General features: G+C 35.3%; 97 protein-coding genes, 3 tRNA genes and 1 pseudogene (2 of these 101 only partly in view). 52 read left to right on the forward strand and 49 right to left on the reverse strand.

The features are described 5' to 3' along the window. The 3 genes from ACZ5CF_RS02920 to ACZ5CF_RS02930 all read left to right on the forward strand — a co-directional run. Positions 1 to 140: the end of an alkane 1-monooxygenase gene (locus ACZ5CF_RS02920; RefSeq protein ID WP_464580261.1), read on the forward strand. It extends 910 nt beyond the left edge of the window; 140 of the gene's 1050 nt are visible here — the last part of the coding sequence; its start codon lies beyond the left edge, outside the window; its stop codon occupies positions 138 to 140. Positions 141 to 203: 63 nt separating this feature from the next. Next, positions 204 to 1721, forward strand: a complete 1518-nt coding sequence (gene gltX / locus ACZ5CF_RS02925) for a glutamate--tRNA ligase (protein ID WP_464580262.1) — start codon at positions 204 to 206, stop codon at positions 1719 to 1721. A gap of 144 nt (positions 1722 to 1865) precedes the next feature. Continuing rightward, on the forward strand, positions 1866 to 2804 hold the full coding sequence (locus tag ACZ5CF_RS02930; protein ID WP_464580263.1) for an SPFH domain-containing protein: 939 nt from the start codon (positions 1866 to 1868) through the stop codon (positions 2802 to 2804). A 65-nt stretch (positions 2805 to 2869) separates the two neighbouring features. Here the strand turns inward: ACZ5CF_RS02930 and ACZ5CF_RS02935 are convergent, their stop codons facing one another. Further along, positions 2870 to 4555: a glutamine--tRNA ligase/YqeY domain fusion protein gene (locus ACZ5CF_RS02935; protein WP_464580264.1), complete on the reverse strand. Its 1686-nt coding sequence runs from the start codon at positions 4553 to 4555 to the stop codon at positions 2870 to 2872. Between the two features lie 342 nt (positions 4556 to 4897). Here ACZ5CF_RS02935 and ACZ5CF_RS02940 point away from each other — a divergent pair, with 342 nt between their 5' ends. From ACZ5CF_RS02940 to ACZ5CF_RS02975, 8 genes are all read left to right on the forward strand, one after another. Beyond that, positions 4898 to 5413: a hypothetical protein gene (locus ACZ5CF_RS02940; RefSeq protein ID WP_464580265.1), complete on the forward strand. Its 516-nt coding sequence runs from the start codon at positions 4898 to 4900 to the stop codon at positions 5411 to 5413. A gap of 87 nt (positions 5414 to 5500) precedes the next feature. After that, positions 5501 to 7090 carry a T9SS type B sorting domain-containing protein gene (locus ACZ5CF_RS02945; RefSeq protein WP_464580267.1) on the forward strand — a complete coding sequence of 530 codons (1590 nt, stop codon included), beginning with the start codon at positions 5501 to 5503 and terminating at the stop codon, positions 7088 to 7090. Positions 7091 to 7096: 6 nt separating this feature from the next. Further along, positions 7097 to 9352 (forward strand): PorP/SprF family type IX secretion system membrane protein, encoded by a 2256-nt coding sequence (locus ACZ5CF_RS02950; RefSeq protein WP_464580268.1) that lies wholly within the window; start codon positions 7097 to 7099, stop codon positions 9350 to 9352. Then, on the forward strand, positions 9349 to 19047 hold the full coding sequence (locus tag ACZ5CF_RS02955; RefSeq protein WP_464580269.1) for a beta strand repeat-containing protein: 9699 nt from the start codon (positions 9349 to 9351) through the stop codon (positions 19045 to 19047). The genes ACZ5CF_RS02950 and ACZ5CF_RS02955 overlap by 4 nt, the downstream gene beginning before the upstream one ends. Before the next feature lie 171 nt (positions 19048 to 19218). Further along, the gene (locus tag ACZ5CF_RS02960) at positions 19219 to 22956 is read left to right on the forward strand and encodes a T9SS type B sorting domain-containing protein (RefSeq protein WP_464580271.1); all 3738 of its coding nucleotides are present in this window, start codon (positions 19219 to 19221) and stop codon (positions 22954 to 22956) included. 19 nt (positions 22957 to 22975) lie between these two features. Further along, positions 22976 to 23941, forward strand: coding sequence for a PorP/SprF family type IX secretion system membrane protein (locus tag ACZ5CF_RS02965; RefSeq protein WP_464580273.1), 966 nt, complete (start codon positions 22976 to 22978; stop codon positions 23939 to 23941). Positions 23942 to 24005: 64 nt separating this feature from the next. Next, a complete protein-coding gene (gene folB / locus ACZ5CF_RS02970) occupies positions 24006 to 24380 on the forward strand; it encodes a dihydroneopterin aldolase (protein ID WP_464580274.1) in 375 nt (124 codons plus the stop codon). Positions 24381 to 24437: 57 nt separating this feature from the next. Further along, a tRNA-Cys gene (locus tag ACZ5CF_RS02975) sits at positions 24438 to 24508 on the forward strand. Positions 24509 to 24540: 32 nt separating this feature from the next. On the opposite strand, the gene ACZ5CF_RS02980 is transcribed toward ACZ5CF_RS02975, so the two are convergent. Genes ACZ5CF_RS02980 through rnr form a run of 3 tightly spaced genes read right to left on the reverse strand, consistent with a single transcriptional unit; the run spans position 24541 to position 28189 of the window. After that, a complete protein-coding gene (locus tag ACZ5CF_RS02980; RefSeq protein ID WP_464580276.1) occupies positions 24541 to 25224 on the reverse strand; it encodes a LysE family translocator in 684 nt (227 codons plus the stop codon). Positions 25225 to 25263: 39 nt separating this feature from the next. Continuing rightward, positions 25264 to 25941: a head GIN domain-containing protein gene (locus tag ACZ5CF_RS02985; RefSeq protein WP_464580277.1), complete on the reverse strand. Its 678-nt coding sequence runs from the start codon at positions 25939 to 25941 to the stop codon at positions 25264 to 25266. Between the two features lie 58 nt (positions 25942 to 25999). Then, the gene (gene rnr / locus ACZ5CF_RS02990) at positions 26000 to 28189 is read right to left on the reverse strand and encodes a ribonuclease R (RefSeq protein ID WP_464580278.1); all 2190 of its coding nucleotides are present in this window, start codon (positions 28187 to 28189) and stop codon (positions 26000 to 26002) included. A 356-nt stretch (positions 28190 to 28545) separates the two neighbouring features. Here rnr and ACZ5CF_RS02995 point away from each other — a divergent pair, with 356 nt between their 5' ends. Next, on the forward strand, positions 28546 to 28788 hold the full coding sequence (locus ACZ5CF_RS02995; protein ID WP_464580280.1) for a DUF2007 domain-containing protein: 243 nt from the start codon (positions 28546 to 28548) through the stop codon (positions 28786 to 28788). Here ACZ5CF_RS02995 and ACZ5CF_RS03000 read toward each other — a convergent pair. Next, the gene (locus ACZ5CF_RS03000) at positions 28785 to 29966 is read right to left on the reverse strand and encodes a T9SS type A sorting domain-containing protein (protein ID WP_464580281.1); all 1182 of its coding nucleotides are present in this window, start codon (positions 29964 to 29966) and stop codon (positions 28785 to 28787) included. The two genes, ACZ5CF_RS02995 and ACZ5CF_RS03000, sit on opposite strands and share 4 nt — an antisense overlap. A gap of 635 nt (positions 29967 to 30601) precedes the next feature. On the opposite strand from ACZ5CF_RS03000, the gene ACZ5CF_RS03005 reads away from it, so the two are divergent. Genes ACZ5CF_RS03005 through ACZ5CF_RS03015 form a run of 3 tightly spaced genes read left to right on the forward strand, consistent with a single transcriptional unit; the run spans position 30602 to position 32416 of the window. Then, positions 30602 to 31042 (forward strand): RpiB/LacA/LacB family sugar-phosphate isomerase, encoded by a 441-nt coding sequence (locus tag ACZ5CF_RS03005; RefSeq protein ID WP_464580282.1) that lies wholly within the window; start codon positions 30602 to 30604, stop codon positions 31040 to 31042. Between the two features lie 4 nt (positions 31043 to 31046). Next, entirely contained in the window at positions 31047 to 31964 is a 918-nt protein-coding gene (locus ACZ5CF_RS03010) for a cation diffusion facilitator family transporter (protein ID WP_464580283.1), read from the forward strand. Beyond that, a complete protein-coding gene (locus tag ACZ5CF_RS03015) occupies positions 31964 to 32416 on the forward strand; it encodes a GNAT family N-acetyltransferase (RefSeq protein WP_464580285.1) in 453 nt (150 codons plus the stop codon). Before ACZ5CF_RS03010 ends, ACZ5CF_RS03015 begins: the two co-directional genes overlap by 1 nt. Here ACZ5CF_RS03015 and ACZ5CF_RS03020 read toward each other — a convergent pair. From ACZ5CF_RS03020 to ACZ5CF_RS03035, 4 genes are read right to left on the reverse strand one after another with little or no spacing between them, the layout of a single operon-like run. Continuing rightward, complete coding sequence (locus ACZ5CF_RS03020) at positions 32413 to 32787, reverse strand: hypothetical protein (protein WP_464580286.1); 375 nt, start codon at positions 32785 to 32787, stop codon at positions 32413 to 32415. The two genes, ACZ5CF_RS03015 and ACZ5CF_RS03020, sit on opposite strands and share 4 nt — an antisense overlap. A gap of 58 nt (positions 32788 to 32845) precedes the next feature. Continuing rightward, positions 32846 to 33289, reverse strand: a complete 444-nt coding sequence (locus ACZ5CF_RS03025) for an SRPBCC family protein (RefSeq protein ID WP_464580287.1) — start codon at positions 33287 to 33289, stop codon at positions 32846 to 32848. A gap of 16 nt (positions 33290 to 33305) precedes the next feature. Then, entirely contained in the window at positions 33306 to 34931 is a 1626-nt protein-coding gene (locus tag ACZ5CF_RS03030) for a S41 family peptidase (RefSeq protein WP_464580288.1), read from the reverse strand. 11 nt (positions 34932 to 34942) lie between these two features. Beyond that, positions 34943 to 35329 (reverse strand): ribonuclease P protein component, encoded by a 387-nt coding sequence (locus ACZ5CF_RS03035; protein ID WP_464580290.1) that lies wholly within the window; start codon positions 35327 to 35329, stop codon positions 34943 to 34945. A gap of 115 nt (positions 35330 to 35444) precedes the next feature. Between ACZ5CF_RS03035 and ACZ5CF_RS03040 the strand changes: the two genes are divergently transcribed. After that, the gene (locus ACZ5CF_RS03040) at positions 35445 to 37295 is read left to right on the forward strand and encodes a CBS domain-containing protein (RefSeq protein ID WP_464580291.1); all 1851 of its coding nucleotides are present in this window, start codon (positions 35445 to 35447) and stop codon (positions 37293 to 37295) included. After that, the gene (locus tag ACZ5CF_RS03045) at positions 37292 to 38515 is read left to right on the forward strand and encodes a succinylglutamate desuccinylase/aspartoacylase family protein (protein WP_464580292.1); all 1224 of its coding nucleotides are present in this window, start codon (positions 37292 to 37294) and stop codon (positions 38513 to 38515) included. Before ACZ5CF_RS03040 ends, ACZ5CF_RS03045 begins: the two co-directional genes overlap by 4 nt. Before the next feature lie 8 nt (positions 38516 to 38523). Here the strand turns inward: ACZ5CF_RS03045 and ACZ5CF_RS03050 are convergent, their stop codons facing one another. From ACZ5CF_RS03050 to ACZ5CF_RS03060, 3 genes are read right to left on the reverse strand one after another with little or no spacing between them, the layout of a single operon-like run. Next, positions 38524 to 40362 carry a M1 family metallopeptidase gene (locus tag ACZ5CF_RS03050; protein ID WP_464580293.1) on the reverse strand — a complete coding sequence of 613 codons (1839 nt, stop codon included), beginning with the start codon at positions 40360 to 40362 and terminating at the stop codon, positions 38524 to 38526. A gap of 49 nt (positions 40363 to 40411) precedes the next feature. Continuing rightward, on the reverse strand, positions 40412 to 42037 hold the full coding sequence (locus ACZ5CF_RS03055; protein ID WP_464580294.1) for a S8 family peptidase: 1626 nt from the start codon (positions 42035 to 42037) through the stop codon (positions 40412 to 40414). A gap of 9 nt (positions 42038 to 42046) precedes the next feature. Then, the gene (locus ACZ5CF_RS03060) at positions 42047 to 42907 is read right to left on the reverse strand and encodes an MBL fold metallo-hydrolase (protein ID WP_464580295.1); all 861 of its coding nucleotides are present in this window, start codon (positions 42905 to 42907) and stop codon (positions 42047 to 42049) included. A 228-nt stretch (positions 42908 to 43135) separates the two neighbouring features. Here ACZ5CF_RS03060 and ACZ5CF_RS03065 point away from each other — a divergent pair, with 228 nt between their 5' ends. Next, positions 43136 to 44962, forward strand: a complete 1827-nt coding sequence (locus ACZ5CF_RS03065; RefSeq protein ID WP_464580297.1) for a cation:proton antiporter — start codon at positions 43136 to 43138, stop codon at positions 44960 to 44962. Positions 44963 to 44966: 4 nt separating this feature from the next. Here the strand turns inward: ACZ5CF_RS03065 and lepA are convergent, their stop codons facing one another. Continuing rightward, entirely contained in the window at positions 44967 to 46763 is a 1797-nt protein-coding gene (lepA, locus tag ACZ5CF_RS03070; protein ID WP_464580298.1) for a translation elongation factor 4, read from the reverse strand. A 197-nt stretch (positions 46764 to 46960) separates the two neighbouring features. On the opposite strand from lepA, the gene ACZ5CF_RS03075 reads away from it, so the two are divergent. After that, complete coding sequence (locus ACZ5CF_RS03075; protein ID WP_464580299.1) at positions 46961 to 49366, forward strand: outer membrane beta-barrel protein; 2406 nt, start codon at positions 46961 to 46963, stop codon at positions 49364 to 49366. Here ACZ5CF_RS03075 and ACZ5CF_RS03080 read toward each other — a convergent pair. Next, complete coding sequence (locus ACZ5CF_RS03080; protein WP_464580300.1) at positions 49363 to 50466, reverse strand: TolB family protein; 1104 nt, start codon at positions 50464 to 50466, stop codon at positions 49363 to 49365. The two genes, ACZ5CF_RS03075 and ACZ5CF_RS03080, sit on opposite strands and share 4 nt — an antisense overlap. Positions 50467 to 50512: 46 nt before the next feature. Between ACZ5CF_RS03080 and ACZ5CF_RS03085 the strand changes: the two genes are divergently transcribed. Then, positions 50513 to 51736, forward strand: coding sequence for a M20/M25/M40 family metallo-hydrolase (locus tag ACZ5CF_RS03085; protein WP_464580302.1), 1224 nt, complete (start codon positions 50513 to 50515; stop codon positions 51734 to 51736). Positions 51737 to 51778: 42 nt separating this feature from the next. Next, positions 51779 to 52774, forward strand: a complete 996-nt coding sequence (gene dusB / locus ACZ5CF_RS03090; protein WP_464580303.1) for a tRNA dihydrouridine synthase DusB — start codon at positions 51779 to 51781, stop codon at positions 52772 to 52774. A gap of 1 nt (position 52775) precedes the next feature. Here the strand turns inward: dusB and ACZ5CF_RS03095 are convergent, their stop codons facing one another. After that, on the reverse strand, positions 52776 to 53975 hold the full coding sequence (locus ACZ5CF_RS03095; protein ID WP_464580304.1) for an ABC transporter permease: 1200 nt from the start codon (positions 53973 to 53975) through the stop codon (positions 52776 to 52778). Positions 53976 to 53978: 3 nt separating this feature from the next. Beyond that, complete coding sequence (gene rbfA / locus ACZ5CF_RS03100) at positions 53979 to 54371, reverse strand: 30S ribosome-binding factor RbfA (protein WP_464580305.1); 393 nt, start codon at positions 54369 to 54371, stop codon at positions 53979 to 53981. A gap of 67 nt (positions 54372 to 54438) precedes the next feature. On the opposite strand from rbfA, the gene mce reads away from it, so the two are divergent. The 3 genes from mce (at position 54439) to ACZ5CF_RS03115 (ending at position 56852) form a co-directional block, all read left to right on the forward strand. After that, positions 54439 to 54843, forward strand: coding sequence for a methylmalonyl-CoA epimerase (mce, locus tag ACZ5CF_RS03105; RefSeq protein WP_464580307.1), 405 nt, complete (start codon positions 54439 to 54441; stop codon positions 54841 to 54843). A gap of 57 nt (positions 54844 to 54900) precedes the next feature. Further along, a tRNA-Ile gene (locus tag ACZ5CF_RS03110) sits at positions 54901 to 54974 on the forward strand. A gap of 117 nt (positions 54975 to 55091) precedes the next feature. After that, the gene (locus ACZ5CF_RS03115) at positions 55092 to 56852 is read left to right on the forward strand and encodes a carboxypeptidase-like regulatory domain-containing protein (protein WP_464580309.1); all 1761 of its coding nucleotides are present in this window, start codon (positions 55092 to 55094) and stop codon (positions 56850 to 56852) included. Here the strand turns inward: ACZ5CF_RS03115 and ACZ5CF_RS03120 are convergent. Further along, the gene (locus ACZ5CF_RS03120; RefSeq protein WP_464580310.1) at positions 56849 to 57442 is read right to left on the reverse strand and encodes a riboflavin synthase; all 594 of its coding nucleotides are present in this window, start codon (positions 57440 to 57442) and stop codon (positions 56849 to 56851) included. The genes ACZ5CF_RS03115 and ACZ5CF_RS03120 overlap by 4 nt on opposite strands. Positions 57443 to 57505: 63 nt before the next feature. On the opposite strand from ACZ5CF_RS03120, the gene pdxA reads away from it, so the two are divergent. The 7 genes from pdxA (at position 57506) to ACZ5CF_RS03155 (ending at position 63727) form a co-directional block, all read left to right on the forward strand. After that, positions 57506 to 58546, forward strand: a complete 1041-nt coding sequence (gene pdxA / locus ACZ5CF_RS03125) for a 4-hydroxythreonine-4-phosphate dehydrogenase PdxA (RefSeq protein ID WP_464580311.1) — start codon at positions 57506 to 57508, stop codon at positions 58544 to 58546. Positions 58547 to 58646: 100 nt separating this feature from the next. Then, a complete protein-coding gene (locus ACZ5CF_RS03130; RefSeq protein WP_464580312.1) occupies positions 58647 to 59186 on the forward strand; it encodes a YceD family protein in 540 nt (179 codons plus the stop codon). Between the two features lie 12 nt (positions 59187 to 59198). Beyond that, positions 59199 to 59396 (forward strand): 50S ribosomal protein L32, encoded by a 198-nt coding sequence (rpmF, locus tag ACZ5CF_RS03135; RefSeq protein WP_464580313.1) that lies wholly within the window; start codon positions 59199 to 59201, stop codon positions 59394 to 59396. Between the two features lie 176 nt (positions 59397 to 59572). Continuing rightward, on the forward strand, positions 59573 to 60571 hold the full coding sequence (locus tag ACZ5CF_RS03140) for a beta-ketoacyl-ACP synthase III (protein ID WP_464580314.1): 999 nt from the start codon (positions 59573 to 59575) through the stop codon (positions 60569 to 60571). Positions 60572 to 60600: 29 nt separating this feature from the next. Beyond that, positions 60601 to 61098: an acetyl-CoA carboxylase biotin carboxyl carrier protein gene (accB, locus tag ACZ5CF_RS03145; protein ID WP_464580315.1), complete on the forward strand. Its 498-nt coding sequence runs from the start codon at positions 60601 to 60603 to the stop codon at positions 61096 to 61098. An 81-nt stretch (positions 61099 to 61179) separates the two neighbouring features. After that, complete coding sequence (gene accC / locus ACZ5CF_RS03150; RefSeq protein WP_464580317.1) at positions 61180 to 62532, forward strand: acetyl-CoA carboxylase biotin carboxylase subunit; 1353 nt, start codon at positions 61180 to 61182, stop codon at positions 62530 to 62532. Positions 62533 to 62611: 79 nt separating this feature from the next. After that, a complete protein-coding gene (locus tag ACZ5CF_RS03155) occupies positions 62612 to 63727 on the forward strand; it encodes an NAD(P)/FAD-dependent oxidoreductase (protein ID WP_464580318.1) in 1116 nt (371 codons plus the stop codon). Here ACZ5CF_RS03155 and ACZ5CF_RS03160 read toward each other — a convergent pair. The 6 genes from ACZ5CF_RS03160 to ACZ5CF_RS03185 form a co-directional block, all read right to left on the reverse strand. Next, positions 63716 to 64696, reverse strand: a complete 981-nt coding sequence (locus ACZ5CF_RS03160; protein ID WP_464580320.1) for an ABC transporter ATP-binding protein — start codon at positions 64694 to 64696, stop codon at positions 63716 to 63718. The two genes, ACZ5CF_RS03155 and ACZ5CF_RS03160, sit on opposite strands and share 12 nt — an antisense overlap. Positions 64697 to 64776: 80 nt before the next feature. Next, the gene (locus ACZ5CF_RS03165) at positions 64777 to 66930 is read right to left on the reverse strand and encodes a prolyl oligopeptidase family serine peptidase (protein WP_464580321.1); all 2154 of its coding nucleotides are present in this window, start codon (positions 66928 to 66930) and stop codon (positions 64777 to 64779) included. Between the two features lie 88 nt (positions 66931 to 67018). Continuing rightward, positions 67019 to 68008, reverse strand: coding sequence for an aspartate-semialdehyde dehydrogenase (locus ACZ5CF_RS03170; RefSeq protein ID WP_464580322.1), 990 nt, complete (start codon positions 68006 to 68008; stop codon positions 67019 to 67021). Positions 68009 to 68153: 145 nt separating this feature from the next. Then, on the reverse strand, positions 68154 to 68573 hold the full coding sequence (mscL, locus tag ACZ5CF_RS03175; protein WP_464580324.1) for a large conductance mechanosensitive channel protein MscL: 420 nt from the start codon (positions 68571 to 68573) through the stop codon (positions 68154 to 68156). 86 nt (positions 68574 to 68659) lie between these two features. Beyond that, entirely contained in the window at positions 68660 to 69763 is a 1104-nt protein-coding gene (gene alr, locus ACZ5CF_RS03180; RefSeq protein WP_464580325.1) for an alanine racemase, read from the reverse strand. Then, the gene (locus ACZ5CF_RS03185) at positions 69756 to 70406 is read right to left on the reverse strand and encodes a thymidine kinase (RefSeq protein ID WP_464580327.1); all 651 of its coding nucleotides are present in this window, start codon (positions 70404 to 70406) and stop codon (positions 69756 to 69758) included. The genes alr and ACZ5CF_RS03185 overlap by 8 nt, the downstream gene beginning before the upstream one ends. A gap of 103 nt (positions 70407 to 70509) precedes the next feature. On the opposite strand from ACZ5CF_RS03185, the gene ACZ5CF_RS03190 reads away from it, so the two are divergent. From ACZ5CF_RS03190 to ACZ5CF_RS03200, 3 genes are read left to right on the forward strand one after another with little or no spacing between them, the layout of a single operon-like run. Beyond that, positions 70510 to 71184: a hypothetical protein gene (locus ACZ5CF_RS03190; protein WP_464580328.1), complete on the forward strand. Its 675-nt coding sequence runs from the start codon at positions 70510 to 70512 to the stop codon at positions 71182 to 71184. A gap of 28 nt (positions 71185 to 71212) precedes the next feature. Continuing rightward, positions 71213 to 71884, forward strand: a complete 672-nt coding sequence (gene rsmI, locus ACZ5CF_RS03195; protein ID WP_464580329.1) for a 16S rRNA (cytidine(1402)-2'-O)-methyltransferase — start codon at positions 71213 to 71215, stop codon at positions 71882 to 71884. Beyond that, positions 71884 to 72459 (forward strand): uracil-DNA glycosylase family protein, encoded by a 576-nt coding sequence (locus ACZ5CF_RS03200; protein ID WP_464580330.1) that lies wholly within the window; start codon positions 71884 to 71886, stop codon positions 72457 to 72459. Before rsmI ends, ACZ5CF_RS03200 begins: the two co-directional genes overlap by 1 nt. Here ACZ5CF_RS03200 and ACZ5CF_RS03205 read toward each other — a convergent pair. Beyond that, positions 72456 to 73046 (reverse strand): carboxymuconolactone decarboxylase family protein, encoded by a 591-nt coding sequence (locus ACZ5CF_RS03205; RefSeq protein ID WP_464580332.1) that lies wholly within the window; start codon positions 73044 to 73046, stop codon positions 72456 to 72458. The genes ACZ5CF_RS03200 and ACZ5CF_RS03205 overlap by 4 nt on opposite strands. Before the next feature lie 67 nt (positions 73047 to 73113). Between ACZ5CF_RS03205 and ACZ5CF_RS03210 the strand changes: the two genes are divergently transcribed. After that, entirely contained in the window at positions 73114 to 73536 is a 423-nt protein-coding gene (locus ACZ5CF_RS03210) for an OsmC family protein (protein ID WP_464580334.1), read from the forward strand. Between the two features lie 40 nt (positions 73537 to 73576). Here ACZ5CF_RS03210 and ACZ5CF_RS03215 read toward each other — a convergent pair whose 3' ends face one another. Both ACZ5CF_RS03215 and ACZ5CF_RS03220 read right to left on the reverse strand, forming a co-directional pair. Then, positions 73577 to 75058 carry a SusD/RagB family nutrient-binding outer membrane lipoprotein gene (locus ACZ5CF_RS03215; protein WP_464580336.1) on the reverse strand — a complete coding sequence of 494 codons (1482 nt, stop codon included), beginning with the start codon at positions 75056 to 75058 and terminating at the stop codon, positions 73577 to 73579. 11 nt (positions 75059 to 75069) lie between these two features. Next, complete coding sequence (locus ACZ5CF_RS03220; RefSeq protein WP_464580337.1) at positions 75070 to 78237, reverse strand: SusC/RagA family TonB-linked outer membrane protein; 3168 nt, start codon at positions 78235 to 78237, stop codon at positions 75070 to 75072. Between the two features lie 109 nt (positions 78238 to 78346). Here ACZ5CF_RS03220 and ACZ5CF_RS03225 point away from each other — a divergent pair, with 109 nt between their 5' ends. The 3 genes from ACZ5CF_RS03225 (at position 78347) to ACZ5CF_RS03235 (ending at position 82177) form a co-directional block, all read left to right on the forward strand. Next, complete coding sequence (locus tag ACZ5CF_RS03225; protein ID WP_464580339.1) at positions 78347 to 79096, forward strand: DeoR/GlpR family DNA-binding transcription regulator; 750 nt, start codon at positions 78347 to 78349, stop codon at positions 79094 to 79096. A gap of 50 nt (positions 79097 to 79146) precedes the next feature. Next, positions 79147 to 80844 (forward strand): single-stranded-DNA-specific exonuclease RecJ, encoded by a 1698-nt coding sequence (gene recJ, locus ACZ5CF_RS03230; protein ID WP_464580340.1) that lies wholly within the window; start codon positions 79147 to 79149, stop codon positions 80842 to 80844. 73 nt (positions 80845 to 80917) lie between these two features. Next, on the forward strand, positions 80918 to 82177 hold the full coding sequence (locus tag ACZ5CF_RS03235) for an MFS transporter (protein ID WP_464580341.1): 1260 nt from the start codon (positions 80918 to 80920) through the stop codon (positions 82175 to 82177). 6 nt (positions 82178 to 82183) lie between these two features. Here the strand turns inward: ACZ5CF_RS03235 and ACZ5CF_RS03240 are convergent, their stop codons facing one another. Both ACZ5CF_RS03240 and ACZ5CF_RS03245 read right to left on the reverse strand, forming a co-directional pair. After that, positions 82184 to 82939: a UDP-2,3-diacylglucosamine diphosphatase gene (locus ACZ5CF_RS03240; protein WP_464580343.1), complete on the reverse strand. Its 756-nt coding sequence runs from the start codon at positions 82937 to 82939 to the stop codon at positions 82184 to 82186. A 38-nt stretch (positions 82940 to 82977) separates the two neighbouring features. Next, a complete protein-coding gene (locus ACZ5CF_RS03245) occupies positions 82978 to 83430 on the reverse strand; it encodes a 6-pyruvoyl trahydropterin synthase family protein (RefSeq protein ID WP_464580344.1) in 453 nt (150 codons plus the stop codon). Between the two features lie 81 nt (positions 83431 to 83511). Here ACZ5CF_RS03245 and ACZ5CF_RS03250 point away from each other — a divergent pair. Continuing rightward, a pseudogene (locus tag ACZ5CF_RS03250) lies at positions 83512 to 84161 on the forward strand (2OG-Fe(II) oxygenase). On the opposite strand, the gene ACZ5CF_RS03255 reads toward ACZ5CF_RS03250, so the two are convergent. Genes ACZ5CF_RS03255 through ACZ5CF_RS03265 form a run of 3 tightly spaced genes read right to left on the reverse strand, consistent with a single transcriptional unit; the run spans position 84162 to position 86160 of the window. Then, positions 84162 to 84323, reverse strand: a complete 162-nt coding sequence (locus ACZ5CF_RS03255; protein WP_464580345.1) for a hypothetical protein — start codon at positions 84321 to 84323, stop codon at positions 84162 to 84164. It lies immediately after the preceding pseudogene. 5 nt (positions 84324 to 84328) lie between these two features. After that, complete coding sequence (locus ACZ5CF_RS03260; protein WP_464580346.1) at positions 84329 to 85663, reverse strand: MATE family efflux transporter; 1335 nt, start codon at positions 85661 to 85663, stop codon at positions 84329 to 84331. Further along, on the reverse strand, positions 85660 to 86160 hold the full coding sequence (locus ACZ5CF_RS03265; protein WP_464580347.1) for a GNAT family N-acetyltransferase: 501 nt from the start codon (positions 86158 to 86160) through the stop codon (positions 85660 to 85662). Before ACZ5CF_RS03265 ends, ACZ5CF_RS03260 begins: the two co-directional genes overlap by 4 nt. 85 nt (positions 86161 to 86245) lie before the next feature. Between ACZ5CF_RS03265 and ACZ5CF_RS03270 the strand changes: the two genes are divergently transcribed. Together ACZ5CF_RS03270 and ACZ5CF_RS03275 are read left to right on the forward strand one after the other, a co-directional pair. Next, positions 86246 to 87043, forward strand: coding sequence for a universal stress protein (locus ACZ5CF_RS03270; RefSeq protein WP_464580348.1), 798 nt, complete (start codon positions 86246 to 86248; stop codon positions 87041 to 87043). 1 nt (position 87044) lies between these two features. Then, a tRNA-Ala gene (locus ACZ5CF_RS03275) sits at positions 87045 to 87118 on the forward strand. Between the two features lie 33 nt (positions 87119 to 87151). On the opposite strand, the gene ACZ5CF_RS03280 is transcribed toward ACZ5CF_RS03275, so the two are convergent. The 4 genes from ACZ5CF_RS03280 to ACZ5CF_RS03295 all read right to left on the reverse strand — a co-directional run bounded on the left by ACZ5CF_RS03280 (position 87152) and on the right by ACZ5CF_RS03295 (position 95790). After that, complete coding sequence (locus ACZ5CF_RS03280; RefSeq protein ID WP_464580349.1) at positions 87152 to 89881, reverse strand: PD-(D/E)XK nuclease family protein; 2730 nt, start codon at positions 89879 to 89881, stop codon at positions 87152 to 87154. 85 nt (positions 89882 to 89966) lie between these two features. Beyond that, entirely contained in the window at positions 89967 to 91325 is a 1359-nt protein-coding gene (locus ACZ5CF_RS03285; protein WP_464580350.1) for an OmpA family protein, read from the reverse strand. A gap of 115 nt (positions 91326 to 91440) precedes the next feature. Next, positions 91441 to 92634, reverse strand: a complete 1194-nt coding sequence (gene kbl, locus ACZ5CF_RS03290) for a glycine C-acetyltransferase (RefSeq protein ID WP_464580352.1) — start codon at positions 92632 to 92634, stop codon at positions 91441 to 91443. A gap of 30 nt (positions 92635 to 92664) precedes the next feature. Beyond that, positions 92665 to 95790, reverse strand: a complete 3126-nt coding sequence (locus tag ACZ5CF_RS03295; RefSeq protein WP_464580353.1) for a UvrD-helicase domain-containing protein — start codon at positions 95788 to 95790, stop codon at positions 92665 to 92667. Positions 95791 to 95919: 129 nt separating this feature from the next. Here ACZ5CF_RS03295 and ACZ5CF_RS03300 point away from each other — a divergent pair, with 129 nt between their 5' ends. Beyond that, positions 95920 to 96528, forward strand: coding sequence for a superoxide dismutase (locus tag ACZ5CF_RS03300; protein ID WP_464580354.1), 609 nt, complete (start codon positions 95920 to 95922; stop codon positions 96526 to 96528). Between the two features lie 399 nt (positions 96529 to 96927). Here the strand turns inward: ACZ5CF_RS03300 and ACZ5CF_RS03305 are convergent, their stop codons facing one another. The 5 genes from ACZ5CF_RS03305 to purN form a co-directional block, all read right to left on the reverse strand. Further along, positions 96928 to 98826, reverse strand: coding sequence for an amidophosphoribosyltransferase (locus tag ACZ5CF_RS03305; RefSeq protein ID WP_464580356.1), 1899 nt, complete (start codon positions 98824 to 98826; stop codon positions 96928 to 96930). Between the two features lie 43 nt (positions 98827 to 98869). Further along, positions 98870 to 99796 carry a PfkB family carbohydrate kinase gene (locus tag ACZ5CF_RS03310; protein WP_464580358.1) on the reverse strand — a complete coding sequence of 309 codons (927 nt, stop codon included), beginning with the start codon at positions 99794 to 99796 and terminating at the stop codon, positions 98870 to 98872. Positions 99797 to 99909: 113 nt separating this feature from the next. Then, entirely contained in the window at positions 99910 to 100503 is a 594-nt protein-coding gene (locus tag ACZ5CF_RS03315) for an START domain-containing protein (RefSeq protein WP_464580359.1), read from the reverse strand. 46 nt (positions 100504 to 100549) lie between these two features. Then, positions 100550 to 101032 carry a ribonuclease HI gene (gene rnhA, locus ACZ5CF_RS03320; protein WP_464580361.1) on the reverse strand — a complete coding sequence of 161 codons (483 nt, stop codon included), beginning with the start codon at positions 101030 to 101032 and terminating at the stop codon, positions 100550 to 100552. Beyond that, positions 101025 to 101591, reverse strand: coding sequence for a phosphoribosylglycinamide formyltransferase (gene purN / locus ACZ5CF_RS03325; RefSeq protein ID WP_464580363.1), 567 nt, complete (start codon positions 101589 to 101591; stop codon positions 101025 to 101027). Before purN ends, rnhA begins: the two co-directional genes overlap by 8 nt. Before the next feature lie 180 nt (positions 101592 to 101771). Here purN and ACZ5CF_RS03330 point away from each other — a divergent pair, with 180 nt between their 5' ends. From ACZ5CF_RS03330 to pyk, 5 genes are all read left to right on the forward strand, one after another. Then, positions 101772 to 102005: an acyl carrier protein gene (locus tag ACZ5CF_RS03330; RefSeq protein WP_143953637.1), complete on the forward strand. Its 234-nt coding sequence runs from the start codon at positions 101772 to 101774 to the stop codon at positions 102003 to 102005. Between the two features lie 9 nt (positions 102006 to 102014). Continuing rightward, a complete protein-coding gene (gene fabF / locus ACZ5CF_RS03335) occupies positions 102015 to 103265 on the forward strand; it encodes a beta-ketoacyl-ACP synthase II (RefSeq protein ID WP_464580364.1) in 1251 nt (416 codons plus the stop codon). A gap of 13 nt (positions 103266 to 103278) precedes the next feature. Further along, positions 103279 to 104016, forward strand: a complete 738-nt coding sequence (gene rnc, locus ACZ5CF_RS03340) for a ribonuclease III (protein WP_464580365.1) — start codon at positions 103279 to 103281, stop codon at positions 104014 to 104016. A gap of 105 nt (positions 104017 to 104121) precedes the next feature. Next, positions 104122 to 104619 carry an IPExxxVDY family protein gene (locus tag ACZ5CF_RS03345; protein ID WP_464580366.1) on the forward strand — a complete coding sequence of 166 codons (498 nt, stop codon included), beginning with the start codon at positions 104122 to 104124 and terminating at the stop codon, positions 104617 to 104619. Beyond that, positions 104597 to 106039, forward strand: coding sequence for a pyruvate kinase (pyk, locus tag ACZ5CF_RS03350; RefSeq protein WP_464580368.1), 1443 nt, complete (start codon positions 104597 to 104599; stop codon positions 106037 to 106039). The genes ACZ5CF_RS03345 and pyk overlap by 23 nt, the downstream gene beginning before the upstream one ends. Positions 106040 to 106152: 113 nt before the next feature. On the opposite strand, the gene dinB is transcribed toward pyk, so the two are convergent. Then, a complete protein-coding gene (gene dinB / locus ACZ5CF_RS03355) occupies positions 106153 to 107250 on the reverse strand; it encodes a DNA polymerase IV (protein ID WP_464580369.1) in 1098 nt (365 codons plus the stop codon). Between the two features lie 27 nt (positions 107251 to 107277). Here dinB and ACZ5CF_RS03360 point away from each other — a divergent pair, with 27 nt between their 5' ends. Genes ACZ5CF_RS03360 through ACZ5CF_RS03370 form a run of 3 tightly spaced genes read left to right on the forward strand, consistent with a single transcriptional unit; the run spans position 107278 to position 108906 of the window. Next, positions 107278 to 107940, forward strand: a complete 663-nt coding sequence (locus ACZ5CF_RS03360) for an NAD-dependent epimerase/dehydratase family protein (RefSeq protein ID WP_464580371.1) — start codon at positions 107278 to 107280, stop codon at positions 107938 to 107940. A 2-nt stretch (positions 107941 to 107942) separates the two neighbouring features. Then, a complete protein-coding gene (locus ACZ5CF_RS03365; RefSeq protein ID WP_464580373.1) occupies positions 107943 to 108410 on the forward strand; it encodes a CYTH domain-containing protein in 468 nt (155 codons plus the stop codon). Between the two features lies 1 nt (position 108411). After that, a complete protein-coding gene (locus tag ACZ5CF_RS03370; RefSeq protein ID WP_464580374.1) occupies positions 108412 to 108906 on the forward strand; it encodes a YciI family protein in 495 nt (164 codons plus the stop codon). A 1-nt stretch (position 108907) separates the two neighbouring features. Here ACZ5CF_RS03370 and ACZ5CF_RS03375 read toward each other — a convergent pair whose 3' ends face one another. From ACZ5CF_RS03375 to ACZ5CF_RS03390, 4 genes are read right to left on the reverse strand one after another with little or no spacing between them, the layout of a single operon-like run. Then, on the reverse strand, positions 108908 to 109123 hold the full coding sequence (locus ACZ5CF_RS03375) for a hypothetical protein (RefSeq protein WP_464580375.1): 216 nt from the start codon (positions 109121 to 109123) through the stop codon (positions 108908 to 108910). After that, complete coding sequence (locus tag ACZ5CF_RS03380; RefSeq protein WP_464580376.1) at positions 109120 to 109302, reverse strand: hypothetical protein; 183 nt, start codon at positions 109300 to 109302, stop codon at positions 109120 to 109122. The genes ACZ5CF_RS03375 and ACZ5CF_RS03380 overlap by 4 nt, the downstream gene beginning before the upstream one ends. Before the next feature lie 48 nt (positions 109303 to 109350). After that, positions 109351 to 110370 (reverse strand): phenylalanine--tRNA ligase subunit alpha, encoded by a 1020-nt coding sequence (gene pheS, locus ACZ5CF_RS03385; protein WP_464580377.1) that lies wholly within the window; start codon positions 110368 to 110370, stop codon positions 109351 to 109353. 41 nt (positions 110371 to 110411) lie between these two features. Continuing rightward, positions 110412 to 110768 carry a hypothetical protein gene (locus ACZ5CF_RS03390; protein WP_464580379.1) on the reverse strand — a complete coding sequence of 119 codons (357 nt, stop codon included), beginning with the start codon at positions 110766 to 110768 and terminating at the stop codon, positions 110412 to 110414. Positions 110769 to 110862: 94 nt separating this feature from the next. Here ACZ5CF_RS03390 and ACZ5CF_RS03395 point away from each other — a divergent pair, with 94 nt between their 5' ends. Further along, a complete protein-coding gene (locus ACZ5CF_RS03395; protein WP_464580380.1) occupies positions 110863 to 111366 on the forward strand; it encodes a CvpA family protein in 504 nt (167 codons plus the stop codon). Between the two features lie 34 nt (positions 111367 to 111400). Beyond that, positions 111401 to 111877 (forward strand): hypothetical protein, encoded by a 477-nt coding sequence (locus ACZ5CF_RS03400; protein ID WP_464580381.1) that lies wholly within the window; start codon positions 111401 to 111403, stop codon positions 111875 to 111877. A gap of 46 nt (positions 111878 to 111923) precedes the next feature. Here the strand turns inward: ACZ5CF_RS03400 and ACZ5CF_RS03405 are convergent, their stop codons facing one another. The 4 genes from ACZ5CF_RS03405 to ACZ5CF_RS03420 all read right to left on the reverse strand — a co-directional run. Further along, positions 111924 to 112559 carry a carbonic anhydrase family protein gene (locus tag ACZ5CF_RS03405; protein ID WP_464580383.1) on the reverse strand — a complete coding sequence of 212 codons (636 nt, stop codon included), beginning with the start codon at positions 112557 to 112559 and terminating at the stop codon, positions 111924 to 111926. Between the two features lie 9 nt (positions 112560 to 112568). Beyond that, positions 112569 to 114434, reverse strand: coding sequence for a SulP family inorganic anion transporter (locus ACZ5CF_RS03410; RefSeq protein WP_464580384.1), 1866 nt, complete (start codon positions 114432 to 114434; stop codon positions 112569 to 112571). A gap of 82 nt (positions 114435 to 114516) precedes the next feature. Further along, positions 114517 to 114813, reverse strand: a complete 297-nt coding sequence (locus ACZ5CF_RS03415; RefSeq protein WP_464580385.1) for a hypothetical protein — start codon at positions 114811 to 114813, stop codon at positions 114517 to 114519. A 70-nt stretch (positions 114814 to 114883) separates the two neighbouring features. Next, positions 114884 to 115343: the 3' portion of a tetratricopeptide repeat protein gene (locus tag ACZ5CF_RS03420; RefSeq protein WP_464580387.1), read on the reverse strand. 296 nt of this gene lie beyond the right edge of the window; 460 of the gene's 756 nt are visible here — the last part of the coding sequence; its start codon lies beyond the right edge, outside the window; it ends in the stop codon at positions 114884 to 114886.

The raw sequence follows: 115343 nt of genomic DNA on the forward strand, positions 1-115343 counted from the left end.
AAGTTTTAGAAAACCATACTACCAGTCCGCAATTACCTTTCGGATACCCTACATCGATGGTTTTAGCACTATTTCCTCCGCTTTGGTTTTATATTATGAATCCGAGAATTCCTGAGCAAATGAAAACAATATCTTCTTAAGTATTCCATTCTTTTTAAACCGTAAAATAAAGGTAAATAGTATCTTTGCGCAAAATTGAAACTATGAGCCAAAAAGTTCGTGTTCGTTTTGCGCCTAGTCCAACAGGGCCATTACATATAGGAGGCGTTCGTACCGCTTTATTTAATTACTTATTTGCTAAAAAGCACCAGGGAGATTTTGTTTTGCGTATAGAAGATACAGATCAAAGCAGGTATGTAGAAGGAGCAGAAAATTATATAATTGATGCGTTAAATTGGTGCGGTATCCCTTTTGATGAAGGTCCGGGTAAAGAAGGTGATTTTGGTCCGTACAGACAAAGCGAGCGTAAGACTTTGTATAAAAAATATGCCGATGAGCTTTTAGAAAAAAATCTGGCTTATATAGCTTTTGATACTCCCGAAGAATTAGATGCCCTCAGAAAATCATACGAAAAAGAAGGGAAGACATTTACTTACAATTGGGAAAACAGAGCAAAATTAAACAACTCTTTATCACTTTCTAAACAAGCTGTACAAGCTAAAATAAATGCCGGAGTTCCCTATGTAATCAGATTTAAAATTCCTGAAAATCAACAAATAGTTTTAAAAGACATTGTTAGAGGTGAAATTACAATTAACACCAATACTTTAGATGATAAAGTACTATATAAAAGTGATGGGATGCCAACCTATCATTTAGCCAATATTGTAGACGACCATTTAATGCAAATAACACATGTTATTAGAGGCGAAGAATGGCTTCCTTCATTAGCTTTACATGTGTTATTGTATAACGCTTTTGGTTGGCAAGTACCAGAATTTGCACATTTACCATTACTGCTAAAACCTACAGGAAAAGGTAAATTAAGTAAGCGTGACGGAGATAAGTTAGGTTTTCCTGTTTTTCCGTTAGATTGGAAAGATCCTAAAACCGGAGAAGTAGCTAAAGGATACAGAGAAGCAGGTTATTTTCCTGAAGCTGTAATTAACTTTTTAGCGTTATTAGGATGGAATCCGGGTACAGATCAGGAAATATTTACTAAAAAAGAACTTATTGAAGCCTTTAGCTTAGAACGTGTTATTAAATCTGGAGCACGCTTTAATCCCGAAAAAACCAAATGGTATAATCAGTATTACTTACAGCAAAAGACATCATCTGAAATTGCTCCCGAATTTGTTGAAATATTAGAAAGCAAAGGGGTTAGCGCTACTTTAGAGCAAGCAACAACAGTTGTAGAGCTACTTAAAGAAAGAGCTGTTTTTATACATGATTTATGGGAACTGGGCAGTTATTTCTTTAAGGCTCCAACTTCATACGATGAAAAAGCTGTAAAAAAACAATGGAAGCCGGAAACTGCTACAATCTTAACGCAATTAAGTGAGGTATTAAAACAACAAGACCTCTCTAACACAGAAGCTACAGAGAATACTGTTAAAACTTGGATTTCTGAACAAGAATTAGGTTTTGGTAAAGTAATGCCTCCCTTACGATTGGCTTTAGTGGGAGAGCTTAAAGGACCTCATGTATTTGATATTATGGCTTTTTTAGGCATAGATGAAACCCTCTCTCGCATTCAGAAAGCAATACAAACGCTATCATAGCTATTACTAATAGATAATGATAATAGGCCGGACTAATGTTCCGGCCTTTTGTTATTTAGAAATCATGTTTGTGAGTGTAACTTTTTTTATAAAAAGCTTACTTACAATAAACTTACTTTCGTAACTTAAAAGAAAATTTAAATCATGATTTCATACTTCTTTTTGCCCGTTGCTATTTTCTTTGGGCTTATTTTACTTTTTTCGTCCTTTTTTATTGTAAAACAGCAAACAGCCGCTATTATAGAGCGCTTTGGACGCTTTCAGAGCATTAGAAATTCCGGATTACAAATGAAAATTCCATTGGTTGATAGAATTGCCGGCAAACTCAGTTTAAAAATACAGCAGTTAGATGTAATTGTTGAAACCAAGACGCTCGATGATGTTTTTGTGAAACTAAAAGTTTCTGTGCAATATGTTGTTATTAGAAGTAAGGTGTACGAAGCTTTTTATAAACTCGAGTATCCGCACGATCAGATTACAAGTTATGTGTTTGATGTTGTAAGAGCCGAAGTTCCAAAAATGAAGCTCGATGATGTTTTTGTAAAAAAAGACGATATCGCTATTGCCGTGAAATCAGAGCTACAAGATGCTATGCTTGATTACGGATACGACATTATTAAAACTTTAGTAACCGATATTGATCCTGATGCTCAAGTTAAAGCAGCCATGAACCGTATTAATGCAGCAGAGCGCGAAAAAATTGCAGCACAATTTGAGGGTGATGCTGCAAGGATTTTAATTGTAGAAAAAGCAAAAGCAGAAGCAGAAAGCAAACGCCTACAAGGGCAAGGTATTGCAGACCAACGTAGAGAAATTGCTCGAGGTTTAGAAGAATCTGTAGAAGTATTAAACAAAGTGGGGATAAACTCGCAAGAAGCTTCTGCCTTAATTGTTGTTACACAGCACTATGATACGTTACAAGCCATAGGGGAAGAAACCAATAGTAACTTAATATTGTTACCAAACTCTCCACAAGCCGGAAGCGATATGCTAAACAATATGGTAGCCAGTTTTACTGCCAGCAACCAAATTGGTGAGGCTATGAAACAACACAACAAGAAAAAAGGAGATAAAGAAGAATAAATCCTAAAAACATTTAAACAAAAAACCACGGCAAATCCGTGGTTTTTTATTTATAATACTAATTTTTATTCTTTAGCGGCAATCTTTGCCCAAGTGTCTCGCAAACCAACAGTTTTATTAAATACCAATTGGTCTTTTTTAGAATCCTTATCAACACAGAAGTAGCCTAATCGTTGAAATTGAAAGCGATCTCCGGGTTTTACCTCTTGTAAACTAGGTTCTAAATATCCTGTAGTTACAGACAATGAGTTAGGATTTATAAACTCAATAAAATCTTTTTCAGGATGTGTATCTGGCGATTCATCCATAAATAAACGATCATATACTCTAATTTCTGCAGGTATTGCATGTGCAATAGAAACCCAGTGTAATGTTCCTTTTACTTTACGTTTACTTTCCGGTGTTCCGCTACCACTTTTACTTAATGGGTCGTAAGTACAATGTATCTCAACAATTTCTCCTTGATCATTCTTTACAACGCTTTCTGCTTTAATTATGTAAGCGTTTTTTAAGCGCACCTCTCCTCCTAACTTTAACCTAAAAAACTTGCGGTTTGCTTCTTCTTTAAAATCTTCGCGCTCTATGAAAAGCTCTCTGGAAAAAGGTACTTTTCGTGTTCCGGCTGCATCATCTTCAGGATTGTTTTCTGCTTCTAACCACTCTACCTGCCCTTCGGGATAGTTAGTAATTACAAGCTTTACCGGATTGAGCACCGCCATTACCCTTGGCGCAACTTTATTTAAATCTTCTCTTACACAATACTCTAATAACGATACATCTATTAAATTTTCACGCTTAGCAATCCCTATAGTATCAGCAAATTTTCGGATAGCTGCCGGTGTATAACCTCGTCTTCTAAGCCCAGAGATAGTAGGCATTCTGGGGTCATCCCAGCCAGACACATACTTCTCTTCTACTAAACGTAACAGTTTTCGTTTACTAACAACAGTATGACTTAAGTTTCTTCTGGCAAATTCACGTTGTTTTGGTCGTAATTTATCAGGCTCACAAACCTGATCTAAAAACCAATCGTACAATTCTCTATGTGGCAAAAACTCAAGCGTACAAAGAGAATGCGAAACTTGTTCTATATAATCACTTTCACCGTGTGTCCAATCATACATTGGATATATGCACCACCTGTCTCCGGTTCTGTGATGCTTTTTATGAAGAATTCTGTACATAATAGGGTCTCGCATCAACATATTTGGCGAGCTCATATCTATTTTAGCACGTAATACATGTGCTCCTTCCGGATGCACTCCGTTTTTCATTTCTTCAAAAAGCCTCAAATTCTCTTCAACAGATCGGTCTCTATACGGGCTGTTAACACCTGGTGTTGTTGGTGTCCCTTTTTGTTGCGCTATTTCTTCAGAAGTTTGACTATCTACATAGGCCTTCCCTTTTTTTATTAGCATAACAGCCCAATCATAAAGCTGCTGAAAATAATCTGATGCATAACACTCATTTGCCCATTTATACCCCAGCCATGCCACATCTTCTTTAATAGCATCTACAAACTCTTGCTCTTCTTTTGTTGGGTTGGTATCGTCAAACCTAAGGTTTACCGGGGCATTGTAACGTAATCCTAATCCAAAATTTAAACAAATAGAACTTGCGTGCCCTATATGTAAATAACCATTGGGTTCTGGTGGAAAACGAAAACGAAGCTGTTCTTGAGAATACCCATTTTTAAGGTCTTCTTCAATTATCTGCTCTATAAAATTTAAAGACTTTCCCTCTTTTGCCATGCTTTTAAATTAAAAGCACAAAATTAATTAATTAGGTTGACTATCACGAATAATAGTTTGACAACATTATTTGGCTGTTATACAACATTTTTAGAGGAAAGGCATCGATGAAATGCACATTTTGTGTAAAAATTTTTATTTTAGCTATGTTAAAAACGCAATTTATTAACGGTTTAATTTCTTGTAAAACAATAAGTTTCAAGAAATTGTTAAAAACTTTTTTTTGAAATTAAGCGTTTTTATTAAGTAACGGGCGCTTGTAATATATTGGCGCATTGTACGTTATAAAATTAAATATTGTATAACTGTTTTAGTCCCCAAAACTAAAACTAACCTACTAACATGCGCAGAATTTGGTACACATCATACTGCTTACTGGCTTACGCTCTTATAAATTTGAGCGTAACATCGGTTTCTGCTCAAATTCTTTATGAGCCAGAACCACAGTTTACCGCACCTTGTGCTTCTGCCTCCTTTAACTCGTTTCAGGTTAGATTTAAATGGGACCCTCCAGTAGTTAACAACGACAATCAATTTATATTAGAGCTTTCAGAGCCCGATGGTTCTTGGGACAACCCAACTACATTAGCTTCTGTAGCTGATAAAAATGCTGATTTTGATTTTTATTTCACGTTCGGATTTCCAAACAATACAGCTGGAGAAAACTACAAAGTTCGTGTTAAAAGCACCAGCCCCGAACTAACCAGTCCGGAGAGTGATGCTTTTCCTGCTTACTATCAAAATGTGACCGAAGGCCTCGTTATTAATAATTTTGTTGGAGAAATTTATGTATGTGATGGTACTCCGGCTACCTTAACCATTAATAACTATCCCAGCGAACATGCTTATAATTGGTAAAGAGACGGTTCTTTAATACCGGGAGAAAGAGGGCCAACTCTTACTACTTCTCAAGCCGGGTTTTACTACGTAGAGGTAGATTACGGTTTGTATTGCTCCGGAAGTACACTCTCTAACCAAGTAGAAGTAATAACCGGTTCTGCCCAAGGTGTAACTATACAAGGAAGCTACCCGCAATCTCTATGCACTGGTGAAACTCATACTTTACAAGCTAGTGTTACAGACCCAACCTATTTATACCAATGGTACAAAGACAATAATCCAATTAGCGGAGCAAATGCCCCTACTTATGTTATAGATACAAATGCCGACCCGAATTTTGACGGGCAATATGCTGTAGAGATTCAAGAACCTGGAGGCTGTGCAGAACGTTCAGCACCAGTAACCATAAACAAAACAGGGGATTTCACTATAAATTTAACTACCCCTAACAGTCTTGTTTTACTGCCGGGTGGCAGCAGAACTCTTGGTGTAACCACATCGGCTGTTAATCCAACCTATGTATGGTATAGAGATGGTTCGGTAATTAGTGGAGAGACACAAAGTAATATTACAGTAAATCAGCCCGGTACCTACTGGGTAACTGTTACACAAGGCGGAAGCTGTGTAACTTCTGAAGATTCTGAGCAGATAGTAGTTGAAGTGCCCGATTCTTTTGATATTACAATTGAAACAGATTCAAATTATACCGATTGTTCTAATACATCTGCCTCACTGTCTGTAAGCCAAATAAATGCTATAACGCCATCAAACGGAACAATAGATGTAACTGCAGATGTTATAGGTAGTTTTGGCTTTCAATGGTTTAAAGATGGGGTTGCTCTCTCTGGTGAAACAGCATCAACTATTGCTGTGAATGATGCCTCAGAAAATGGAAATTATAGGATTGATGGAACTTTAGGACCGTATTCATCACAATCAAATCAAATAAACGTAAAACTTATAGTTAACGACAATATAACTATTTCAGCTAGTGAAGCTGTAGTTTGTGATGGTGGTAACACCGTTACATTATCTGTTGCTTCTTTTAACCCGGCGTACACGTATGAGTGGTATCATAATGGTGTACAAATGCCGGAAAACGGAGAAACGGTAAATACTAATTTATCTGGTACATACCGTCTTGCAGTTACTGCTTTTGGTTGTACCAAATTATCTAACGAGGTTGTAGTACAACCTTTTGATGAATCCGTTGTCAGTGTAGATGCTCCGGATAGAGTTGTATTTGTTGAAGGCGGTTATAGAACCGTTACAGCATCTGGTGCAGATAGCTACCAATGGTACAATAGTGACAACGAATTATTATCAGGCAGTAGCTCTTATACTTTTACAGAAGAAGGAGACTATGTGCTTAGAGCCTTTATAGGTTCTTGCGAAGTAACTAAACTATTCACAGTTGCCTATTTAGAAACTTTTGCAGTACCTAATGTGATTACTCCTAATGGAGATGGTGTAAACGATCAATGGATAATTCCTAACCGTTATTCTTTTAATAACGAAGTAGAAGTTACCATTTATGATCCGGCCGGAAAACCCATTTTTAATGCGGTTGGCTATCAGAACAATTGGCCCCAGTCAAGTTTGTCTTTCCCAACTACGAAACCGCCCGTGTTTTATTATAAAATCGTAAAAGGAAAGAATGTATTAAAACAAGGAACAATAACCTTAATACGCTAGTGGTAAATGAAACGTACATTTTTTTGGCTTTTAGTAGCCGTAATGAGTAGCAATTTCTTGCTTGGTCAAGAAGAAACTCCAAACTTGGAGATAGATATCCCTGCTCAAAACTTACTCAAATTTAACAGGTTTTTAATTAACCCAACCTTCTCTACGGTTAGAGAAGACAAATCGTATATAAACCTGTATCACCGCAACGAAAACAGCTCGTTTGATAATGCTAACGACCTGTATTTTATTAGCTACTCTGGCCGTATGGGAGACAGAACGGGTTTTGGGTTAAGCTTGTTTCAACAACAATACGGTACTTTCTCTAACTTTGGTGCAATGGCCAACTATGGTTATGGCGTAAGGCTTGCAGAAAATAGTGCCCTAACCTTTGGTTTTAATACACTTTACTACAGTAGTGGTTTTGATGCCAGCGAAGCTATTGTTGGTAATGATTTTGATGAGCGCCTTTCTGAGTTACAAGACGGTTCGTTCTTATCGTTTCAGCCCGGAATTAACTTAGCCATTGGAAGTTTTGATATAGGTGTTTATGCGGAAAACCTATTAGACTATAACTTTAAAACCAGTAAAAGTTTAACCTCATTCTCAGAGAAAACTTTTTCGGCTCACTTACAATACACCAAAACATTTGAGAATGCTTCAGGTATTCTAGAAAAAGGTAGATTATTAGCCCTCACAAGAGCTCGTAAAAAAGGCGAAGACGATGTAACATTAAGTGGTAGCCTAATTCTAGACCTCCCTAAAATAGGGTGGTTGCAAGGTGGTTATGACGATTATTATGGTGTTGCAGCAGGGGTTGGATTTAATCTCACTAAACGCCTATCGTTGGGGTACACTATAGAAAAAGGATTAAATAATGGTAGAGAGAATTTAGGACCAACACACGAAATATCATTTGCCTATTCATTTGAGCCTAACTTAACCGAAGATAGAGTACTGCTTGATCCTGAGCAAGAAGATGAAATTGTAAAAGCTCAAAAGGAGTTTTTAGATAAAGATGCTGAAATAGCCGAACTTAAAAAGAACATTCAAGAAAATAACGAGATTATTGCTGAGCTTATATTCAGACAAGATTCTTTAGAACGAGCTCGCGAAAAAGATCTTGAGCGAAGGTTTGCTCATATCATGCGATTTATAAATAACAAAAACGCTAACAACACAAATTCTAATAACTTAAATACAAACCAACGCGATCGTGTTGCTGTTGCTGCTAACAAAAAAGAAAACAACATAAACTTAAACGCAAGAAAAAACAATAAAGACAACAATAAACCAAATGGTATAAAAAATAATTCAAGTAAAGATAAAACAGCTATTGCTACTGCTAACAAGGCAAATTCTGTAACTGTTAAAAAAGACAGGGTAGGTCTTGTAAAGGCTAAAAAGTCATACGAAGACGCTATAGATAAACAAGCTGTTGCTAATAAAGTAACTTCTAAAAGAGTACGCAATTTACCGGGTGTTAAAGGCGGATACTACATAATTGCAAATGTTTACAGAGGCAATTACTACTTAAACAAGTTTGTAAACACCCTTAACAGTAAAGGATTTGCAGCAGATTACTTTAAAAACCCTAGAAACGGGTTAAAGTATGTGTATTTAGAAAGGTTTGACTCTTGGGAAGATGCTCTTGCAGCATACAAATCAAACGTTAATGGTAAATACCATGACGATATTTGGATTATGACTGTAGATAACGGTCAAGACGACGGTCGTTATGCAGGAACCTCAACCAAAAAAACAACAATTGCCAAGGCAGCAAACAAAAAAAGCTCTCAACCAAAACCTAAACAAACAAACACTAAAAATACAGTTGCTGCAACTGAAAAAGAATACACTCCAGATGTATTACAAAAAAATGTAGTTAAAAAAGATAATACAAAAATCACACCTGATTTAGCCGGTTTAACCGAGAAAGAAATTAAAGAAATTTATAGCCAATATGCTAAAACAAAACGGAAAACCGCTAAAAAAGGTCCCGTTGTAACCATAAATAACCTACAAGAAGGCTATTATATAATTGCCAATGTTTTTGCAGTGCCCAGCAATGCAACTCGATTTGTAAACAAATTAAAACAACAAGGCATTCAAGCCGATTACTTTATAAACCCCCAGAACAATTACAGGTATGTGTACCTGAGAAAACACAATTCATGGACCCAAGCCCTTGTATCTTACTATACGAACTTAGATAATTCGTACCATGATGACATATGGATAATGCGAATTAACACTACTAACTCTGTGCTATGATTAAAAAAATTGTAACCACCAAATTCCTCCTAACCGTCTGCCTTTTAGCATTCGGTTTTAGCGCTTTTAGTCAGGTTAAAAACCCTTTTGATGTGCGCTATCAAGATAATATTAGAGGAGACCTAACTTTTATTGCCAACAACATTGTAAACCGAGACACTAACAACCGTGATCCGGAAGACCCTTACAATGTAACCGGATCCAGCTCTCAATACAATGATTTATTGAACATGCAATACATTGATATTGATAGTGATCCTACAACTTTCAGTTCAAGTAGTGCAACCTTAAATATTCCAGATGCAACGTGTGCCAGAGTGCGTTATGCTGGTTTATATTGGTCTGCCGTGTATAAATACAATAACGGTAATGATAGTAGTAGTGGCAGGGAAAACGACTTTAACCAGGTTAAATTTATGCCTCCCGGAGGTTCGTATATAGATATTACTGCCGATGAAATTTTATTTGATGGTTTTGGCGATTCGGATTTTGGTAATTATAGCCCCTATGCGTGTTATGCAGACGTTACCTCAATTGTATCGGGGTTAGCAAACCCTAACGGAGATTATTTTGTGGCTAATGTAAGAGCCAGTAATGGTAACGGAATTACAGGAGGTATCTCTGGAGGTTGGACATTAGTTGTTGTTTACGAAAACCCTAACCTTCCTGGTAAATACATAACTACTTTTGATGGTTATGCAGGAATTAAATCTGGTGAAACAGTTGACGTTCCATTTAACGGATTCACAACATTACCTCCTCCTTTTCCTGTACGTGCTAAATTAGGTGTTGCTACTTTAGAGGGAGATAACAGAATTACCGGCGATGGACTTTCGTTTAGAGCAAATAGTAATGCCGTTTTTACTCCACTTGGCAATACTGTAAACCCAACAAACAACTTTTTTAATAGTAATATTACCATAGATGGTGCTATTGTAAATACCCGTAACCCAAACAGTATCAACACATTGGGTTGGGACGTTGATTTATTTACTGTTAACAATCCCAGTAATACTGTAATACCCAACAACGAAACCGGAGGTGTATTACGTGCAAGTTCTACCCAAGATAAATATGATATTTTCTTTACTGCTTTTAATGTAGAGGTTATAGAGCCTATAATTAATCTTGTAAAAACAGTAGAAGACCTTGCCGGTAACGATATTGGTGGTGCCGGAGTTAATTTAGGAGATTACTTAGAGTATGTTTTAACGTTTGAAAATGTAGGTAATGATGATGCCGTTAACTATACCATTAGAGATGTGCTGCCTACTAATGTTAATTTAGTAGATTTTGATACGAGCACGCCTCAACTTGAGCTTGACCCTTCAGATTTACCTCCTGGGGTAACTTACACCTACGATCCTTCTAGTCACGAAATTCAGTTTTTCATTCCTGATAACTTAGTAGAGCAAGGAGACTCTGCATACGAAATCAGAATGCGTGTGCAAGTGGTTAGCAATTGTAATGAGCTCCGCGATGCTTGTTCTAATATTATAGAAAACTTAGCGTATTCAACTTATAGTGGTGAAATAAACCCAAATCAAATTACAGACGACCCAAGTTATTCTGATTTTGATAATTGTGGTTTTGGTACACCTGGTACAACCAATTTCCTATTAGATTTAGATGATTGTGATTTTACCCGAACCGAAACCCTTTGTGGAGACAGCGTATTACTAACAGCTGGTAACGGCTTTTTATCATACGAATGGCGAGACGAAAACAATAATGTAGTTTCTAACCAACAAACCTATTTAGCAACTGCACCGGGAACGTATACAGTAACCAAGACTGCACCGGCTCCTTGTTTAGCCTTTGATGAAACAGTAATTGTTGAGTTCTTTGGAGCTACACAATCAAACCCGATTATTCCTTTTGCAGACGAAGTGGTTACGTGCCCTAATGATGGTGACGAGCTTCCAAAAATTTTCTTATGTGGTGCTAGTGATAGCAGACTAATTCAAACCGGAATAACCGATTATGATGAGATTAGATGGGAAAAATTAGATGAAAGCAGTTGTGCTCCGGTTGGTTTAGATGATTGTGCTAATAAAAACTCTAGCTGTACTTGGAATACTGTTGCAACAGGTCCTGATTTTGATGTTTCTGATGAGGGAGAGTATAGAGTTGTTATAGAATACCAAAACGGTTGTTTCTCTAGATTTTATTTTAACGTATTTAAAAACCCGTTAGATCCACAAGTAAACATTACTGATATTATTTGTACATCAGACGGTGAAATTTTAATCTCTAATGTTCCTAATTCAGGATACGAATTCCAACTATTAGACAGTAGTAACAATGTTGTTTTTGGGTGGCAGCCATCAAACTCGTTCCCAATTACTACTGCCGATATTTATACGGTTCAAATCCGTCAAACTATATTAAATGGTGCGGGGTGTACTTTTCAATTAGATAATATTGGAGTACGAGAGCGTAATTTTGATGTAAATGTAATACCAACGCATCAGCTTTGTGATGAGCAAGGAAGCGTTAGGTTACAAGCCTTAGATGTAGAGCCACAATATTATTTTGAAATTTTTCAAGGAGGAACATCGCTCAATACACATGGCCCTACAACCGATAATGACTATACCTTTACAGGATTAAATCCGGGAACTTATCAGGTAGAAGTAAGAACAGATGATGGTTGTTTATTTACAGGAGATGTAACTATAAATGCCGCTCCAGAAATTGATGCAGTTGGTGTGGTTAGCAGACCTATTACTTCATGTGGTGATGGAGAAATTACTGTAACCGGAACGGGTGGGGTTGCTCCATATTCATATAGTATTGATGGTGGCGCAAATTATCAACCAGAAAGTGAGTTTTCAATTTCTACTCCGGGAACATATTCTTTCTTAGTTGTAGATGCAAATAACTGTACCGACACTGTAGATGTTACAATAGATGCTGTACCAGATCCGGTCTATACAGTTTCTACATCAGATGTTACATGTAACGGAGCCGATGATGGCACCATAACTGTTAATGTAACTAACGCTAATGGCTTTGCCTTAGATTATAGTTTAGATAATAGTACTTGGCAAACAACAAGCACATTCTCTGGTTTATCAGCAAACAACTACACTGTATATATTAGGTTAGATGGTGATGATGCCTGTGTGCTTACACAGCCCGTTACCATAAATGAGCCTTCGGCTATTGTGCCGGGAACCATAGATTTAGTGCAGGATTACCGTTGTGATAACGCTTCGGCAACAATACAAGTTATAGGATACTCTGGTGGTACTCCACCATATGAGTTTAGTGTAGATGGTGTTAATTTTCAAGGACCAGATATTTTTAATACCGGAATAACTGCCGGAACATATACCATTACAGTAAGAGATGATAATGGCTGTACAGCTGTTACGCCACCTATTACAATAGACCCGCTAAATGCGCCAACCGATTTATCTTTTTCAGCTACAGCGTTAACGTGTCCGGCGTTAACTTCAGATGTAACAGTAACTGTTACAGATGGTAACGCTCCGTTTACATACGAAATTATTGCGCCGATTGCTGTTAATAATGGTAATAACAATGTGTTTACAGGGTTAGCGCCAGATACTTATACTTTTTTAGTAACTGATGATAAAGGCTGTACTTATCAAGAATCATATACTATAAGCCCGATTACACCTATTAATGTATCAGGGCAATTAGATAATAATGTTACCTGTGTAGGTGATAACGATGGGCAAATTTCATTTACTGTAGCAGATTTTGTATCAACGTATAGCTACACTGTTACAGGTCCAACGGCTATTCCGGCAGGAAATAACGTAAATTCAACAACTTTAACTTTTAATAATTTATTAGCAGGTTCTTATGAAATTACCGTAACAGACGATAGCAACAACTGTTCTGACACCGCTACTGTTGTGGTAAACGAGCCAACAGACCCGTTAGCAATAACAAACTTAGATATTACAGACTTAAGTTGTACTACTTCTGGTACTAACCCTGGTTCTGTAACTATTACAGCTGCTAATGGTTGGGGTGGCTATCAATATATTTTACAAGACCCTGCAGGAGGGATAACCGGCCCACAAACCAACAATACTTTTACAGGATTAACCGATGATTCTGGTAATTATACCGTAACTGTTAGAGATGCCGGTGGTTGTGAGATTTCACAAACATTTGCATTAACACCTATAACCCCACCTGTATTAACAATTTCACCAAACGATACGTGTTATGATGATGCTGTTGGGTTAACACTTACAGCTACTGTTAATGCCGGAACAGGCGCCGGCCCGTTTACCTTCACTTTAAATGGGGGTACAAGCAATACAACAGGTGTTTTTAACGGCTTAAGCGCCGGAACTCATACTATAGAAGTAACAGACAGCAGAAATTGTACCGACACACAATCAATTACCATTAATCCGGAGTTAACGGTCTCTGCATCTGCTGGTGTATTACCGGCATGTGAAACAGATTCAAACGTAACCATTAATGCTTCTGGTGGAGACGGTAATTACGTGTTTGCAGTTGTAGCAGATGGCGTTACACCTACTGCTACCGATTTTGCCACAACCAATCCGGTAACTGTAACAACCGGCGCAGGAAATTATGATGTTTACGTAAGAGACAATAACGGTAATGCCGGATATTGTGAAGCTATGTTCGATTTAACCATAACACAAGATCCTGCAGTTACTATCAACGAAACCCATACTGATGTTAGTTGTAATGGTGGTGCAGACGGAAGTATTGATTTAACTCCTGGTGGTGGCTCTGGTATTTATGAATACTCTATAGATAATGGTTCTACTTGGTTTACCACTAACGTATTTAACAATTTAAGTGCCGGTAGTTATGATGCCATTGTAAGAGATAGTAACGGTTGTGAATCGTCTACAATAACAATAACCATAAATGAGCCGGCTGCTTTAAACGCAACAGTAAGTGCTACAGATTATACCTGTGCCGATGAGGCCGAAATAACTGTAGATAATGTAACCGGAGGCTCTGGAGATTACCAATATATGATTGTAGGCCAAACCGGTTGGTTGCCTGCCGGAGGTACAGCAGCAACAACCTACACCTTTGCAAACACCTTAACAGATGGTGCTTATACGGTAAGGGTTAGAGATACAAATGCTACATCTTGTGTTTTTGAAACTACTATAACTATAAACCCATTACCTACAGAGCCTGCTTTAAGTAGCAATATAGATTACAATTGTGATGGCTCTGGCGAAATTACAATTACTGCTGCTCCTGTAGGAACCTATGAATATCAATTAGAAGATACCTCGGGAGGTGTAATAGCAGGTTATGATTATGCTACACAAGGCACAAACAATGTGTTTAACAATGTGCCTGTTGGTAATTATGTTGTGCGCGTAAATTATGGAGCCGGAGATCCTGCATTAGGAACAACCTGTGAAACAACACTTAATGTTGTTGTGGCAGACGGAAACGAATTTAGAGCTGCCGTAACAGGCACTACAAATGTTAGCTGTAATACCGGTTCTGATGGTAGCATAACATTTGAAGTTGAAAATTTTGGCGCCGGTGGTTTTGAGTATAGTTTAGACAACTTTGCTACTACATTAGGTAGTAGTGGTGCTTCTCCGGCAACTATCACTAATTTGGGTGCCGGAAATTATACGGTGTCTGTAAGAGATGTAGATAATCCTATTGCAGCTTGTACGGTAAATTTACCTGTAACCATTACCGAGCCAACTCCTGTTGACGTATCTGCAGCTTTAACTGCTCCGCTTACTTGTACAACAGGCGCAACTATTACCGCTACAGGTAGTGGTGGTACCCCAACCTATGTATATCAATTAGAAGATTCAAGTGGTATTGTAGCGGGATATGATTTTGCTACAAACGGAAACAACACCGTATTTACAAATTTACCCAACGAAACCTATAATGTAAGAGTTCGTGATGCTAATGGTTGTGAGGATTTAACAGATACTGCAATTACCGTAACCAACCCTAATCCGGTTGTGTTTACGGCTACTCCAACAAATTGTTATTCGGGTAGTGCCGATGCTCAAATAGCTGTTGCAGTAACTAATGGTAATAACAATTATCAATTTAGAATAAATGGCGGACCATGGATTACACCATCGCCATCTACAGCAACTAATTACACATTTACCGGACTAAGTGACGGAACATACTCTATTGAAGTAAGAGATGGATATGGTTGTAGTGCTGTTCAAAATAATATAATTATTAATCCTGCTTTAACAGCAAGTGCTTTATTAGATAACGACCTAACATGTACTGCAGACGCTCAAGTAACTGTTACTGCTAACGGTGGTTCTGGAACTTATGCAACATACGAGTGGTCTAACGATGCCGGAGCTACTTACAACAGCACGAATTTTGCCGGTAATGTGTTTACAACAAACACTCCTGGTACTTACCAATTTAGAGTAACCGATAGTGATGGTTGTGAAGCTGTAACTAATAGTGTTGTAGTTAATCCGGCTGTGAACCCTCAAGCTACCGAAACCGTTACAGATGCTTCTTGTTTTGGTGCGTCAGATGGTTCGGTTATTATAAATATTGACACTAATTTTGGTACTGCTCCATATACAATTAGTTTTGATGGTAGTGCGTTTACCGCTCAAACTTCGTATAGTGGGTTAGCTGCCGGAACATATTCATACATTGTTAGAGACGCTAAAAATTGTGATTATAATGGTTCTGTAACAATTAACGAGCCCGTTCAAATTGTTGCAAGCTTATCTGCTGTAGATGTAACTTGCGACACTAATCCGCCATTTGGTAATATTTTGGGTAGTGTAACAGTAGATGTTACTAGTGGAGGTGTTCCTAATTTTACCTATACATTATATGATAGTTCTAACAATATAGTTGTGTTAGGCTCTGGAGACCCTAACCCAGTAACTACTGCCAGCACATCGCATACTTTTGATGGCGTTGATTTTGGCAACTATTACGTAAGAGTAGTAGATGCTAATGGTTGTGAAAGCGATTTAGGTTCTGTTAGAGTTAATTCAAATCCGTATTTAACACTAACAGGAAATATTCCTCCACCGGATTGTCCGACCGGAGGAACGGTAGAAATAACCGCTTCAAGTGGTTCTGGAGATTACAGTTTTGAGATTTATGGTTTAGGAACACCTCCAACATCAGAAGTGCCTGGTGGTGCTGCAGACGAAGAAATTGCAACATTTACTAACTTAAATCCGGGGCAAACCTATACCATACAAGCTACAGACAATTCTACTAATTGTACCAGTCATATAGAAGTAACAATCCCACCTCTTTCTACTGTAGATGTAACAATAGATAGCACAACAGATATATTATGTGCCGGTGATGAAAACGGAACAATGACTTTCACTGTGTCTAATTATGATGCCAGTGTAACAGATATTAATTACAGTATATTAAATGCTATAACCAATACTCCGGTTGTTGGTCCGGGTACATATACAGGTACGCTTAGCGGACCGGCCGGTGGACCACAAACATTCACCGTTACCGATTTACCTCCGGGCGACTTTATTTTGGTAGTAGAAGAAGATACCGCTCCGTTTTGTAGCAACAGTACAACATTTAGAATTACAGAGCCAACGCCTGTTACATTACAGTTAGTTAGCCAAATTGCTGCTAATTGTAATATTGATGCTCAAGTTACCGTAAGAGCATCAGGAGGGTCAGGTTCTTACAGTTATGCTTATGTAGTAGATGGTGCTCCAGCTCCGGGTGCATTCCCAGAAAGTTCTACGTTCACGCTAGACCCTACCGTAAGTTTAGACTGGGATATATATACTCAAGATAGTAATGGTTGTGTTGCCGGCCCATTAGATGTCTCTATTACTGTAGATCCATCACCGGAAATTACAGCCACATTAGATGATAATTGTGTTGCCGAAGGGCAATTTGCAGTAACCGTGGCATTAGATGTTGCTGGGGTTGGCCCATATACCTTAAGTGTTAACGGAGGGGCTCCGCAAACAGTTACCTTCCCGCATACTGTAACCGGATTAAGTTCTGGAGCAGGACAAACATTTACTGTTTCTGATGCTAACGGATGTGGTGAAACCGAAACAATAAATATTGTAGCACCTATGAGCTTTACAGCTACGTTAACTGAGCTTATTGATTGTGAAACTTCGCCAAATGATGCTGCAGAAATAGATATAAATATTGTAAACGGTTCCGGCTCGTACGAATACGAAATTTCAGGACCTGTTAACCAGCCAAGAGTTGCTGTTCCGGGTAATAACTTTACCTGGAGTTTAGCAAATGCTCCCGGAACATATACTATTACAGTATACGATTTAGGTACGCCTAACACCTGTTCTATGACACAAAATGTAGTGGTGCCGGATGCTTTAGTGCCAACTATAAGTGTTGATAGTTATACAGATGAAACTTGTAATGGTGCCGACGATGGTACAATTACCGTTTCTGTAGCAGATATAGGAACGGGTCCTTACACTTTTGAAATTACTGCTGTTGCTGATAACGCTAATGCAATTGCTACACCTATTGCGCCAACAAGCACTACTGCAACTACAGCTACTTTTACAGGTTTAGATGGTACCGCTACGTTGCCTGCAACAGGGGTTACTTATACCATTACTGTTACAGCTGCTAATAGTTGTACCGATGTAATTACGCAAGTAATCTCAGAACCTGCAGTAATAGATTTAAGCGCTGCTCTTTCTGTAACTCAATTTGCGTGTACTTCGGGTAATAACTTAAATAATGCTGTTATTACTGTAAATAGTGGTTCTATAACAGGAGGTTCCGGTAATTATGTTCGTTATGAGTTTATAGATCCATCAAGTGCAGTAGTTCAGTCAGGAAGCAACAACAGTTATACTGTTACTGATACTGCTGGAGGAACATATACCGTAAATGTGTATGATGATAATGATTGTGTAGGTACAACTACTGTAACTATAGACCCATATGTAGAAATACAAAGTATAACGCTTACTCCTACAAACCCAACGTGTGTACCGGGTATTGATGGAGAAGTTGAAATAAATGCAACGGTAAGCCCTGCCTTAGGAGCTACCAATTTACAGTTTGATATTAATGGTATTGATATTGCTTACAGCGATACCTTTACAGCGAATACAGCTAATCATACTTTTACAGGCTTAGATATTGGTAATTACTTAGTTAGAGTAACTAATACCACTACGGGTTGTTTTATTGAGCAAACGGTAGAACTTACAGACCCAAATACATTTACACCAACAGCAAATGTGTTAAGTGATGTAGTATGTTTTGGTGGTAACGGTAGTGTTGAGTTCTCTATAACCGATGCTACATATGCAGGTGGCTTTAACTACCAAGTATTTGAGCAAGTAACAAATAATCCGGTTACAGTAGTTGCTAACCAGCCAACCCTTGGTCCTACGCCTGCTGTTAATTTACCTGCCGGAGATTATTATGTAGTTATTACTCAAGATAGTGCTCCTGAATGTACCAATCAGGTAAACTTTAGTATTGCCGGTCCGAATAGTGCGTTGTCTGGTAATAGAGATGTTACTCCTGTAACTTGTGTTGATGATGGTATTATAGAAGTTACCGCTTCGGGCGGATGGGGCGGTTACACCTATTACGTAGGCACAAGTGCGCCAACCGGTTTAGGTGATTACACTTCTAATCCTGTATTTTCTGGATTAACCGGTGGAGCTTCACCGGGTACAACTTATCAAGTTTAGGTTGCAGATGCTGCCGGATGTGAGTTACAATTAACCGATGTTACTTTAGTAGATCCTGATCCTATTTCAGCTACATTAAGCGTAAATCAATATAATTGTAATGGTAACGACGGAGAAATTCAGATAACCAGTATCTCTGGTGGTCAAGGCTCAAACTATACCTACGAATTAGTGTTAAACGGTACTCCAACCGGAGCTACCAACACAACCGGTGTGTTTAGCAACTTAGGTCCCGGCACATATACTGTTGCTATTACAGATCAATGGGGTTGTACAGCAACATCAAACGCTGTTGTGCTTTATGAGCAGTTAGATGCTGTTGCAGATGTTACAACAAGAATAACGTGTGACCCTGTTTCACCGGAAGGAGAAATTACAATTACATTAACAGGAGGCTCAGGAAATATTAGATACGAAGTTAGTACTCCTATTAGCAGCACGCTTTTATCTCAAGACAATAACAATGTGTTTACCGGATTAACCGAGCATGGAACATATAACTTTACCATAACCGATTTAGATACCGGATGTACCACAACTGCTTCGGTTGACATGCCTGAAGCTATTATTCCTGTGGTACAGAGTATAAGCACAACCGATGTGTCTTGTAATGGTGGCTCTGATGGTTCTGTTGAAATTGAATTAGATCCAGCTACGGCTGTAGATCCTCCATACACCTTTACCATAACTTCAGGACCGGTAATTCCACCTGCAAACACAACAGGAATATTTACAGGTTTACCTGCAGGAAATTATGATGTAGAGATAGAATCAGCTATTGGATGTATTGTAACAGATAGCTTTACAATTGGCGAGCCTACTACATTAGTAGCTAATGTTACCGGACTTACCCAATTTGCATGTAATGCCGGAAATGCGGTTCAGAATGCTTCAATAGAAGTTACAATAACAACCGGTACTGGTACAGCACCATATACATACAGTGTAAATGGTGGTGCATTTGTGCCAACAGGTGGCGATGTGTTTACACATACTATAACAACTGCCGGTAATTACAATATTGTTGTTCGTGATGCTAACGGTTGTACTGTGATGCTTCCAACACAAACTATAGATCCGCTTCCGGTAATAAACTTATCGTTAGCCGTAAACAATGCTATTACATGTGCTAACGGAGAAGAAATTACAGTTACCTCAAGTGGTCATTCAGCTCCAACAGATTTAACTTTTCAAGTTTTAGAAATTTCAGGAAGTGCACAAACAGTTGCAGTAGATAACGCAACATTTACATTACCTGCTCCAGGCGATTACACGATTAGAGTAACCGATAACGGAACAGGTTGTTATGAAACTATTCAGCACACAGTAAACCCTTATGACTTTATAGGCGTTACAGCAACAGCAACAGAGCCTGTTACGTGCTTTGGCGATACTGACGGTGAATTAGAAATTAATGTAACCGGTTACACCGGCAATTACAACTACGAAGTGTTTGATAGCTCCGGAGCAGTAGTCATTGCAAGTACAAGTGCTAATACAAGCACCAACCCGCTAACTATTACAGGGTTGTCTGGTGGTAACTATTATGTTGTAGTTACAGCTACAGATACTCCTTTCTGTGATGCAACTTCCAACACAATTACTATAGCATCGCCAGATGCTCCATTAACAGTAACATTAACTGAAACCGCCAATGTTACCTGTGATAATGATAGTGGCGAGCTAATTGCAACTGCAAGCGGTGGTTGGGGTGCTTATGAATATGAGCTTATAAACACAACAACCGGAACAACCATACAAGCTTATGATACAAACAATGTGTTTACAGGATTACCTGCTGGAGATTATCAAGTAAATGTTAGAGATGCTGGCGGATGTATAGCATCAGACAACGAACCTCTAGTACAACCATCGCCAATAACTGCAGATATTTCTGCAAGCCTTACAACATTAGCTTGTTATGGTGATGCAAATGCTAGTGTAACTGCTATAAATGTAACCGGTGGTCAAGGTGCTCCTAACTATATGTATAGTTTAAACATATATGATGATACCGGAACAACTATAGAATTTACATCTGCTTCACAAAACAGTGATACCTTTAATAATTTAGGTGCCGGAATATATAGTATAACGGTGAGTGATGGTTGGAACTGTGATGTTACAACACCTACCGTTACCATAAATAATCCTCCGGAAGTTACAGCTGTTTTAGCTCAAGCAACAATGCCTAATTGTGCCGGAGAAGCTGATTTAGAAATAACGGCAAGTGGCGGTAGTGGCCCATACGAATACAGTACAGACGGAGTAACATTTACCGGAAGCTTTGCAAGTAGTATAACAATTGCTTCGCAACCAGTTGGAACATACCAGTTTTATGTTAGAGAAATTGGAAGCTCTTGTGAGCCTGCATTAACTAATATAGTAACACTTAGCCCAATTCCTCCTTTACAATTAGAACTAGACTTGTCTGGAGCTTATGTTAACTGTTTTGGAGATAACAGCGCAGTAATATTGGCGAGTGCAACCGGTGGATTAGGAGGTTATACTTTTGAGCTATATGATGTAGATCCTACAACACCGTTGGCAACTCCAATAGCAAGCAATACCAGTGGAGACTTTAATGGGTATACTGCAGGAACTTACTACGTTCAAGTGTTAAGTGGAGATTGTCCTCCGGTTTATCAACAAGTTATTGTAGATGAGCCTGAAGATATAAGTATTACCAGCAGATTTACAAACCCAACATGTCCGGGAGAAGACGATGGTACTATTACCATAGAAGCTACCGGAGGTAGAGGTCCTATACTTTATGCTATTGCAACACCTTCTAACCCTAACTTCTTAGAAATTAGCGAGAAGAATGTGTTTGAAGATTTAGCTCCTGGTACGTACCAAGTACTTGTACAAGATCAATTAGGTTGTAGACCAACCGTTCTAGATTTCACAATACAAGATCCTGCTCCGGTTGCTGTAAGCTTAGTAAACAAAACTGATGTTGTTTGTTATGGAGATAGCGACGGTTCAATAGAAATTAACGTAACCGGTGGTGTTACCGGAAGCGGACCATATTGGACAAGCTTAAATTCTCAAGACGATGCTAATTTTGTACAAGACCAGTTTGTGTTTAACAACCTAGAAGCAGGTACTTATGTAATATTTGTGCGTGATGCTAACGGATGTCAAACAAGTTTTGTAGAAACCATAAATGCAGGTGTTACTATAAACCCTCAGGCAACTGTTGCCTACGGATGTAATGTAGATACTCCATTTAACAGAGTTGATATAACTGTAGACGCTTCTGTAATAAATGATGTAATGTATGCGTTAAACCCTACAGACCCTAATGATTTAGGAGAGTATCAAATAGATCCGTTCTTTAACGACGTGCCTTCAGGAACCAATACAATATACGTAGCTCATAGCAACGGATGTATTGCACAAACCGAAGTAGAAGTAGACCAAAGTAACGGTCCGCTTACCCTAACCGTAGCACAAGGTAACTTAAACGAAATTGTAGCAACGGCTCAAGGCGGATACGGAGACTATACGTTCTATTTTAACGATGTTAATAACGGTAATGATAACAGCTATTACATAAACCAATCCGGTATTTATACCGTTACAGTAATAGATAGAGAAGGTTGTGAGGTGAGTGCACAAATAGAAATGGAGTTTATAGATATTATAATTCCTAACTATTTTACTCCGGATGGCGATAGTGTAAATGATACTTGGTATCCTAAAAATAGAGAAGCATTCCCTAATATGGTTGCCAGAATTTATGATAGATACGGCCGTTTAGTAGCCGAATTACGCAACCAAGAAGAATGGGATGGAACCTACGATGGCAAAGAATTACCTTCTGGTGATTATTGGTATGTAATAAAATTAAAAGGAGAAAATGATCCGAGAGAATTTGTTGGAAATGTGACCCTTTACAGATAGTTTATAAAGCCCTAAAACCATGAACAAAAAAATTATAATCCTGCTTACCTGTTTGGCTACGTTTGCCTCTACAAGCGCCCAAGAGCTTACGTTGCCAACCTTTACCCAATATCTGGCCGATAACCCCTTTGTGATATCGCCAACCTATGCGGGTATAGGCGATCACGTTAAGATTAGAATGAACGGATTAACACAGTGGGTAGGTATTAAAGATGCGCCAGACACACAATCTATAGCAGGAGATGTGCGTTTGGGTGAGCGTTCTGGTGTTGGGGCTTTATTTTATAATGATAAAAACGGGGCTACGCACCAATATGGTGCTCGTGTATCGTTTGCGCACCATTTAACATTAGACAGGTACGATGACCACTTTATATCATTCGGAATATCGTATAATTTTAATCAATTTTTAATTGATTCATCAGAGTTTACCGATGATGTTTTAGTTCCGGGGACACCTCCATCACAAGGATTAAACGACAGAAAAACAGCAAATCATAATTTTGATGTTGGTGTTTTATACAGAATTAAAGGGTTTTATTTAAGCGTTAATGCCTCAAATATTTTAGACAAAGATTTGAATGTTTTTGATATCAGCGAGCCAAATAAACTTAGAAACTACTACGTATATTCAGGTTACCGATGGAAACGTTCAAGAACCAGTAATTTTGAGGTAGAGCCTTCTGTATTCTTTCAGTGGTTTGAAAGTGATGGGCGTTCCAGTACAGACGTAAATGTTAAGTTTAGAGTGTTTGATTTTGAAGATTATTACTGGGCCGGTATCTCATATCGTTTTTTGAATGATCAGATTGGAGATCCGCTTAATGTAGGTCCGATGGCCGGAATTAAAAAGTCTAACATTTACTTTGCATATTCATACCAAATTATTTTAAACGAATTATCTGGGTTTAATTCGGGAACACATATGGTTACAATTGGTATAGACCTCTTTCAAGGAATTAGTAATTGTAGATGTACGTATTAAAAACCAACTCAAACTTTTATATACAAAAAACGCTGCTTACTTTTGCGGGGTAGCGTTTTTTTTTATGGGAATAATAAAAATTAAAAACATTCAGGTTTATGCATACCATGGATGTTTAATTGAAGAAGGAAAGATTGGTAGTGATTACCGTGTTGATGTTGCCGTTAAAGCTAATTTACAACCCTCTGCAGCATCTGATGATTTAAAAGATACTGTAGATTATGTACATGTAAACCGTATTGTAAAGCAAGAAATGGCCATACGCTCTAAGCTGTTAGAGCATGTTGCCAAGCGAATTTTAATTCGTATTTTTAAAGAAATAGCGATTGCCGATGAAGCTACTGTTTGGGTTTCTAAAATAAATCCGCCTATTGGTGGTAACGTAGAAATGGTAACCATTAAAATGAACCTAACCAGGAGTGAGGCCCTAAAAAATTAGGGGACAAATACTGTTCTTTAAATTAAAATAAATTATTAGATTTGCGCCATGTTTAATGGCACCGTGGCCGAGTGGCTAGGCAGAGCTCTGCAAAAGCTTGTACAGCGGTTCGAATCCGCTCGGTGCCTCATCAAAAAAGCCTCCTATTCTGGAGGCTTTTTTATTTAGTTCTGATGTCTTCTATTGCTTCTTTTAATTTTTCTTTTTCGTTAGGGAATACTCCTTGAATTATTAAACCTACTCCAAAAACTATAAGTACAATACTTATAACACGTTTTACTCTAAATATGAGTGAAGGAGTTAATTTGTTTCGTAACTGCTTAGCTAACAATATTTTAAGACAATCTACAATTAAATATGTTAAGAGTATTGTGCCAAAGAATGTTATAATCCTGTCTGTTTGCATTTCTAATTTAGGGCCAAAAACAATAATAATCCCTAACCAAAAACCTAATACTCCAATATTTATAAAGTTTAGTAAAAATCCTTTAAAAAAAAGTGCTAAGTAATTGTTTTTAGGAATGTTTAGCTCTCCTTCATTAGCTAATTGAGCTTTCTTGTAGTTTTTAATAAGCCTTAATAAAGAAATAATACCGTAGCTTAGTAATAAAACCCCACCGAAAATAAATAGGGCAGGGTCATCTTTTAATTTTTCTAATATTTTGTTGGTACTAAAGTACGCTATGAGAATAAAAATAATATCGGCAATTATTACGCCTAAATCAAAAACCAAACCGGCTCTAAAGCCTTTTATTGCACTGGTTTCTAACAGCACAAAAAACACGGGGCCTATTGTAAAAGCCAGTAATACTCCCCATGGTAGTGCTGTTAAAATATCTTGCATGTAATTTACTTAGTTTTACGCAAAATTAAACATAATACATTACTGCACTATAATCTCTCCTCCTATAAACTTTTTCTTGTTTACTACTTTTGGTTTTCCGAAAACTCTTATAGTGCCTCCGGCTTTTACACTTGCTTCTACTACTTGCGATGCATTTATGTAAGCTAAGCCACCGGCACTAACATTAACTGTTGTTTGTTCTGTTTTTAAATGATCTCCTTCGTAACGACCTCCTGTATTAATGTTTACATTTTGAACTTTTGCTTTACCGGTTGCTGTTATTTTGCCTCCGGTTACAGCTTTTACGTGCAGTTTTTGTACTTGCAAATCTGCTTCTATTTCTCCGCCCTCTTGTGCGCGTAAAATAACATCAATTTGTTGTATTGGTGTTTCTGTTTCTATTTTGGCATTTTCATTAACATCTACAATTTCTAAAATACCTTTATAATGAATTTCTACAAACGTTCTAAAACCACTAAAGGTTTTCTCTATATCCATTCTAATCTTTAGAGTGCCGTTTCTATCTATAATATCTACATCGTTAATATTGGCTCCGGTAATAATTACTTTGTTTTCTGTTGATTTTACCAATTTAGCCGATATGCCATCAAATACTTTAACAACTGTAAATTCTCTGGTGTTTTGCTCTCTTACTTGTTCTTGTGCTACGCTAAAATTACTTATAGCGATTGCTAAAATTAAAATAAGTGTTCTCATGCTTTCTTCTTTTTTCTCTGGTTACTCACAAAAATCTTACCAATTATTTAGTAAAAACTTAATCATTTGGGCCTATAAGTTCAAAATCTAAGTGCCTTTTAATTAAATCTGTGTGTTTAACTTTTACAATTACTTCATCGCCTAATTGATACATGTTTTTTGTTTCTTGACCAATTAGTGCATAATGTTTTTCATCGAATTCATAAAAATCGTCTTTTATATCTCTAATTCTAACCATTCCTTCGCATTTGTTTTCTATAATTTCTACATAAATTCCCCATTCTGTTACTCCGGAAATTACTCCTACAAACTCTTGATCTTTATGATCTTCCATGTATTTAACTTGCATGTATTTAATAGAGTCTCTTTCTGCATTGGCTGCTAAGCTCTCCATTTCTGAAGAGTGATCGCATTTTTTCTCGTACTCTTCTTTATTGGCCGATTTTTCACCATTTAAGTACTGATCAAGCAATCTGTGAACCATAACGTCCGGATAACGCCTTATGGGCGATGTAAAATGGGTATAATAGTCAAACGCCAAACCATAATGGCCAATGTTATTGGTTGTATAAATTGCTTTGCTCATGCTTCTAATGGTAAGCGTATCTACAAGATTCTGTTCTTTTTTGCCTTGAACTTCTTCTAATAAGTTATTTAAAGAGCTTGTAATAGATTTTTTGTCTTTAAGGTTTATACTGTATCCAAATCTTGATATTACGCCATTTAATTGCATTAATTTATCTACATCGGGCTCATCGTGCACACGATACACAAACGTTAACGGTGGATTTTTTTTACCAATAAATTCTGCAACCTTTCTGTTTGCCAACAGCATAAACTCTTCTATAAGTTTATTGGCTTCTTTTGCAGTTTTAAAATATACTCCGGTAGGGTTGTTGTTTTGGTCTAAATTAAATTTAACCTCTACTTTATCAAAAGATATTGCTCCGGAATTGAGTCGCTTTTGTCGCATAATTTGTGCCAGCCTATTAAGCTCTAAAATTGCTTCTACAATTTCGGGCTCTACAATATATTCTTTGCCGGTTAATGATATGTTTTCAGGAATATTCCCTTCTTGAGTTTCTATAATGTGTTGTGCTTCTTCATATGCAAAACGTCTATCAGAATAAATTACGGTTTTACCAAACCATTTATCTACTACTCTGGCTTGATTATCTATTTTAAATACTGCAGAATACGTGAGTTTTTCTTCTTGTGGTCTTAGTGAACATGCATTGTTAGAAAGTATTTCCGGAAGCATTGGCACCACTCTATCTACTAAATAAACCGATGTGGCTCTGTTATATGCTTCTTCATCTAAAACGGTATTTGGTTTAACGTAGTGGGTTACATCGGCTATGTGAATTCCTATTTCAAACAACCCGTTATCTAATTTTTTAAAAGATAAAGCATCGTCAAAATCTTTAGCATCTTTTGGGTCTATTGTAAAGGTTAATTCATTACGCATATCGCGCCTTTTTTTAATTTCTTCAGGCGTTATACTTGTATCAATTTTATTGGCATAGTGCTCTACATCTTCAGGAAATTTATACGGTAAGCCGTATTCTGCCAAAATAGCGTGCATCTCTGTATTATGGTCTCCCGGTTTACCAAAAACCTGAATTATTTTTCCGTATGGTGATTCTGCATTATCGGGCCAATCGCTTATTTCTACCAATACTTTGTCTCCGTGTTGAGCTTTTGATGTTTTGTTTTTTGGAATAAAAATATCGGTGTACATTTTAATATCTGATGTAACTACAAAACCAAAGTTTTTTTGCATTTGTAGTACACCAACAAACGTTGTTCGGTTTCGTTTAATAACTTTAGTTATCTCTCCCTCTAATTTCTTTTTTCGTTTTCTTTTAGGGAAAACATACACTTCTACTTCGTCTCCGTGTAATGCTTTATTAAGTTTATTAAAGGGAACAAAAACATCTTCGTCTAATTCTTCGCAAATTACATAAGCATTACTTCTTCCTGTAATTTCTACAAAACCTGTGTAATAATTAGTAGTAGTAACTGCTTGGTATTTACCTCTGTCTACTTCTAAAATACGTTCTTTCTGTACTAATTGTTTTAATCTTTTAATAAGTAAATTTCTTCCGCTGGTATCTGTTATACCAAGCTTTGAAGCTATTTGTTTGTAGTTAAGTGATTTGTTTTTGTTGTTTTCTAAAACGGTAAAAATACCTTTAGTTATCTCGTTGTTTTTTTGCTTTCCTGCTCGTTTTTTCTTTCTTGACATTGATTAATTTAATTTCTGATGAAATGTACAAAATTTAATAACGTTACTATACTTGTTAAAAAAAGTTAATTATTTATTAAAAAAATTGTAACAAACGTCATTTTGTTTCGTCTATTAAATACACCAAAATTAAAATGAAGAAGGTTTATAAAATAATAATCTTATTTGTAGTACTATTTTTTCTGGGCGTATTAGGCTTTATTGGCTATATTAATTACGCAATGGAAAAAACAGAAAAAATAAGGTCTGCAGATTCTTCAAATTCTACTTCTTTCCGCATTACTGCTGTAAGAACAACAAAATAATTGTTGTTTTTTTATTACCTTTAATATATACCTTAATTAATATATTTTAAGATGAAAAATTTTGTGGTGGTTGCTACTTTTACGTACCCTCACGAATATACGGTTTTAAAGCATTTATTAGATGAAGAAGGAATCCCGTATATTTTTGAGAATGAAACAATGGTTGCCGTTTCACCATTTTATTCTAATGCACTTGGCGGAATTAAATTACGCGTACACAAAAATGATGTTCCGGCAACCAAAGCTATCATTAAGAAATTAGATTCAAATATACCTCCTTTGCGTATTGTTTAGTCTAAAATAAATTTCTTAGAAAACTTTCCTTGCTTACTAGATATGTGTAGTACATACACATTACTCATAAAATTGTTCATATTAATTGCCTGATGACCTTCGTCTAATTCTGCGGAAATCACAGGAATACCTTGTAAATTATACACTTTTGCTTTAGCTTTTTTAGTGCTTTTTATGTTTAGAGTTCGGTCATTTCCAACATAAACCGTAAAGTTTTTATCAAAATCATCTCCTTTATCAGCTACATCTCCACAGTTTTCAGAGAATTTTGTATTAAAATCTATATTCCATCTACCTGATCCAGCTACACCGTTTACAACCGTTTCATCGTCTGCAGTTATACATGATAAATCCGGATTATTTTCTACACGTAATACTGTTAAATTTGCATTATTACCGTTTCTAATGTTTAACGATTGTAATTGGTTATTTGCAAGGTAAATAGCAGATAGTTTAGTGTTATACGATAAATCTATTTGTTGTAAATTATTAAACAAAACATTTATCATTTCTAAATTTACATTAGTTGATACATCTAAAAAACTAATGTAATTATTGCTTGCATTAAGCTGTTTTAAGTTTCTAGAATTACTAACATTTAAGTCTGATAGATTATTAAGTTCTGCATTAATTAAAGTTACTGCAGGCATATTACTTACATCTAAAGAAGTAAGTTGATTGTTTTGACAAAATATTTTTTCTAATTTTTTATTAGCCGATACATTTAAATCTCCTAAATAATTATCGGCAACAGCTAAATATGTTAATTCTGTATTATTACTTAATTGTATATGTGTTAGTTTGTTTTTATACAGATTTAACTTTTGTAAAGCGGTATTAGCTGTTACATTTATGGTTTGTAATTGGTTGTTGTGCAATATTAGTTCTTGTAATGCTGGATTAGCGCTAAAATCTGCAGATTCTAAATTGTTATTACTGGCATTTAAGCTAACTAAGTCTGTAAAAGCTTCTATACCTGATAGGCTAGTAATGTTTTTACCACTTACATCTAAATGAGTAATACCAATTGCATTGGCACTATTAATTACACCATCTGGAGTTCCTTGATCTATTCCACGATCAATTAGGGCTTGCTCAAAATTGGCATCTTGGATGCTTATTTGTTGAGCAGTAACAGAGAAAAAGCATAAGCATGCTAAGAGGTAAAGTTGTTTCATGATATGGGGGTTTTGAGATTTTCATATATCGAAACTATAAAACTTTTTTCTAACTATCGATAAAATAACATTTTTTTTCGATGAAATGCACTTATTTAAAAATCAAGCAGTTATAAAATCAACTATTAACAACTAATACATTTATTATTATTCTTTATTTAAAATTTAATTTTTTTGATGGTTTATTATTGTTTGTTAATAGCGGTATAATTTTTTAGGATAAAATTTTGTTTTCTCGTAATTAGCGTTTAATTAAACTTTAATTAACAATAAATTTACATTTAACTTATTGCAAATAAGCCTATTTCAGAATTTTCTTAACAATAGTTAACAACAAATTTTAACCTTTAGTTTTTAATATTTTTTGTATTAACAGCTGTTAAATTGTGGCTATTTAAAGTTTAATAACTTCTCATAAAGTTCTAATAAAAAGAATTGCTTTTTAAAGATTGTTTTTCTGATTTGAATTTTTTTTAATAAATCAAAATTTTTAAAAGAAAACATTTTTACTAATTACTAACAATTTTATTAGTCTGTTAATTTGTTGATATTAAATTGATTAATTTTTTAAATTAACAATACTGTTAAAAGGTGTTAATTAGTACCTTTGTTATGCCAAAAAAAACCTTGTTTTCATGAAAATAGCCATAGGAAATGATCATGCCGGTACCGATTATAAATTATCTATAATGGGTTGGTTATACTCGCAATACCCAGATGTAGAAATAGTTAACTACGGTACAGATAGCATTGAAAGTGTAGACTATCCTGATTTTGTACATCCGGTGGCAGAAGATGTAGAAAATAATAAGGTAGATTTTGGTATTATTATATGTGGTAGCGGTAATGGAGCAAACATGACAGCTAATAAACACCAAGGTGTTAGATCTGCTCTTTGCTGGAATAAAGAAATTACAGCTTTAGCCAGACAACATAACAATGCTAATATTTTAAGTTTACCGGCACGTTTTATATCTATGCCTCAGGCAATAGAAATGGTTAAAACTTTTATAGAAACTCCTTTTGATGGAGGTAGACACGAAAAAAGAATAGCCAAAATTCCCCTAAATAAATAACTACATGGGAAAAAATCATTCCCACAGTCATTCTCATAAAACAGCTACTGTTAAAGGAACAAATTTATTTATATCTATATTATTAAACATTACTATTACTGCTGCACAAGTAATAGGTGGTTTGGTTTCCGGAAGTTTATCATTATTGTCAGACGCTCTACACAACTTTAGCGATGTTTTATCATTAGTAATTAGCTATGTAGCAAATTTACTGGCTAAAAAAGAAGCATCTACAAACAAAACTTTTGGTTATAAACGAGCAGAAATTCTTGCTGCTTTTATAAATGCAGCAACTTTAATAATTATAGCTGTACTATTAATTATAGAAGCTATTAAACGCTTTAAAAACCCGCAAGAAATAGCATCTAATTTAGTTATTTGGTTATCACTACTAGGTATTGTTGCAAATGGTTTAAGTGTATTATTATTAAAAAAAGATGCACACGCTAACATGAATATGCGATCTGCTTATTTACATTTATTAACAGATATGTTAGCATCTATTGCGGTGTTAATAGGCGGATTTTTAATGAAATACTTTTACGTTTATTGGGTAGATAGTTTACTTACCCTTTTAATAGCACTGTACTTAATTTATGTTGGTTACGATTTATTAAAAGATTCATTAAGAGTACTCATGTTATTTACACCTCAAGATGTACAAGTACAAGAAATTGTTAAACGTGTAAATACAATAGAAGAAGTTAAAAATATGCATCATGTGCATGTATGGCAATTAAACGAAGAAGAAATTCACTTAGAAGCTCATATAGATTTTAATGAAGATATAAAACTTTCTGAGTTTGATGTTATTTTAAATAAAATTGAGCAGATTTTACATGATGAATTCGGAATTAACCATGTAAATATTCAACCGGAATTTAAAAAAGAAGACGATAAAGATTTAATTGTTCAAGATTAATGAAAACACTACAGTGGCATACAAAACTTTTTTCTTCTATTGATTCCAACACTCTTTATAATATACTACAATTGCGCTCAGAAGTTTTTGTTGTAGAACAAAATTGTGCTTACCAAGATTTAGATGGTAAAGACCATAAAGCATTGCATATTTATGCTACAGACAGCAATAATAATATTGCAGCATACGCCAGAGCATTTAAAGCAAACGATTACTTTGAGGTAGCCAGTTTTGGTAGAGTGGTGGTTAATAAAAAGTTTAGAAATAAAGGATTAGGACATACGTTAGTAGCTAATACCATAAAAGCTATACAAGACCATTATAACGAACAGGTAATTAAAATATCGGCACAAACGTATCTAATCCGTTTTTATAACCAACACGGATTTATTGAAACAGGAGAACCTTATTTAGAAGATGGCATACCACACATAAGTATGATTAAAAATTAAATTTTAATAGGTTCTTTTCGGTGTAAACTTATGTCGCTTAACATTTCGTCGGTAAATTTATAATGCCCTCTTGTAGTAATAATTTTAAACGTACAAGATTTAATCTGACTGAGCATATCTAAAAACAACCATTTAGACTTTAATAGCTTAGGTTTTTCGGTTTTTAAACTCAAATCAAAAAAATGCTTTTTACCGTCTTTTTCAGCAACAATGTCTGGGGTAATTACAATATCGGTCCCCCTTTTTTTATAACTTTTAGGAGAATCGTAACCATCTAAATCGGCTTTAATGTTAGTAAAGCCTTTACTTTTAAGGTATTCTATAGTTTCCTTGAAAAAATCTGTATGTTGTTTTTTATCTGTGTAAACCATAGAAAAAAGATAAAAAAAATATGTCAGACTACCAATTTTAATTCTGACAATCAATATGTTATAAAGAATTTACGTAAGTAACCAACCGTTCTTTAATAAAATAATTCCAGCCCTCTACACAACTTTCTCTTTTAAATTCAGGAACATCATCAGGAAAATCTTCTAAAACGGTTGTTTCTAAAGTTAATGTAGTAGTATCTGGGTTGTTACTTGAAATTGTAAAAGTTACATAAGAATCTCCTGTATATTTTTCGTATTTCCAGTTGTATACAATTTTTTGATACGGAATTACTTCAACAATCTTCCACAGATGTAAAAACTGTCTGTCTTCCGATGGGCCAACCTCAAACTGTGTACTAAAACCAACCTCAGGTTTAAAATCCGGAATGACCTCAAAAAACCACTGTTTCATATGGTTAAGATTGGTTATAACATCCCATAAAACTTCATTACTAACAGAAAAAGTTTCAGATACAATTACCGGTGGTTCAGAAGCTTTCATTATTATAGAATAATTGTTAGTTTAAAATGCTTTTGTACTTTTTATAATCATTTAAAATTGCAGTAGCAGTTTGTATTGCTTCGTCATTTTTTAAATAGTAATTATACAATCCTTCTCTATAAAAATAGCGCGTAATTAATTCATCTGTTAACACCTTTTTTAGTTGAGGTTTATAGGTGTCTATTGCGGCTACTTTACTTTTCTCTATTTCGTCTAAAAGTTTATTATACTGACTTAAAACTGATGGACCAAACTCTTTGGTTTCGCCATTTGTAAAAGCAGTTTTTATTAACTGTTCACTTTTAGTTTGGTAATTAAAATTGCTTCGTTTTACATATTTTTTAAACTGATCAAAATCTTTATCAGTAAACTTAAAATCAGACACATTAGAAACGTTATTCTTATAGTAATAATCTGTAGCAAAATCAAACACTAAATGATTATTAATTAATGCTTTAGTAAGGTTGCTGGTTTGTAATGAAGGAATTTGAATATCTGGCATTACACCACCACCATCGTAAACTTTACGGTTGTTTCTTGTTCTAAAAACAGAGGTTGTATTGGTTTTTACAGCATTACCGTTTTCATCTCTGTTCCAATAATCTAATGCTTGAATGCATCTTCCTGAAGGGGTGTAATATCTAGAAATAGTAACTTTAAGCTGTGTGCCATAAGCAAGTTTTAAGGGGCGTTGCACAAGCCCTTTACCAAAGCTTCTTGAACCAACAATAACAGCTCTGTCTAAATCCTGAAGCGCACCACTAACAATTTCACTGGCCGAAGCGCTTCGGCCATTTACAATAACCACAAGAGGAATATTGTCATCTACCGGTTGATTTCTGGTTTTATAGGTTTTATTAAACTTCTTTACTTTAGATTTTGTGGTTACCACAAGCTCTCCTTTTGGAATAAAAAGGTTGGTAACTTCAATGGCTTCGTTTAAAAGCCCGCCTGGATTATCGCGTAAATCCAGAATAATTTTATCGGCACCTTTATTTTTTAAATCTTTTAAAGCATTTTTAGTTTGTGTGCTTGCTTTTCGGTTAAATCTAGATAATACTATATAACCGGTATTGCTATTAACCATACCATAAAAAGGGACAGCATCTACCTCTATTTCATCGCGTGTTAAAAGGGTTGTTTTTTCTTTTCCTTGTCTTTTATAAGTAATACTTACTTTGCTTTTAGAAGCGCCTTTTAACAGCTCGCTTGCATCGTCTTTAAAATCGGCAATATTGATATCACCAATTTTAATTATTTCATCGCCGGCTTTTAACCCGGCTTTATCTGCAGGATAATCTTTATAAACTTCTACAACTAAAAGTTTGTTGTTGTAGCTTCTAACCAACGCACCAATACCTGAATACTCACCTGCATTTTTTATTTTGTATTCTTCTACATCTTGCTCATTTAAATAAACGGTGTAAGGATCTAACTCATCTAGCATGCTTTTAATGGCGGTATCCATTAATTCGGCCGGATTGGTTTCGTCTACATAATTCATATTAAGCTCTTTAAAGAGCGTTGTAAAAATTTCTATTTGTTTGGCAATTTCAAAAAACTCGTTTTTAAAACCTGTTCCTACAAAAAGAATTCCGGCTGCTATTATGGGTAGAAAAATACGTTTTGCAAAAGTTTTCATAGGTGCTTTTATTACTTAGATTCTTTAGGTTTAGTTTTAGTCAAAAATTGTTCCAATAAAGTTTTCATGGTTTGGTTTAGTGCAGAGAAATGGGGTTCTTTCTTGCCAAGATACAAAAACATTAAAGCATAAGATGTTGTACTATTGTTAAAAATTATTGGCTTGTTTAAACGATAAGCTTCTTTTAACAAACGTTTTACTTTATTACGCTTAACAGCTTTCGGAAATTTTTTTTTACCTACAGAGAATCCTGCCTGAAACAACACATTATCCGGCAATTCTGTTTTTAAATAAACCAAACGTATGGGAAAAACGGTTATGGTATTTCCTTCAGAAAATAACTGTTCTATAAGCTTTTTACTTTTTAGCTTTTCGGATTTACCAAAAGAAAACAACATAATACAACGCTAAGTGGGTAAAAATATAAAAAAGCCACCTCAAATAAAACGCGGATGATAAATATCATAGTATTAGCGTATAAACTATCCTAAATTGTACAATAAATAGTTAGTTATGGGAACCTTAAAAGTTAAAAGGCTTGCTAACAAATCAGACTTTTTAGAGTATAGCAACCAGCTGCTTGCCGACATTGCTGCATTAGAACAAATGCTCCAAGAAAAAAGGTTTGAGAAAGAGCCTATTAGGATTGGTGCAGAACAAGAGTTTTGTTTGGTAGACAATGATTTTGAGCCGGCAAACAATGCAGTAGAAATTTTAAAAGAAATTAACGATAACCATTTTACAACAGAAATTACTAAGTATAATTTAGAAATTAATTTAGACCCCATAGCCCTATTAGATAAATGCTTTTCTAACATGCACAACCAACTTAAAACCTTGTTAGAAAAAGCTAATAAAATTGCCAAAAAACACCAATCTAAAGTACTGTTGGCAGGTATTTTACCAACCATTAAACTAAGGCATTTAGATGAATCTTATATGACGCCACTTGAGCGTTATTATATGCTTAATGATGCTATTAAAGAGAGCAGAAAACATATTATAGAGTTTCATATTAAAGGAGTAGACGAGCTTAATATTTTACACGATTCTGTTATGTTTGAAGGTTGTAATACCAGCTTTCAATTACACTTACAAATACCACAAGAAGATTTTGTGTCGAGTTTTAATTGGGCTCAAGCCATTTCGGGCCCTGTTCTTTCAGTATGTACCAATTCTCCCATTTTATTTGGTAAAGAACTCTGGAGCGAAACCCGTATTGCTTTATTTACGCAAAGTGTAGATACAAGAGCCAATTCGTTTACATTAAACGAAAAATCTTCAAGGGTAAGTTTTGGCACAGATTGGGTAACAGGTTCTGTTGCTAATATTTTTAAAAACAACATTGCTCAGTTTAGGAGTTTATTGATGACCGAAGAAAAAGAAGACAGTTTATCACTTTTAAAACAAAATATAACACCAAAATTAAAAGCCTTAAATTTACATAACGGTACGGTTTACCCGTGGAACAGACCCTGCTATGGCGTAGCCAACAATAAACCCCACTTGCGTATTGAGAACAGATATATTCCTGCCGGACCTTCTACTACAGATGAGATAGCTAATTTTATGTTTTGGGTTGGTATAATGGTAGGTAGACCACAAGAGTATGATGAGATTCATTTAAAAATGGATTTTAAAGATGCTAAAACCAACTTTTTTAATGCAGCCAGATATGGTATGGCAACACAGTTTTACTGGGATAACAAACTAATTCCGAGTCATCAATTATTATTAGATGTTTTGTTGCCGATGGCTTATAAAGGACTTTATAAAATGAAAGTGACCCCTGAAGATGTAGAATATTACTTAACCATTATAGAAAACAGAATAAAAACACAAACCGGATCACAATGGATGGTACAATCATTTAGAAACTTACAATACAAAAACAACAAGCAAATAGCTTTAAGAGCTCTCACAGAGCATATTTACAATAATCAAGAAAAAGGATATCCCATTGCAACATGGCCAATTGCAAGAGCAGCATCTAAAGAAATTACCAAAAACAAACTCAAAGTAGAGCATTGTATGAGTAATCTGGTTTATACGGTTCAAGAAAAAGATAGTTTAGCCATGGCAAATGCGTTGCTTACCTGGAAAAAAATAAAACATCTACCTGTATTAAACACACACGGTGAATTGGTGGGGATTTTAACTAAAAAAGATATAGAAGCACATTATAAAAAAAACAAATCTTTGGCGGTTTCTTGTGACGAAGTAATGTCTAAAAAAGTTATTACAGTATCAAGAGAAGAAAGTGTTGCAAATGCTTTAAAAATAATGAAGCAACACAACATAAACAGTCTTCCGGTTTTATATAAAAATAAATTAACCGGCATAATAACAAGCACAGATTTATGATAGCAACCCCAACTATGCTACAAACACAAAGCCGCATACTTTTTAAAAAAGAGATAAGTAAAAATGCACCAACAGTAGTTTTTTTTGGGGGTATTCACGGCAATGAACCTGCAGGAGTAACTGCATTAGAACAAGTTTTTAGTTCTATACAAGAAAATGAAATAACAGGAAATATTATTGCTATAAAAGGCAATTTACCTGCTTTAAAAAATAAAAAGCGCTTTATAGAAAACGATTTAAATAGACTTTGGACCAGAAAAAATATTCAAGAAATTCACCAAAAAGAACCTGCTCAAAGAACAGTAGAAGAAACACAACTGGTTATCATATACAGCATAATAAAAGAGATTATTACCACTTACTCCGGTCCGTTGTATTTTATTGATATTCACACAACTTCTGCAGAGACCATACCATTTATAACTATAAACGATGCACTAATAAACCGAAGATTTTCTAACCAATTTAATGTTCCGGCTATTTTAGGAATAGAAGAATATTTAGAAGGAGCACTTTTAAGCTACATTAACAGATTAGGATTTGTTTCGCTTGGTTTTGAAGCCGGGCAACATAATAGCCAGACCGCTATAAACAATAGTGTTGTATTTATTAAACAAGTATTACTTACAGCACAAGTTTTAAAAAACAATCAATCACTACAACAAAAATTAAATCAGCAATTAATAGCCGCATCAGGGTACAACACAACATTGTATGAAGTTAAAAATGTATATGCTATTAAAACTTCAGAAAAATTTACCATGTTAGAAGGCTTTAAAAGTTTTCAATATGTAAAGAAAAACACACCTCTTGCTATAAGCAATAATAAAACAATTTATGCGCCTAACAATTTGGTTTTGTTTATGCCGCTATATCAACCTAACGGGAAAGAAGGTTTTTTTATAATTAAACCTATTCCTAAATTTTACCTATGGCTTTCGGTGTTATTACGAAAAATAAAGTATGACAACCTGTTAGTTTTATTACCGGGTATATCTTGGGCAGATAAAAGAAAACAAGCATTAAAGGTTAACTTAACGATTGCCCGTTTTATGGCAAAACAATTTTTTCATTTATTAGGATACAGAAATAAGCAAGTATATAAAAACAAAGTGTATATGCACAACAGAGAGCGCGCAGCTCAAACATTTAGATATAAGCACACATTTTGGTATAAAAAAATCCGCCCTATAAAGAGCGGATCTTTTAAAAACACTTAAATAATTGATTAATCAGCTTGGTAAATATTGTTATCTCTATTAATATCTGCCATTAGTTGTGAAGGGTCTACAACAACAGCTTTTATACTGCTTTTAGGCTTATTAATTGTAAATGTATATGTTGGGTAAGCCCAAGCCCAATCCGGTAAAACAGTGCGATTTATGTTTGGGTATGGGTTAGATTTTTCGCCACGCATCATTTGTAACGGAGCGTAAAATGTTTCTTGAGAGCCATCGTTATAAACCACCAAAATATCTATTGGCATTGGCATTAATCCTATTCGCTCTAAAGTAACAACGGTTTTATTTTCTTGCTCAGCAACCTCTTTTACTCCGTAATCTATAGTGTTGGTTGTTTGTGCAAAATCGGTTAAGTACCAATCTAAATGCATTCCGGAAACCTTTTCAGCTACACGCTTAAAATCGTTTGGAGTAGGGTGTTTAAACTTAAACTCATCATAATATCTTCTGAGCGTTTTCATTAAGTTTTCCTGACCAATAACATAACCTAATTGAGCTAAAAATACTGATCCTTTACTATAAGCAGAGATTCCGTATGCTTGGTTATACTCATACCTGTCTGCATGAGTGGTAAGAGGTTGTTCTTTACCGGATTTTGCTAAATAAAGATATGCTCTGTATGCGTTTTCAAAAGGATTTTCTTTATTCTGATTCATAATCTGATTCATACACAAGCTCGAAATAAATGAGGTAAAGCCCTCATCCATCCATTCATGCTTACTTTCGTTGGTTGCCAAAACATGTTGAAACCAAGAATGCGCCAGCTCATGCACCATTACACCAACTAAGCTCTCAAAACTACGCTCTCCGGTAATAAGTGTACACATGGCATATTCCATACCGCCATCACCACCTTGTATTACAGAGTATTGCTTGTATGGGTACGGACCAAGATTTCTGTTAAAAAACTCCATGGCCTCTACTGTTTTGTCCTGAAGCTTTTTCCAGTTTTCTATTATATCCGGATTATTTTTGTAAATAAAATGCAGCTCTGTTCCGTTTGGCATGTTAACTATATCGTGAAGATACTCAGGGTCTGCAGCCCAAGTAAAATCATGAACATTCGGAGCAATAAAATGCCATGTTAGCTTTCCTTTTTTAGGCTTTTTTACTTTTTGTCCCGGTTTTTGGTAGCCATGACCAACTTCTTCGGGGTTTTGTAAATAACCCGATCCTCCAACAGTGTAATCTGCATCAATAGTAATTTTAACATCAAAATCTCCCCAAACACCATGAAACTCTCTCCCAATGTAAGGGTGAGCGTGCCATCCTTCAAAATCATATTCGGCCATTTTAGGATACCATTGCGTCATACTAAGCGCAACACCTTCTTTACTATTTCGGCCAGATCGTCTAATTTGAACTGGAACCTGCCCATTAAAATCCATATTAAATGTAACTGTCTCACCAGGCAAAATAGGCTTGTTTAAAGCAACTTCTAATACTGTTCCAGCTACTTGATAAGTAACCGGAGCACCATTTTGAGTTAACGAATTTACTTTAATATACCCAATTTCTGAAGGTGATAGTTTACTGATTCTGTCTCCAACTCTTGGGTCTGGGTCTGCAATGGTTCTAGACCTTACATCCATTTCGCTTCCGGGCTGGAAAGCATTAAAATATAAATGATAAAAAACTTGCTTTAAAGTGTCTGGAGAATTATTGGTGTAAGCAAGCTCTTGTTTTCCGTGATATTGATAGTTTTCTACGTTAAAATCAATATCCATTTTATACGAAACATGTTGTTGCCAATAAGATGTATTGTTTTGAGCGTTTGCAATGAAAGCTCCAATTACTAACGTAATTATAAATTGTATTTTTTTCATAAATAAGAATATTTAAAAAAAGAGAGCCCTAAAACAGGGCTCAAAAAAATTATAATGATATTTTACCACGAGATACTTTATCGGCTAAAATCAAAGCATTATATGCATTTACCATTTTACCTGATTTAGAAATATCTACAAAGTTTTTTAGGTTACTAGGATTACCCCCAAGCTGAACTTTTGCCTTAGATGATAACCCGGAAGCCATTATAATTTGCTTTACTTGTGCTGCAGTTAATTTTGGAAAATACGATCTGATTAAAGCAGCAACCCCTGCAACTGCCGGAGCAGCCATAGAAGTACCTTGTAAAAACTGATATTCATTGTTTGGCACAGTAGCCCAGATTTTAGTTCCGGGGGCAAAAACGTCAACATCTATATTGCCATAGTTAGAGAAGTTGGCAATTAATTCGGTTCCGTATTTAAAGTTTAATGCACCAACGGTTAAAAAATTATCTGCAATTTCAGGGCCGTTGTTAACAGCATCATTAGGGTAAACGTCTCTTTCGTTTAAATTGTAAGCTTCGTTTCCTGCAGCATTTACAATTAACACATCGTGTTCTGCAGCATATTTAATAGCATCGTATACCCACTCAGCATTTGGAGAATAGTATTTTCCGAAGCTGGTATTAATAATTTTAGCTCCGTTATCAACAGCGTATCTAATAGCTAAAGCAACATCTTTATCGTACTCATCTCCATCAGGAACAGCTCTAATAGGCATAATTTCTACATTGTTGGCTACACCATTCATACCCACACCGTTATTGCGTTGTGCTGCAATAATACCTGCCACGTGTGTACCGTGTGTAGCGTGTTCAATATCACCTATAACATCATTATTACCGTAATCAGTATCGTTTATATCATCCGGATTATCTCCAACAACTGCCCTTCCGTTAAAATCAATATTTAAATGATAGTTAAGCTGTCCGGCAAAATATTCTATTCCTTCTTTAAGTTGCTCACGAGCATTTTCGGGAGATTCGGCCACTTGATACATTTGGTTTAAGAATGCTACATATTGTAGCAAAGAAGAGTCGTCTGTTTTTATAGCATCTAAATCTTCTTTAGTATAAGAGTCTTTATTAAGATGTTTTTTTACAGCATCTTCTGCATTATTTAAATTTTGTAGCAACTGCTCATAAAACTGTTTGTTTTGTTGTGCTTCGTTGTATTTTTCGTCGTATTCTTTTTGGGCTCTTTCATAATCCGGATGCGATTTATCGCCTTTTTTTAGAATTCTAACAAACTCTAATTGTTCGTGCGTAGCTTCTCCTAAAAAATTCCATCCATGTACATCGTCTACATAGCCATTATTATCATCATCTATACCATTGTTCGGAATCTCATCATCATTTGTCCAAATAACATTTTTTAAATCTTCGTGTTCAATGTCAACACCAGAATCTATAACACCTACAACAACAGTTGTGGCTTTCCCTTTTAAAGCAGGGATAATTTCTGAATATGCTTTATTTACACTCATTCCCGGAATGGTGTCTGTAAGCAAATCGGCATGAGACCATGATTTAAGCTGGTCTTCTGATATTTCTGAAACTTTTAAGGGTACTGTATCTATGTTTTCTATTGGTGTAGATACAATAGCGGGGCTACCACAGCTTGCAATTAACAATGCTGCTCCTGGTAATAATAATTTATTTAAACTCTTCATGGTTTATTGTTAATTAAAAAGTTCGTTAAAGGTAAAAGTATTTTCTAATCGAACACCTTTTTCGGTGTTTTTTAATGTACAAATTTCGTTGTAAGGATCGTGCTCTAAAAACAAGTAGTATTCTTGCTCTACGGCACGTTTTAAAAAAGCATCTTTTTCTTGTAGTGTTAATAAAGGCCTTGTGTCGTAAGCCATAACGTATGGTAGCGGAATATGGCCAACGGTTGGCAATAAATCTGCCATGAAAACAATAGTTTTTCCTTTATATTTTATATGCGGAATCATTTGCTTTTCTGTATGGCCATCTACAAATAAAATATCAAACCCTAATTCACTATTTTCTTTATATGGCGAGGATGAAGGCTCTATAAAGTTAAGCTGTCCGCTTTCTTGTAAAGGCAAAATATTTTCTTTTAAAAAAGAGGCTTTTTCTCTTGCGTTAGGTTTTGTAGCCCACTCCCAATGTGATTTATTACTCCAAAAACGAGCATTTTTAAATGCGGGCTCGTAACCTGTATTGTTTTTATTCCATTGAATGCTTCCTCCACAATGATCAAAATGTAAATGTGTCATAAACACATCGGTTATATCGTCTCTGTGAAAGCCGTGTTTTTTTAAAGAAGCATCTATAGAGTGGTCTCCCCATAAGTAGTAATAGCCAAAAAACTTTTCGGATTGTTTATTACCCATGCCGGTATCTATTAAAATTAGCCTGTTGCCATCTTCTATAAGCAAGCATCGGGCAGCCATATCTATCATATTATTAGCATCGGCCGGGTTAGTTTTAGACCATAATGTTTTTGGAACCACGCCAAACATGGCTCCACCATCTAATTTAAAATTACCAGATTCTATAGGATATAATTTCATAAGAATTTAGCTAATGGCTCTGCAAAATATAAAAACCAATGCAATCCTAATGCAATCTTAGCATTTTATTAAGGTTTTTAAGTAAATGGCTCTTAGAAATATATTAATGAGCTATCTCGGGTGTAATTTATTAAAAGGGCTTTAGCGTAATAATGAAAGCAAAAAAGAATGTATTTTTTTTAGAACGGATAAATGTTATTTTTGGTAAATAAATTAACTCGAACACAAATGGTAGAATTAGCCGGAATTATAATTTTAGGGATTTTAGCACAATGGGTTGCATGGAAATTTAAGATTCCAGCAATTTTACCACTAATTTTAATAGGAATTCTTGTTGGGCCAATATCAGCAGAGTATTTTACCGAAGACGGCTCTAAATGGATTGAACCAATTTGGAACGGACAAAAAGGTCTTTTTCCCGGAGAGAGCTTGTTTTATTTTGTGTCTTTAGCCATAGGCATTATTCTTTTTGAAGGAGGGCTAACGTTAAAGTTTAATGAAATTAAAAATGTTGGTCCGGTTATTACTAAACTAATTACATTAGGCGCATTAGTAACCTTTATTGGAGGTGCCATTGCAGCACACTTTATATTTAGCTTAGGCTGGGAAATATCTTTTTTATTTTCTGCACTTATAATAGTTACGGGCCCAACCGTAATAACCCCTATTTTAAGAAACATACCTCTTAAAAAAGATGTTTCTGCTGTATTAAAATGGGAAGGAATTTTGATTGATCCAATTGGAGCGCTTGTTGCCGTTTTAGTGTTTGAATTTATTAGTGTAGATGCAGGAGGAGAATTTACGGTTACCGCACTTATTGAGTTTGCAAAAATAGTGGTGTTCGGAACTACTTTTGGCTTTACATTTGCCCACGGACTTAATTTTGTAAACAACAAAAAATGGGTGCCACACTATTTATTAAACGTAGTTGCGTTGGCCTGTGTTTTAGGAGTTTTTGTATTATCAGAAAGCTTTGCTCACGAGTCCGGGCTTCTTGCAGTAGTAGTAATGGGAATGGTACTTGGCAACTCTGAGTCTGCGTATTTAAAAGACTTATTGTACTTTAAAGAATCATTAAGTGTACTGCTAATATCTATTCTATTTATTCTGTTGGCAGCAAATATTAACATGAGCGAATTAATGTTAATTTTTAACTGGAAAACAGTAATACTATTTGCTACGGTTGTATTTGTTTTACGCCCACTGGGAATTATGCTTTGTACAATAAACTCTACCTTAAAATTTAACGAGAAACTTTTTGTAAGTTGGGTAGGGCCACGCGGAATTGTAGCTGCAGGAATCGCTTCGTTATTCGGATTAAACTTAGCCAGTAAAGGAGTTCCGGGAGCAGAATATATTACTCCGTTGGTTTTTATGATTGTTTTAGGCACGGTATTACTTAATGCAACTACAGCGCGTTATTTTGCAAAATTATCAAGGGTATTTTTAGAAAAATCAGAAGGATTTTTAATTGTAGGAGCCTCTAAATCGGCACGACTTATTGCCCATTACTTAAAAAACAACAATAAACATGTTGTGCTTTTAGACAGTAACCCAAACAACATTAGTAAAGCAAAAGAATTAAATATTGAAGCAATTAATGCTAATATTTATTCAGACACATTAACAGACAATATAGAGCTTAACGACGTTGGCTATTTAATGGCACTAACACCAAACACAGAAATTAATAAGTACGCTATTAAGAAATTTAAAAATTACTTTGGTGAGAATGGTACTTACGGATTGGTTTCTGCTGATGAGGTTGGAGGAATAACACCATCGGATGTATTAAGCGGTACTACTGATAGCTTTGGATATTTTAATAGAATCACAAAAAAATATCCTTCGGTAAACGAAATGAAGCTAAAAGACAAACTACATTTAAATAAAGTACTAGATAAAGCCGCTAAGGAAGGAGAATTCATACCTTTATTTTTAAAGAAAGACAACGGAGAGATAACATTTATTTCTCAAAATGGCACAGAAAAAGAGCTTGCCAAAAACACAAAATTAGTGTACTTAGGCAAGCCCTTAGATATTGAAGAACAATAATTTGTTAATCGTTTAATTTTAGTACGGCCATAAAGGCTTGTTGCGGAATCTCAACATTTCCAATTTGGCGCATACGCTTTTTACCTTTTTTCTGCTTCTCTAAAAGCTTACGCTTTCTAGAAATATCTCCTCCGTAACATTTAGCAGTTACATCTTTACGTAATGCTTTTATGGTTTCGCGAGATATAATTTTGCTTCCAATAGCAGCCTGAATAGGAATATCAAACTGTTGTCTTGGAATGAGTTCTCTAAGCTTTTCGCACATTTTTTTACCTATAGTATAAGCATTGTCTGCATGTACTAAAGCAGAAAGGGCATCAACAGAGTTACCATTAATTAAAATATCAACTTTAACCAGTTTAGACGGGCGCATTCCAATTGGGGAATAATCAAAAGAAGCGTATCCTTTAGAAACAGTTTTTAATCTATCGTAAAAATCAAAAACTATTTCTGCCAAAGGCATATCAAAATTTAGCTCAACGCGCTCAGGGGTTAAATATGTTTGGTTGGTTATTTCTCCTCTTTTGTCTATACATAAACTCATTACAGGCCCTACAAAATCTGCCTTAGTAATAATAGAAGCTTTTATGTAAGGTTCTTCTACCCTGTCTAAAGTAGAAGGATCGGGTAAATCTGAAGGGTTATTAACTATAATGGTTTTTTCCGGCTCTTTTTTTGTGTAGGCATGATAGCTTACGTTAGGTACTGTTGTAATAACAGTCATATCGAACTCTCGTTCTAAACGCTCCTGAATAATTTCTAAGTGAAGCATGCCTAAAAAACCACATCTAAAACCAAAACCTAATGCAGCAGAACTCTCCGGAATAAAAACTAACGACGCATCGTTTAGTTGTAGTTTTTCCATAGAAGCTCTGAGCTCTTCGTAATCTTCTGTATCTACCGGATAAATACCGGCAAAAACCATTGGTTTTACATCTTCAAAACCAGAAATAGCATTTTTAGTTGGGTTTTTAGCATCTGTAATGGTATCACCAACCTTAACATCTCTGGCGTCTTTAATTCCGGTAATTAAATACCCAACATCTCCCGCTTTAATCTCGTTTTTAGGAACTTGATTTAGCTTTAAAGTACCTACTTCATCGGCTGTGTACGATTTTCCGGTTGCAACAAATTTTATTTCTTGATTTTTTCTGATAGAACCGTTAAACACTCTAAAATAGGTTTCTACTCCTCTAAACGGATTATAAACCGAGTCGAAAATTAGGGCTTGTAATGGCTCGTCTGGGTTTCCTTTTGGTGCCGGAATACGCTCTATAATTGCAGCTAAAATCTCTTCAATTCCGAGGCCGGTTTTAGCACTGGCCGGAATTACATCTTCAGGGTCACACCCAAGTAAATCTACAATATCGTCTGTAACTTCTTCCGGATTAGCACTTGGCAAATCTACCTTATTTAAAACAGGAATAATTTCCAGATCGTTTTCAAGGGCTAAATACAGGTTAGAGATTGTTTGTGCTTGTATGCTTTGTGCTGCATCTACAACTAATAAAGCTCCTTCACAAGCAGCAATAGATCTAGAAACCTCGTATGAGAAATCTACGTGACCGGGAGTATCAATAAGGTTTAATATATAAGTTTCTCCTTTGTAAGTATACTCCATTTGTATAGCGTGGCTTTTTATAGTTATACCACGCTCACGCTCCAGATCCATGTTATCTAAAAGTTGGTCTTGTTTTTCGCGCTCAGTAACCGATCCGGTGTAATCTAATAACCGGTCGGCCAGAGTACTTTTACCATGGTCTATGTGGGCAATAATGCAAAAGTTTCTAATATGCTTCATATAGCATTAACGAACTAAAATTTTAATGTGCAAATATAGTTTATTTACAGGCGATTGATAAAAAAATGACCGTTTTGAAAAAAAATAGTATAACATATATCTTTGTTTGTAAGATAATTACTATATTTTCAAGCTAAAACTTTTTTACAGTCGTGTTTTAAAGCAAAAAATAACCATTAACCAACCAAAACTTTAGTATGACTAATAACTACTTCACTACCTGTATTGCTATGCTCTTTACTGTTTTGGTAGTAGGGCAAAACTATGATATTACCGGAAGGCTGGTTGACGAAACTACTGCAGGAATTCCCTTTGCTAATATTGTACTACAGGATGCAGAAACGCAACAAATAACAACAGGAACCACAACAGATGCAGAAGGCAGGTTTTTATTAGAGAATGTTGCAGAAAACAAATACATACTTAAAATAAGTTATTTAGGTTTTGAGAATAAGCAGTTTACACTTACTGTAAACTCTAATATAGATTTAGGAAATATTGAAATTAGTACTACCCAAGAAGAATTAGACGAAGTTGTTGTTACAGGAAGAAAACCAACCGTAGAACTTAAGGCAGATAGGCTGGTATTTAATGTAGAGAACTCTACTTTAAGTGACGGAGACACATGGCAATTACTTTCTAAAACCCCCACGCTTGTAGAAATTAGCGGAGAGCTTTTAGTAAAAGGAAGAGACGCACCAACTATTTATATTAACGACAGAAAAGTGTATTTATCTTCAGAAGAGCTCAGACAATTTCTAGAAAGCACTCCTGCTAATGTTATAAAATCTGTTGAGGTTATTACAAACCCGCCTGCCAGATATGAAGCAGCCGGAGGAGCAGTAATTAACATAATAACCACAAAAAACTTAATAGCAGGCTATAATGGCAGCTTATTTGGTAGCTCAAGCAAAGGAATTTTATGGCGAAACTCTATCGGAACAAACCATTATTTTAAAGCTAAAGGAGTTAATTTTTTTACAAGCTATAATTATGCAAACAGACATTATAGAGCGAGGTTTGAAGAAGAAGTTACTTTTAGCAACAATTTACAACCTTACGGAAAGTGGAGCACAAACACAACCCAACAAACCAGATACGAAGAGCATTCTTTAAACAGTAATGTAGATTTTCAGTTATCAGAGAATCAATCACTTGGATTTTCGGCTAATTTATTTTTTAATCCGCATTACAAAAGAACAACAAATGCTTTTACAGAAGCAACAAATGTAACAGACCAAACGGTAGATTCTACTTTTTTTGCAACAAACAAAATACTTAGAGACGGAGAAAACATAGCACTTAACGCAAACTACGCTATTTCTTTAAATGATGAAGGGCAAAAACTTTCTGCAGATGTATTTTATATTGATACCAGAAGAGATCCTACGCAACGTGTTAGCACCCTTTATAATATTACAGCAAGCAATAATACTTACGAAAACCGATTTATAAACATAGCCGGCCAAGACACTAAAATATACGCCGGGCAATTAGACTATGTTTTACCAAGTGAATCTAGCATTTTCGAGACTGGTATTAAAGCAACTAAAGTTGAAACTACAAGCGCTGTAGACCAAAATAGATTGCAAGGCAATAGCCCGGAATTTCAAGATTTATTTGAGTACAACGAAACCAATCTAGCAGCGTATGTTAGTTATGAAAAAGAGTGGGAAAAATGGAGTTTAAAGGTTGGGCTTAGAGGAGAGAACACGAGTTTAAAAGGAATATCTTTTTCAGAAAATCAAACCAACACACAAGAGTATTTTCAATTGTTTCCAACATTTTATTTACTAAATAATGTAACAGATAATTACAGTTGGAATTTACAATATTCAAGACGAATTGATAGGCCCAACTACGGCGAGCTTAATCCGTTTAAATATTACTTAAATGATAACTCATTTCAGGTAGGAAACCCAAAGCTTCAACCCTCTATTGATGATAAAGTAACCTTTGGGCAAACCATAAAAAACCATACGTTTGAACTTTATTATTCGCAAAAAACAGATCCTTCATACTTGATTAGTTTTCAAGATAATGACAACCAAGAAATACAATACATTTATGCCAATGTAGAGAAGAATATTAATTTTGGGATAGACTATTTCTCTTACTTAACCATTACTAACAACTGGAGCATTAATACAGTACTGTCTTATTTTTATGATGAAGACCAATTTATTGCCATAGAAGATAATAATGAGCTTCTTAAAAATGATAGATGGGCAGCTTACGTATCTATAAACCACTACTTTACATTTTTAAAAGACCAAAGTTTAACAGCAGATATCTGGATGTATTATCTCTCTCCTATATCATGGGGAGGAACAGGAACCCAAAGCGAGTTAAAAACGGTAGATGTTAGTGTTACCAAAACATTTTGGGACAGGCGAGCATCATTAACAATTTCTGCATTAGATGTTTTTAACACCTTTGGAAAGCTACGTAACACCAATAAATACTTAAGCCAAAATCATTTTAAACAGGCTTATTATGATCAGCAAAGTATTGGTATAAGTTTTAGATATAAGTTTGGAAACTTTAAACTTTCTACCAACCAAAAAGGAATAGATTTAGACGAAAAAGATAGAATAAACTAATCTACCCATTCGGCAATAAATAGGTTTGTATCTCTTCCACCACCGTTGTTTCTGTTAGAAGAGAATACAAGGTATTTACCATTGTTAGAGAATACCGGAAAGGCATCAAAAGTATCGCTATGTGTAATACGCTCTAAGTTGGTGCCGTCTATATCTATCATGTACAAATTAAACGGAAATCCGCGCTCAGACTCAAAGTTAGATGAGAAAAGTATTTTTTCTCCCGAAGGGTGAAAAAATGGGCTCCAGTTGGCGTTACCAAGCTTTGTTAATTGTTTTAGGTTGCTTCCGTCTGCATCACAAATAAAAAGCTCCATCTCGGTTGGTTGTACCAAGCCTTCAGCTAATAAGGCTTTATATTCTGCAATTTCTTCTTCTGTTTTAGGCCTGGAGGCTCTAAAGATAATTTTAGTTCCGTCCGGAGAAAAGAAAGCTCCACCATCATAACCCAATTCATTGGTTATTTGTTTAACATCAGAGCCGTCTAGATTCATAGTATACAGCTCTAAATCACCACTACGCATAGAGGTAAATACAATTTTATCACCTTTAGGCGAAACGGTGGGCTCGGCATCGTATCCGGGCTCATTGGTAAGCTGCTTAACAATGTTTCCTTGTAAATCGGCCACAAAAATGTCGTAACTCTCATAAATAGGCCAAACATATTTGCCGTTTTTACGTAAAGGAGTTTCGGGGCACTCATCGCCACCTAAATGAGTAGAGGCATAAATTATATGCTTATTATCAGGCAAAAAATACGAGCAAGTAGTGCGCCCTTTTCCGGTACTAACCATTGGAGGCACAATACTATCAAAAACATCATTAAAATTCATTAAAAACATTTGGTCGCACGATACACCCCATTTTGGGTTGTTAGACTGAAAAACCAATTGCTCATCATTAAAACTCCAGTAAGCTTCTGCATTATCACCACCAAAAGTAATTTGGCGAAGCGATTTAAAATGCTTTTCTTCGGGATATATTAAAGAATTGTCAGAAACAGTATTTTGGTTTTGTTGGTTATTAGAATCTTGATTTTTAGTGTTGTTTTTACAACCAATCAAAAAGATAAAAACAACTAAAACAGAAAGTAAACGCATGACAGTTTATTTAACTAATTTTGTACAAAAATAAACCCTCTTGGCTATGAAACAATTAATTGCACTACTATTTTTAACTTCTTTAGTATCATGCAACTCTAAACAGGCGTTAGAAAACTATTTAAAAGAAGACGTGGCTTTTTTGGCAGCTGACGAATTAAAAGGAAGAGAAACAGGTACAGAAGGAGAAGTTAAAGCAGCAAATTATATAGCCGAAAGATTTAAAGAATTAGGGTTACAACCTAAAGGAACTGAGGGATACTTACAGCCTTTTAGGTTTGCTCCAAAAACCGATCCGCATCAAGAAATTGATTTCACCTCAAGTACAGATGGAACAATTACCGGACACAATGTGATAGGGTTTTTAGATAATAGTGCAGCAACAACCATTGTTATCGGAGCGCATTTTGATCATTTAGGATATGGAGGCCAGGGCTCGTTGCACAGAGGAGAAAAAGCCATTCATAACGGGGCAGACGACAACGCAAGTGGTGTAGCCATTATGTTGTACTTGGCAGGAAAACTTAAAGAATCAGAAAATAAAAACAACAACTATTTATTTATAGCCTTCTCTGGCGAAGAAATGGGACTTTTAGGCTCTAATTATTTTGTAAAAAACCCAACAATAGATTTAAGTACGGTAAACTATATGATTAATATGGACATGGTTGGGCGTCTTAAACCAGATAAAACCCTTGCCGTACATGGAGTAGGCACATCGCCAAGATGGTCGCAAACATTAAATGCCGTAAACAAAGAGTTTAAATTAGTAGAGCACGAGTCTGGTGTTGGCCCATCAGACCACACCTCTTTTTACTTAAATAATATTCCTGTTTTACATTTTTTTACAGGGCAACATGAAGATTATCATAAACCGGGAGATGACTACAACAAGCTTAATTACGACGGGATGCAAGCCATTGGCAATTATATATTTAATGTAATTACAGAATTAAATGATGATGGCAAACTTGCTTTTAGAAAAACAAAAAACGAAAGCCAAGAAGCCCCTCGCTTTAAAGTTACTCTTGGGGTAATACCAGATTATTTGTTTAGTGGTAAAGGAATGCGTATAGATGGTGTTAGTGAAGATAAACCCGCCCAAAAAGCAGGATTACAAAAAGGAGATGTGGTAATTAAGCTTGGTGAATTTGAAGTAACAGACATGATGAGCTACATGAAAGCGCTCTCTAAATTTGAAGAAGGAAACACAACCACTGTAGTAGTAGATAGAGACGGACAAACAATAGAAGCAGAGGTAACTTTTTAAAATAAACTGATTTTCAGTACTTTTGCAGCCCAATTTTTTAAGATGGTAAAAATAGGAAACATAGAACTTCCGGATTTTCCGCTACTTTTAGCGCCCATGGAAGATGTAAGCGACCCTCCGTTTAGAGCATTATGCAAAGAAAACGGAGCAGATGTAGTTTATACCGAGTTTATATCTAGCGAAGGCCTTATTAGAGCGGCTGCTAAAAGTGTTCAAAAACTTGATATCTACGAGAAAGAACGTCCTGTTGGGATACAGATTTTTGGAGCAGAAATGGATTCAATGCTCGAAGCCATAGATATTGTAGAGCAATCAAATCCGGATATAATAGATATTAACTTTGGGTGTCCTGTTAAGAAAGTAGTTTGTAAAAATGCAGGTGCCGGAATTTTACGAGACATTCCTCTAATGGTTAAGCTAACCGAAGCAATGGTAAAGCGCACCAAACTTCCGGTAACCGTTAAAACGCGTTTAGGCTGGGATAGCGATTCTATAAAAATTGTAGAAGTAGCCGAAAGACTTCAAGATGTTGGCATAAAAGCTATTTCTATTCACGGTAGAACCCGTGTACAAATGTATAAGGGTGATGCAGATTGGAAACCAATTGCCGAAGTAAAAAATAATCCAAGAATGCATATTCCGGTTTTTGGCAATGGAGATGTAAATACGCCTGAAAGAGCGGTCGAGATGCGAGATAAGTATGGTCTGGATGGTGCTATGATTGGTAGAGCAAGCATTGGTAACCCATGGTTTTTTAACCAGGTAAAACACTACTTTAAAACCGGAGAGCACTTGCCACCTCCAACCTTAGAAGAACGTGTAACTGCTGCAAGAAGACATTTACAGATGGCTATAGACTGGAAAGGAGAACGATTAGGAGTTTTAGAAACCAGACGCCACTATACCAATTATTTTAAAGGAATACCTCATTTTAAAGAATACCGAAACAAAATGGTAACCAGCGATGACCCTGCAGAGGTTTTTGCAACATTCGATGAGGTTTTAGAAAAGTTTTCTCATGTAGCGTTTGTAAGGTAAGTTATTGTAGCAACCGTTTAGAAATTCTGCTGGACGCTATTTTTGCAGATACATACCCTAAAACACTAATAGTAACCAACACAATAAAAATGTTGGTTATTTTTATTTCTACCGGATACGCAAGCGAAGGGGTAATTTTTAACCAGCCCCATAGTTGTTGTGAGCCAACTAAAGCAACACCGATTACAATACCTAAAGCACCACCTAATATAGAAACAAGAAAGCCTTGTAAAAAGAATATTTGTTTTAGTTGTTGTATTGGAGTTCCTAAGCTATAAAGCGTTTTTAAATTTTCTTTTTTATCTAACACCATCATTATTACTGCCCCAATTACATTAAAAAGCGCTATTATTAAAACAAGTGTAAAAATTAAGTAAGTAGCTAAATTCTCTGTATTTAGCATTTTGTATAATGCTTCATTGAGTTTTGCTCTGTTTTTAATAATTACTGCATCAGAAAAAATATTTTGAAGGTTTTTTTTAACCAAAGCCTCATCAACTTCCGAATGTAATTTTATGTTAATGCCGGTTATTTGTGTGCTATCTTTTTCAAGCAATACTCTAACAAGATTTAAAGGAGCAAACAAGTATTTTTTATCAAGTTCTTCGTTTAAAGAATATACTCCACTAACAACAACATTTAACTCGTTATAAGGTTTTGCTTGCCCTGTTAAAAAACCGGTTCCGGGTTTGGGGGCCAAAATAACCAACGGATTTAAATAATCATTCACTGCAAGCCCTAAGCTGTTAGCTATGCCTAAACCTGCAACCACATTGGCTTGATCAATAGCTAACCAATTACCATAATACATAATACTGTCTGTTGCAATTACAGTATTATAATGCTCCGGAACACCTTTTAAATAGGCAGGTTGATTTTTTTGTTTAAAAGATAATAAAATACGCTCCTCTATTTCTTCAGCAAAAGATGCTACTCCTTCAACATTACTAAGCTGTTGTTTATGTTGTTCTGTAACAGAAAAAAACTTGCCTTGAGCAGGCACTATTTTTAAGTCGGGGTCAAATTTGTTAGTAAACGATAAACTAAATGTTTTTAGTCCGGCAAAACCAGAAAGCACAATAAATAAAGAAGCAGCACCAATAACAATTACTAAAAATGTAATTTTATTGATTATGTTAATGGCATTTTGCGAACTTTTAGATACCAGGTATCTTTTGGCTATGTAAAATGGAAAATACAACCGCTATGATTTCTTTCTTTTATCTAACAAATCTGGGTTTTTAATAGGATTCTCATCTCCTTTCAGAGATTGCTCAATTTTATCAATATATTCTATAGAATCATCAACATAAAACAACAGTTCTGGCATGCGTCTTAACTGGTGTTTGGTGCGTTGAGCCAGCTCATGCTTAATAGATGGTTGCACGGCTTTTATCTCTTTTATAAGCTCAGAGGCTTTATCAGTAGGGAAAAAACTTAAATAGGCTTTTGCAATAGACAAGTCGGCAGTTACGCTAACTTTGGTAACCGAGATTAAAACACCTGTTATCCCACTGTCTAAAAGAGCACGTTGCAGCACTTCGGCTAAATCGCGCTGTATAACTCCGGCAATTTTTTTCTGTCTGTTGCTTTCCATGGCACAAAAATACAATTATATTTACAGTACATCGTACTTTTGCAGTAGTAAAGCAAAGTTAGTAAACATGAAAAAAATTGAACACTTAGGAATAGCGGTAAAAAATTTAGAAGCTTCTAACAAATTATTTAAGCAATTGTTAGGAGCTGAGCATTATAAAATAGAAAGTGTAGAAAGTGAAGGAGTAAAAACATCTTTTTTTAAAATAGGAGAAAGCAAAATAGAGTTGTTAGAGGCTACCAATCCAGATAGCCCGATAGCTAAGTTTATAGAAAAAAAAGGAGAAGGGATACATCATATTGCTTTTGATGTTGATGATATTGAGCAAGAAGTGCAACGATTAAAAGCAGAAGGTTTTGTAATTTTAAACGAAACACCTAAAAAAGGGGCTGATAATAAAAAGGTTGTATTTTTACACCCTAAAAGCACTAACGGAGTGTTAGTAGAGCTTTGTCAAGAAATTAAGCAATAGTGCTAAAAATGCTTGCAGCATTTTAAAATATGTAGTAATATTGCATCCCAATTTTCGGGTCCTATAGCTCAGTTGGTTAGAGCACTTGACTCATAATCAAGGGGTCCCTGGTTCGAGCCCAGGTGGGACCACTTAAAAAAACCCTCAGATATTCTGAGGGTTTTTTGTTTTTAACAGGTTTATATACTTACTTTTAGTATATTAATAGTCTTAAAAAAAAAGGATAAATACTTAATTATCTGTTTTAAATGTTAATTAAAAAAACATATAGCCTTTTAATAATAACTATTGTATTATTCTTAGGTATTTCAAATAAATTATTTTCTCAAACTTATATTGAAAGAGAAATTAAAGGAACAGTGTTTTACTTAGGCGCCCCTTTAAAAAATGTCTCAATCTATAATACAGACACTAAAAAAGGAACAGTTTCTTTAGCTAACGGGCAGTATTCTATTAAAGCAAAAAATGGAGATTTAATTCAATTTAGCCACATCGGGCTCAAAACGGTTTCTATAATTATAGAAGACATCACCCGGCAATTAGATATTAAAATGATAGACCAGGCGAATGAACTGGATGAGGTAGAGGTTATAGTAACGGTAAGTGATGGAAGAAAAATTGTAAAATCTGTTATAGCCGATAAAGATTTTGAAACGTCTAGAGGTAAAATTGACCCAAAAAGGGCGGGTTACGCTGTTTCTATTGTAGAAGGAAACGAAATAAATAATGCTTACCCCTCACTAAGCGAGGCTTTAAGAGGAAAAATGCCGGGCTTTCAAGTAGATATGTTTAGTGGTAAAGCCTACCTTCGCGGAAACTCTATGTCTATAACTCAAGATTATCCTGTAGGCTGGGAAGTAGATGGTGTTTTTTCGGCTAACGAACCTATATTAGATTTGAGTCAAATAAAACGAGTTTATGCGTTAAGAGGATTAGCTGCAACAAATAAATATGGGACTTTAGGAGCCGGTGGAGTAATTGTAGTAGAAACACATTACGGAGCTGTAGCAGGAGGAGGTCAAAAAGGAAAAAAAACAGCTAACAAGTACTTAAATAAAGAGTTTTATTATGGAGATGCTAAACAAAAAAACTTAGACTCACTTTTAATAAACAGTAGTTTAGCAAACATTAGTAAAGCAACAACTAAAGCACAAGCACTATCTATATATAATAACGAGCTTAAAAACGATGCTTATTTTTATAAAATAGAAGCAGCCAAAATACTATTCAATAAGTTTAACGATAGGCAAGCCACACTTTCTATATTAAATGAAGTAATTGAGAAAAACAGTGAAAACCCTGAAATTTTAAAAGCGTCAGCATATCAAATGCAAGAATTAGGGCTCAGGTTTGAAGCAGTAAACCTGTACCAAAAAATATTTAAACTCAGACCAACTTATAAACAATCATATAGAGATTTAGCTCATTCTTATGTTGATTATAACAACTTCAGTAAAGCATGGAGGCTATACATGTCTTACATTTTACAAAAAAACACAGTATCTGATGAAGGAATCGGGCAGTTAATTTTTAATGAAATGGAATGGCTTTATTATAAGAGAAACGCCCAATCTAATATAAAAGAGAATTTTGTCCCGGTAAATCAAACAATAGAGGATTTTACAAAAGATATAAGGTTTGTTTTAGAGTGGAACACCTCTGAAGCTGAATTTGACCTTGAATTTGTTAGTCCAGATCAACGAGTGTATACTTTTGAACACACATTACACGCAAATGAATCGAGAATATTAGACGAAAAAGAAAGAGGATATTCCAGTAAAGATTTTTTCATTGATGAAGTTGGAGCTGGAGATTGGCTAATTAACATTAATTATTTTGGCAACAAGAAAAACGACCCTACCTTTTTTAAACTAACAACATATTATAATTGGGGAAAACCTAACGAAAAAAAAGAAGTCAAAGTTGTTAAACTTAAACTTTTTCCAACAGAAAATAAAATAACACTACTTAAAATAAATAAAAGCAAAATGGAAAGCTTAAAGCCTTAAAGCGATTCCTTATTCATTAACCTGGCCACATATTTACCAATAACATCAAACTCTAAATTAACCACACTTCCAATGGTGTAATTTTTAAAATTGGTATACTCAAAAGTATAAGGAATAATTGCTACGCTAAAACTGTTTTTTTTAGCGTTAAACACGGTTAAACTAACACCATCTACAGTAATAGAGCCTTTTTCTATGGTTACGTTACCCGAAGCGGTATCATACTCAAAAGTAAAAATATAACTACCATCTTGCGGCTCTATACCTTTACAAACAGCAGTTTGGTCTATATGCCCTTGCACAATGTGCCCGTCTAACCTATCACCCAACTTCATGGCGCGCTCAATATTAACAAAATCGCCAACAGCAAGATTTCCAAGATTGGTTTTACGTAACGTTTCGTCTATTGCAGTAACCGTGTAACAATCATTTTCTATAGAAACTACAGTTAAACAAACACCATTATGAGCTACGCTTTGGTCTATTTTAAGCTCGTTAGTAATAGGAGACGAAAAGGTAAAATGTAAATTTTTGCCTTCGGGAGTAATAGCTATTACCTTTGCAGTGGTTTCAATTATGCCGGTAAACATCTTATTAGGTATAATTTATTACTTACTTTTACGGTGTAAAGTTAAACATTAAGGGTTAACAATATGAGTGACGGACAAAAAATACGAGTTGGAATATCTATTGGTGATTTAAATGGTATTGGATGTGAAGTTATTTTAAAAACATTTGAAGACTCCAGAATGTTAGATTTTTGTACGCCGGTGCTTTTTGCTTCTACCAAAACTATATCGCACCAACGTAAAGCACTTAATATTAATATCAATTATACAGGGGTAGATAAAGCATCTAAAATTGTTCTGGGTAAAATAAATGTTGTAAATGTTTGGAGAGACACCCCAAAAATAGAGTTTGGTAAAGCAACTAAAGAAAGCGGATTGTATGCTGTAAAATCATTACAAGCAGCTACACAAGCATTAAAAAATAATGAAGTAGATGTTTTGGTTACAGCACCCATTAATAAAAATAATGTGCAATCAGAAACCTTTACTTTTCCGGGGCATACAGACTACTTAGCTAAAGAGTTAGAAGGAGAGAGTTTAATGCTAATGGTGGCAGAAAACTTGAGAGTAGGGTTACTAACAGATCATATTCCTGTTAAAGATGTTGCCGAGGTTATTACACCTGAGCTTGTAGAGAAAAAAGTAGCTATTGTTACACAATCGTTGCAACAAGATTTTAAAATTAGAAAACCTAAAATAGCTATTTTAGGAATTAATCCGCATAGCGGAGATAATGGAACCATCGGGAATGAAGATCAGAAGATTTTAATACCAACCATAGAGCGAATACAAGAAACCGGACAGCTTGTTTATGGGCCATATTCTGCCGATAGCTTTTTTGCGTCAGACAGTTACAAAAAGTTCGATGCTATTTTAGCAGCCTACCACGACCAAGGATTAATACCGTTTAAAACACTCTCTTTTGGACATGGTGTTAATTTTACTGCCGGATTATCTAAAGTAAGAACATCACCAGATCACGGCACTGCATATGAAATTGCCGGGCAAGGCAAGGCAGACAACAACTCTTTTAAAGAGGCATTATTTTTAGCAATTAAAGTTTTTAAAAACAGAGAAGAGTATAAAGAAATAAGTCAAAGTCCGCTCCCAAAACTATCGCAGTAAAAGCTGTTAAAAAATATGTTGATAAGATTAGCAAAATAATCAAAAATGTATATCTTTGCATCCGCCTTTGCTGTAAGTGAGGGCTTTAAACTGAGCTGACATGAAAGAGTTTAAGGAGTTTAATATTCCTTTTTTAGGCTTAAAGCAAGGCAATCATCAGTTTAAATTTGAAATTGATAATTCGTTCTTTGAAGCTTTTGAGTTTGCCGAATTTAACCAAAGTAATGTTGAGGTTAATTTACAATTACATAAGGCCAGCAGTATGCTTGAGCTTCATTTTAGCTCGCAAGGCAATGTAAATGTAAATTGCGATGTTACTAACGAGCCGTATAATCAAATAATTAACGGTTCTTTAGATATAGTTGTTAAGTTTGGTGATGAGTATAATGATGAGGATGATGAAATTTTAATTCTCCCTCACGGAGAGCATCAAATAAATGTAGCACAATACATTTATGAAATGATTGTTCTTTCTGTCCCGGCTAAAAGAGTACATCCGGGCATTGCAGATGGAACCTTACAATCTGATATACTCACAAAACTCGAAGAATTAGGAGTAAAAGACTCAGAATCAATAGAAGAAATTAAAGAAACAGATCCCCGTTGGGACGCATTAAAAAAACTATTAACAGATAAATAAAAAGGAGTAACCATGGCACATCCTAAAAGAAAAGTCTCTAAAACAAGAAGAGATAAAAGAAGAACTCATTATAAGGCAAGTGCTTCACAAATAGCTATAGATCCAACAACCGGAGAAGCACACTTATACCACAGAGCACACTGGCATGAAGGAAAATTATACTACAGAGGGCAGGTGCTTATAGACAATACAGACGAAAATGCAGCCTAAAACTATATTAGGAGCATAAAAAAGTTAAAACTCTCACTTAAGTGAGGGTTTTTTTTATTTAAAACTTTTATAGAATTTAAAAACACGCTATTTTGCACCACATTTAGGCTAAAAATTAGTAATTTCAACAAATTTTTAGTCATTTTAGTGGGTTTTTTCACAAAACACGAGACACTATGAGTAAAGTTACAGCAGCTATTACCGCTGTAGGGGCGTATGTGCCGGATTATGTGTTAACTAACCAGATTCTCGAAACAATGGTAGACACCAATGACGAGTGGATTACAACACGTACCGGAATTAAAGAGCGTAGAATTTTAAAAGACGACTCTAAAGGAACTTCTTTTTTAGCCATTCAGGCAGCCCAAGACTTACTTTCTAAATCAAACCTAGATCCAAAAGAAATAGATTTAGTTTTAATAGCTACAGCAACTCCCGATATGCCCGTGGCATCAACAGCTGCTTATGTAGCTTCACAAATAGGGGCAACAAATGCATTCTCTTATGATTTGCAAGCTGCTTGCTCAAGCTTTCTTTTTGGAATGTCAACAGCGTCAAGCTACATAGAATCAGGACGCTACAAGAAAGTACTTTTAATAGGAGCAGATAAAATGTCTTCTATTATAGACTACACAGACAGAACTACGTGTATAATTTTTGGCGATGGAGCAGGAGCAGTTTTGTTTGAGCCAAATAATGATGGGCTTGGGTTAAAAGATGAGTATTTACGAACAGACGGTATTGGCAGGCAATTTTTAAAAATAGACGCTGGAGGATCACTACTTCCGGCTTCAGAAGAAACGGTAAAAAATAAGCAACACTATGTTTTTCAAGACGGGAAAACGGTGTTTAAGTTTGCAGTGTCTAACATGGCCGATGTGTCTGCTAAAATAATGGAACGAAACAATCTAACTCATGATGATGTTAATTGGCTGGTACCACACCAAGCTAACAAACGAATAATTGATGCTACCGCCAATAGAATGGGGTTAGATGATTCTAAGGTAATGATGAATATTCAAAAATATGGTAATACAACCTCAGCTACGCTTCCGTTATTGCTTAATGATTACGAAAAGCAACTTAAAAAAGGAGACAACCTAGTGTTTGCTGCTTTTGGAGGTGGGTTTACCTGGGGAGCTATTTACCTTAAATGGGCTTACAATACTAACTAAAAACTAAGAAAAACCAACAAACCAAGATCATGGAACTAAAAGACATTCAAAATTTAATCAAGTTTGTGGCTAAATCTGGAGCCAGTGAGGTTAAGTTAGAAACCGAAGAGTTTAAGATTACTATAAAAACAGGAAAAGAAGAAACAAAAGCAGAAACCACTTTTGTACAACAAATTCCTGTTGCTCATGCAATACCACAAACTCCTGCCCCACAAGCAGCTCCTGCAGCTCCTGCACCTGCGCAAGCAGAAGCAAGCTCGGCAAAAGAAGAAGATGATACATCAAAATATGTAACTGTAAAGTCGCCTATAATTGGTACATTCTACAGAAAACCGGCGCCAGACAAACCTGCTTTTGTTGAGGTAGGAGATACCGTTAGCAAAGGAGATGTTCTTTGCGTAATTGAAGCTATGAAACTATTTAACGAAATAGAAGCAGAAGTTTCTGGTAAAATTGTTAAAGTTTTAGTAGACGATGCTTCACCGGTAGAGTTTGATCAACCGTTATTTTTAATAGACCCTTCGTAGTTTAACTACTGTTTTCAATAGAGTTTCAATCTATTGTAAGGGTACTATAAAAAAAATTTAAACATCTAATCTTAAAGCATTATGTTTAAAAAAATCTTAATTGCCAACAGGGGAGAGATAGCACTGAGAATTATCAGAACCTGCAAAGAGATGGGCATAAAAACGGTTGCTGTTTACTCTACTGCAGATGCCGATAGCCTTCATGTTCGTTTTGCAGACGAAGCAGTATGTATTGGCCCTGCACCAAGCTCAGAATCGTATTTAAAAATACCTAACATTATAGCAGCTGCAGAAATTACCAATGCAGATGCAATACATCCCGGCTACGGGTTTTTATCAGAAAATGCCAAGTTTTCTAAAATTTGTGCAGAACACGGTATAAAATTTATTGGTGCAACTCCGGAGCAAATAGAAAAAATGGGAGATAAGGCAACAGCCAAAGAAACCATGAAAAAAGCCGGAGTACCAACTATACCGGGGTCAGACGGATTATTAAAATCACTAGACCACGCCAAAAAAATAGCCAAAGAAATTGGCTATCCGGTTATGCTAAAAGCAACTGCCGGAGGAGGTGGTAAAGGAATGCGTGCCGTTTGGAAAGAAGAAGATTTACAAAAAGCATTTGAGAGCGCTAAACAAGAAGCGGCTGCAGCCTTTGGTAATGATGGTATGTATATGGAGAAGCTAATTGAAGAGCCTCGCCATATAGAAATTCAAATTGTTGGAGACCAATACGGTAAGGCGTGCCACTTATCAGAGCGTGATTGTTCAGTACAACGAAGACATCAAAAACTTACAGAAGAGACTCCTTCTCCTTTTATGACCGATGAGCTTAGAGATAAAATGGGGAAAGCAGCTATTAAAGCAGCAGAATTTATTAAGTATGAAGGAGCAGGTACAGTTGAGTTTTTAGTTGATAAACATCGTAACTTTTACTTTATGGAGATGAATACCCGTATTCAGGTAGAGCATCCTATAACAGAGCAAGTAATTGATTACGATTTAATTAGAGAGCAAATTCTGGTAGCTGCCGGAGTGCCAATTTCCGGTAAAAATTATACGCCAAAGCTACATTCAATAGAATGTCGTATTAATGCCGAAGATCCTTATAATGGATTCAGACCATCACCGGGCAGAATAACAACGTTACACGCTCCGGGGGGGCATGGGGTTAGGTTAGACACTCACGTGTATAGCGGTTATGTAATTCCGCCTAACTATGACTCTATGATTGCTAAATTAATTACAACAGCTCAAACCAGAGAAGAAGCTATTAATAAAATGAAACGTGCTCTGGATGAGTTTGTTATAGAAGGAATTAAAACTACAATTCCGTTTCATAGACAACTCATGGAACATCCTGATTTCTTGGCAGGTAACTACACCACCAAGTTTATGGAAGACTTTAAAATGGCTCCACCAGAAGAAGAATAACACTAAAAAAAACTCCGAATTGTTCGGGGTTTTTTTATGCTTTTTTATCTGAAAACCTCTAAATCTGTATTTTCGTTGTATGAGTATTTCGTATTGGGAAAAAACACAATGGCTTTCTGATGTTACCTTTACCGTTGTAGGTAGCGGAATAGTTGGACTTAATTGTGCATTACAACTAAGAGAAAAACACCCAAAAGCCAAAATTTTAGTTTTAGAAAAAGGAATATTTCCGCAAGGAGCAAGCACAAAAAACGCCGGTTTTGCTTGCTTTGGAAGCGCATCGGAATTATTAGCAGATTTAGAAAATCATTCAGAGAACGAAGTATTAGCGTTAGTTGAAAAGCGTTGGAGAGGCCTGCAACAACTAAGAAATTTATTGGGAGATAAAACAATAGAATTTTACAACTGGAAAGGGTATGAGCTTTTTTTAAAAGAACACAAAATTCTTTTTAATGAATGTTTAGAGAAGAAAGCGTATTTAAACAAGCTGTTGTATCCTATTTTTAAATCGGAAGTTTATAAAGTAGAGAAAAACACCTTTGGGTTTAAAAACATTGAAGACCAATACATAGTAAATGTTTTTGAAGGGCAATTGAATACCGGAAAGCTCATGGATGCATTATTAAAATTAGCCCAAAGCAAAAACATTACAATTTTAAATTCTTGCCCTGTAACAAGTTATGAAGCTTTATCAAGTAAAATTTTAGTAAAAACACCAAACTTTACAGTTACTACAGAGGCGTTGTTTATAGCAACAAACGGGTTTGCAAAGCAACTTAATATAAATAATGTAGCACCCGCTAGAGCTCAGGTTTTAGTTACAAAACCAATACCTGATTTGCATATAAAGGGCACATTTCATTTAGATAGAGGGTATTATTATTTTAGAAATATAGACAGCAGAATTTTGTTTGGAGGTGGTAGAAATTTAGATATAGAAGGAGAAACCACAACAGATTTTGGAGAAACACCATTAATCCAAAATAGCTTAGAAAACCTTTTAAAGACAGTAATCTTACCAAATACACCATTTGAAATAGACCAAAGGTGGAGTGGTATTATGGGGGTTGGAGAACAAAAGAAACCTATATTAAAACAATTACAACCCAATGTTTTTTGTGGTGTTAGATTGGGCGGAATGGGTGTTGCAATAGGAACACAAGTAGGGAAAGATTTAGCAGATTTAATTAACTAATCTGCTTTCTAAAAGAGACAGCTCAGGCTGCTTAAGCCAAACCCACTGACCTGGGTTTAACTGGTTATTACATTTAAAAAGCACTGTATTCCCGTGGTGTAATCCTTCAATTAAAAAATAACTGCCTCTGTAATAAATGTTTACAATACGTGTTTTTAAACCATTTTCATTATTAGATATGGTTAACTCATGCGGGTATAGGAGCACATTTTTTTGGGGATTCGAAGCGATATTAAAAATAGAAGCAGGGAGCACATTCACTTCATCAAAAAGAGAAGCTACATAAATAGAGTTAGGATTATTATATATTTCTTGAGGTGCTCCGGAGGCAATAATCTTGCCTGCTTTTAAAATTATTACTTCGTCTGCATAAGAAAGCGCATCAACAGCATCGTGTGTAGCAATTATACAGCTTATATTTTTCTTTTTTAAATACGAAAATAACTGATGCCTAAGTGAGTTTTTTCTAAAAGAATCTACCTGGCTAAAAGGCTCGTCTAACAATAATAATTCTGGCGCCTGAGCTAAAGCTCTTGCCAATGCAACACGTTGTTGTTGGCCACCACTTAAATCTTTAGCTAAAGTGTTAGCAAACTCACTTAAATTTATAAGCTTAAGAAGCTGTTTTATGCGTTCTTTTTTTTGCTCAGGGTAAAAAGCCGATAAATATTTACCAATATTTTCTGAAACGGTAATAAATGGCATCAGCTCAAAATCTTGTGAAACATATTTTATAAAGGGTTCTCCGGGGATTAGGTTATAAAGCGGACCCAGCATTTTCTTGTCTTTCCAAGAAAGAGCACCTTCGGTTAAGGGTAAAAGCCCATAAATTGCTTTTAATATTGTAGATTTTCCGGAGCCACTTTCGCCAACTACAGAAACTATTTTTCCTTCATCTAACGTAAAAGAAATATCTTGTAAAACAGGAATATCTGAATACGATACGGTTATGTTGTTTACTTTTAGCATTATTAAAAAGCAAATATAAATTAATTAAAATGGCATAAAAAAACCGCTCTAAAAGAGCGGTTTTATAGTAAAACACAAAGTTAATCTTTAAATTCTTTTAAAACGGCTTTGTTAGGAAGATCTTTAAAGCCCATATTATAAAATGTGAAGGCAAAAATATCTGCTTGCTCTTCGATGATTTTTGATGTGGGTTTGCCTGCTCCATGCCCTGCTTTTGTTTCAATTCTTATTAAAATAGGGTTTTTACCTTTATGCTTTTCCTGCAAGGTTGCAGCAAACTTAAAGCTATGTGCAGGAACCACCCTATCATCATGGTCTCCTGTAGTAATTAATGTTGCAGGATAATTGGTGCCTTCCTCTATATTATGTAAAGGCGAGTACCCTTTTAAATACTCAAACATTTCTTTACTGTCGTCTGCTGTTCCGTAATCATAAGCCCACCCTGCTCCAGCTGTAAATTTATGATAACGAAGCATATCTAAAACGCCAACAGCAGGCAAAGCAACCTTCATTAAATCAGGACGCTGTGTCATAGTAGCACCAACCAAAAGACCACCATTAGAGCCTCCTCTAATAGCTAAGTATTGTGGCGAAGTGTAGTTGTTTTCTATTAAATATTCGGCTGCAGCTATAAAATCATCAAAAACATTTTGTTTTTGCATTTTGGTTCCTGCAATGTGCCATTTTTTACCGTACTCTCCCCCGCCTCTTAAGTTAGGTACTGCATAAACACCTCCTTGTTCCAACCAAACAGCATTAGCAATATTAAATGAAGGGGTAAGGCTTATATTAAAACCGCCATATCCGTACAGAATGGTAGGGTTTTTACCATTTAATTCAAGCCCTTTTTTATAGGTAATTATCATCGGAACCTTAGTACCGTCTTTAGACGTGTAGAAAACCTGTTTAGACTCGTAATTTTCAGGATTAAAATCAATATTAGGGCTCCAGTATAACTTAGACTCTCCGGTTTCTACATTGTATTGGTAAATACTGGCCGGGGTTTTGTAGTTTGTAAATGTATAATAGTCTATTTTATCGTCTTTTTTGCCACCAAAACCATTTGCAGAGCCAATACCCGGTAAAGAAATCTCTCGAACAAGGTTACCGTTATAATCGTATTGTTTTACATTAGAGATGGCGTCTATCATATACCTAGCAAAAAAGTAACCACCACCAGTAGAAACATTTAGCACATGCTCTGTTTCCGGAATAAAATCCACCCAATTTTCGGGTTCCGGATTGTTTATATTCATGGTAACTACTCTTTTATTTGGAGCATTTAAATTAGTTACCAAATAAAAGGTGTCTCCGTCTGTATCAACAACAAAGGTGTCGCTTTCAGTATGGTCTAAAACGGTTATTAGAGGTTTGTTGGGATTTCTTAAATCTTTAACAAAAAGTTTATTTCCTGAGGTAGAGATACGTGCGTAAATTATTAAATAATTTTGGTCTTCTGTTACGGCACCATTAATATAACGGTGCTTTTCTTGTGGTGTGCCACCATAAATTAACACATCGTTTTCTTGAGGCGTTCCTAATTTATGATAATAAAGTTTATGCTGATCTGTTTTGGCTGATAGTTCACTGCCCTTTGGCTTGTCGTAACTAGAATAGAAAAACCCTTCATTGTTTTTCCACGAGATACCACTAAATTTTATGTCTACCAAGGTATCTTCAACTATTTCTTTCGTTTCGGTATTCATTACAATTACCTTTCTCCAATCACTACCACCTTCAGAAATAGAGTAGGCTACTAATGAGCCATCTTTTGTAAAACTAAGTCCTGCGAGAGACGTTGTCCCATCTTTAGAAAACGTGTTAGGGTCTAAAAAAACTTCGGGTTCTTGTTCTTCTTTTTGCCTGTAAACAACATATTGATTTTGCAACCCGTTGTTTTTATAAAAGTAAGTATAGTCTCCTTCTTTAAACGGAGCAGATATTTTTTCGTAGTTCCAAAGCGATGCTAAGCGTTCTTTTAAAGTGTTTTTAAACGGAATTTTATCTAAATAACCAAATGATACTTCATTTTGAGCTTTAACCCATTGTGCTGTTTCTTCAGAACGGTCATCTTCTAACCATTGGTAAGGGTCTTTAACTTCGGTATCAAAATAAACATTAACCGAATCGGCTTTTTTAGTCTCCGGATATGTAACGGTCATAAGTGAATTACTGTCTTTTTTACAAGAAAAAGCAAAAGAGATAACTAATAAGAGGAGGGTAGTTTTTTTCATGATTTAGAGATGTTTAGCATCAAATATAGCATAAAAAAACAGCCCTCTCTTTACTTTTAAAACGCTTTTAACATAAATTTAATACTGCTTAAAGCAGCCCGTTATTTACTAAATATTCTGCAATCTGTATAGCATTTGTGGCAGCTCCTTTTCTTAAGTTATCTGCAACAATCCAAAGGTTTAATGAATTGCGTAGTGACTCATCTCTTCTAATTCTGCCAACAAAAACAGCATCTTTATTTTGAGCGTAAAGAGGCATAGGATAGGTGTTACAATCCGGATTATCTTGCACTACAACACCAGGAGTTTCATGCAGAAGCTGTCTTACCTCGTTTACATTAAAATCGTCTTTAAAAGTTACATTAACAGCTTCAGAGTGACCTCCAATAACCGGAACTCTAACAGCAGTTGCGGTTACAGCAATAGTTTTATCGTTAAGGATTTTTTGAGTTTCTCTTACCAATTTCATTTCTTCTTTGGTATAACCATTTTCTTCAAAAACATCACAATGAGGTAATGCATTTTGATAAATTGCATATGGGTAGGCCATTTCTGTTTTTTTACCCAATTGCTCGTTTTGTAGTTGTGTTACTGCTTTTACACCGGTACCGGTAACAGATTGGTAGGTAGAAACCACAATGCGATTGATTTTATATTTTTGGTGAAGCGGAGCCAAAACCATAACCATTTGAATGGTAGAGCAATTAGGATTTGCAATAATTTTATCGGCTTTTGATAGGCTTTGTGCATTAATTTCGGGGACGATTAACTTTTTTGTAGGATCCATACGCCAAGCAGACGAATTATCTATAACTGTCGTCCCAACTTCGGCAAATTTTGGAGCCCATTCTAACGAAGTACTACCTCCGGCAGAGAATAAAGCAATATCGGGTTGCTCTTTTACAGCTTCGGCTAAACTAACTATCGGATACTCTTTGTTATTAAACAAAACTAATTTACCAACAGATTTTTCTGAAGCTACCGGAATTAATTTGCTAACCGGAAATTTACGTTCTGCTAAGACCTTAAGCATAACCTGACCAACCATACCGGTGGCACCTACAACTGCAACTTTCATATGTTTAATTTAAAGTGCAAAAGTAGAAATTTAATAACGGTTTGTAAGCGCTAATAAAACCGAATAAAAAAAATAGTTCAGTTTGTGGTATTTATAACAAAAAGAGCCTGCAATTAAATTGCAGGCTCTTAAAAGACAGTTTTTATTATTTGTTCTTTAGCAAGTCTCTAATTTCTGTTAACAATTCTTCTTGCGAAGGGCCTTTTGGTGCTGCAGGAGCAGCTTCTTCTTTCTTTTTAGAGTTTTCATATGCCTTTAAAAACACATAAATAAACAGCCCAACTATTATAAAGTTTATGGTTGCTTGTATAAGATTACCATAAGTAATTACAGCAGCTCCGGCTTCTTTAGCAGCCGTTAAACTCTCATAAGATTGCCCATCTAAAGCAATAAATTTTTGGGTAAAATCTGTACCGCCTGTTATAACACCTACAATTGGCATTAAAACATCGTCTACAGCCGATTTTACAATCGTGTTAAAAGCTCCACCAATAACTACAGCAGTAGCTAAACTAACGATATCGCCTTTCATTAAAAAGGACTTAAAATCTTTAAAAAATCCCATGTTGTGTTGTTTTAAGGGTTAGTGATAGTACAATGTAGTAAAAAATTGCGGAGAACAGTTTTCTTACAAGACTAAAAAGCAACGAATTATCGAACAATTACGCGTTTTACTCGTTGAGAGATAGCTGTAATTAGTTCGTACGATATAGTGTTTGCTTTTTCAGAAAGGGTTTCTGCCGTTGGATTTTCTCCAAATACGATTACTTCGTCACCTTCTTCACAATCAATATGAGTTACATCAACCATCATCATATCCATACAAACATTTCCAATAATAGGAGCTTGTTTTTGGTGTATGGTAACGTAGCCAACCTTATTACCATATTGCCTGCCAATACCATCTGCATGCCCTACCGGAATTGTAGCTGTTTTCATTGCTGTTTTGGCAATATGGGCTCTGTTATAGCCTATGCTATCTCCGGGTTTTATATAATGTATTTGAGAGATAACACTTTTTAGTGTAGCTATTGGCTTTAGTTGTTTGCTGTAAAATGTATTGTTGCCAAACCCGTAGAGTCCGATGCCGCTTCTAACCATATTAAAATGGGCTTCAGGATAATTTAAAATACCTGATGTATTAACTACATGCCAAAGCGGTTTATTAGGCAAATTTTCAGACACCTTTAAAGCAAGTTCTTTATAAAGGCTTATTTGACTATGTGTAAAATCTTTTTCGTCAGCATCTTCTGTGGCAGCTAAATGTGAGAAAACAGAAACTACTTTTAAAGCCTTATTTGGGAGCACCTTGTTTAAATAGGCTATATCTTTAGGGGCAAAACCAAGACGGTTTAATCCGGTATTAAATTTTATGTGAATTGGATAGTTTTCTTGTTTTTTTTGCTTTGCTGTGCTCAAGAATGCTTCTAAAACACGTTTGCTGTAAATACTGGGTTCTAAACAACGGTCTATTAAAACACCAAAATTAAAAGGTTGTGGGTGCAGCACTAAAATAGGCTTAGTAATACCGGCATCTCTTAACGTAATACCTTCTTGTGTGTATGCTACAGCAAAATAATCTACACCTAATTGTTGTAAATGCAAGGCTACTTCTACAGCATCAGAACCATAACCAAAGGCTTTTACAACGGCCATAAATTTAGTTTCTGGAGCAATTTTGCTTTTTAAAAAAGCATAATTATGCGATAAGGCAGGCAGATTAATCTCTAGTGTAGTTTCTTGAACCTTAGGCATTGTTAGAGTCTTGTTTTTTAGACGAAACCTCTTCGGGGTCTTTCACATCTATTTTTTTAACCTTATCGCGTAACATGGCTTTATAGTAAGCTGCTCTACTTAAAGGCTCATATTCTTCTGTTTCGCCTAAGAGAACAAGGCTGTCATCATTAGATTTTCTGTAACTGTAATGCGCTAAATTTCCGGTTCTGGTGCATACTGCATGAACTTTTGTTACATACTCTGCAGTAGCCATAAGAGCGGGCATTGGCCCAAAAGGATTTCCTTTAAAATCCATATCTAAGCCTGCCACAATTACTCGAATACCTTTATTGGCTAAATCATTACAAACAGCAACAATTTCATCATCAAAAAACTGGGCTTCGTCTATACCAACAACATCACACCCGTCTGCTAACAACCTAATATTAGCAGCAGCCGGAACAGGAGTAGATCTAATTTCGTTGGCATCATGAGAGACTACCATCTCATCATCATAACGGGTATCTATTAACGGTTTAAAAATTTCTACTTTCTGACGCGCAAATTGGGCGCGTTTTAACCGTCTAATTAGCTCTTCGGTTTTACCCGAAAACATAGACCCGCAAATTACTTCTATCCAGCCAAATTGTTCTTTGTGATTTACTGTATTTTCAAGAAACATTTTGTATTTTTCATATCATAAACAGAGAATGCCTCCGTTTGTATAAAGGTGGTACAAATTTATTAAAAAACCAATGTCAGTTTTGGTGTAATTTTTAAAAATTATGAAGAAAAGATTGGAGTTAGAACTTAAAGCCTTGGCAGAAAAAATTTTAAAGCTAGACACAAACGAAGATATTGCTGTATTGCAATATGAAGCCAGAAAGCTTTATGAGAATATTACAGTATTAAAATTTATTGAAGATAAGCTAAACGATTTAGAAATAGATGTTAACAAAAGTGAGATTGCAGAAAAATTTAAAGAATTAGCAACAGCAGTTTTAGCATATAACGCTAAAGTGCCGGAAAGCAATCCGCATGAGGAAGACATTATAACTCCGGGGATAGAAACTATTAAAGATATGGTGGCCGAAATGCCACAACCCGAAGAAATAGATGACTTTTTAGCCGAAATAACATCGCAACCAACGTTCGAAAAAAAAGAAAAAGAAATTTTGTCCACATCTGTAACTAAAGAGCCTAAAACAGTTACGTTAAATGATAAACTAAAAAAAGGGATTAGTATTGGGTTAAACGATAAATTGGCTTTTATAAAGCATTTATTTAATGATAGCACAGAAGACTACAACAGAGTAATCTCTCAGCTAAACACAAAAACAAGTTTTGAAGAGGCTAAAGTGTTTATAGAACAAATGGTAAAACCCGATTATAATAATTGGGACGGAAAAGAAGCCTACGAAACCCGCTTTTTAGAGCTTATAGAGGCTAGGTTTATATAAGCCAAAAAAACACTGCAATTAAAAGTTTATGGGAACATTATATGTTGTGCCTACTCCTATAGGCAACCTAAACGACATGACGTTTAGAGCTGTAGAGACTCTAAAAAGAGTAGATACTATTTTAGCCGAAGATACCAGAACCAGCGCTAAACTTTTACAACATTACGGCATTACTACCAAAATGCAAAGTCATCATATGCACAATGAGCATAAAACCGTGAATTTGCTTGTTAATAGGTTAGTAGCCGGAGAAACCATGGCATTAATATCTGATGCCGGAACTCCAGCAATCTCAGACCCCGGTTTTTTGCTTGTTAGAGCGTGTTTAGAACAAGATGTGAATGTGGTTTGTTTACCCGGGCCTACTGCTTTTGTGCCAGCATTGGTTAATAGTGGTATTCCGTGTGATAAGTTTGTGTTTGAAGGTTTTTTGCCTGTTAAAAAAGGACGGCAAACACGATTAGAGTTTTTAGCCGAAGAAACCAGAACGATGGTTTTTTACGAATCGCCGTATAAGCTTCTCAAAACCTTAAAAGACTTTTCGACTTATTTTGGTGAAGACCGTCATATATCGGTTTCAAGAGAGTTAAGTAAGGTTTACGAAGAGAATATTAGAGGGTCACTAAAGGATGTGATTAATCATTTTACAAACCACCCTCCCAAAGGAGAATTAGTAATAGTTGTTTCCGGGAAAAAATAATGCAAATACTACTTAAAAAAATAAGAGCTTGCAAGGAGTGTGAAGCCCATTTACCTTTGGGGCCAAATCCAATAGTATCTGCACATTCTAAAGCTAGGATTGTAATTATTGGGCAGGCTCCTGGAACAAGTGTTCACAAAACCGGAATTCCCTGGAATGATCCCAGCGGAAAACAATTAAGAAAATGGATGGGTATAACCAACGATGTGTTTTACGACGAAACTAAAATTGCATTAATTCCTATGGGGTTTTGTTATCCCGGAAAAGGAAAAACTGGCGATCTACCCCCAAGACCGGAATGTGCTCCTTTATGGCACGAAAAACTATTACGGCAAATGCCCCATGTTTCTTTAACCTTACTAATTGGTCAATATTCACAGCGCTATTATTTACAAAATTCTATCAAAAAGAATCTAACAGAAACCGTCAGGTCATTTAAAGACTTTGAGAAGAAGAACATACTACCATTACCACATCCGTCACCAAGAAACAGGTTTTGGTTAACAAAAAACAGTTGGTTTTTAAATGAGGTTATTCCGGTATTACAAGCTAAAGTAAAGCAAGCATTGTGTTAAACATGCTTGCCCGTATTCCATCCGTGTTTTTTAAGGTATTTTTCACCACTTTCTATGGCGCCTTCTTCTAATGTTGTCCCCATGCTATCATTCCATCTGTTTAGGTAACCAAAAAGCGATATAACACCTAACATCTCTACAATTTCGCCTTCATTCCAGTGCTCATAAAGACGCTTTTTCAAATTTTCATCTACAGCATTGGGTATTTGGCTGGCAGCCAAAGAAAAATCTAGAGCAACACGTTCTGCCTCAGAGAAAGCCGGATGTGTTTTGTATTCCCAGATATTATCTAATTTTTCTTGCTCTGCACCATAACGCTCTGCAGCTCTTATAGCATGAGCTTGGCAATACCTACAGCCTGTTGCATTACTACTTACCCAAGCAATCATTCTTTTAAGCGCAGAGGTTACCCTACCATGATTTGCCATAACCGCTTTATTTAAATTTATAAAAGCCTTGCTTATTTCTGGCCGATGCTGCATGGTTAAAACAGAGTTAGGGCAAAACCCTAACGTTTCATTAAAAAATGCTGCTAATGCTTTAGTTTCAGGATCGTGATCTGGAGATAATGGTGTTACTAATGGCATAATATTGTATTGTAAATTAATCTGTACTTTTGATGCATACAAGTAACAAAAAAATAGTTAATTAATTATGACAAATCATATCACAACAAAATGGCTTGGCAATATGAGGTTTGAGAGTACAAACCCTTCAGGTAAAAAAGTTTATATAGATGCCGGTGAAGAAGATGGAGGTAAAGATGATGGTTACAGACCAAAAGCATTAATGCTCTCTGCTTTGGCAGGATGTTCAGGATTAGATATTGCATCGTTAATAAAGAAAATGAAATTGGATGTTGCCGATTTCAAGATAGATACTATTGCCAATCTTACCGACGAGCACCCAAAATATTACGATAAAGTAACTATAGAGTATCATTTTTATGGTAGTAATTTAGATGAGAAAAAATTAAAAAGAGCAGTTGATTTATCTATAGAAAAATACTGTGGTGTAATGGAGATGTTTAGGCGTTTTGCAGAAATTGAGGTTAAAATAGTATACCACAACGCATAAAAAAAGGCTTCAAAATTTTGAAGCCTTTTTGTTAATTATACTATCTATCCCACCAAACAGGTTCTGTTGGCGATTTTTTGTTAGCATTTACATTATCAGGGTTTCTGGTTTCTTCAGAATCTGGATATTGAGCTCTAACAAGCCATTGCCCCGGGAATTCGCTCTCTGCATTATCTACAGGAAGCTCTAAATCTAAAAACACATCAGGAGAAAAATCATATCGTCTAAAATCTACAAACGTTTCCGGGTTTAGGAAGTTAGCTATATATTTTTCTTTCATTATGTGGTGTAACATTAAATTAGCTTCGCCAACAGCTATTGCGCCATCTGCTAAATACGCTGATCCATCTACACCTAACTTTTCCATGTTTGCCTGAATACCGGCCAAATAAGCATTGTAAGCTTCTGAGGTAGTTCCTGTACTTGTAGTGGTACCACCGTTAGCTATAAATGCTGCTTCGGCTCTTAAGAATAAAGCTTCTGCATACGATATAATAACTATAGGAGAATCTACAGAAGAGTAGTATCCGGCATCAGCAAAATCTGTATTTGCTAACTCACCGTCTGATGATAAACCGTCACCTCCACTAACATATCCTCTGTAAGGGTCTCCAGGATCACCCATATTATCTGCATAAACCGGCAACCTTGGATCTATAGTTATACCACTTTGAAACGGATACGAAGTGCCGTTCATGTAACTTACCAGTTGGTCGCCAACTTTATCATGAACATTTCCGGTATTAGGAGCTAATACTTGTCTTGAATGCCATGGATTTATATTACGCTCTTCAAAAAATATTTGTAAGTCGTCATCATTAGATGTAAATCCGTTGTCTAAATAACTCAATGCAGCATTTGCAGCAGCATTTGCATCTATCTCAGATAAATGCATTGCATAACGAGCCTTTAAGGTGTAAGCTGCACGTAACCACTTATCTGTATCACCTCTGTAAGCTATATCTCCTGTAGAAGTTGGCGAAAAATCTGATTGATTTTCTGCACTTAAATCTGCAATAGCATCGTCTAACAAAATGTTTATACTATTGTAAATTTCTTCTTGCGTATCGAAAGCCGGAGATAAGTTTTCTGACCCCATAGAGGCCATTGAAAATGGTATTGCCTCCCAGCTATCTGTTGCTAGGCCTAAATTTATAGCAATTAAAATTTTGGCGATACCTCTAAAATGGTTAGAGTTGGTTTCGTTTGCTTTTTCTATAATGGTATTAATATTAGGTAAAGCATACAGGTAAATATTGCTCCACGCACTACTTATAGATGTTGGTCCGGCAGCACCGCCACCTTGTCCGGTAAAGTACTGTGTATAGTTTCCAAAAGACCGCTCTGCCCAATATTGTGCTAAAACGGTATGGTAAATGGCAGGCCCCAAGAGATCGTTCATGCTTAACTGATCTTCAGTAGCAGATCCTGTGGGCGTATTTACGTCAAAATAATCATCGCTACAAGAAACTACTGTAACAGTGAGTATAGCTATGATTATGGTTGATATATATTTTTTCATAACTGATATTTTTAAAATTCAAAGTTAATACCGAATGAATAGCTTTGTGTTAACGGAGTTGTTAATCCGGTAAACCCATATATATTGCTTCCGGCACTAAATTGATTACTCTCCGGATCAAATCCATCAAATGGTGTCCAAATAATAATATTATTGGCACTTGCATTTAAAGAAGCTGCACTAATACCAAGTTTGCTAAGTATTTTTTGAGGTATAGCATAGCTTAAGCCAATAGTTCTTAATTTAACCCAAGAACCGTCTTGAAGTAAAATTTCTGCAGCTGTATTATAGTTATTAAAGTCTCTATAAAAATCGTTTGCAGTAATTATAAGCTCTTGTGTGTTGGGAGTAAACCCACCGTTTCCATCATCCATAACGCCTTCAAGAACTCTTGGCATATCTCTAAACTCGGTAAGTTTTAAATTACCATTTCTAATAGCGTTTCTTCTTCCTCTATCATATAAATCGCCTCCGGCTTTATATTCTATTAGAAAGTTTAAGGTAAAGTTTTTATAACGAATGTTATTAGTTAATGATAGAATATAATCTGGGAAAGCATTACCAACTTTAACCTTCTCATTATCCCCTTCGTAATAAAAGCCTGTGTTTTCAGATCCGGTAACTACCCATTTACCATCCGGACCAACGTAGCGTTCTCCATTAGGAGCGGTTTGAAAAACCCATCCGTAGAGCGTTCCTAATTCATCTCCTACTTTTGCTTTATTGGTAATCCAATCATCAAAGAAAACAATTTCATCCAGATCGTTAGGGATTTCGGTTACTTCGCTACCGGTTGTAGACCAGTTTACAATTGCCTCCCAACCAAAATCGGCCTTTTTAATAATGTCTGCACTTATTAAAACTTCATGTCCCCATGTCTCGTAGTTACCAGCATTTCTAACCACACTTGAGAGTCCTGATGAATAAGCCGCTCCAACCGGGAAAATCTGATCGGTTACTTTAGATCTGTAATAAGCGTAGTCTAAACGAATTCTATTGTCTAAAAATCGTAGATCTGCACCAATTTCAAAGGTGTTATTTCTTTCAGGTTTTAGGTTTACATCTCCTAATTGCGTGCTGGCTCTGTACCCTCCTGCACCACTGAACGGGAAATCAGGATCTTTAATAAAATATTGTCCTACTTGACCAAAGTTTGGTCCTTTACCAACTTGTGCCCACGAGGTACGCAATTTACCAAAGGATAGAATTTTTTGCTCCGGATCTACTATATCTGTAAACAGATACGATAAACTTACCGAAGGATAGAAAAATGATCTGTTTTGTGGCGGCATTACAGAAACCCAGTCGTTACGACCAGTAACTGAAAGGAATAGTTGGTCTTTATAATCAAAGCGCAAATCACCAAAAACACCAACATTGCGTAAACGAGAAATGCTTGTGTTACCAAATAAATTTAGTGTGTTGCTAATCTCGTTAATACCGGGAACATTTAACCCTTCTCCTCTTAAGAAAGTATAATCCGTTTTTATGTCTGAAACCTGATGACCAACGGTTAATGAAGCGTTTAAATCTTCAGAAATATCGTGTGTAAAAGTAGCTAAGAGGTTAGACTCTAACCCGGTAAAGTTAATGTTTTCGTTTACTACGAATCCTCCAACTTGTGTTCCAACATCTAAATCCGGTGGAACAAATCTGTTTCTTTGATCGGAGTAATTATCTACTTGCGCAGAATAAGTTACATTAATCCAATCTTTAGGAGCCCAATTTAAGGTTATGTTACCCACCCATCGGTTTACCTTATCTTTTAAATTACTTTTTTCGGCAAAATACCTGGGGTTATCTATAATTCCTGCAGAATAATTTTTTTGTCTGCCGTCCGGTAGTAAATAGTCATTAATATCAAAAGTAGCAGACCAATATGAAAGTGAGCTGAAAATAGATTTGTCTCCACCTGTTCCTCTTGTTCCGCCAGAGTTAGAGTAGGTGATAGACGATGCTATATTAAACTTATCGCTCACTTTATAACCACCTTTAAACCTAAAGTTGGTTTTCTTATAATTAGTGTTTGGCAAAACACCTTCATCGTAACTGTTTCCGGCAGATAAATAATAATCTAACTGCTCTGTAGCTCCACTAATATTAAAGTTAACTTGATTGTTTATTCCTGTTCTAAACAAATTGTATGGGCTATGAAATTTATCATTACTTAAATCTATTACGGTGCCATCACTTAGTGTAAAGCTATCGTCTGTATAAGGTACACCCCAAGAGTAAAAAGAAAATCCTGCATATCTGGTATAGCCATCTGGGCTATTTGGGTCTTCTACGGCAGGAACTTTGGTGGTTCTGTGTCCTTCTCTGTAGGTGGTTTGTAGTTCTGGAGTTTTTTCTACTTTTCTAAATGAAGTTGAAGCAGAAACACCTACTTTTACTTTTCCTTGACGCCCTCTTTTAGTGGTTATAACAATAGCACCGTTAGAAGCTCTAATACCGTAAAGGGCTGTTGCAGCCGCACCTTTTAAAACGTTAAAGCTCTCTATATCTTCAGGGTTTAAATCTCCGGCACGGTTAGAAAAAGCAAATTGCTCTGCGCTACCGCTAGCGTTAGAGCCGGCACTAGGAAGTACATTTCCTGTAAAGGTATCATTATTTAAAGCAATTCCATCTACAATTATAAGTGGTTGGTTGTCTCTTCCGGGATTAACAGAAGTTACCCCCCTAATTAAGATATCTACACCACCACCGGCTGTACCGGAAGTTCTGTTAATTTGTACACCGGCTACTCTACCCTGAAGTGTTTCGAGAGGGTTGGTTTGTCCGGCTAAATTTAAATCGTCGGCATCTACAGATTGCACTGCATATCCTAATGATTTAGTTTCTTTTTCTATACCAAAGGCAGTTACAACTACTTCGTTAAGCTGACTGGCATCTTCTTGCATAACAATGTTTAAAGACGCTCCGTTAACACTTACTTCTTGTGTTTTAAAGCCTAGATAAGAAAATACTAGTACATCGCCCCTGTTGGCGCTAATTTCAAAATTACCATCAAAATCAGATGATGTTCCTCTTGTTGTACCTTTTACCACAATATTAACGCCCGGCAGGGCAGTCCCCTGACTGTCTGTTACCAAGCCTTTAACTACAATTTCTTGTGCATGTAGCCATGAAAATGTTGAGGTAAAAAAAACAAGCAAGAGCGTTGCAATTTTTTGTCTCATGTTGTTAGTTATTTAGTAAAATAAGACTAAAGGTAAGAAATCCATATTATTTTTTGCGTTTTTTTGCGTTTTTATTTTTGTTTTTGCATTTTTGATAAAAAGACTCGTTGTGCTAAAACCCGAAAGACATCAATTTATATTAGATAAGCTAAGAAGAAACCGTAAAGTTTTATCAACTCAATTGAGCGAAGAACTTTCTGTTTCTGAAGATACTATACGTCGTGATTTAAAAGAGCTTGAGGCTAAAAATCTTCTGTTTAAAGTTCACGGGGGGGCATTAGCGTTAGATAATAAAGTTAAAACTTACGAAGAGCGTAAAGTTGCAGATATTGACAAGAAAAACACGATTGCTAAAAAAGCAGTTGATTTAATTCATGATGATCAGGTAATTTTAATGAGCGGAAGCACAACCAATTTAGCCCTTGCTAAAATTATTCCGTCGCATATAAAAGCTACTGTTTTTACGTATAGTCTTCCAATAGCCTTAGAGCTAACACATCATCCTACAATAGAAGTTGTTTTTATAGGCGGGAAACTCAATAAAACAGCACAAGTTACGGTTGGAATAGATGTGGTTAATGCAATTACTAAAGTTAGGGCAGATATTTGTTTTATGGGTGTAAGCGGACTTAATTTAGAGAGAGGAATGACTGAACCTGACTGGGAAGTGGCCCATATTAAAAAAAGCATGATAGAAGCATCAGATTATGTGGTTGCATTATGCACAAGCACAAAACTAATGCAAGATAAAAGCTATGTGGTAGTTCCTGTAAATAAAATTGATACAATTATTACCGACCATTCTCCAAACGAACCTCTTTTTTCTTCTTTTAAAGAAGCAGGGATAAATGTTATGTAGCTTTCCCCTAAACTTGTATTTTTGGGAACACCTTTACTACTTTTACTACTATGCGTTGGACAATTAAGCCCAAACCCGAATCAGAGAAAATAACAACATTAGCAAAAGAACTTCAAGTTAGTCCACTTATAGCAACATTGCTTTTGCAAAGAGGGATTACAACTTTTAATGATGCAAAAACATTCTTCAGGCCTTCATTAAATAAGCTTCACGATCCTTTTTTAATGAAAGATATGGATGTTGCTGTAGAGCGTATTTTACAAGCCATTAAAAACCAGGAGAACATATTGGTTTATGGTGATTATGATGTAGATGGTACTACAGCAGTTGCGTTAATGTCTTCTTATTTGCGTTCGTTTTACGGCAATGTTGCAACGTATATTCCTGATAGGTATGATGAAGGATATGGTGTTTCATTTAAAGGAATTGATTTTGCTGCAGACAATAATTTTTCATTAATAATTGCTTTAGACTGTGGTGTAAAAGCATTAGAAAAAGTAGCATACGCAAAACAAAAAGGCATAGATTTTATTATTTGTGATCACCACAAACCCGGTAAAGAACTTCCTGGTGCAGTAGCAGTTTTAGACCCCAAACGCGAAGATTGTAACTACCCGTATAAAGAACTTTGCGGTTGCGGAGTTGGTTTTAAATTAGTTCAAGCTTTAGCCAATGTACGCAACCAAAGCTTTAAAGAACTGGAGGGGTATTTAGATTTAGTAGCAACTGCTGTTGGAGCAGATATTGTTCCTATTACAGGAGAAAACAGAGTGCTAATGTTTTATGGGTTAAAGCAAATAAATACAAACCCCAGACCCGGAATAGCGGCAATTATTAATAAACAATTAAGAAAAAAGAAGAAGTTTAATGTAAGCGATGTAGTATTTATAATAGCCCCCCGAATTAATGCAGCCGGAAGAATAAAACATGGTGAATATGCAGTACAATTATTAACTGCAGAGAACAACGAAAAAGCTAAGCAATATGCAGATGAAATAGAAAAATATAACACAGAGAGAAAAGGGTTAGATCAAGAAATTACCAAAGAAGCACTCAAACAAATTAAAGAAAATAAAGAGGAAGATAAGTTTACAACTGTAGTATATAATCCTTCATGGCATAAGGGTGTTATAGGTATTGTAGCCTCTAAACTCACTGAAACATATTACAGGCCAACAGTAGTATTTACTAAAAGCAACGGTAAGCTAACAGCTTCGGCTCGGTCTGTTGCCGGATTTAATGTTTATGAGGCCTTAGAAGCATGCTCAGACTGTATTGAGCAATTTGGCGGCCATGATTTTGCTGCAGGATTAACACTGCTTGAAGAAAACTTTGAAATCTTTAAAGAAAAATTCGAATCTGTAGTTAAACAAACCATTAATCCGAAACTTTTAACTCCCGAAATTAAAGTTGATGCAGAGGTTAATTTGTCTGAACTAACACCAAAAACACACAGAATATTAAAGCAATTTGCACCATTTGGCCCCGGAAATTATGCACCGGTTTTTTTGTCAAGAAACCTAAAAGATACCGGCTACGCAAGACCGGTTGGCAAAGAAAATGAACACCTAAAATGCAAAATAACTCAACTTAATCAAAATATAGAGATAGACGGAATAGGATTTAATTTGGCTCATAAAATAAACATACTTAAAAACAACAACCTGTTTTCTGCCGTGTATTCATTAGATGAAAACGAGTGGAACGGAAAAGTATCTGCACAGCTAAAACTTAAAGACATCATGTAAAACGTTTTGTTTAGCTGTAATAACTCACGATATTTGCCTGGTGTTTAGTTAAGTACGGTGCTTAATTGCTTATATGAAAACTATAGACCCCTACGCTGCATTACGATATAAAGAGTTTAACCTTTTTTTGCTGGTAAGGTTTGCCTTAGTGTTTGCGTGGTCAATGCAGTTTATAGTTATAGAGTGGGAGGTTTATAGCTTAACTAAAGATCCGCTCTCTCTCGGGATTATTGGGCTAATGGAAGTTATACCTGCCATCGGAATGGCGCTATATGCGGGGCATATTGTAGATCAAAGTGAAAAAAGGAGCCTACTTATTAAATGTATCATTGGATTTTCGGTTATAAGTCTTGGTCTTTTTTTACTAACCTGGCCATTAATAGCCCAAAAGTTCACTTCAAAAGCAACTCTTTACGGTATTTATGCATTAGTATTTTTAGGAGGAATTGTTAGAGCTTTTTTAGGTCCTACTATTTTCTCATTACTCGCATTAATTGTGCCCAAAAAAATATATGCAAATGCGGCAACCTGGAGCAGCTCTGTATGGCAAATGGCAGTTGTTTTAGGCCCGGCTTTAGCTGGTTTTTCTATTAACTGGGTTGGCGTACACTGGTCTATGTGTTTAATTTTTGGATTTTCTTTACTTGCTTTAGTTACGCTATTGTTTATCCCTAAAAAACCGGTATTAAATCCTAAAATAGGAGAACCTGTTTTACAAAGTTTAAAAGAAGGGGTAAGATTTGTGTTTAAAAACAAGGCAATTTTTGGTGCGCTCACGTTAGATATGGTTGCCGTTTTGTTTGGCGGAGCAGTAGCATTACTTCCTATTTATGCGCAAGATATTTTACAAGTAGGCTCGCAAGGTTTTGGAATACTCCGTGCAGCACCTGCCGTTGGAGCATTTATTACCATGCTAATATCTGCCTATGTGCCTTTAAGTAAAAATGCCGGAATGAAATTATTAGTGGCTGTGTTTGGTTTTGGGCTGTCTATTATAGCATTCGGGCTTTCTTCTGTTTTTTGGATTTCTTTAGTAGCGCTCTTTTTTAGCGGAGTTACAGATGGGGTCTCTATGGTTATCAGACAAACCATTTTACAACTAAAAACCCCGGACGAAATGAGAGGAAGAGTAGCTTCTGTAAACTCTATTTTTGTTGGGTCATCTAATGAGTTAGGAGCTTTTGAAAGCGGACTCACAGCAAAGCTTATGGGAACCGTTACGGCAGTTGTTTTTGGCGGAAGCATGACACTGCTTACGGTTATTGTTACAGGAATAGCTTCGCCTTCTTTTAGAAAGTTAGATTTAACTAAAGATATAGAACAGACACAGTAGCACAGCCTATTTAAACGTTTTTAAGTGCATTTGTTCGCCATCAAAAACGGCATAAGTATAGTGCGAAATCCAATCTCCTAAATTAATGTATTTTGAAGACTCAGCTAGAGTAATCTCTAAAGGCAAATGCCGATGTCCGAACACAAAATAATCTCGGTGTTTTTCGGTTAATTTGCGTTTGCAATATTGAACAAGCCACTCATTTTCTTCGCCTAAAAATTTAACATCTTCATCACCCGAAATCAGCTTGTTTTTAACCGATAAGTATTGTGCAAACCTAACGCCTAAATCGGGGTGTAACCACTTAAACAACCACTTTGCCACAGGATTTGTAAACACTTTTTTCATGCGTTTAAACCCTTTATCGCCCGGCCCTAAACCGTCTCCATGACCAATAAAAAAGGTTTTGTTGTTAAAGGTAAATTCTTTAGGGTTATGGTAAACAGGAATGTTAAGCTCTTCTTCAAAATAACCGTGCATCCACAAATCATGATTTCCTACAAAATAATACACCGGAATACCTGAATCTGTAATTTCTGCCAGTTTTCCTAAGGTTCTGGTAAATCCTTTTGGCACAACAGTTTTATATTCAAACCAAAAATCAAATAAATCACCCAGCAAAAAAATGGCGGCAGCATCTTTTTTAACGGTGTCAAGCCACCTTACAAACTTTTGCTCTCTGGGAAAACTATCTTTAGCTGTGGGAGCTCCCAAATGGTTGTCTGAAGCAAAATATATGTTTTTACCTTTGGGTATTTGCATGCGTAAATATACTACGAATTTAAAAGCTAACAGCTATTTTACAAATTATCTGAAGCGTGCCATTCTGCAAAAGAAGTTTCGGTTTCTTGCAGTTTTAAAGAATGCAATGCAATGTTTTTGGGTAATCTGGCCTTGATTCTTTCGGCAAAATCAATCACCATATTTTCGCTTGTAGGCTGGTAGTTTGCCAAAATTATATTATGGCCTCTACTTCTTAACTCTTCGGCTAAAGCTACATGTGGGGTGTTTTTATTAAAAACGGTAGCGTGATCAAACTTATCTACAATCTCTTCTTTTACAATTTTCTTTAAATCGCTAAAGTCTATTACCATGCCATGTTTTACATGGTTGGGGTCATTAATGGGAGTGCCAATTACGGTAACCCACAATTTGTAACTATGGCCATGAACATTTTTGCATTTACCATCATAACCATACAATGCATGGCCGGTTTCAAAATTGAATTGCTTTGTAATTCTAATGGTGCTCATAGCAGTAAAAATTCATTGCAAAGGTATTCATTTTGTGAATTTATTAAGTTTTTAATGTAATTTAGATGTTATTTTAAAAAGATGAAGCAAGAAAATATTTTTGAACAATTGGATTTTGATGAAAATCCGTTGTTCGAAAAAATTATTTCTGATTTGCTTTCTAAGCATTTTAGTGTGGTTGATAGCTTTTTTTCTGAAAAAGAAGTAACTACACTGCGCAATTGTCTTTTACTGAGGTATCATGACGATGCCTTTAAAAAATCGGCTATCGGGAATAAAACCAACGAAAATATAGTAACATCTATTAGAGGAGACTACATTTACTGGTTAGATGAGCACACTATAAATGTAGCAGAAAAAGTGTTTTTTAATAAAGTAAATGCGCTAATTGTTACTTAAATAAAACATGTTTTTTAGGAATACTTCATAAAGAGTTTCATTATGCCATTTACCCAAAAGGCACTTTTTATAAGCGTCATTTAGATACTTTTATAAATGACAACAGAAGAAAGCTCTCTTTTGTATGTTATTTAAATGATAGTTATTGGCGTAAAGAAAACGGAGGAGAACTGGTTAAATACACTCAAGAAAATAATAAAGAGATAGCGCATACTATACACCCGTTACCCGGAAGAGTGGTTGTTTTTGAAAGCCAGTTGTTAGAGCACGAGGTTAAGAAAGTAAAACAATCTGAGCGCTATAGTATAACAGGATGGCTTAAAACCAGATAGTTACTGTTGTTTTTTTCTGTACCAATAAATTGCGTATGCAATAGCAACAAGAACAATAAAAGGTAAAATAGAACCAATGAAAACACCTATTTGATAGCTGTTATCCGGAGCGTTTTTAAGCTTTTCTTCTATGATGTTTTGTAACAAAATTAGGAGTAACATTGTTTTTATACGGGTTTAATTAGCGGTATAAAAATACGTCTAAATTGTAAAATTAAAGGTAGTCCTCTGGCAATAATCCAAAGCGTTAATGCTATAAAAATAGCGTAAAGTTTTAATCCTAAAGAATCTAACCAAAATAAAACAGGAACAAATACGCCAAAAGTAGAAAACAACAGTAAATTTCTTAAATAGCGCATTTTCCCTAAACCTTTAAAAATTCCATCAAAAATAAAGGCTAATGCGCAGAGCGGTTGCATGCCAAGTACAATCCAAAACACGCTGTAAAAAGTATTTAAAACCTCTTGATCTTTTGTAAAAATCCATCCTAACGGATAATAGAGAAGGCTTCCTAAAACTGCTAAAATAACTCCAACAACAACTCCGTATTTAATTAACTTGTTACTTAAGGCAACTAATGTTTGGTAATTTTTAGCACCATAAAGCTTGCCCGATAGTATATTTCCTGCACTTGCAAAACCGTCTATTACAAAAGCCCCAAAAAACCAAAGATTTATAGCAATAGTATATGCAGCTATGTATTGTTTGCCATAGGCCGTAGAAAAGGCACTTGCAAAATAAAGTGTAACATTTAAGGCAACCGTTCTAACAAAAAGGTTTAAAATCATAAAAATAAAACGCTTAATTTCTTTATTGAAGGGGAAAGAAAAGCGCAACGGAATTGAGGTTTTTGTCAGCAAGAAATAAGCAGATAATATAGCCATACTTATTTGAGCTATTACACTTGCGTAAGCAGCGCCTTCAATATGCATAGCCGGTATAAAATCTTTTATACCATATACCAAAACAAAATCTAAAATAATATTTAAAACAGCTCCAATTATAGCTATAATCATGGGGTAAAAAGTGTTTTGGAGCCCTCTAAAAGTGCCAAAAACGGCAATTGTAAATAGTGTAAACGGAAAGCCAAAAACTCTAATTTTATAATATAAAACACTATAGTCCAGTATTAAACCATCTGCATTGTAAAGTTTAAAAATAGTAGTAGCAAACGGATAGGTAATAAGTATTATTAAAACGCTTAATGAGGTTATAATAAAAATAGCTTGAGCCGGAAGGTTTTTTACTTGCTCTAATTTATTTGCCCCAAGATATTGCGAAACAATAGCCGAAATAGCACTTCGGGTTTGTCCAAAAACCCAAATTAGCATTGAGATGAATGCACCAACAATACCAACGGCAGCCAAAGACACCGTAGCATCTTTGTTCATGTTGCCAACAATGGCAGTATCTGTGATAGATAATATTGGCTCAGAAACGCCCGAAATTAAAGCCGGGATAGCAAGTTTGTTTATTTGTTTTAAGGAAATGGTATTGCTCACAGTACTAATTCGTAACAATAAAAAGGATGTTCGCTTTGTTTAGGAAAAAAAACTTTTCCCACTTTTTTATAGCCGCGAAGTTCGTAAAATTTTTGGTTTCTAAGGTTTTTAGAAAATGTATCTAACCTAATCGATGCACAACTATTGCTTTTAGCAACATTTTCTGCAAATTGCATTAACTTTTGTGCATAACCCTTACCTTGATGTTTTGGGTGTACTGCCAGCCTGTGAATGTATATGTGTTTAGTGGTTGGTGTGAGCCAAGAAACAGATTTATATTCATCATCCATAACAAAAGAAACAACCACGCACCCTATGATATTTTGGTTAGATTCTAATACGTAAAGTTGTTGCAGTTTAACATCGTCAGTTAAAATTTCTTTGGTGGGGTAGTACTCATTCCATTGGTAAATGCCTTTGTTAATTAAATTAGCAGCACACGCACGCATTAGAGAATAAATTTTTTCTACATCTGTAAGACAAGCCATGCGTATCATGAAAATAAATTTTCTGTTTTTTTAAATTAAGGTTAAATTTAGGGTTTAATCTAAATACTGCTATCAACTTAAAAATTAAGTTATTGTGAAAAACATACTCGTACCCATTGGAACTTCCGAGAACTCAGTAGCAACTTTACAATATGCAATAGATTTTGCAGAACAATTTAATAGCAAGGTATTTGTTATGCAGGCCTATACGGTTATGACGAAAGCCGGTACTATAGCTAATATTTCTGAAATTATGGAACGTACCAGCGCCGAAAGATTAGAAGAAGTAATCTCCAAAGTAAACAGGAAAGGGGTGCAAGTAGATATTGTAACCTACAAAGGAGATGTAATTGCCGGTGTAGAAGCTATAGATGCAGAATTAGGAGTAGACTTAATTATTCTTTCGGCAAAAAGCAACGATATCCGTGAAGAAGTATTTTTAGGAAGCACCTCTGGGAGTATAATAAAACAAACCAATATTCCGACTTTAGTTTTACCCGAAGCAGTAGCTTTTAAACCATATAAAAATATTTTAACTGCTTTTAAATCCGGGGTTGTTAAAAATGCTAAAAAGCTGCTACCTTTGCAAAGCATTAAAGAAAAATTTAATGCAGACGTTCATTTGCTACTTGTAAAATCACCACAATACACAGAAGAAGATTTGGTAATAAATCCAGCGTTGCAATCATTAAGTTCTAATACTACAGTTACAGAAAACGCAACTACTTATTTGGGAGTACTGCAACATATAGAAACATTTAAACCAGACTTACTATGTGTATTTAGAAGAAAACGCGGATTTTTTACCAAACTTTGGGAAAAAAATATAATTTTGAAGCGCGAATTTAACAGCACTGTTCCTTTACTGGTGCTTAGTGTAAAAAAATATTAATGGGGCATTAGCTCAGCTGGCTAGAGCGTTTGGCTGGCAGCCAAAAGGTCATCGGTTCGACTCCGATATGCTCCACAAAAAAGCCACCACAAAGGTGGCTTTTTTGATTTATTTGACTTTTTTCTCCTTAAAAGGAATATCCGGATTTAAAATTTCACGAATAAGGTTAAATAATTGCTCTTTGTATGCGGCTAAAGTTTGCTCTGTTATTAAGGAGCTTTTAGTGTTTTCGTCATTAAATGAAATAAACCCTTGTTTTAAGTTTTTAAAAGAGATAACACCGGCTTCTACAGGTAAAGAAACCAAACCATTATTGGCTCCCAAATAGCTGTATGTTAGTACCTGATAACCAATACTTTTATTGTGATCTTCATTTAATAACATCCAATCTTTTATTTTTAAGTTTTTCGCTTCAGCTTTTCCTGTTTTATAATCTACTATTCTTGTAATACTGTTTCTAACATCAATTCTATCTACTTTACCTTTTAGCTTTACAGGGATCTCAAGCCCATCAAGATTCAACTCAATAGCCAACGATTTTTCTAATGCTAAAATGATAATATCATTACCTTTTTTTAAATCGTTTAGTTCGCCCTCTAAAAAGCGTTTAATGTAATGATCTGCAACGTTATAAATAATTTGATTTTTTCCTGTGCTATTGTCTTTAGAAAAGTTTTTTTCTTGAAACTCAGCTTCAAGCACATTAGGATATGTTTTTAACAACAATGCAATAATATCTGGATTTAATTTTTGGTTGATGTATGGAGTATAAATTTTTTCTAATGTATCGTGAATGATGCTTCCTAAGGTATTTGCGGCCACACTTTCCTCTACCTCATCGGCTTCTTTAATGCCTAAAACTGTTTTAAAGTAAAAATCTATAGGATTTCTGATATAGTTTGTTAAAGATGATGGTGAAAACCCTTTATTTTGAGCAATTTCTTGAAGCTTAGTAATTAACTCGGGGGTTTTAAAAATGGTTATAGGAGTCTTTGCATTCTGATTAATTTTTGGCGAAGCAATAACTTCTTGAATGTTATGATTAGGCAAATTATCGGTTAAAATTTGCATTATAAACCTACTTTTTTCACCACCTTCCAAGCTGTCTGGATAAGTGTTGTATATTAAGTAAATATTTTCTGCACGTTGTAATAATCTGTAAAAGTGATATCCGTAAACAGCATCTTTTTCTTTGTATGTGGGTAAGTTATAAGCAACTTTTACATCAAAAGGGATAAAAGAGTTATAGCTTTTTCCGGCAGGTAATAACCCTTCGTTTACACCACTTATTATAACATTTTTAAAGTCTAAGTTTCTGCTTTCTAAAACTCCCATTATTTGCAATCCGTCTAATGGTTCTCCCTGAAAATCTAAAGAAGCTTTTTGAAGTAGCTCTTTGTATAATTTGTAAAGCGTTTGTAAACGCATATTGTGATTATTAGGACAAATGTATTGTTCTAATTGGTTAAAAAGCTCATAAACTCTGTAAAGCGCTTCTAAAGCAATAGGATTGTTAGTATTGTAATAGGCTTCTTTTAATTGTAAGATTAATTGTTTGCTGTTTTTTAAGAAGTTTTCCGGGGTTGCTTCGTAAAACAATAATGAGGTTAGCGGAGAAGGTATTATAGTTTCTATTTGTTCTTTTTTAATAAAAGCTAAGTTCTCTGAGTTGATTTTAGTAACTAAATCATTCCATTTATTGCTTGACTCTTTTTTTTGTAACAATGAAAATGCAGGATGATTTAATACGTTTAGTATGTTTTTATAATACCATCCACGCTGTTTTTTTTGAAGCTGAAGCTCAAAAAGTAAATCAATAAAAACGGCTTGTGGAGTATCTTTTAGCGGATATCCCATAGTTATATTAACATGGGTTATGCTTTCCGGGATAGCATTTAATGTAGCAGACAACGTGCTTTCATTTCCTAAAACAATTGCTGTTTGGGTTAAGTTCAGCTCTTCATTTCTTATTATATTTCCTATGTAATTAGCTTGCGAGGTACTTTTGGGGCAACCAATAATTTTTATGTTTTTTGGTTGTGTTGTGTAATTTTTAGTTAACCACTTTACCGGATTATTTTTAAAATAGTTCCAAGAAGTTGTGTGTTTTTTAATAAATAAGCCGGCCTCATGTATAGTATTATTATAAAAGTGGCTGTCTATATCAAAAAAGATATCGGCTTTATCATTATCTAACAAATAGGTGAAAATATGCTCTTCTGCTTTATTAAGAGCATTAAAACCAATAAAAAAGTGCGATTTATTGGGTTGAGAAGTAGCATAATCTCTAATGTTTTCGGCAGCCTTTCTGTAAACTAATCCTTGGTAACCTATATTATTATTTAATAAGTTTTGTGTAAATACCTTGTAGTAGTCATACAACTTTTTCCAAAATGCAATATACTTTTCTTGCAGGTTTGTTTTTATATCATTTAAATACCAATGATTGATGTCTTGTATAGATGATAAATATGAGAAGATTTCCTTTGCATCAACTAAATGCCTATCTACCTCATTAAAGTCTTGTAAAACGGTTGGCGCCCAGGTTAAAAAATCATCAAAAGTATCGGTTTTATCAGCTTCTGTTAAAGAGGAATAATGCTCATAAAACAAAAACAAAAGTTCAGTCTCTGAGGCGTAATCTAAGCCTGAAACATTTTTTATAAACTCTTCTATGCTTAATATTTCTGGGGCAAAATGGGTTTGATTTGTTTTTTGTAGGATATAATACTTAGCAAATGTTCCGGCTCTTTTACTCGGAAAAATCAGCTTAATATTTTCTAAAGTTTTTATTGAAGATAATATATGGTCTATAGCTTCTTCAAGAAATGGTTTCATACAATGAAAAAGAATTTTTCTTAAAAATAAAAAACGCTCCGAAAATCGGAGCGTTTTTAAAATGATTTATGGAGAGTTAATTAACTTATTCTTTGATTAAGTTAATTTCTACTCTTCTGTTTTGAGCTCTACCAGCTCTAGTAGCGTTAGAAGCAATTGGCTTTTCTTCACCGTATCCGATAGCTGATAATCTAGACACTGGAATACCATTGTTTACTAACCAATCTACTACAGATTGAGCTCTTAACTCAGATAATTTCTTATTGAAAGAAGCGCTACCGCTACTATCTGTATGGCCTTCTACTGTAAATCTTGAGTTAGGATATTTCTTTAAGATGTTAACAATATCGTTAAGAACATCATAAGACTCTGATTTGATTGAAGACTTACCAAGGTCGAATAAAATAGTTCTAGCGTACTCGTTTAATTTATCTTGTACTTCTTTAGTTACTTCTGGGCAACCGTTGTTAGCAACAGTTCCGGCAACTTCTGGACATTGGTCGTCTTTGTCAAGAACACCATCTCCGTCAGTATCAGGCCAAGGGCATCCTCCGTTAGCAGCAGGACCAGCCTCGTTTGGACACTTATCATCTTTATCAGCTACACCGTCACCGTCAGAGTCAGGGCAACCGTTCATTGCAGCAGAACCAGCTTCGTTAGGACAAGCATCATCCTTATCTGCAATACCGTCACCGTCTGCATCAGGACAACCATTTAATTCAGCTAAACCAGCTTCGTTAGGACAAGCATCTTTTCCATCTTCGATACCGTCACCGTCAGAGTCAGGACAACCGTTAAATTGCTCTAAACCAGCAACTTCTGGGCAAGCATCGTCTTTGTCATAGATACCGTCACCATCAGTGTCAGTTCCTCCAAATTTGATAGCTACACCAGCTTGGTGTTGGAAGTGTGGAGCAAGGTAATCTTCAAAAGCGTGCTTGTAAGTAGATTGGAAGTTAATACCAACATTGTCTGTAAACCAGTAGTTGAAACCTAAACCTCCGTTAAGAGTTCCAGCTCCGATTTCATCAATCCAAGTGTAACCACCACCAACTTCAATGAAAGGGTCAAATTTGCTTCCACCCCAAATCTCATTCAAGTTGTACTTAATGGTACCATCAGCACCATAGTAAGCTAAATCGTCAACCTTATTGTCTCCGATGTTTTCTATTCTGTTGATAGATCCTCTAACACCAATAGAGAAACCATCACCAACATATCTAGAAACAGATAAAGTTGAAACTGAAGGCAAAATGTTCCAGTGGTCACTAACATTAAAGTACTCATCAAACCAAGTACCCATTCCTTCTTGGTTAGTAGGATATAGGTCTACGGCATTAGCACCAATGTTAAATTGCCATGGGTTATTTTTGTCCTGAGCTTGAACATTGCTAAGTCCAACTAAAAGTAACGTAGCAACCAATAATTTGCTAAGATGTTTCATGTTCAATTATTTAAGTTTTAAGTGTTAATTTAAACGCAAATGTAAGTTGTTAAATACTATTAACAAAGCCAAATATATTAATTTTTTTGATTTTAGTAGGAAAATTAAGGTGTTTTTAAATAACACCAAGTTCTTTACCTACCTCTGTAAACGCCTTTATGGCCATATCTAAATGTTCTTTGGTGTGTGCAGCCGATAGCTGAACTCTAATACGAGCCTTACCCTTAGGAACTACTGGATAGAAAAACCCAATAACATAAATGCCTTTTTCTAATAGTTTATCGGCCATAATTTGTGATAGTTTTGCATCGTACAGCATAACGGGAACAATAGCCGAATCGCCATCAATTATATCGAAGCCGGCTTCTTTAAGCCCTTTCTTAAAGTATTTTGTATTCCAGTGTAGTTTATCTCTTAGCTCAGTGCTATTAGTAAGCATGTCAAATACTTTTATTGATGCACCTACTATTGCAGGAGCTAAAGAGTTAGAGAAAAGGTAAGGTCTTGAGCGTTGACGCAACATCTCTATAATCTCTTTTTTCCCGGTGGTATAGCCACCCATTGCTCCTCCTAATGCTTTACCAAGGGTTCCGGTAATAATATCTATTCTGTTTAGTACTCCTTTTTCTTCGTGAGTTCCTCTTCCGGTTTCTCCAATAAATCCGGCAGCATGACACTCATCAATCATAACTAAAGCATCATATTTGTCTGCTAAATCACAAATCTGATCTAGCGGAGCTACTAAGCCATCCATAGAAAACACACCATCTGTTACTATAATTTTAAATCGTGCCCCGTCTTGGTTAGCTTGTTTAAGTTGTGTTTCTAAGTCGGCCACATCGTTGTTTTGGTAACGATACCTTTTAGCTTTACACAATCGAACCCCATCTATAATTGAGGCGTGATTTAACGAGTCAGAAATAATAGCATCTTCTGCTGTGAAAAGAGGTTCAAATACACCTCCGTTAGCATCAAAAGCAGCAGCATATAAAATGGTGTCTTCTGTTTGATAGAATTCAGCAATTTTTCGTTCTAGCTCTTTATGAATGTCTTGCGTTCCGCAAATAAATCTAACAGAAGACATTCCAAATCCATGAGTGTCCATAGCATCTTTTGCTGCTTGAATTACCTCCGGGTGTGATGATAATCCTAAGTAGTTGTTAGCGCAAAGATTTATTACTTTTTTATTTCCCGAAATGGTAATCTCGGCTCCTTGCGGAGAAGTAATAATGCGTTCTTTTTTGTATAAACCGGCATCTTTTAATTCTTGAAGCTCTTTTTCAAGGTGTTCTTTAATCTTTCCGTACATGGTTTGAGAAAATTTTGTGCAAATGTACTACTAAATAGTTTTTACTTTTATGTTATTGGCTACATACACCAAAACTTTTTTCAAAACGCTAAAGCCTATTTCTTCTAGAGCTTCACTATAAATACGGATTTGTTGTTGATGGTTTTCATGCTCCTCTCCGGTTTTGTAATCTATAATAATTGCATTATTGCCTTGAATGTTTACTCTGTCGGGCCTAATTTCTTTACCATCTTTAGTATAAATGCTGGGTTCGGTTTTAACGGTGTATTTTTCTGTAAAGTATTCAGACAGTTCCGGATGATTGGTAATTTGTATTATTGTTTGTTTCCATTGATCAGTGTCTTGTTGAGATATTTTACCCCTTTTTAGTGCTCTGTTAAGCACATTTTCAATATCTGTTTTATATGTAATTTGCGACATTAAATCGTGTAAAAGATCTCCTTTCTGGATAGCCTCTTGTTGTGGTGTACCCCATAACATTCCGGCTCTTGTAACCATTGTAAAAGGGGTTTTTATGGGGTTTCTTACATAAAAGTTAATAACCTCAGCTTCTGCACATGATTTTTCTTTTTGAGAGTTGGTGTTTTCAGTGCTCTTGTAAACCTCATAATAAGTTTTTGCGTCTGACCATAAGTTATTGTGTTTTAAATAAGCTAAAAATAGATGTGCGTAAGTTTTTTTAGATGCGTTTTCTTTTACCTTTTTAGTAATAATATGAAGCTGTTTTTCGGCTCTTGTAAGCGCCACATACAATACATTAAAAGCATCTAATTCGCTTAAATAGTCTTCTTGCTCACATATTGCTTGGTGATTTTGACTTACACCACTTAAATTTTTACTCTTTTCTGTTAAAATAAAGGGTAAAATTTCTTTGTCTTCCTGTTCTAATAACGGTACCCAAATGTTATTTCTATCACTGTTGTTAATTATTGAGTCAGCAAAGGGATAAATTACAATAGGAAATTCAAGTCCTTTAGCTTTGTGTACGGTCATTATTTTCACCGCATCAGATTCGTTTGGAGCGGCAATACTTAGCTTATCTCTTTTTTTCTCCCAATAGTCTAAAAAAGCAATTAATCCTCCAGATTTTGAAGTCTTAAACGACACAACTTCATCTAAAAAAGATTGTAAATATGCATCAGAATCAGGAGTTAAATCAAAACAATCAATGGAATAAATTACTGCTTCGTACAATGGTAATTGTAAAAATAACTGCAATGAAAAGTTAAAGGGGTTAAAAAAGGTGTTTTTAGTATCTTTAACATACTTATTTAAATAGTTATGTTTATCTGTTTCAGGTTGTTTGTCGGATAAATAATTTAGAATACCGCTACGTATTTCTTCGTTGTTTGGGGATAAGGCATATGCCAAAATATTTATTAGAAAAGTAACATCCGGGCTATTTTGCAACAGTAAAGATTCTGAAGATTGTACCGGGATATTATTTTCTGCTAAAAATTCTGCTATAACAATTCCTTCATCATTTTTTCTTACCAACACACAAATATCGTTGTATGCAAAACCAGAATTGTTAGTAACCTCTTTTATTTTATCGAGAGTTTTTTGTGCGTATAAAGGTTGTGCTTCTTCTTTCTTTTCATATTCTATAAATTCTATACTAACAACGCCTCCCGGCTTGTTGTTAGTTTTTTGTGCGCTCTCTTCTTCAAATATTTTTTTAAACTCCGGATTGTTTAAAAACAAAGAAGAGGTTTTAAAAAAATCATTATTAAAGTGTATTATATTATCTAAGCTTCTGTAGTTTGTGTTTAACACTTTTTTATTTGGAGGAACAGAAAAAGGATTATTGGTGTTATTGCACAGGTTTAAAAATTGCGCTACATAACCACCTCTCCATCTGTAAATAGATTGTTTAACATCGCCCACAAGCATTAATGAGCCTGTTTGCCCGGAAAGATCTTCACTTTCTATAGCATTGCTTATTAATGGCACTAAGTTTTCCCACTGCATTTGTGAAGTGTCTTGAAACTCATCAATAAAATAATGTTTATACTTTTCTCCTAATCGTTCGTAAATAAAAGGTGCCGGCTGATTTTTTATAGTGTCACTAATAATGTTATTAAACTCAGAGATTAACATTAAATTATTCTCTTGCGTTATGGCATCTATTTCTTGTTTTATAACATTTAGCAAAGAAAAAGGAGTTAAGTCTAAAAGTAATTTTTTATAAAAGTGTATTGTGTTATAAAGCGTTTTACTCTTGTAAAAAAGGCCAGCAATATTTTGCTGGATGGTATCTATAATAGCTTTTACAGATTCATCTTGTGTTTTATTATACATAGACCCCGACACTTCTATATTTTGCATCCAGGCGCTACTGTAGTCTATTTTAGGATAGTTTTCAGAGCGGAATTTTTTAAAATAGTTAGGGATATATTTTCCTTTAAAATGCTCTGGTTTTATATTATTGGCTTCAATTAAATTAAAAAAATTATTACTAACTGTTTTACATTCTTGTTTTAGTTTTTGAACTTTATTTTTTAACCTTTCTTTTAAGATTTTAAAATCGTCTAACGATTTATCACCTAATTTTTTTAATTCTGTGTAATGGGTTTCATTAATAAGAAGTTTGGCAATTTCATTTAAATCGTATGATATATTCCAGCTTTTATCATCGTCAATTTTATACAGCACAAAATCAATTAAAATAGAGGTTAATTTTTTGTCTTCACCAACTTTATCTAAAATATTCTCTACCGCTTCTTTTAAAATTAAATCAGTATCTAAACTTACCTGAAAGCTTTGAGGGATGTTTAAGTCTTTAGCAAAAGTTCTCACAAGACGGTGGTTAAACTTGTCTATAGTACTTACTTCAAAAAAAGCATAATTATGCAGTAAATATTGTAACGTGTTTGTAGCCTTGTGGTGTAACTCTTGCGCATTTAAATTTAAAGTTTCCGAAACATCACTAAACAAGCTTGAAGGATTTTGCAATACAGAAGGATTACTAAACTCTGTAAGAGCACTTACAATACGCGATTTCATTTCGTTAACTGCCTTATTGGTAAATGTTATGGCTAAAATGCGCCTTATTATATCAGGAGATTTTGCGCCCAAAACTATGGTTAAATACTCTTTTACAAGAGTGTAAGTTTTACCCGACCCGGCAGAGGCATTATAAATTGTAAACGGCATATTGTAGTAACGATTTTTTTTATTGCAAAATAATGAATCTCTATAAGTTGAGTTTAGATAATTGCTGCTAATTTAGTAGCTTTACGGTGCTTAAAAATAATAAAGTATTAACTTAAAAATAAAAACATTATGGCTTTTGAATTACCTAAATTACCGTACGCATATGATGCTTTAGAGCCTCATATTGATGCTCGTACCATGGAGATACATCATACAAAACATCACAATGGTTATACAAACAACCTAAATGCAGCTGTTGCAGGAACAGATTTAGAAGGAAAATCTATTGAAGCAATACTGCAAGAGTTAGATATGAATAATGCTGCTGTTAGAAATAATGGTGGAGGTTATTACAATCACAACTTATTTTGGGAAGTAATGTCGCCAAACGGAGGAGGAGAGCCAACTGGAGCATTAGCCGATGCTATTAACAGCTCGTTTGGTTCATTTGAAGCTTTTAAAGATGCTTTTGCAAAAGCAGCAGCAACCAGATTTGGCTCTGGGTGGGCTTGGTTGTGCGTTCACAAAGGAGGAAAATTAGAGGTTTGCTCTACTCCTAACCAAGATAATCCTTTAATGCCGGGTGTAGGTTGTGGAGGATGGCCTATTCTAGGACTTGATGTTTGGGAGCATGCGTACTATTTAAATTACCAAAACAGACGTCCGGATTATATTAACGCATTTTTTAATGTAATTAACTGGGAGAAAGTGGCTAGCTTATACGAAGCTAATAAGTAAGATTAAACTAGATAACAGTGAAATAAAAAAGGGTGGAAAATTTCCACCCTTTTTTTGCCCCAAATCTTACCATGAACTTAAACCTACTTATGCTATGGTAGACTACAAATATATAGGAGCGTATTATTTTAAAATCAATAAAATAGATAAAAACAAAGAATTTTTAGTTAAAAAGTATTTTAAACTAATTTGGAAATGCTTTTAGCGTAGTAAAAATAAAAAAGGTGGAATAACTTTTCCACCTTTTTTGCCCCAAATCTTACCATGAACTTAACCTACTTATGCTATGGCAAATGCTAAATTATTTTAGATTTAATGAAACGATTAAAAAATCAGACAAAAAACACAAAACATCGATAAAACGCTTTATTTTACAGATTATTAACACAAAAAAGAAGCCTAATAGGCACGTTCTTTTTTTCCTTCATAGAAGTTTATAAATGCCTGATTTACAACTTTATTTCCTCCCGGAGTAGGATAATTGCCTGTAAAATACCAATCGCCTAAATTTTTCGGACACGCTTTATGAAGGTTCTCTACAGATTGAAATATAATTTTTACATCTGCTTTAATAGATTCATCGCTGAGTAATGCTGCAATTTTATCTGATATTTGCTCATCCGTAAACGCATCATAAATTTTTTTAACAGAATTTACAACAGTTGCAATGTCTATACCAACTTGCGCTTTGCATTCTTCATATACTTCTTGCAAAATAGAAAGCGTTCCTTTTTCTTTATGTAGCTCTAATGCAGCTCTAAAAGCAACTAAATCTTCTAAACGAGCCATATCTATACCATAACAATCCGGGTATCTAATTTGCGGTGCAGACGACACAACAATTATAGTTTTAGGATGTAACCTGTCTAGCATTTTCAAAATGCTCTTTTTTAATGTTGTGCCTCTAACAATACTATCATCTATAATTACCAGGTTATCTGTAGGCTTAACAGAACCGTATGTTACATCGTAAACATGGGCAACCAAATCGTCTCTGCTGCTATCTTCTGTAATGAAGGTTCTTAATTTAGCATCCTTAATGGCTACTTTTTCTATTCTGGGTCTTATGGTTAAAATATCGTGTAGTTTTTCCGGACTTATGTTAGGGCCAAGCTGTAGTATTTGTTCTTCTTTTTTCTTGTTTAAATAATCTTGAGCTTCTTTTACCATCCCTAAAAAGGAGGTTTCTGCCGTATTAGGAATGTATGAAAACACGGTATTGGCAATGTCATAATTAACCGTTTCTAAAATTTTTGGCATTAACAGCTTCCCCAAATTTTTACGTTCCTCGTAGATTTCTTTATCACTCCCTCTAGAAAAATAAATGCGCTCAAAAGAACAAGCTTTTCTGGGGAGCGGATCTAAAATTTTCTTTAAACTTACACTGCCGTTCTTTTTTATAATGATAGCTTTCCCGGGCGGAACCTCGTTAATGGCTTCATATGGCACGTTAAATACGGTTTGTATAGCCGGACGTTCTGATGCTACAACCACAACCTCGTCATCCATGTAATAATAAGCCGGTCTTATTCCGGCAGGATCTCTTAATAAAAACGCATCGCCATGCCCTAAAAGGCCACCCATAGCATAACCGCCATCCCAGTTTTTGGCTGCTTTCCTGAGTATTTTGGCAATGTTTAATCGTTGTGCAATAAGGGGCGAAGCTTCAATTTTACTGTACCCTTCTTTTTTAATGTCTTTGTAAAGTTTAGCAACTGCATCGTCTAAAAAATGACCGATTTTTTCCATAACGGTAACCGTATCTGCCATTTCTTTTGGATGCTGTCCCAGCTGCACTAAATTGTTAAAAAGCTCTCCAACATTGGTCATGTTAAAATTGCCGGCAACAATTAAATTTCTGTGCATCCAGTTGTTTTGGCGTAAAAAAGGATGTACACTTTCTATACTGTTTTTGCCATAAGTGCCGTATCTAACATGGCCAAGTAAAAGCTCGCCTATGTAAGGAATATGTTTTTTTTGTAATGCAACATCATTAGCATATTCCGGATTTTCTTTAAAAGCAGTGTTAATGCGGTCGTTAATTTGAGAAAAAATATCTTGTATGGGTTGCGATGCGTTAGAGCGAATTCTGCTCATATAGCGTTCGCCGGGAGACATATTAAACTTAATGCTGGCAAAACCGGCACCATCTTGGCCACGGTTATGCTGTTTCTCCATCATTAAGTACATTTTGTTAACGCCATAAAAAGCCGAGCCATATTTTTCTTTGTAAAACTCTAAAGGTTTTAAAAGACGAATTAACGCTATACCGCACTCATGTTTTATTGCATCGCTCATACTGTTGTAAAATAAAAAAGCCCCGAAAAATCAGGGCGTGTTTTTATGATAATTCTATTTCAAATTGTGTTAGTTGCTTAAATTCTTGCAACCTGTTATGCACTTCTTGTTTTGTTAACTGCTCCATGCGTTGTGTGCCAAATTTTTCTACACAAAACGAAGCCAGATTAGAGCCATAAATAATGGCGTTTTTCATGTTCTCGAATGATTTATCTTCGGTTTGGGCAATATATCCGGCAAATCCTCCAGCAAATGTATCTCCGGCACCGGTTGGGTCAAAAACTTCTTCTAATGGTAATGCTGGAGCAAAAAACACATTTTCTTCATGAAATAAAAGTGCTCCGTGCTCTCCTTTTTTTATAACGACATACTCCGGACCCATTTCGTGAATTTTCTGAGCAGCTTTAACCAAAGAGTATTCTTTAGTTAATTGTCTGGCCTCTTCATCGTTAATGGTTATAACATCTACCTTTTTTATAACCTCCATAAGTTCATTCCAGGTAGTGTTCATCCAGAAATTCATAGTGTCTAAAATCACCAATTTAGGTTTTTGGTTCATTTGATTAAGAACACTTAACTGAACAGATGGGTGAAGGTTACCTAACATAACCACCTGAGCATCTTTATAATTATCGGGCACAACCGGATTAAAATCAGCCAATACATTTAGCTCTGTAGTGAGGGTGTCGCGCGTATTCATATCGTTATGATAGCGTCCGCTCCAGAAAAAGGTTTTACCGCCTTTTACAACCTCTACACCGCTAAGGTCTATATTTTTATTTTTAAGTAAACTTAAATAGTCTTCCGGAAAATCATCGCCAATTACAGAAACAATGGCAGCATCAACATCAAAAAATGAAGCAGCAAGACCAATAAAAGTTGCCGCACCACCTAAAATTTTATCGGTTTTCCCGAAAGGAGTCTCAATAGCATCAAATGCAACCGTACCAACAATTAATAACTTACTCATTAACGCTTAAAATTTTGTGCAAACCTACACATTTTTTTCGTTTTTAAGGTACTGAAAATAAAGCAAAATAACAGACCAATACTAAGATGAATCTGCAAGCACATATTTAACGCTTACTGTTCTAACAGTGCTCTTAACTTTATAAAAGATTGATAGGGAGATGTTGTAAGCAAAGAGTTTAAAAACCAAGCAGGTAAGTTACCTTCCGGATCGCCAAATAGTTGCTGTGTTATTTTAATGCCAAAGGGCTTTTGCTCTAATAGCCAAACACCGTTAAAATTTGTAATCCTAATGGTGTTTGGTTGTTTGGGTATTGGTAATGTGTTGTATGGTTGTAACGTTATTTTAATGCGTTTAGGAGTTTTTTCTTCTACAGTTACCAGAGATAGATGATCTCTATTTAATACCGGCCAGGGCAAGTTGTTTTTTATGTAAAACACATAGCTGGAGTCTGAGAGTTTAGCCAATACTTCGCTACGTTCTGTTTTATAGCTCCATCTCCATAAATTATTGCCATCTAAAATAGTTTTGTAGGCTTTCTCTAAAGTAGTATTAGCTACCATTACAGCTTTATACTCTTTAAATTTTGAGTTTTTATAACTTCTTGTGTAGATAGAAATACCGTTTTTTTGTTTTTTAAGCTCCCAAGTTTGGGCATAGCTTACGGTAACTAAAAGCGTAAAAAAAGTTAACCAGAAAGTTTTCAATAACTTGATTTTTTGCAAAAATAACGATTCCTAAAAAAGATAACTTTTAAAACAACCCTTCCTGTGTATTTACAAACCCGGTATCTGTTTTTAGCTGTTTCTTTTTAGAGGCCTGCACTGCCAATTGGTCGCAACGTTCATTTTGAGGGTGTTGGTTATGTCCTTTAATCCATTTAAAAGAAACTTGGTGCTTTCTATATTCTTTTAAAAAAGCAATCCATAAATCAGCATTCTTTTTCCCTTTAAAATTGGTTTTTTCCCATTTAAAAACCCATCCTTTTTGCACGGCATCTGCCACATATTTAGAGTCTGTAAAAACAGTAACTATAGTATTAGGAGTTTTTAATTTTTTAAGTGCTTCTATTACAGCCAGCAGCTCCATTCTGTTATTGGTAGTATGCTTAAACCCTTCAGAGAATTCTTTTATATAAGGTTTGCCAACCCACTCCATAATAATACCATAGCCTCCGGGTCCGGGGTTTCCTCTTGCAGCGCCATCGGTGTATATGTGTACTTTATGATTACTCATGTAAAAGTTGCTCTATTATTTTAGGGTAGTGCTTGTATTCTAATTCATGAATTCGTTTTGCTAACGTATCTGCAATATCATTAATTAAAACAGGGCACGACGCCTGAAAAATTATAGCACCTTCATCGTAAGCTTCATTTACATAGTGAATGGTAATTCCGCTTTCAGATTCGTTATTTGCTAAAACAGCATTGTGAACATGCATACCGTACATGCCTTTACCGCCATATTTTGGTAAAAGTGCCGGATGAATATTAATAATTTTGTTTGGAAAAGCACTAATTAAATATTCAGGTATTTTCCAGAGAAAACCGGCTAAAACTAATAAATCGGGGTTAAAGCTTTGTATAATAGGTAAAAAAGATGAGGCGTCATTAAATAACACTTTATTAAAATACAAGGCATTGGTGTTTAGCACAGAAGCACGCTCTAAAACTTTAGCTGTTGGCTTGTTAGAAAGCACTAATACAACGGTTGCTGTGTTAGAAGTTTTAAAATAATTAATAATGTTTTCTGCATTTGTACCCGATCCGGAAGCAAAAATAACTATGCGTTTCATGAAAGCAAATTCGTTAAATACATGGCAAAAAAACTAATAAATAGTTACAATACACAACATAATATAAAATAGTTGTGGTAAAAATTACTACTTTTAAAAGCACATTTTAAAGGCTAAAAAGTTGTATTAATGTAAAGTTTTTTATTTTTGCCAACAATTAAATTTTAAAAATCTAAGATTATGTCAGACATTGCATCAAGAGTAAAAGCTATTATCGTTGACAAATTAGGAGTTGACGAGAATGAAGTTGTGCCAGAAGCAAGCTTCACTAACGATTTAGGAGCAGACTCACTTGACACAGTAGAATTGATTATGGAGTTTGAGAAAGAATTCGATATTCAAATTCCAGATGATCAAGCAGAAAACATTGCTACTGTAGGTCAAGCTATCAAATACATAGAAGAAGCAAAATAATAATATTATATGAAATTAAGGCGAGTTGTTGTCACAGGTTTAGGGGCACTTACACCCATTGGTAACAATATAAATGAGTATTGGAACGGGTTAAAAAATGGTGTGAGCGGTGCTGCACCAATTACCCATTTTGATGCCTCAAAATTTAAAACACAATTTGCCTGTGAAGTAAAAAATTTTGACCCCCTAAACTTTTTTGATAGAAAGGAAGCTCGCAAACTTGATAAGTTTGCACAATACGCCATGGTTGCATCGGCTGAAGCTATAGAAGATTCCGGTTTAGATGTAGACAAGCTAAACAAAGACCGTGTTGGTGTAATTTGGGGAGCAGGAATTGGAGGTTTAGAAACGTTCCAGCAAGAGGTAATGAACTTTGCCAAAGGCGATGGGACACCTAAATTTAACCCTTTCTTTATCCCTAAAATGATTGCTGACATAGCACCGGGCTTAATTTCTATAAAATATGGGTTTAGGGGGCCAAACTTCACCACGGTTTCAGCCTGTGCATCTTCTGCAAACGCCTTAATAGATGCCTTAAATTACATTCGTTTAGGGTTAGCAGATATTGTTGTTACAGGAGGTTCTGAAGCTGCTGTAACCGAAGCTGGTATGGGAGGCTTTAATGCTATGCACGCCTTATCTACCAGAAATGAAAGCCCTGAAACAGCTTCTAGGCCATTTGATGCCACAAGAGATGGTTTTGTATTGGGCGAAGGAGCAGGAGCACTTATTTTAGAAGAATATGAAAGTGCTAAGGCCAGAGGGGCTAAAATTTATGCAGAAGTAGTGGGAGGAGGTCTATCGGCAGATGCTCACCACATGACTGCACCTCATCCGGAAGGTGTTGGGGTAAAAGCAGTAATGCTAAATTGCCTTGAAAATGCCGGATTAAAACCAGAAGATGTTGATGCTATTAACACCCACGGAACTTCTACTCCGCTTGGTGATGTAGCCGAGTTAGGAGCTATTAGTGATGTATTTGGTGATCATGCTAAAAACATTAATATTAACTCAACTAAATCTATGACCGGGCACTTGCTCGGAGCTGCAGGAGCGGTAGAAGCTATAGCCTCTATATTAGCTATAGAGCACAGCTTAGTACCGCCAACCATAAACCATAGTGTTGTTGATGAAAACATTAATCCGGAGCTTAATTTAACCTTAAATAAAGCGCAAGCCAGAGAGGTTAATGTAGCTATGAGTAACACCTTTGGTTTTGGTGGTCATAATGCCTGCATTTTATTTAAGAAAGTAGACTAGAGAAAGCTATTGAATGAGCTTTATTCACAAAATATGGAATTCCCGCTCTAAAGAAGAGGGGGAATTTTTTTTGGTATTATCTAAAATTTTGGGCTTTAAGCCTAAAAATTTAGAAATTTATAAAAAGGCATTCACTCACAGGTCGTCTAATATTAAAGACGAAAACGGAAACCCGGTTAATTATGAACGCCTTGAGTTTTTAGGTGATGTAATGCTGGGAGCCGTTATATCTCATCATTTGTATAAAGAAGTACCAACCGGAGACGAAGGATATCTCACCAAAATGCGTTCTAAGGTAGTTAGTAGAGAGCATTTAAATGAGCTTGGCAAAGATTTAGAGCTTATAAATTTGGTAATTAGTAATATTCCTAAGCAAAATTTTGGAGATAATATTCACGGTAATGTTTTTGAAGCTCTTGTTGGTGCCATATACTTAGATAGAGGTTTTAATTATGTAAAAAAGTTTGTAAAAAAACGCGTAATTAAACCGTATGTAGATATAGAAAAACTTGAGGGTAAAATTATAAGCTACAAAAGTTTGGTGATAGAGTGGTGCCAAAAACAAAAAAAACATTTTCATTACGATGTTTATGAAGACGATGGTAATGATTTAGTAAAACATTTTGCCGTTAAACTTTACATAGATGATAAACTTGTGGCAAAAGCCAGAGGGACATCAAAGAAAAAAGCCGAAGAAACAGCTTCTAAACGCGCCTATTTTGCACTACAAAATAAAATAGAGCGAAAATAACACTTACCGAAAACGATTTCGTAGTTAATTTATCTTTAAACCGCCTATATTTAGTAGGGTAAATGCTGTTAATATTATATATTTACATTTCCATATTAACTATATATGGCAATATATACAATAGCAGACGATTTAGCTGATGCACCCTTTACACTCATAGCCATACATACGGCATTGCCAGATTATAAGCTGGCGTACTATTTTAATAGAGATCTTAAAATACAGTTACATCGTCTCTCATATAACATACCATTTAAACAAGCAGAATTTAGTATTTATGAGTGGTACAATGTGCTGGAAGATACCTTTTGGCATTTAATTAAAAATAAAGCAGTTGTAGAGCAAGACACAGCAGAAGCCAATACGCTTTTTAACAATCAACAAACATTAAAGCGTTCTGTAAATTTAGTGCCGGAGTGCAAACAAGCAGATTATGTTTTAAAAATAGATAACGGAGAAAATACATTTAAATATACCAGACAGGTGCTTGCAACAATTTCGCAAATACCTCAAATAGTTACCTGCTATGAAATAGCAACAGACCAACTAAAAAGTAAAGACCAACTAAATTATATGCATAATGCCAGACAGAAAAAAAACTAAGATTGTAGCTACATTAGGACCCTCTACCTCTAAAAAAGAAGTGCTACATAAAATGATGGAGGCAGGAGTAGATGTTTTTAGGATAAACTTCTCTCATGCAGATTATAACGATGTAAAAGAACGCATTAAAGCTATTAGAGAGCTTAACGATGAATATGGCTTTAATACCGCCATTTTAGCCGATTTACAAGGCCCAAAGCTTAGAATTGGAACAATGCAAGAAGAGGTTGTGGTTAGTCCGGGAGACGAAATTTTATTTGTTACCGGTAAAGAGTTTAAAGGAACCTCTGAGAAAGTGTACATGAACTACAGCGCTTTCCCTAAAGATGTTAATCCCGGAGAAACCATTTTGTTAGATGATGGTAAACTAATTTTTGAAGTTGTAGAAACCGATAAAAAAAGTACTGTAAAAGCTAAAGTAATACAAGGTGGGCCACTACGCTCTAAAAAAGGAGTAAACCTTCCTAAAACCAATATATCATTACCGGCACTAACAAAAAAAGATATAGAAGATGCCCTTTTTGCAATAGAACAAGAGGTAGATTGGATTGCGTTGTCTTTTGTAAGGCACAGTCAAGATTTAATAGACCTGCAAGAAATCATAAAAAAACACTCTACACATAAAATACCAATCATTGCTAAAATAGAGAAGCCGGAAGCTGTAGCAAACATCGATAAAATTGTGGCCTATTGTGACGGCTTAATGGTGGCTCGAGGCGATTTAGGAGTAGAGATGCCGGCAGAAGAAGTTCCGTTAATTCAAAAGCAACTAGTGCTACGAGCTAAACGTGCCAGAATCCCGGTAATTATTGCCACACAAATGATGGAAACCATGATTTCCAGCCTAACTCCAACCCGAGCCGAAGTAAACGATGTAGCAAACTCTGTAATGGATGGAGCAGATGCCGTAATGCTTTCGGGAGAAACATCGGTAGGAAGTTATCCGGTAGAAGTAATCCAAAAAATGTCAAGTATAATAAAAGGGGTAGAATACTCACCACTAATTAAAGTCCCGCAAGATCCCCCACATATTCGTACCAAACGCTACATTACCAAATCTGTTTGCTATCATGCAGCACTAATGGCCAACGAAATTAAAGCCAAAGTAATCTCTACACTCACTAATAGCGGTTATACAGCTTTTCAAATATCGGCCTGGAGGCCTAGCGCTCATATTTTGGTGTTTACATCAAACAAACGCATTTTAACCCAGCTTAATTTACTTTGGGGTGTAAAAGCGTTTTATTACGATAAGTTTGTGAGCACAGACGAAACCATAGAAGATGTAAATGAAATAGCTTGTAAAAAAGGTTTTGTAGACGTAGGCGATATGATGATTAGCCTTGCTGCTATGCCTATAAAAGAAAAAGGAATGGTAAACACACTACGTGTTACAGAAATAACAAGCTGTCCGGTTTAATCATTAAAAACACTTAGGGCGTTGCGGGTTTTGTGTTAACAAAACCCGCCGTGCTTTACGCTGTATCTTTTGCTTGCAAAAGGATGTCGCTTCAATCACTAACGCAAATCAAATTAAAAATCAAACTTTAACTGTACACTTACAGTTTTTTTTGTGTTCTTTTTTAAATGTTGGGTATTTAAATTACTTAACGAAATACCCAAAAGCCTAACCGAATTTTGCAATTTTTCTTGATATAGAAGCTCTTTAGCAGTTTCTAAAATTAAACTTTTATCGGCTATAAAATACGGTAATGTTTTGCTTCGGGTTTTTAAAGTAAAATCGCTATACTTAATTTTTAGCGTAACAGTTTTACCTGCAATAGTGCTCTTTTTTAATCGCCTTTCAAGCTCAGCAGCAATATTGGTGAGCTTTTCTAACATAAAAACTTCACTACTAAGGTTTTCAAAAAAAGTGCGTTCTGCCCCAACAGATTTTGGTATTCTATAGGGTTTAACAGGGCTGTTGTGTATTCCTCTTACAACATGGTAATAGTACGTGCCACTTTTACCAAAATGCTGTTGTAAATACTCTAAAGGGTTTTGCTTAAGATCTTTACCGGTAAAAATACCCAGCTTATACATTCGTTCTGCCGTTACTTTACCAATACCGTAAAACTTAATAATCTCTAAATTTTCTAAAAATGCTTCAACCTCTTCGGGTGGCACTGTTTTTTGTCCGTTAGGCTTATTATAATCGCTTGCAACTTTAGCAATAAACTTATTAATAGATACTCCTGCAGAAGCAGTTAATCCTGTTTCACATAAAATTCTATCCCTAATTTCTTTAGCTATTAGCGTTGCACTTGGATTACCTTTTTTGTTTTCGGTAACATCTAAATAGGCTTCATCTAAAGAGAGTGGTTCTACCAAATCGGTATAATCATAAAAAATAGACCGAATTTGCTTTGAAACCTCTTTATAGCGGTCAAAACGTGGTTTTACAAAAATTAAATCGGGGCACTTTTTTTTAGCTAAAAAACCACTCATAGCACTCTTAACACCATATTTTCTGGCTTCGTAGCTTGCTGCACTTACAACGCCTCTTTTTTCGCCTCCACCAACAGCCAAGGGCTTACCTTTAAGCTCGGGGTTATCTAACAGCTCTACCGAAGCATAAAAGGCATCCATGTCTACATGTATAATTTTTCTAAAAGGACCTTTAAGTGCCATTATTCAAAATTAGTGTAATTTAGTTGCATGCAAAAAACAGCAATAGTTTTAGGTGCTACGGGAGTAACGGGTAAAGAATTGGTTGCTCTATTATTAAAAAACCCGCTGTACAAATCTGTTATTATTTTTACCAGGCGTCCGTCTGGAATTAATCATAAAAAACTTAAAGAACATCAGGTTAATCTGTTTAAACTAGAAGAAGAAAGTTCAAAATTTATAGCAGATGAGGTATATTGTTGTATTGGAACAACAGCAGCTAAAACACCCGATAAAGTGTTATACGAACAAATAGATTATGGTATTCCTTATCAGGCAGCTAAGCTAGCAGCCAAAAATAACATTAGTACGCTTGTGGTTATCTCTGCACTTGGAGCAAATTCTAACAGCCGTATTTTTTACAACAGAACCAAAGGAAAAATGGAAAAAGCCGTTTTACAACAAAACATACCTAATACATATATTGTTAGGCCGTCTTTAATAGCCGGCAGCAGAAAAGAAAAGAGACCCGGAGAATGGTTTTTTAAGCAGTTAATGAAATTGCTTAATCCTCTTATGTTTGGACCGTTAAAAAAATACCGTGCTATACATCCAATAACAATTGCGAAAGCTATGATGGTTTTAGCAAATAATGAGTATAAATCCGGATGTTACGAAAATCATACGTTGTTTGATTTGGCTAAAATGTATTAAACATGTTAGAGATTGAACGTAAGTTTTTAGTAAAAAACAACACTTATAAAGAGCTGGCAAAAGAAAAGTTTGAGATTATTCAGGGGTTTTTAAACTCGCATCCGGAGAGGACAGTTAGAGTTAGAGTTACTGATAATCAAGCCTTTTTAACAATTAAAGGAAAATCAGATAACAACGGGTTAATCAGGTTTGAATGGGAAAAGCAAATACCAAAACAAGAGGCTTTGCAACTATTAAAATTATGTGAACCCGGTGTAATTAAAAAAAACAGATTTATAGTGCCTGTAAATAATTATACTTTTGAGGTTGATGAATTTTATGGTGATAATGAAGGACTTGTTATTGCAGAAATTGAGTTGCAATCTGAAAACGAACATTTTCCTAAGCCTGATTGGCTGGGAGAAGAAGTAACCGGAAACGTAAAATATTATAACTCACAATTAAGTAAACATCCTTTTAAAAAGTGGTAACATGAAAAAAATATTTTTAGTAATTGTATTGTTTGTTTTTGTGATTTCGTGTAAAGATAATCATGCTAACCAAGAGAACAATCAGAATAATACCGTACAAAAAAAGCAATCTGTAAAGGCATTAAAAGAGGAGTTAGTAGCTAAAGGTTACCAAATTTTTGATTATGTAGATGAAAAAACTAAAGACACTATTTTAATGCAGCAATATTTTATAGTTTTTTTAAAATCCGGACCTAACAGAAATCAAAATAAAGCAGAAACAGATAGCTTGCAACAGCTTCACTTAGCACATTTAAGCAGAATGTACGAAGAGGGGTATGCAGATATTTCTGGCCCGTTTGGAGATGACGGCGAGATTAGAGGAATTACTATTTACAATGTTCCCACTATAGAAATGGCAGACAGTTTAGCTAATTTAGACCCAATGGTAAAAGCCGGAAGGTTAGTGATTGATGTGCATCCTTGGTGGGCAGCTAAGGGCTATGGTTTACGGTAAACTATTTTCCTAAAACGCCATCTATGTTCATTACCGGTAACTCTTGAAAGTTGCGCTCGTTTACAGAGTGTTTAGGGAAAATAAATCGTCTTTCGTATAGTTTATTATCAGCAAAAAAAGTAACATAAAACTCATTTTCTAGTTTAAGTACTTCTTCTTGAATGAGTTCTATTTTAGCATAGCTTTTAGCCGGTAAAACCTTTAAGCTATGCCTCATGGTAGAGTTATTTTTTGTTCGTTATATCCTTTAGAAACTATTAAAACGGTTTCTACGGCAGTAGAGCGGTTGTTAATTATGTAAGCATTCCAGTCTTTAGATAAAAAGTCTTCATTCCACTCATGAACAATGGCTACATGAACATCTTTAATAACCGGAATTTCTATATCTTTTCTCACCTTCTTCTTACAATTTTAGAGTTAGAGAGCGAGCCTTCTTAGCAAAAATTATAAGGCACTTTTAAATTGCTCTAAAAAGCGCACATCGTTTTCACTAAGCATTCTAATATCAGAAATTTGATATAGTAATAGCGCAATTCTGTCTATACCCATACCAAAAGCAAACCCGGAGTATTCTTTAGGATCAATTCCGCAATTAGCTAACACATTTGGGTCTACCATGCCACACCCCATAATTTCTAACCAACCGGTTCCTTTGGTCATTCGGTAGTCTGTTTCAGTTTCTAATCCCCAGTATACATCAACTTCTGCACTTGGCTCTGTAAAAGGAAAGTACGATGGGCGTAAACGTATTTTAGATTTACCAAACATCTCTGTAGTAAAGTATTGTAAGGTTTGCTTTAGGTCTGCAAAACTCACATCTTTATCTACATATAATCCTTCTACCTGATGGAAGAAACAGTGCGATCTGGCAGAAATAGCTTCATTGCGGTACACTCTACCGGGAGAAATTGTTCTAATTGGCGGTTTGTTGTTTTCCATATAACGCACCTGAACGGTAGAGGTATGCGTACGTAATAAAACATCCGGATTGGTTTGAATAAAAAAGGTGTCTTGCATATCGCGAGCAGGATGATGCTCCGGTAAGTTTAAAGCTGTAAAGTTATGCCAATCGTCTTCAATTTCAGGTCCTTCACTCACGTTAAAGCCAATACGAGAAAAGATTTCAATTATTCTGTTTTTTACAATGGTAATTGGGTGTCTGGCCCCTAAAGAGATGGGTTCTCCGGGACGGGTTAAATCACCATAAATTCCTTTCTCTTCGGCTTGGCTTTCTAAAGCTTCTTTAAGTTCATTAACTTTAGCAGTAGCAGCCGCTTTTAATTGGTTTATAGCTTGACCGTAAGCTTTTTTTTGCTCGTTCGGAACATTTTTAAACTCGGCAAAGAAACCGTTTAAGATTCCTTTTTTGCCTAAATATTCTATTCTAAAAGCTTCTACAGCCTCTTTGGTATTTGCTGTAAAGGCTTCTACTTTAGCAATATGCTCCTTAATAGTGTCTATCATCCCGCAAAATTCAATTAGGGCGCAAATTTAATGTTTTTAGCTTACTCAATAAACTCTTTTTCTAAGAAATACTGTACAATAGCTTCTTTCATTAAAAGCGATTGTTCTCCCGGTTTTAAAGGTGGTAACGGCTCTTTCAACTTATAGTGAGGCCACCCGTCTGCATCAAAAAAATCAAACTCATAGTAGCCATATGGCTCTAATAATCTGCAAATGGCAATGTGCATTAAGTTTACTTTTTCATCTTTTTTAAAAGTTCTATGCACTTGCCCTAATTCTTGAACGCCAATTAAATAAATAATCGCATCTAAGTCTAACGGATCGCCATCAGAAAACTGTTCAGAAAGGCGTTTAACAAGTAGTTCCCAACGGTATTTTAAGCTTTCGTCTCTAATCATAAGTTATACTTGCAAAGGTAATAAACACTAAAAACAGAAAGCTAACTTAAAGTACTTTTTGTTACTTATATTTGATAAATATCTATTAGCTAAAATGAATTATATAGACATACTTTTAGGCGGGTTAATTTTATTTGGATTGATTAGAGGATTTTCTAAAGGTCTTTTTATTGAGGTTGCATCTTTAGTTGCCTTAATAGCCGGAATATATGGCGCTATACACTTTTCGTATGTTGCGGGAAATTATTTAAGCAATCGAGTAGATTGGAGTGAAAGCTATATAAACTTAGCAGCCTTTGCTATTACATTTATTGCTATAGTGGTTGCAGTAAGCTTTGCTGGAAAATTGCTAACTAAAATAGCCGATTTTGCTATGTTGGGTGTGCTAAACAAATTAGCAGGAGCAGCTTTTGGAGCGTTAAAATTTGCTGTTGTTTTAGGAGCAATTCTTGTGTTTTTTGCACGTACCAATCATTCAATTAGCTTTATAAATCAAGAAACATTAGATAAATCTGTTTTATACGAGCCGGTTAAAGACATTGGTGCTTATGTGTTTAGCTTAGTTTTAAAAGAAGCGCCCAACACACAAGAATTATAATACTTTTTTATACTATATATATTGATAAAACTAGATGATGAGGAAATTGATTTTTGTTTGCGTTGTTTTAATTTGCTTAAGCTGTACTAACACAAATAGCACTAAAAAAACTACGGTAGATAGTTTGGTTTTCGGACACTATTATGGGTTTTGTGTGGAGCAATGTTTTGTGCCGTTTAAGCTTACTAAAACCCAATTAGAAATAGATGGAGACGAAACTTATTTAACCCAAAACTACACGTTTAAGGCTACAGACACACTTTCTAATACAGCTTTTAACAATGCATTTGCACTTTTGAGCGCTGTACCAACGGACTTGGTTAAAGCCAAGCCAGGTAAAGTTTACGGCTGTCCTGATTGTACAGATCAAGGAGGACTTTATTTAGAAATAACCAAAGGCAATATAACAACAAAAGTTTTTATAGATAATTTTAATACGCCAGACCAACCGGCATCTGTTTTAGCGTTTAAAGAGCAAGTTAAAGAGGTTATAAATAAAATTAAACCATAAAAAAAGGGGCTTTTTAAAGCCCCTTTTTTTGTAAAAAAGTTAACACTTATAACATTGTAACTTTACCGGTGGTTAAGCTATACACTCCGCCTACAATTTTAATTTCTCCATTGTCTTCCATTTCTTTTAGAATTGGGCTTTTTTGACGGATTCTTTCCATAGTAAGCTTAACATTGTTTTCTATGGTTTTGTTTACAAACTCCGGGTTAGAAGAGTTGGTTTCACCATCTACTTCTTCGGCAGATTTTTTTACAGCCGGAACAATGTTATCTAGCATAGCTGTAATATTACCTAACTCAACTCCATCGCATGCAGCTTTTACTGCACCACAAGCTTCGTGTCCTAAAACCAATACTAATTTACTTCCTGCTACTTTGCAAGAGTACTCCATGCTACCCAGAATATCGGTATTTTCAAAATTTCCGGCTACTCTGGCAACAAATACATCGCCGATAGCTTGATCAAAAATAGTTTCTACAGGAACACGAGAATCTATACACGATAAAATTACCGCTTTAGGAAACTGTCCGCCTGTGGTTTGCTTAACTAAGGCTAAATTATCTTTAGTATTAGTCTGATTATTTACAAAGCGCTGATTACCATTTAACAGATCTTGTAAAACTGTATCGGGTGTTAATGTATCTTGAACCGCTTTGTCTAATGCTTTGTCTATGTGTGCCATAATTTTAATTTATTTTTTTCCGTTAACATGTTCTTTAATCCATTTTGTACATTCATTGAATGTTTTAAATATATGCTCTTCAGGAACCAAATCAGGAATAATATCTATTCGTTCCATCATATAGCGTGGCTGTTTCATTAATCCAACAAATAAAACAGTAATATTGTGCTTCTGGAGTTCAAGCAATACATCTTCCATTGCATACAATCCTGATTGATCCATGTATTGCATTCTGCCCAATCTAATAACAACCATAGAGGCTGAAGGCGGGATTTGTGCTGCTAATTGCTGGAAGTCGCTTGTAGAACCAAAAAATAAAGGACCTTTTATATGTTTTATAAATACAGACTCTTTTAGATGCTCCGGGAAGTCTTTTTCGTCTGCCCAAGCTCTTTCTTTTGCCAATGGTTTAACATCAGAACGCTCTGCTGTTAAGTCTCCTATTCGCTTCATAAAAATTAATGAAGCAATAACTAAACCAACACCAACGGCATTAACTAAGTTCCAAACGCTTGCCAATACCAGTACGGTTAGCATTATCATTACTTCAGAACTTAATTTAATTGGTCCTAAGTTGATGTCTTTTGGCATACTTGGGATGGCTTTTAGTCCTTTGTAATCCATTACTCCAATACCAACGGTAATTAAGATACCTGCCAATACAGCAGCAGGAATTCTAGAAGCAATCGGACCAAGAGCTAATAAAATTATAAGGAGCATTAATCCGGCGATCATTCCTGAAAGTCTGGTTTTACCTCCAGATTTAATATTTACAACGGTACGTATAGTAGCACCGGCGCCAGGAATACCACCAAACAAAGCAGCTATACTATTACCTATACCTTGCCCAACAAGCTCTTTATTTGGCTTGTGCTTGGTTTTGGTCATATTGTCTGCCACTACACTGGTTAAAAGTGAGTCTATTGCACCAAGTAATGCCAATGTTAGCGCAGTAAATATATAAGGGGTAACGCTACCTAAACTAAAATTCGTAAAAATTTCGGTTTTAGGCACCGGAAAACCACTCGGAATTTGTTCTATAGGCTCATATTCTAACCCTAATGCTACTGCAGCACCAGAAACTACAATTAAAGCTACTAAAGTACTTGGTACAGCAGTTGTAATTCGTTTAAAACCGTAAATAATAATAATTGTAGCTAAAGCAAGAGCAAGTTCTAACCAATTAATATGTTGCAGCGCTCTTGGTAAAATTTTAAGTGTTCCTATAACACCAGAGGCATTATTGGCTGCCAATGTTTTAGACTCTTTTAAAATGTCTTCTTGTGTTATTTTTTCGGCTCTGTTTATGGTTTCTTTAAAGTCTTCTAAAACCAAAATTCCTTCGCCGGCTTCTTCTTTTAGAATGTTTTCTAAAATAATCTCTTCGGCTTGTGGTTTAAATTGGTTTACGTATTCCTGATCTTCTTTTGGGTAGTATCCTATTGCAGGTAAAATTTGTGTTACTAAAATAATTACTCCAATAGCCGTCATGAACCCAGATACTACCGGATAAGGAATGTATTTAATGTATTTTCCTAAGCCAATAATTCCTAAACCTATTTGCATTAGTCCGGCTAATAAGAATACTGTTAAAATAGCCGGAAGAGCTTTTTCTACATCGCCATCATTTGCTGCAACCAAGGTGGCAATAATTACCATACTTACAGCCGTCATAGGAGCTGTCGGACCAGAAATTTGTGTGTTAGTACCTCCAAAAAGGGCAGCAAAGAAGCTTAAGAAAATAGCTCCGTATAAACCGGCAGTTGGCCCTAATCCAGACGAAACCCCGAATGCTAGTGCTAATGGTAACGCAACAATACCGGCCGTAATACCTCCAAATGCATCTCCCTTAATATTAGAAAATAAATTTTTCATAAAAACAAGTTGTTGTTAAACAATTAATTTAAAGTGATAAAAGAATTAAGCAGCTATAACTGCATTTTTAAACATAGGTTGTTTAACAATATTCGGGAGGAGGAGAGATGTTTTCTACGCAGAACTCGTAGTAGTTTTTACTGGTAAATTGTGGTAAAAGTGTAAACTCGTCTAAAAAGAAAGAAGAAATATATTTTTGCGGAGAAACAAAGGTTATTTTTAAATTGGTGTTGGTTTCGTTTTCTTTACTTTCTTCTTCGCTAATATTAAAAAACACAGAAACATCAAAGTTCTTTTCGACTACTGAAACCACAACAGGCGTAATCAAAAAAAACGAAAAAATTAAAGCAAAAAAAACTGCCGTATGTTTTCTGTGCATAAATTTTTTTGTGTTAAGGCTAACAAATATACTATGTTAAAAACAAAGTAAAGATAACAAATCAATAAATCTATAACTCTTTAAGGTCTTCCTCTAAAATCCAACCCTCTTTACCATCTGCTAACTCAATTTTTTTCCATCCTTCTAACTGCTCTTCAACTAAAACTTTTGTTCCTTCGTGTAACTTAAAAGCATCGGAGCTATTGTAATTAGGCTCTGTTTTAACTATGGTTTCTTTTGCAAAAATTATAGCATAGCGTGTTTGCTGTTGTTTGGTTTGCTGTAAAAAAGCAAAAAGCACACTTATCACTCCAAAAAATAATAATATAAAACTGGTTGCAAAAGTTAATCGTTTAACCTTTGAGTTTGCAGAAAAATAATAAGTTAAAAAAACAGCTACAAATAGCATTATAAAAACTATGCTAACAATGGCCCATTGTTCGTAGTTAAACAATCCAACGGTTTGTTTTCTAAGCTTGCTAAAAACAGATTCCGGCATAGGGTTTATAACATCTACAGTCATGTTTTTA

This window comes from Lutaonella thermophila, assembly GCF_055387725.1.

Coding starts and splice junctions, on each gene's coding strand:
- gltX (WP_464580262.1), top strand. CDS start 204: ATGAGCCAAAAAGTTCGTGTTCGTTTTGCGCCTAGTCCAACAGGGCCA.
- ACZ5CF_RS02930 (WP_464580263.1), top strand. CDS start 1,866: ATGATTTCATACTTCTTTTTGCCCGTTGCTATTTTCTTTGGGCTTATT.
- ACZ5CF_RS02935 (WP_464580264.1), bottom strand. CDS start 4,555: ATGGCAAAAGAGGGAAAGTCTTTAAATTTTATAGAGCAGATAATTGAA.
- ACZ5CF_RS02940 (WP_464580265.1), top strand. CDS start 4,898: ATGCGCAGAATTTGGTACACATCATACTGCTTACTGGCTTACGCTCTT.
- ACZ5CF_RS02950 (WP_464580268.1), top strand. CDS start 7,097: ATGAAACGTACATTTTTTTGGCTTTTAGTAGCCGTAATGAGTAGCAAT.
- ACZ5CF_RS02955 (WP_464580269.1), top strand. CDS start 9,349: ATGATTAAAAAAATTGTAACCACCAAATTCCTCCTAACCGTCTGCCTT.
- ACZ5CF_RS02965 (WP_464580273.1), top strand. CDS start 22,976: ATGAACAAAAAAATTATAATCCTGCTTACCTGTTTGGCTACGTTTGCC.
- folB (WP_464580274.1), top strand. CDS start 24,006: ATGGGAATAATAAAAATTAAAAACATTCAGGTTTATGCATACCATGGA.
- ACZ5CF_RS02980 (WP_464580276.1), bottom strand. CDS start 25,224: ATGCAAGATATTTTAACAGCACTACCATGGGGAGTATTACTGGCTTTT.
- ACZ5CF_RS02985 (WP_464580277.1), bottom strand. CDS start 25,941: ATGAGAACACTTATTTTAATTTTAGCAATCGCTATAAGTAATTTTAGC.
- rnr (WP_464580278.1), bottom strand. CDS start 28,189: ATGTCAAGAAAGAAAAAACGAGCAGGAAAGCAAAAAAACAACGAGATA.
- ACZ5CF_RS02995 (WP_464580280.1), top strand. CDS start 28,546: ATGAAAAATTTTGTGGTGGTTGCTACTTTTACGTACCCTCACGAATAT.
- ACZ5CF_RS03000 (WP_464580281.1), bottom strand. CDS start 29,966: ATGAAACAACTTTACCTCTTAGCATGCTTATGCTTTTTCTCTGTTACT.
- ACZ5CF_RS03005 (WP_464580282.1), top strand. CDS start 30,602: ATGAAAATAGCCATAGGAAATGATCATGCCGGTACCGATTATAAATTA.
- ACZ5CF_RS03010 (WP_464580283.1), top strand. CDS start 31,047: ATGGGAAAAAATCATTCCCACAGTCATTCTCATAAAACAGCTACTGTT.
- ACZ5CF_RS03015 (WP_464580285.1), top strand. CDS start 31,964: ATGAAAACACTACAGTGGCATACAAAACTTTTTTCTTCTATTGATTCC.
- ACZ5CF_RS03020 (WP_464580286.1), bottom strand. CDS start 32,787: ATGGTTTACACAGATAAAAAACAACATACAGATTTTTTCAAGGAAACT.
- ACZ5CF_RS03025 (WP_464580287.1), bottom strand. CDS start 33,289: ATGAAAGCTTCTGAACCACCGGTAATTGTATCTGAAACTTTTTCTGTT.
- ACZ5CF_RS03030 (WP_464580288.1), bottom strand. CDS start 34,931: ATGAAAACTTTTGCAAAACGTATTTTTCTACCCATAATAGCAGCCGGA.
- ACZ5CF_RS03035 (WP_464580290.1), bottom strand. CDS start 35,329: ATGTTGTTTTCTTTTGGTAAATCCGAAAAGCTAAAAAGTAAAAAGCTT.
- ACZ5CF_RS03040 (WP_464580291.1), top strand. CDS start 35,445: ATGGGAACCTTAAAAGTTAAAAGGCTTGCTAACAAATCAGACTTTTTA.
- ACZ5CF_RS03045 (WP_464580292.1), top strand. CDS start 37,292: ATGATAGCAACCCCAACTATGCTACAAACACAAAGCCGCATACTTTTT.
- ACZ5CF_RS03050 (WP_464580293.1), bottom strand. CDS start 40,362: ATGAAAAAAATACAATTTATAATTACGTTAGTAATTGGAGCTTTCATT.
- ACZ5CF_RS03055 (WP_464580294.1), bottom strand. CDS start 42,037: ATGAAGAGTTTAAATAAATTATTATTACCAGGAGCAGCATTGTTAATT.
- ACZ5CF_RS03060 (WP_464580295.1), bottom strand. CDS start 42,907: ATGAAATTATATCCTATAGAATCTGGTAATTTTAAATTAGATGGTGGA.
- ACZ5CF_RS03065 (WP_464580297.1), top strand. CDS start 43,136: ATGGTAGAATTAGCCGGAATTATAATTTTAGGGATTTTAGCACAATGG.
- lepA (WP_464580298.1), bottom strand. CDS start 46,763: ATGAAGCATATTAGAAACTTTTGCATTATTGCCCACATAGACCATGGT.
- ACZ5CF_RS03075 (WP_464580299.1), top strand. CDS start 46,961: ATGACTAATAACTACTTCACTACCTGTATTGCTATGCTCTTTACTGTT.
- ACZ5CF_RS03080 (WP_464580300.1), bottom strand. CDS start 50,466: ATGCGTTTACTTTCTGTTTTAGTTGTTTTTATCTTTTTGATTGGTTGT.
- ACZ5CF_RS03085 (WP_464580302.1), top strand. CDS start 50,513: ATGAAACAATTAATTGCACTACTATTTTTAACTTCTTTAGTATCATGC.
- dusB (WP_464580303.1), top strand. CDS start 51,779: ATGGTAAAAATAGGAAACATAGAACTTCCGGATTTTCCGCTACTTTTA.
- rbfA (WP_464580305.1), bottom strand. CDS start 54,371: ATGGAAAGCAACAGACAGAAAAAAATTGCCGGAGTTATACAGCGCGAT.
- mce (WP_464580307.1), top strand. CDS start 54,439: ATGAAAAAAATTGAACACTTAGGAATAGCGGTAAAAAATTTAGAAGCT.
- ACZ5CF_RS03115 (WP_464580309.1), top strand. CDS start 55,092: ATGTTAATTAAAAAAACATATAGCCTTTTAATAATAACTATTGTATTA.
- ACZ5CF_RS03120 (WP_464580310.1), bottom strand. CDS start 57,442: ATGTTTACCGGCATAATTGAAACCACTGCAAAGGTAATAGCTATTACT.
- pdxA (WP_464580311.1), top strand. CDS start 57,506: ATGAGTGACGGACAAAAAATACGAGTTGGAATATCTATTGGTGATTTA.
- ACZ5CF_RS03130 (WP_464580312.1), top strand. CDS start 58,647: ATGAAAGAGTTTAAGGAGTTTAATATTCCTTTTTTAGGCTTAAAGCAA.
- rpmF (WP_464580313.1), top strand. CDS start 59,199: ATGGCACATCCTAAAAGAAAAGTCTCTAAAACAAGAAGAGATAAAAGA.
- ACZ5CF_RS03140 (WP_464580314.1), top strand. CDS start 59,573: ATGAGTAAAGTTACAGCAGCTATTACCGCTGTAGGGGCGTATGTGCCG.
- accB (WP_464580315.1), top strand. CDS start 60,601: ATGGAACTAAAAGACATTCAAAATTTAATCAAGTTTGTGGCTAAATCT.
- accC (WP_464580317.1), top strand. CDS start 61,180: ATGTTTAAAAAAATCTTAATTGCCAACAGGGGAGAGATAGCACTGAGA.
- ACZ5CF_RS03155 (WP_464580318.1), top strand. CDS start 62,612: ATGAGTATTTCGTATTGGGAAAAAACACAATGGCTTTCTGATGTTACC.
- ACZ5CF_RS03160 (WP_464580320.1), bottom strand. CDS start 64,696: ATGCTAAAAGTAAACAACATAACCGTATCGTATTCAGATATTCCTGTT.
- ACZ5CF_RS03165 (WP_464580321.1), bottom strand. CDS start 66,930: ATGAAAAAAACTACCCTCCTCTTATTAGTTATCTCTTTTGCTTTTTCT.
- ACZ5CF_RS03170 (WP_464580322.1), bottom strand. CDS start 68,008: ATGAAAGTTGCAGTTGTAGGTGCCACCGGTATGGTTGGTCAGGTTATG.
- mscL (WP_464580324.1), bottom strand. CDS start 68,573: ATGGGATTTTTTAAAGATTTTAAGTCCTTTTTAATGAAAGGCGATATC.
- alr (WP_464580325.1), bottom strand. CDS start 69,763: ATGCCTAAGGTTCAAGAAACTACACTAGAGATTAATCTGCCTGCCTTA.
- ACZ5CF_RS03185 (WP_464580327.1), bottom strand. CDS start 70,406: ATGTTTCTTGAAAATACAGTAAATCACAAAGAACAATTTGGCTGGATA.
- ACZ5CF_RS03190 (WP_464580328.1), top strand. CDS start 70,510: ATGAAGAAAAGATTGGAGTTAGAACTTAAAGCCTTGGCAGAAAAAATT.
- rsmI (WP_464580329.1), top strand. CDS start 71,213: ATGGGAACATTATATGTTGTGCCTACTCCTATAGGCAACCTAAACGAC.
- ACZ5CF_RS03200 (WP_464580330.1), top strand. CDS start 71,884: ATGCAAATACTACTTAAAAAAATAAGAGCTTGCAAGGAGTGTGAAGCC.
- ACZ5CF_RS03205 (WP_464580332.1), bottom strand. CDS start 73,046: ATGCCATTAGTAACACCATTATCTCCAGATCACGATCCTGAAACTAAA.
- ACZ5CF_RS03210 (WP_464580334.1), top strand. CDS start 73,114: ATGACAAATCATATCACAACAAAATGGCTTGGCAATATGAGGTTTGAG.
- ACZ5CF_RS03215 (WP_464580336.1), bottom strand. CDS start 75,058: ATGAAAAAATATATATCAACCATAATCATAGCTATACTCACTGTTACA.
- ACZ5CF_RS03220 (WP_464580337.1), bottom strand. CDS start 78,237: ATGAGACAAAAAATTGCAACGCTCTTGCTTGTTTTTTTTACCTCAACA.
- recJ (WP_464580340.1), top strand. CDS start 79,147: ATGCGTTGGACAATTAAGCCCAAACCCGAATCAGAGAAAATAACAACA.
- ACZ5CF_RS03235 (WP_464580341.1), top strand. CDS start 80,918: ATGAAAACTATAGACCCCTACGCTGCATTACGATATAAAGAGTTTAAC.
- ACZ5CF_RS03240 (WP_464580343.1), bottom strand. CDS start 82,939: ATGCAAATACCCAAAGGTAAAAACATATATTTTGCTTCAGACAACCAT.
- ACZ5CF_RS03245 (WP_464580344.1), bottom strand. CDS start 83,430: ATGAGCACCATTAGAATTACAAAGCAATTCAATTTTGAAACCGGCCAT.
- ACZ5CF_RS03255 (WP_464580345.1), bottom strand. CDS start 84,323: ATGTTACTCCTAATTTTGTTACAAAACATCATAGAAGAAAAGCTTAAA.
- ACZ5CF_RS03265 (WP_464580347.1), bottom strand. CDS start 86,160: ATGATACGCATGGCTTGTCTTACAGATGTAGAAAAAATTTATTCTCTA.
- ACZ5CF_RS03280 (WP_464580349.1), bottom strand. CDS start 89,881: ATGAAACCATTTCTTGAAGAAGCTATAGACCATATATTATCTTCAATA.
- ACZ5CF_RS03285 (WP_464580350.1), bottom strand. CDS start 91,325: ATGAAACATCTTAGCAAATTATTGGTTGCTACGTTACTTTTAGTTGGA.
- kbl (WP_464580352.1), bottom strand. CDS start 92,634: ATGTACGGAAAGATTAAAGAACACCTTGAAAAAGAGCTTCAAGAATTA.
- ACZ5CF_RS03295 (WP_464580353.1), bottom strand. CDS start 95,790: ATGCCGTTTACAATTTATAATGCCTCTGCCGGGTCGGGTAAAACTTAC.
- ACZ5CF_RS03300 (WP_464580354.1), top strand. CDS start 95,920: ATGGCTTTTGAATTACCTAAATTACCGTACGCATATGATGCTTTAGAG.
- ACZ5CF_RS03305 (WP_464580356.1), bottom strand. CDS start 98,826: ATGAGCGATGCAATAAAACATGAGTGCGGTATAGCGTTAATTCGTCTT.
- ACZ5CF_RS03310 (WP_464580358.1), bottom strand. CDS start 99,796: ATGAGTAAGTTATTAATTGTTGGTACGGTTGCATTTGATGCTATTGAG.
- rnhA (WP_464580361.1), bottom strand. CDS start 101,032: ATGAGTAATCATAAAGTACACATATACACCGATGGCGCTGCAAGAGGA.
- purN (WP_464580363.1), bottom strand. CDS start 101,591: ATGAAACGCATAGTTATTTTTGCTTCCGGATCGGGTACAAATGCAGAA.
- ACZ5CF_RS03330 (WP_143953637.1), top strand. CDS start 101,772: ATGTCAGACATTGCATCAAGAGTAAAAGCTATTATCGTTGACAAATTA.
- fabF (WP_464580364.1), top strand. CDS start 102,015: ATGAAATTAAGGCGAGTTGTTGTCACAGGTTTAGGGGCACTTACACCC.
- rnc (WP_464580365.1), top strand. CDS start 103,279: ATGAGCTTTATTCACAAAATATGGAATTCCCGCTCTAAAGAAGAGGGG.
- ACZ5CF_RS03345 (WP_464580366.1), top strand. CDS start 104,122: ATGGCAATATATACAATAGCAGACGATTTAGCTGATGCACCCTTTACA.
- pyk (WP_464580368.1), top strand. CDS start 104,597: ATGCCAGACAGAAAAAAAACTAAGATTGTAGCTACATTAGGACCCTCT.
- dinB (WP_464580369.1), bottom strand. CDS start 107,250: ATGGCACTTAAAGGTCCTTTTAGAAAAATTATACATGTAGACATGGAT.
- ACZ5CF_RS03360 (WP_464580371.1), top strand. CDS start 107,278: ATGCAAAAAACAGCAATAGTTTTAGGTGCTACGGGAGTAACGGGTAAA.
- ACZ5CF_RS03365 (WP_464580373.1), top strand. CDS start 107,943: ATGTTAGAGATTGAACGTAAGTTTTTAGTAAAAAACAACACTTATAAA.
- ACZ5CF_RS03370 (WP_464580374.1), top strand. CDS start 108,412: ATGAAAAAAATATTTTTAGTAATTGTATTGTTTGTTTTTGTGATTTCG.
- ACZ5CF_RS03375 (WP_464580375.1), bottom strand. CDS start 109,123: ATGAGGCATAGCTTAAAGGTTTTACCGGCTAAAAGCTATGCTAAAATA.
- pheS (WP_464580377.1), bottom strand. CDS start 110,370: ATGATAGACACTATTAAGGAGCATATTGCTAAAGTAGAAGCCTTTACA.
- ACZ5CF_RS03390 (WP_464580379.1), bottom strand. CDS start 110,768: ATGATTAGAGACGAAAGCTTAAAATACCGTTGGGAACTACTTGTTAAA.
- ACZ5CF_RS03395 (WP_464580380.1), top strand. CDS start 110,863: ATGAATTATATAGACATACTTTTAGGCGGGTTAATTTTATTTGGATTG.
- ACZ5CF_RS03400 (WP_464580381.1), top strand. CDS start 111,401: ATGATGAGGAAATTGATTTTTGTTTGCGTTGTTTTAATTTGCTTAAGC.
- ACZ5CF_RS03405 (WP_464580383.1), bottom strand. CDS start 112,559: ATGGCACACATAGACAAAGCATTAGACAAAGCGGTTCAAGATACATTA.
- ACZ5CF_RS03410 (WP_464580384.1), bottom strand. CDS start 114,434: ATGAAAAATTTATTTTCTAATATTAAGGGAGATGCATTTGGAGGTATT.
- ACZ5CF_RS03415 (WP_464580385.1), bottom strand. CDS start 114,813: ATGCACAGAAAACATACGGCAGTTTTTTTTGCTTTAATTTTTTCGTTT.